The following is a 115343-nucleotide window of genomic DNA, read 5'->3' as shown; positions in this document are numbered from 1 at the left end:
GAAGTAGGACCCGAGGGAGACACGGCCGCCGACCACGCGGATCCGCCGCCGGTCGAGCACGGTCGCGGCGGTCGCGTCGCCGTCGACGTACAGCGGCAGCACCTGCTCGGCCGCCGTGACCGGGAACACGACGTGCGCGACGACCGCCCGCTCGTCGCTCATGCCAGCTTGTTGTTCCACATGCTGAGGGCGGCGCCGATGGCCATGTGCATGTCGAGGTACTGGTAGGTGCCCAGGCGCCCGCCGAAGTGCACGTCGGGTTCGTCCTGCTGCAGCTCGCGGTATGCGAGGAGCCCGTCGCGGTCGGCGGGGGTGTTGACCGGGTAGTAGGGCTCGTCGTCGGGGGTCGCGAACCGCGAGTATTCGCGCATGATCACCGTACGGTCGGTCGGGTAGCGGTCGGCGCGTTCGGGGTGGAAGTGCTTGAACTCGTGGATGCGGGTGTACGGCGCGTCGGCGTCGGCGTAGTTCATCACGCTGGTGCCTTGGAAGTCCCCGACCTCCAGCACCTCCTCCTCGAAGTCGAGGGTGCGCCACGACAGTTCACCGGCGGCGTGGTCGAAGTACCGGTCGACCGGGCCGGTGTACACGATCGGGACCTGCCCGACGGTCGCGCGCTTGTTGAGCGGCTGCGTCTCGTCGAAGAAGTCGGTCTCGAGCCGCACCTCGATGTTCGGGTGGTCGGCCATCCGCTCCAGCCACGCCGTGTACCCGTCGACCGGGAGGCCTTCCCAGGTGTCGTTGAAATACCGGTTGTCGTAGGTGTACCGCACCGGGAGGCGGCTGATGACCTCGGCGGGCAGGTCCTTCGGGTCGGTCTGCCACTGCTTCGCGGTGTAGTCGCGGATGAACGCCTCGTACAGCGGCCGGCCGATGAGACCGATCGCCCGCTCCTCGAGGTTCCGGGCCTGCTTCGGGTCGAACTCTCCCGCCTGCTCCGCGATGAGCGCGCGCGCCGCATCCGGCCCGTGGGCGGCCTGGAAGAACTGGTTGATCGTGCCGAGGTTGATCGGCAGCGGGTACACCACGCCCTTGTGGGTGGTGTACACCCGGTGCACGTACGAGGTGAACGCGGTGAACCGGTTCACGTACTCCCACACCGTCGCGTTCGAGGTGTGGAACAGGTGCGCCCCGTACCGGTGCACCTCGATCCCCGTCGACGCCTCGGCCTCCGAGTACGCGTTCCCGCCGATGTGGGCACGGCGGTCGATCACCGTCACCCGGCGGCCGGCCGCTGCCGCCCGCTCGGCGACCGTGAGCCCGAAGAAGCCCGAACCGACGATGAGCAGATCCATGGATCGAGGCCTTCCAGTCGTGACACGTCCCCGTCCACTCTAGGCGGGCCGACCACGGCGATCCCTGAGCGACGCCCCTCCTCCGCTCAGGACCACCTCAGGGAATCGGCCGGTCCCTCTGGCAGGATGGAGTCTCGTGAAGGGCATCATCCTCGCCGGCGGTTCCGGCACGCGACTCCACCCGATCACCCTCGGGGTGTCGAAGCAGCTCATCCCGGTCTACGACAAGCCGATGGTCTACTACCCGTTGTCGACCCTCATGCTCGCGGGGATCGACGACATCCTGGTGATCACGACGCCGCACGACGCCGCCTCGTTCGAGCGGCTCCTGGGCGACGGGTCGCAGTTCGGCGTCAACATCACGTTCGCGCAGCAGCCCTCCCCGGACGGTCTGGCGCAGGCCTTCACCATCGGCGCCGACTTCATCGGCGACGACACCGTCGCGCTCGTCCTGGGTGACAACCTGCTCTACGGGCCCGGTCTGGGCACCCAGCTCAAGCGTTTCGAGGACATCCGCGGCGGTGCGGTCTTCGCCTACTGGGTGGCCGAGCCGCAGGCGTACGGCGTCGTCGAGTTCGACGCCGAGGGTCGCGCGATCTCGCTCGAGGAGAAGCCGACCGCCCCCAAGAGCAACTACGCCGTACCGGGCCTGTACTTCTACGACAACGACGTGGTCGAGATCGCCCGCGGCTTGAAGCCGAGCGCGCGTGGCGAGTACGAGATCACCGACATCAACCGCGTGTACCTCGAGCGCGGAGCCCTCCAGGTCGAGGTCCTCCCCCGCGGGACGGCATGGCTCGACACGGGCACCTTCGACCAGATGACGGATGCCGGCGACTACGTCCGTACGATGGAGCGCCGCACCGGCATGCGCATCGGGGTCCCCGAGGAGGTCGCGTGGCGTCAGGGGTTCCTGACCGACGACGAGCTGCGCGAACGCGCGCAGAAGCTGGTGAAGTCCGGGTACGGCACGTACCTGCTGGATCTGCTGGAACGAGGCTATTGATGGGTCACCTCCTGGTCACCGGCGGCGCCGGGTTCATCGGGTCGAACTTCGTCCACCACGTGGTGGCGAACACCGACCACCGCGTCACCGTGCTCGACAAGCTCACCTACGCCGGCAACCGGGCATCGCTCGAGGGCCTCGCGGAGGACCGCGTGCGCTTCGTGCAGGGCGACATCGCCGACGCGGCGCTGGTCGACGAGCTGTTCGCCGAGGTCGACGCCGTCGTGCACTACGCGGCCGAGTCCCACAACGACAATTCCCTGAACGACCCGCGTCCGTTCCTGGACACCAACATCATCGGCACCTACACGCTGCTCGAAGCGGCCCGCAAGCACGACCGCCGGCTCCACCACATCTCCACCGATGAGGTGTACGGCGACCTCGAGCTCGACGACCCGCAGCGCTTCACCGAGCAGACGCCGTACAACCCGTCGTCGCCCTACTCGTCGACGAAGGCGGGCAGCGACCTGTTGGTCCGCGCCTGGGTCCGCTCCTTCGGCGTCCGCGCGACGATCTCGAACTGCTCGAACAACTACGGACCGTTCCAGCACGTCGAGAAGTTCATCCCGAGGCAGATCACGAACGTCCTGCGCGGCATCCGGCCGAAGCTGTACGGCGCCGGCGAGAACGTGCGCGACTGGATCCACGCCGACGACCACTCCTCCGCGGTGCTGACGATCCTGGAGAAGGGCCGGATCGGCGAGACCTACCTCATCGGCGCCGACGGCGAGAAGAACAACAAGGAGGTCGTGGAGCTCATCCTGACGCTCATGGGCCGGGACGCCGACGCGTACGACCACGTGACCGACCGCGCCGGACACGACCTCCGCTACGCGATCGACTCGACGAAGCTGCGCACCGAACTCGGCTGGCAGCCGGCCTACCGCGACTTCGAGGCAGGACTGGCGGCCACGATCGACTGGTACCGCGCCAACGAGGCGTGGTGGGCACCCAGCAAGGACGCGACCGAGGCCTTCTACGCGGCCAAGGGCCACTGACATCGTGACGGACACCCCCGGAGACGTCGCGGACGACTCGGAGCCCTCCGAGGTCGCCCCGCAGCAGTCTGCGCGGCGACGTCGGCTCGGCGTGGCGATGAAGGTGCTGCGGTGGGTCCTCATCCTCACCGTCATCGGCTTCGCGGCCTGGTACTTCATCTCCATCTGGGATGAGGTCGGCCCGGTCGTCATGGAGATGAACCCGCTCTGGCTGGTCCTCTCGTTCGTCGTCCTCCTCGCGGGGATGACCATGAACGTGGCCGCGTGGGTGACCCTGCTGCGCGGGCTCGGGCACCGCGTGCCGGTGGTCCGCAGCGCCCAGATCATGCTGGTCGGTCAGCTCGGCAAGTACGTCCCGGGATCGGCCTGGGCGTATCTGCTCCAGATGGAGCTGGGCCGGCAGTACGGTGTCGCGCGCGCCCGCGTCCTGGTGGCCTCGCTGTACGCCGCCGGCATCGGCGTGGTCGCCTCGCTGCTGCTCGGCGGTGTCGCGCTCCCCCAGCTGGCCGCCGGCCTCCCCCAGCTGCTGTGGCTGTTCGCGCTGCTGCCGGTGGGACTCGCGTGCCTCCACCCGACGGTGATGACCTTCCTTGCGAACCTCGTGCTGAAGGTCTTCAAGCGTCCGCCGCTGCAGCAGCGGGTGCGGATCGGGACCACGCTGGGCGCCCTGGGCTGGACGCTCGGTTCCTACCTCCTGTACGGCGTCCACCTCATGCTGCTCACCGCGGGCGAGGCCCCGCTGTCCGAGGTGTTCCTGTTCTCCGCCGCCATCGGCATCGGGTTCACGGCGAGCCTGTTCGCATTCCTGCTGCCCTCCGGCGTCGGTGTCCGCGAGGCCGTGCTCATCGGCATGACCGGCGTCATCCTCACCGTCGCCGAGGCCTCCGCCGTCGCCCTGGTCTCCCGCGCGATGTTCACCGCGGGCGACCTGCTCACCGCCGGGGTCGCCGCGCTCGTGGCGTTCCTCCTGCACCGCCGCCTTCACCACGAGGACGCGGAGAACGCCGAGTACTCCGACATCGTCGACTGACGACTCCCACCGAATCCCGACCGAGGTACCCGCCTGTGACCATTCCCCCTGCGACGCCGTCCGTCCTGGTCGTCATCCCCACCTACAACGAGAAGGACAATCTGGGCCTGATCGTCCCGCGGGCGCTGGACGCCGTCCCGAGCGCGCACGTGCTCGTCGTCGACGACGGCAGCCCCGACGGCACCGGCGACCTGGCCGACGCGATGGCCGCGTCGGACGACCGGGTCCACGTCCTGCACCGCACCGAGAAGAACGGGCTGGGCGCGGCGTACCTCGCCGGGTTCGCCTACGGCTTCGAGCACGGCTACGACCTGCTCGTCGAGCTCGACGCCGACGGATCCCATCCCCCGGAGCGTCTGCCCGCCCTCATCGACGCGGTCGTGACGGGTCCGGCGACCGTCGGCGGCTCGATCGGTTCGCGATGGGTGCGCGGCGGCTCCGTGGTCGACTGGCCCTGGACCCGTCAGCTCATCAGCCGCGGCGGCAGTTGGTACGCCCGCACGATGCTCGGCATCCCCACCCGCGACGTGACCGCCGGCTACCGGGTGTACCGGTCCGAGGTGCTCCGCCAGGTGCTGGAGGAGTCCGTGGAGTCCCGCGGATACTGCTTCCAGATCGACCTCACCCGTCGTGTGCTCCGGCGCGGATACACGTTGGTCGAGGTCCCGATCGAGTTCCGCGAACGCGAGGCGGGCGAGTCGAAGATGAGCAGCGGCATCGTCGTCGAGGCGATGCTGCGGGTGACCCGATGGGGCTTCGAGCGGGTGCTCCGCCGCGGCTGATCTCAGCGGGTGTGCGCGAGCACCTGTTCGCAGGTCAGGTCGATCGAGCGATCGGGCGCGACCGGCAGCGTGACGACGCCCGTCGCCGGTGCGTCGGCGCACTCCGCCACCGCCTCGGCGACCGCCGGCGACCACGGGCCCACCCAGTTCCGGATCGACAGCGTCATGGTGCTGCCGTAGGAGAGCACGGCGACCAGCCCGAGGCAGGCGAGCCCCGCGACGACCCGCGGCCAGGTGCGTCCCGCAGCGCGGCGCACGATGACCGCGGCGGCGACGGGGACGACCGCGACGAGCATCATGCCGGAGGCGACGCCGTAACGGATGTTCACCACGAGCCGTTCGATCTCGCCCAGTCCCTCCTCCGCGTACATGAACCAGACGTCGCTGTTCGCCCATGCGCTCCCCGCGTAGATCGCTGCGGATCCGAGCAGGAGGGCGATGGTCAGAACCCGCTGGTCCCCGTTCCCCCAGACCAGCGCGATGACCGCGGCCGCCGTCAGCGGCACGAGGATGATCAGTGCGACGGTGACCCCACCGGCCAGGATCCAGGCCCGGATGGTCACCGGATCCGCGGTGACCAGCGGCATCACGGTGTTCACCATCCAGCCGAGCACCGTGGAGGGGACGCTCAGCGGACCGTTGCCGGTGCTGCGTCCCATCAGCACCGCGGTGCCGATCTGCAGCGCGGAGGCCACGAGGAACGCAGCACCCACCGGCCAGGACAGCCGATCGCGCGGCCGCAGGCGGAACGCGAGCAGGAACACGAAGAACACCGCCTGCACCTCGGTGCCGACGACCGCGAACGTGACGAGCGCCCAGCCGATGCTCGTCCCCCAGGTGCGGGGCCTGGCCAGCAGCAGCCACGGGACGAGCCACATCGCATAGGTGTGGATGTCCGCCAGGTTCCCCACGGTCTCCTGCGTGGCCAGCGGCAGGACCAGGGTCACTGCGGCCAGGGTCAGTCGGGCGGGGACCCACGGCACGAGGTCGCGCGAAAGCCAGTAGACGCCCGCGGCGGTGAGTCCGGTGAGCACGCTGCAGATGGCGAACACCAGCACGGCGTAGTCCGCGAGGTCGAAGAACGGGAAGATCACCGCGAGGACGAGTCGCGGCACGAAATGCTGGTACCCCGCGTAGCCGTTGAACAGGACGTTCCACGGCCCGTACTCGAGGGCCTCGTGCAGGAAGATGTTCGCGTCCTCCGCCCACACCCGGTCCTGCTCGCCGTCCGGGACCCGGAACCACGTGATGACGGCGCCGACCACCGTGATGAGCACGATGGTCACCACGGGCAGCCAGCGCGAGCCGCCGATGCGGTCGCGCAGGTCCCGCCGGACGGGCGTCGCGGCGGTCATCCGCGCAGCTCTGCCAGTCGCGGATGCAGCCGGTCCTTCTCCGAGAGTTCCGCGGCGGACAGGGCGATCGGCCACGCGATCGCGAGCTCTTCGTCGGCGAGGTTCACGAAGGTGTACTCCGACTGCGCCTGGGCGCTCCAATGCTCGTTGACCAGGTAGGTGTAGGCGGTGTTCGGCTCGAGCGTCTGATACGAGTTGCCGACGCCGCGGGGGACGAAGATCGCGGTGGTGGGGTCGAGCTCCGCGGTGAAGACCGTGCCGAAGCCGTCACCGGGACGGAGGTCGACCCAGGCGCCGAACACCCGGCCGAAGGCGATCGAGATGAGCTTCTCCCACGGCTCGGCGTGGATGCCACGGGTGGTGCCGACCGCCGTGTTGAAGGAGATGTTGTTCTGCACCGGCCCGAAGTCGGGGACGCCGATCTCGAGCATCTTCTCGCGTTGCCAGTTCTCCTTGAACCAGCCGCGGTTGTCACCGTGGACGGGCAGATCGATGAGCAGCATCCCGGGGATCGGGGTTTGCGTTGCGCGAAGGGGTTTTCCGTATTCGAGAGACATCGCCGGTCAGCTTACCGGGCGGTCCTGGAGGTCACCGTCGGGGATGCGCGGCCATGAGTTCCCGGATGCGCGAGGCATCTCCCCAGACCGCGGGCGAGTCGTAGGGACGGTCCGGGAACGCCCCGTACTCGAGGGAGATGGGCAGGCCCTGGTCGGCGATGAAGCGCTCGACCTGGTCGGCGAGCGACACCGGTTCGCCGGAGGAGCAGTTCAGGATGCCGGTCACCCCCGGCGCGGTGGAGGCGACCGCGATCTGGTCGGCGAGCTCGCGGACGTCGATGAAGTCGTACCGGTTTCGGCCGGACGTGAACGGCAGGGTGCTGTCGCCGCGCTCCACCGCCTCGAGGAGCCGGGTGAAGATCGAGTTGTTCCGTCGGTCGTCGCCGTAGATGTAGTAGCAGCGCAGCCACGCCAGCTCCACGGACTCCGGGAGGGCCAGGAACAGGGCGGAGCGCAACGCGTCCTTGGCGACGCCGTACAGCGAACGCGGGTTCGTGGGGGTCTCCGCGTCGATCGCGCCCTCCCAGTACCCCACCTCGTGCATCGTGCCGAGCACGCTCAGCCGTGGGACGCCGAGTTCGGCGACGCGGGTGAGCAGACGGTAGTGCGCCGAGAGCATCAGCATGTGGGACGGCGCGTTGTGCGTGAAGCCGTCCTGCCACGCGAGGTGCACGAACGCCCGGGTCGTCTCGTCGACGAGATCGGCGACGTCGAACGCCGGGTCGAGCACGTCCGCCTCGTGGATCTGCGCCCGCGGGTCGATCTCGGCCCCGCGGCCGGGCCGGACCACTGCGACGACCCGGTGTCCCCGGTCCAACAGCGCCGTGACCACGTGGCGGCCGATGTAGCCCGCCGCCCCGGTGACGATCACACGTTCAGCTTCCTGAGAGGTACTCATGGTGCCGTCAAGTATATTCGTCGTGTGCCCGAAGCCCGTTCTCCGCAGGACTGCGTCCGATGACCGCTGAGGCACGTTTCGCCCGGCTCGCGACGCTCCCCATGCGACCGGTCGGCGGCGACTCGGACAAGCCCGCGCACCGGATCCGGGAGATCCTGCGCCATCGCGAACTGCTGTGGCTGCTGACCCGGCGCGACCTGCAGGTGCGCTACCGCGGCAGCGCGCTCGGGTTCCTGTGGACGCTGATCCGTCCGCTGGTGATGCTGCTGACCTACTACCTCATCCTCGGCGAGGTGCTCGGCGCGGCCAAGGGCGTCCCGAACTTCGGCATCTACATCTTCTCCGGCCTGACGATCTACGCCCTGTTCTCGGAGAGCATCGGTTCGGCCGCGGGTTCCATCGTCGGCAACGGCGGGCTCGTCAAGAAGATCTACCTGCCCCGCGAGATCTTCCCGCTCGCCTCGGTCGGCGGCGCGATCTTCCTGTTCGCGATGCAGATGGTCGTGCTCATCGGCGCCATCGTGGTGTTCGGGATGTGGCCGGACCCTGCCGGGCTGGTGTACATCCTGCCCTCGATCGCGCTGGTCATCGTGTACTCACTCGCGCTCGGGCTGTTGCTGTCCGCGCTGAACGTGTACCTGCGCGACGTGCAGTACATCACCGAGATCATGCTCACCCTGCTGATGTGGGCGTCCCCCATCGTGTACTCGTGGCAGATGGTCGCCGACGTGATCGCCCGCTTCGGCCTGCCCGCATGGGTGCTGGAGATCTACACCGACAACCCGCTGACCCTCGCCGTCCTCGGTTTCCACAAGGCCCTCTGGGCGGGCGGGACCCCCGCGGACTTCCCCTCCGACCTCGCGCTGCGCATGGGGATCGCCGGGGTCGTCGGTCTCGCGTTGCTGTTCGTCGCGCACACGCTGTTCCAGCGTATGCAGGGCAGCCTGGCACAGGAGCTGTGATGGTGGGCGCCGTGAACACCCCGGAGATCGTGCGCCTGGAGCAGGTCTCGAAGACCTTCGTCGTGCGCAGCGACAACACCCTGAAGGACCGCGTGCTGAACTCGGTGAAGGCGCGCCGGTTCCGGCGCGTGCACACCGCACTGGACGGGCTCTCGCTGTCGATCCACGCCGGCACCACCGTGGGTCTGCTGGGTGCGAACGGCTCGGGCAAGAGCACCCTGCTCAAGCTCATCGGCGGCATCCTCTCCCCCGACTCGGGTGAGGTGCTCGTGCGCGGCCGCGTCGCGGCGCTCCTCGAGCTCGGCGCCGGGTTCCACCCGGAGTTGAGCGGTCGGGAGAACGTCTTCCTCAACGCGGCGCTGCTCGGCCTCACCCGCAAGGAGACCGAGGACCGGTTCGATGAGATCGTGGCCTTCTCGGGCATCGGCGACTTCATCGACAGCGAGGTGAAGTTCTACTCGTCGGGGATGTACATGCGGCTCGCGTTCGCGGTCGCGGTGCACACCGACCCGGACATCCTGCTGGTCGACGAGGTGCTGGCGGTCGGCGACGAAGCGTTCCAGCGCAAGTGCATGGACAAGATCCGCAGCTTCCAGCAGGAAGGGCGGACGATCATCATCGTCAGTCACGCGGCATCCCAGATCGCCGAACTGTGCGACGAGACCTTCGTCATGCACGAGGGCAAGGTGGCCTTCCACGGCGACGCCCAGCAGGGGTTGGGCGTCCTTCGGGACATCCTCGAGCAGGGACGCGCCGTGAGCGTCGCGGACGACGCCGAGGACGACGAGGACGACGAGGTGCCCGAGCCGCACCCGCTGCAGGTCGTCGGCGCCGAGCTCCTCGACGATGACGGTCGACCGGTCACCCGGGTGCGCCAGGGGGGCTCGGTGACCATCCGGCTCACCGTCGAGGCGTCGATGGACGTGACGAATTGGACCGCGGGCTTCGGCATCGACACCCCGAACGGTCAGATGGTCCTCGGCACCAGCAGTGACCGGCTGAAGCAGGACCTCGCGCCGCTGCGTGCGGGCGCGCGGACGGATCTCGACTTCCACATCCGCGAAGTGCACTTCGGCGTCGGCGAGTACTTCGTCAACGCGCGCGCCACGGATGTCGGCCGTTCCGACTCCGCGGTGCTGTGGCAGGCCGCGATGCTGCACGTCGAGGGCAGTGAGCGGAGCATCGGGACGGTCGCGGCGGACGTGGCGTTCGCCGCCCACCACTGACCTGGCGGGCGCGAACCGCCGTCGGCGCTACCGCGTGGTGAACGACACCCCGCGGCCGTCGGTCCGGGCAATGCCGTTCTGGAAGCGCTGCGTGCACACGCCCGCCTCGCAGACGGCGGCCGACTCCGGCCAGCCGAGCCAGGTGTTCTCCGCGCCGTAGTGGTACCACATGTCGATGATCGGCCCGTAGAAGCTGAACACGGGCTGCGCACCGACCCGCTGGGTCAGCACGCCCTTCGTGTAGTGCTGACTCCACGCGCCGCCGCCGGCCGCACCGAACCGGATGCCGTTGATCGCCGGGCCGAACCCCGCGACGCCGCCGTTCTCCCGCCAGACCGTCGCGAGCGACCCGAACGTCGCGTGCAGCCCCCAGCTCGACGAGGAGAACACGCCGCCGCCGAACTGCTGCACGCAGGCCTGTGCGTCGCAGGTGCGCGCGGAGGTCGGCCAGCCGTAGGTGCCGCGTTCGGCCTGCGCGGCCGACCATGCGGACTGGATGTCGCCGTAGGGCACCAGGAAGGTGCCCGCGGACGAGGAGGCGAGGATGCCCGCCGCGAAGTTCTGCACGGTTCCACCGCCGTTCGCGGTGACCCGAGTCGCGTCGTTGTACGCGGCTCCGAGTCCGCTGAGTCCGCCGCGCGCGTTCCACTCCTGGGCGAACGCGCCCGTCACCGCGTGCGCCCCGAAGAGCGCGGTGTCGGTGACGACGCCGCCGCCGAACGACTGCACGCACAACGACGCGTCGCATCCGTACGGCGCGGTGGGCCACCCGAGCGGCCCCTGCCAGGCGCCGCTCGCGGACCAGACCTCCTGCACCCGCGAGTACGGGACGAGCTGGAACCCGGCTGCGGACTGGGTCAGGATGCCCGCCTCGAAGTTCTGCACCCACCCGATGCCGCCGGCGGGTTCGGCGACCACCATGTCGTTGAGCGCCGCGCCGAGCGTCCCGGTCGCGCCACCGGTCGCGATCCAGTGGTCCTTCATGCCGCCCCAGAGCACGTGGGCGCCGTACGCCTGCGAGGTGGAGATCATCGCGTTCGTGAACGACTGCCAGCATCGCAGTCCCGTGGCGCACGCCTGTTCGGAGTTCGGCCACCCCATGGCGCCGGAGGGGCCGCCCTGCCGGTTGTACTCGGCCAGGATGACGTTGTCCGCCACGAACACCGTGCCGCCGTAATAGCTGCCGTACAGCGTGCCGCCGCTGAACCGCTGGTACCAGCCCTCCCCGTTCTGCGCGACGTAGACGCCGAACGAGACGGGCACACCGATGGGGCCGTTCGCACCGCCGTGCGCGTTCCAGTACGCCTGGAACCCGTCGAGCACGGTGTAGCTCCGGGGGTTGCCGAACCAGTCGGTGAACAGGCGCCAGAAGTTGCGGTTGCCGTAGGTCGAGCAGCCGTCACCGGTGCCGTAGAGGTTCGCGAGCGCCGCGGCGTTGGGCGTGTAGGGCGTGTAGATGTACAACGCGGCCGTGGCCTGGTTCTCGATGTACACGCTCTTCGTGCCGCACGCCGTGTTCGGGCTGTACAGGATGTTGTTCCATCGCTGCGCCCGGTAGCCGAAGCTGTTGGGGTTGAGCCGGTAGACCTCGAACTGCCGTGCCGCGTAGTAGACCTGGTAGAAGAAGCCGGCCACGTTCGGGTCGCACGGTGCGGTGTCCGGGCATCCCTGGCCGGTCGCCGCGGTGTAGTTCCACGACGACGGCGCACGGTTGGTGATGAGGCTCTGCTCCTTCTCGAGCAGCACGAGCAGCACCCGCTGGCTGATGCCGCAGCTGCGGGCCACGGCGTCGATGATCTGGGCGGCGGTCTGATACGCCGATCCCCGGTAGCCGTCGCAGTACTTGTCGGCGGCGATCGAACCGGTGGCCTGGCCGTAGTCGCGCAGGCACACCACACCGTTCGCGCAACTGGACACCTTGCTGTTCAGGAAGGTCTGGATGTCGGCGGCGGTCATCGAGTCGGAGTCGTAGAACACCCGGTCGTCGATGATGTAGCCCGGGTCCCAGTCCGAGGCGGACGCCGCCTCGGCCCGGTCGGGGTCGGCCGCGAGCGGGATGAGCACCGCGAGGACGACGGCGAGGATCGCAGCCAGGGCGGGGAAGCGCACGCGCGCGGACGTCCGGGTGTTCACGGCACCTCCACGCTCTGCAGGGCCGACCGGCCCTCGCCCGCGGCACCCCGGTACTCGACCGAGAGCTGCCACGTCCCGGACGAGAGGTCCCCCCGGGGGATGACCATGAGCGGGCAGTAGCTGTTCTCGCCGCTGGGGTTCACCGACACCTGCGCCGAACGGGTGACGCCGGCGAGCGACGCGGTGAGCACGCACAGACCCGCCGGATCGGTCTCGCCGGTGACGATCGCGGTCACTTCGATCCCCTCGGCCTCGAGGCCGGCGGTGATCACGGTGACCGGGACGCCCTCGGGGGTGGACGAGGGCACCGGTGTGCTGCCGGGTGCAGGCACCGTGGTGGACGGTGAAGGGCTCGCACCGGCCGACGCCGAGCCGGTGGGGGCCGGCGTCGACGTCGCGGCCCGGGTGGGGGCGGACGCCGACGGTGACGACGTCGGCTCGGGCGCGCAGGCCGCGAGCAGCAGCATCCCGCCGATGACCGGGACGATCAGCGAGCAGCGCACAACGGACCCATTCACCCGATCAGGCTAGTACGCGGCGCCGGCCGGGGGTGTATTGACGAGGTGACGCTCGGCGAGTTGCAGCACGACGACGTCGGGCCGGTACTGGGCCACGAGTTCCCTGTACTTCGGCCAGGCGCTGTAGTCCGTGTACGCGTGCCCGAACTGCCACGTCGGCGAGTAGGCCTGGTCCCAGTACGGGGAGATCGCCCCGCCCATCGAGTCCCGGATGATGAGCGCGCTCTTGCCGGTCCAGGAGGCGGGGACCGAGGTCTCCAGCGGGAGCCAGCTCGCGTCCATGACCGTCTCCCCCGGCACGGTCCGCGTCTCACCGGTGTTGTCCGTGTACGTGACCTCCTGCAGCGGCTCGCTGAAGATCGGGACGGCCCAGTCAGCCCCGGGGCTCGGCACCCCGTACGACGCCCATTCGTTGAAGTCCCCGACGATCTCGGTACCGCTGATCTCGGGCACCTGCAGCGGCGCCTGGTCCGGGTGCAGCGCGTTCGTGCACTCCGCGATCTGCTGCCAGCCGATGTACCCGCCGTAGTCGGTCCAGTGGCTGTTGCTCCAGCTGAACACGTGGGTGTCGGGGTCCTTCGCCGCCTGCAGCCGGGCGCGCAGGTCGATCACCGGCAGGTCGCCGGCGACCGACATGAACTGATCCATGATCGTGGAGCCGCGAAGCTCCTGCATCCAACCGGGGAGCTCCTCCGGATAGACGCTCGAGGTCGACGGGGTCACGATGATCTGGAAGTCGACACCCTCCGCGGCGAGCCCGTCCCGGATCGAGTCGTAGTACGCGACCCAGCGGGACAGCTCCTCCGCACTCAGCGTGGCGCGACCGACGGCCTGCGAGGCGTACTGCTCGATGTAGTCCGACCAGAAGATCCACCCGTCGTCGCCGACGAGGTACGGCTGCGCGAGCTCGTCCGCGTGGCTCTGCCAGATCTGCTCCGCACTCCCGTCGCCCGCGAGCCACGGCTCCGCGGCCGCGGGTTCGACCGCGGGGCGGCAGAGGGCGTCCGCGGCGGACCCGCCGGTGGCGGTGCTCACCGGGACCGGGTGGGTGCGCTGTTCCGCGGTGGTGACGACGCCGGTCACGAGCGCGGCGACGGAGGCGATACCGAGCAGGGTCAGCGGCGCGTACGACGCGGAGCGCCACCAGCGACGCGGGGCCTTCGGCGTCTGCCCGTGACTGGTCACTTCGGGGCCGCTCGCGGTCATTTCGCACCCGCCTTCGTGATCATCAGCGAGTCCGCCATCGACCCGGACAGCCGTTCACGCCACGCGGAGGTGCGGTCCATGACCCACAGCGCGGACCGCGGCGTCCACCGTTTCAGACTCATCGCAGGCTTCTCCACGAGGTGCCAGCTCAGATACGCGTACACGTGGACGAGCACGATGACGATCGCGTGGTACGCGAACCAGCCCCACTCCTGCACGTCGAAGAACGTCAGCAGCCACATGATCGGCCAGCCGCTGACGTAGATGCCGTAGGAGAGGTCGGCGTGCCGGTCCCAGCCGGCGAGCTTGGTGACCCGGATGCCGAACCACAGCAGCACGTAGCAGAACGCGTACTGCCCGACGAGCAGCCATCCGCCCTTCACGTAGGTGACCCCGGCGACCGCGAGGCAGGCGATCGCCAGCCGGTCGTCGATCGGCACCTTGTCGCGGAACAGGCAGAACAGCATGCCCCATGCGAACGGCGCCATGAGCAGCAGCAGCCGGAAGTCGCCGAACACGAAGCTGAGCCCCGGGAGGTCGCCGATCCCGAGCCACTGCATGGTGGACAGCCCGATGATGCCGACGGCGACGATGCCGCCGACGACCCGGTTGGCGAGCGCCCCGAAGATGCCGAGCAGCGCGACCAGGATGTACGCACCGAACTCGAACGCGAGCGTCCACGCGGACCCGTTCCAGTCGAGGATGCCGTGGTCGGTGTACAGCGGCGTCCCGGTGCCCATGCCGGCGATGTTCAGCTGGTTGAGCAGGAGGGTGAAGTTGTTGGAGAAGTAGGTGAAGGGCGACTCCGTGGCGGCGTCCCAGTACCCGTCCCACGTCCCGTGCTCCGCGAGCCACGCGATGGGCGCGAAGACGAACGCCGTCGTCAGCAGCACCAGGAAGAAGCCGGGGTAGATCCGGAGGAACCGATGCCAGAAATAGCGGACCGTGGTGGTCGAGCCCATCTTGCTCCGGGTGATGAGGAACCCGGAGAGGAAGAAGAACCCGCACAGCGCGATCCCGCCGAACGACTGCTCGTCGCTCCATTGGGCGCCGAGGTCCTTCCCACCGTAGAACCCGGCGATCGGGCCCGCGTGGGAGAAGATCACCATGAAGGCCATCAGCCACCGCAGGAAGCCGATCGAGTTGTGCCGCGGGTTGAACGCCTCGGCGAGTGTCGTCACAGGAACTCCATGTCGTCGACGGCGTCTTCCACCGGGGTGGTGACGAGGGACTTCCGCCACTTCCGGTACCGCGGGTCGACGGCGTAGCGGATGCCGCGGTACGCCGAGCGGACGGGCTTGTACCCGCGCTCGACGAGCGGGTACCACCGCGGGAAGTGGAACCGGATGTAGGCGAGCAGGTAGCCGATCGGGCCCCCGCCGAGGAAGTCGCCGGACGCGTCGAGGACGTGCACCTGGTCGATCGCGTACCCCTGGATGTTCGCGCTGATGCGGTCGAGCTTGTACTCGAGGGAGGTGTGGCTGATCGCGGCGTAGCGGGTCGTGGCGACGGTCTTGGTGTAGTACCCCAGCTCGGCGACCGCGTAGCTGAAGAGACGCTCCTGGATGTGGGCTACGCTCCCGTCGCGGTGGTTGTTCGGGGCGGGGTAGTCGCCGTAGGACCAGTCCACGTCGGTGAGCAGCTTCAGCGCCTCGGGGCGGAAGGCGAACATGCACCCGTACGGCGCGAGCGGGGTCGGTTCGTCGAAGGGCACGTGGATGCCGAGCTTCTTCGCCAGTTCCTCGGCCGCATCCTTGTTCCCGAACCAGCCGCGCCCGAGGGTCGGATACCCGATGTGGATCGTGGGCGCGTAGGCGATGCCGAGCCCCGGCTCCTTCTGGAACAGGCCCAGCAGGTTCGCGGTGTACCCGGGCGAGTTGAGCAGGTTCATGAGCTGGTGGCGCCGGAACATGTCACCGGCGTTCTTGCCCTCCTGCACCGTCTTCTTCGAATGGATCTTGAAGACGACGTCGTAGTCGTCGCTGCGGAGCACGTCGGCGCAGCCGACGAAGAACGCCCCCATGTCACGCCCGCGGTTGGACGGCAGGACCCGGATGTCGACGCGCTGCAGGTTCGGGTCGCCGCGGCCGTCGATGACCGCGCGGATGGCGGCTGCCCGCTTGTCGTCGGTGGTGGTGACGTAGAGATCGTACGGCGAGGGGATGGTCGCGCAGTGGGCGAGCATCTCGTCGGTCAGTTCTTCGTAGAAGATGTGCGCGATGACGGCCACCCGCAGCGGCGACGTCTCGTCGTAGCCGATGGCGACGTCGGGCATGATCTCGAGCATGGCCGCGTTCGTGTTGAACGCCTTCGGCTGGGAACTGCGCGAGATGTTCCGCCAGATCATGTCGACCGGGTAGCCCAGGGACTCGGCCTTCTCCGCGAACCGCCTTGCGATGATCGCGTGACGGTCGAGCAGGAGCGGGTCGTGGAAGAACGGGCGCCGCTTCAGCGCGGGGCAGCCGTCGTCGAGCAGTGCCTCCGCGTCGTAGAACGCGGGGTGCCAGGTGGAGTAGTCGTCCTTGGGGAACGCGACCTCGTGGACGAACCCCAGTTCCGAGAAGTGGTGCGTGAACCGGGACTCGTGGTTCAGGATCGAGTCGGTGTACGTCCGGATCATCGGCATATCGCGCCAGTAGCTGCGCCAGGCCTCGCTCTGGAACATGCTCTTGCGCACCGCGATCCAGTGGGACTGGATGTGACGGTGGAGCACACCCTTCCGGGTGAAGGGGTTGGGGGTCTGCTCGTCGTGGTCGGTCATCCCCCAGAAGTCCACCGCGCGGGCGTTCATGCGCTCGAAGACGGGCTCGAAGGGGTTGATCGGGCCGAACCAGGTGTAGTTCATGAGGAGGATCTCGTCGTACTCCGCGAGCCGCTCCTCCCCGAACTGGGCGAGGCCCTCCTTGTAGCCCCAGACGTCGAACCCGACGTTCTCCCGGAGCCAGATCGTGTCGGAGACCGTCTCGAGCCGGCTGCGGCCCTCATCCGTCAGGGTGCCGTTGACGATGACGAAGATGTGCTGCGCGAAGGGGCGGAGACGCTCGAGCTTGTAGAGCACGTAGTCGTCGACGTGTCCCTCGGGGTCGTAGAACAGGTAGAAGATGACGCGACGCCCGTGTTCCGGGAACTGCGCGAGTTCGCCGACTCGTTTGCTCACTGGATGACTCTCCGTTGTTTCGGCTCGGATGCCGCCTGTCCTCCGCGGGGGCGCTGTCGACACCGCGACGCGCTCACCCACGCCGGCGACGCCCCATCCTATCCGGCCGTCCCTGCGAGCCCGCTCACCAGGGCGTCGAGGCGTGCGGCGCGCGCATCGAAGGAGTGCTCCGCCCTGATCCGGGCCGAGATCCGCGCCAGTTCGTCGTCGGGCGGGAAGAGCGCGTCCAGGTCGCCGCGCAGGAGCGCGACGAGCTCCTCCGGATCGCGGTACTCGACCACCGCCGCGCCGAAGACGTCCGAGAGCCCCTCGATCGACTCGCTGATGACGCGTCCCCCCGCGGCGACGACGTCGTACGGGCGCATCGCGTGGAACCCCTCCGCGCGCATCGCGGGCCAGTGGTCGTTCAGCACGACGGATGCGGTCTCGTACCGCTCCGGCAGGTCGGCGTTGGGGATGGCGGGCGCGACGATCGCGGAGCCCGGGATGAAGCCGCGCCAGTCGGGACCGTACACCTTGACGTCGATGCCGGCGCGCAGCGGCGCGACGACGCTCGGGCGCGCGATGCCACGGGCCGTGCCGACGAAGACGACCTCGTCCGTCCGCCGGCGTCCCGCAGGGTGGAACAGGTCGGTGTCGGTGCACTCCAGCAGCGGCTCGATCGGCACGCCCCACTCGGCCGAGCGCCGCTGCGCCCACCCCGGCGAGACGGCGAGGACGAGGTCGAACCCGCGGACCTCCTCCGGGGTGATCTCGTCCGGATGGCTGATGATCCACTCCACCCGCACGCCGTTCTCGGGAGGTTCGATGCGGAACGGTCCGCGGATGACGACGTGCACGTCGTCGAGCGCCGACGTGGTCCGGCCGGCCGCCTCGAACGCGTCCACGACCACGTGGTGGCCACGACGGCGGAGCGCGGCGGCGAGCCCGCGGGCGAAGTGGGCGTCGCCCCACACATCCCCTCTCGGCCCGGCCGGTGCGCTGGTCTTGATCGCCCAGCGACGGGCGCCCTGGTGCGGGCGTACCCACGTGACCTGCGGGACGGCGTCCTCGCCGGCCGCATCCCATCCCGTCACGACGAAACCGCAGCGGCCGTAGAGCGACTCGGCGCCCCGCCGATCGTCGCCGACTGCCGCGAGCTCGGCGGGGAGCGCGGTGGCGCGATCCGCGAACACCCGCTCCTCGGCGAAGCCGCCGACGACGGTCCCGACGTCCACACGCAGCGCCAGCCCCCGGGCCGCCGCACGGGCGGACAGCACCTCGAGTTCGTGACCGCGATGGCCGGCCCCCAGCGTGTCCGCCCGGAACACCGAGGCGGGGCCGGCGAACGTCCGGCCCGACAGCAGCTGCGGCACGAACGGCGCATCGCCGGCGGGCGCGAGGTCCTCGACCGGGTGTCCCCGCAGCGGCCGCGCCAGTCGGGCGCGGTCGGTGACGACGACCGCGGCGCCGAGTCCGGCGACGGTGCCGTCGGAATCGAGCACGACCGGGGTCACCAGGGCGTCGCGCCCCTGGGTGGCGAGGCGGATGATCTGCTCGGCGTCGACCGTCACCCGCGGGTCGAGACTCACGAGCACCCCCTCGTCGACGTCGCCGGCGCAGCGTGCGAGCGCATCACCGAAGCCGATCGCCGGGTCCAGACGCACCGCGGACACGTGGGACAGCATCCGCGCGGCGAGCGCGGTCGTCGCCCAGGTCCCGGCGGTCGTCCCGATCTGCACGAGCCGCACGCGGTACCCGTCCGGGAGCGCCGCGAGCGGGACGATCCGCTCGTCGGTGCGGGGGTCGCCGTGCTGCAGGAACCGGATGACGGTGCCGTCGCCACCAGCCGGGCGCGGATCACCGACCCGGTCCGACGACTGCGCGTCGACGACGATCCGGCGCCACCGGGCGACGTCGATCCGAACGGTGACCGGTCCGATCGTCGCCTCGACGACGGCATCCGCACGCGCGGCCCACACGCGCTCCAGCATCCCTCCGGAGGGGCGTCCGTCGACGGTGGGCCACCACGGATGCACGGCGATGGAGGGTCGGTGACCGACGAGGAAGGCGTACAACGCCGGCACCCGGCCGGAGTCCGGCAGCGCACGGGAGACGAACGCCTCGTCGAACAGCGGGTTCGGCGACAGCCCCTCGCGGTATCCGCGCAGGACGTAGTCCACCGCCGCGCGGACCGTGCCGGCGCGTCGCCATCCGCGCTGGGCGGCGTAGTAGCCGGCGTCGACGAGTCCGCTGCGCAGGATGAGCCGGAGCCACCACACCCGGTCGACCGCCGCGACGGCGGCACCGATCACGGGGGCCCGGCGGGCGCCGCGGAGCATGCGGCGTACGCGTGCGATCACGCCGGTCCCCGGGTCACCGTCGCAGTCCCCGACGTCGCCGGTCGGCCAGCACCGCACGGCGGATGAGCGCGCTGACGGGGTGCCGCCGGTCGAGTTCACGGTTGAGCTGCTCGACCAGGAACTCCCGCAGCTGCGCGAACTCGCCCGCGATCATGAGCGGGAGACCCGCGCCCTCACGGGCGATCCACTCGCGCAGGGCACGGTCGCGCACGATGCCGTCGTCCCGCCGGTGCTCGTGGGTCAACGCGAACATGCTGTTCGCGTCGATGCCGGTCGCGGAGGGCCGCTGCGTCCACACGGCCAGCGTCTCCGGGATGTAGCCGATGGTGCGGGCGGCCAGCAGGCGGAGACTGAACTCCCAGTCCTCGACCGCGTCCAGGGACTCGTCGTACCCGCCGACCTCGTCGTGCACGGACCGGCGGTACAGGAACGAGATCGGCACGGCACGGTTGACCTCGAGCATCTCGACGAGGGAGACCCGCGTCATGTCCGACCAGAACGGCACGCGGCCGACCTCGCTCCAGCGGCCGTCCGCGTAGCGCTCGTACATGATCTCGGTGCGGGTGATCACCCCGACGTCGTCGGGGTGGTCGTCGAGCCACCGCACCGTGCGCGTCAGGAACTCCGGATGCCAGAGGTCGTCGTCGTCGTGGAGGACGAGGTAGTCGCCGGTCGCGGCCGCGACGCCCGCGTTCGCCGCGGCGCAGCGACCGCCGGCGCCCTCGGGACGCACCACGCGCGCCCGGTCGCCGAGGTCGGCGGCAGCGACGACGGCGTCGAGCGTGGCCGCTTCGGAACCGTCGTCGACGACGACGATCTCGAGGTCGCCGAAGGTCTGCGCCGTGATGTCTCGGAGGGCTCGCGCGAGGAACCAGGGGCGATCCTTCGTCCGGACGACGATACTGACGCGGGGCATACCGTCCAGCGTAGGGGACGCGTCCGTTCAGAGTTCCCCGTGCAGCGCCCACACGCGTTCGGCGTGGTCCCGCCATGAGAACGCCTTGCCCCGGTCGAGCGCCCGCACGGCGAAGCGCCGGCGCACGTCCTCGGCCTCGGCGATGCGGCGGAGCGCCTCGCCGAGTCCACCGGCGGGGACGTGCAGACCGCCGTCGACGAGCACCTCCTGGTGCACGGGCGAGGCGGTGGCGACGACCGGCACCCCGAGGGCGAGGGCCTCGACCACGCGCCACGGGAAGCCCGTCGCGGCGGACGGGGCCAGGAGCGTCAGCGCCTCCCCCAGCACGGCGGCGCGGTCCGCGGCCACCATCGGTCCGGGCACGCGCAGCAGGTGCTCGCGGATCCCCGCGGCGGCGGCGAGGTCGCGGACGCCGGCGGCGCGCGATTCGTCGATCCCGAGGACGACCACCTCCACGGGCTCCGGGAGCGACGCGACGGCGGAGAACCCGGCGGCGAGGGCCTCGTCGTCGCACGCGGCCCCGGCGATGACGACGGCGCCCTCCGAGACCCCGAGCTCGCGGCGGCGGCCGACGGCGTCCGTCGGTGCGGTGAAGCCGGTGGGAGCGGCGCCCGCGATCACCCGGATGCGGCCACCGAACCGGCCGAGGCCGGCGACCCGCTCCGCCATGGCGTGCGTGGGCACGACCACCGCGTCGGCGTGCTTCTCGGCCCGCTTCAGCAGCGCACGCCGCCCCATCACCACGGTCTTCGGCAGCGTCTCGGCCTGCTCCCACGCGGCGAGGTCCCACATGGTCACGACGGTCTGGTCGTTCTCGTTGACCCGGTCGTGGCGTACGAGCGGGGCGAACGGCGACGGGGCGTGGATGAGGCCGGCGCCGATCGCCGGTGCGACGCCGATCTGCCAGGCCGCGGCGAGGCGTCCGCGCGAGAGCGGCGCCTTCGTCACGCGCGCGAGCGCGGGCACGGCCAGGGTCGCGGCGTCCTCGTCACCCGCGGGCACCACGGCCTCGACGACGCATCCCTTCGGCGCGGTCGCGGCCAGGGCTCGGGCGATCTCCGTCTCCGCCTCCGCGACGTCCGGGTCCACCACCTGTGTGAGCTGGTCGAGCACGACCCGAAGCGAGACAACCATGGCCTCCAGCCTACCGAGCGGGGCAGGCGGCGTCCTGTGAGGGCGCCGTCAGGGTCACGGCGTCGGCGTCTCGGTGGGGACCGGCGGATGCAGCAGCTGCTGCACGAGTTCGTGGATGTACGCGAAGTCCGGGTCGCGGTCGTCGATCCCGTTCTGCGGGATGAGGTCGAGCGTCTGCACCGGCTGGTCCTTGGCCTCGATGCCGAGGTCGACGAAGTACCCGAGCATCGACTGCGGGATGTCGGTCTGCACCAGGTGCGTGCCGGCAGCGGCGATCTCCTGGAACCGCGAGAGCACGTTCGCCGGGTTGAACTGCGCGAGGATCGCCTCCTGCAGCTGGCGTTGCCGCAGCATCCGGTCCCAGTCGCTCGTGGTGTACCGCGAACGGGCGTACCACTGCGCGGTGTCGCCGTCCATGTGCTGCGGACCGACCTCGATCCAGCCGATCGCCCACTCCTCCGCGGGCTGGCCGTCGTACGTCGGCCCCCACCCCTCGGGGAGGCGCTCGGTGACCTCGATGTCGACCCCGCCCAGCGCGTCGATGAGGGCGGCGAACCCGTTCATGTCGATGAAGACGTAGTACTGGATCTCGAGCCCCAGCACGCCCTCCGCGGCCTCCTTCGTGGCCTCGATGCCGGGGTCGGACCCGGCCGCCACGGCGTCCGGGTACAGTTCGGCGCCGTCGCGGCAGACGACGACCTCGGTGCGGATCTGGTTGATGCCGCTCCCCCACCCACAGGTCGGGTCGGCATGGCCGGTGTGCCCGTCGGGGTAGAGGTCCTGCATGGGCCCGGGCGAGAACGGCACACCGGGCATGTCGCGCGGGATGCCGAAGATGGTCACGGCGCCGGTGTCGGCGTTGACCGACACGACCGAGATCGAGTCGTACCGCATGGAGTCGCGCCCCTCGCCGCTGTCGGCGCCGAGCAGCAGGATGTTGTAGTACCCGTCGACGGGCGGGACGGCCGGCCCGGTCTGGGTGAACACGTCGCCGATCGCGTCGCGTGCGATGCCGACCCGGCCGGCCGCGTAGACGGCCCCGCCGGTCGAGAGGACGAGGATGACGACGGCCGTGAGCGCGGTCGCGATCCGGGTGAGCGGGCGCAGGCGCACGAACCGGACGAGCCGCAGCACGTCGAGGGTGAGCACGGCCCACAGCACGGCGTAGGCGAGGAGCAGCCCCTGCAGTGCCACGAGGGTGAACCAGTTGGTCGCGATGACGAGGAAGGCGCTGCGCCACAGGAGCGCGGTGAGTCCGGCCGCGACGGCGAGCGCCCACATGAGCAGGGTCGCACCGAGTCCGATGCGGCCGAGGCGGCGGTTGCCCGCGAGCGCCTGCGCGGAACCCGGGACGAGCACGTTGCACAGCACCAGCCACCAGGCGCGACGACCCATGAACTCCGGTGACGAGCTGTCCGGGTACCGGAGCGGGTACGGGTTCACGACGCCCGCCGCCGGGGTGCCGCCGCGGGGCCGCGACGGCGCGCTGGTGCTCACAGGGAGTCCTTCAGCCGCCGGTTCTTCTCCTCGACCGCGAGCTCCAGCTCGCGGGCGTGGGCCTCGACGCGGTCGGCCACCACGGGATCGGACGTGCCGAGGATGCGGGCGGCGAGCAGGCCCGCGTTGGCGGCACCGCCGATGGAGACCGTGGCGACGGGGATGCCGGTCGGCATCTGCACGATGCTCAGCAGCGAGTCCATGCCGTCGAGGGTCGCGAGCGGCACCGGCACGCCGACGACCGGGAGCGCGGTGACGGAGGCGAGCATGCCCGGCAGGTGCGCGGCACCGCCCGCGCCGGCGATGATCACGCGGATCCCGCGCTCGCGCGCCTCCCGCCCGTACCGGACGAGCTTGTCGGGCGTGCGGTGCGCCGACACGACCTCGACCTCGTGGGCGATGCCGAACTCCGTCAGCATCTGGGACGCCGCCGCCATGACGCGCCAGTCCGAGTCGGAGCCCATGACGACGCCGACCAGGGGTGAGTCAGAGGAATGCAGGGGCCGAGTCACCCGTCAAGGCTAGAGGCGCAGCCTGCGTATCCGCCGCAACGGCGCGCAGCCGCATCCGTGATCCGTTCAGTCGAACGCGGCCGCCGCGGCACGCGCCTCGTACGCGACCTCGTCGAGATCGTCGCCGACGGCCGTGACGTGGCCGACCTTGCGGCCGGGACGCGGCGCCTTGCCGTAGGTGTGCACCTTCGCACGCGGGCGGCCCTCGAGCGCCGCCTCGAAGCGGTCGGTCATCGCCCCGGACGACGGTCCGCCGAGGATGTTCACCATCACGGCCCACGGCGCGAGCGGCTCGGTGGACCCGAGCGGCAGATCGGCGACCGCCCGCAGATGCTGCTCGAACTGGCTCGTGACGGCGCCGTCCTGCGTCCAGTGCCCGCTGTTGTGGGGGCGCATGGCGAGCTCGTTCACGAGCACCCGCTCGTCGGTGGTCTGGAACAGTTCGACCGCGAGCATGCCGGTGACCCCGAGCCCCTCGGCGACCTCGAGCCCGATGCGACCGGCCTCCTGGGCGATGCGCCCGGCGGCGTGCGGCGCCGGCGCGACGACCTCGGCGCACACCCCGTCGCGCTGCACGGTCTCCACCACGGGGTAGACGGCGAGTTCGCCCGAGGGCCGCCGTGCCACTTGCTGCGCCAGTTCACGGGTGAAGTCGACGAGCTCCTCCACGAGGAGCTCCCCGCCGTTCGCGTCCTCGGCGAGCGCCGCGAACCAGTCGGCGGCCTCGGTGCCGGCGCGGACCACCCGCACCCCCTTGCCGTCGTAGCCGCCGCGGGGCGTCTTCACGACCGCGCGTCCGCCGTGCTCGTCGAGGAAGGCCTGCAGCTGGTCGGCGTCGGTGACCGCCGCCCAGTCCGGCTGCGGGAGTCCGAGGTCGGCGAGCTTCCGCCGCATGACGAGCTTGTCCTGCGCGTACTGCAGGGCGTCCGGGCCGGGGTGCACGGGCACGCCGGCGTCGACGAGCGCCCGCAGCACCGGCTGCGGCACGTGCTCGTGGTCGAAGGTGACCACGTCGACCGTGCGGGCGAAGGCCATCACGGTGTCGAGGTCGCGGTAGTCGCCGGTCGCGGTCGCGGCGAGCGACGCCGCCATCCCCGGTTCCTCGGCGAGCACGCACGGCTCGAGGCCGAGCTCGACCGCAGGGGCGATCATCATCCGGGCCAGCTGCCCTCCACCGATCACACCGACGCGTACCGTCATGCCAGGCTCCTTCCGCCTCGCCCATTCTCCCCCACGGCCGGACGCCGGCCATGTTCAGAACTCAGGACGGATCCCGCGACCGCCCGTGCCCGTGCGGACCTCGCGACGCGGGGCGCCGGATGTCCTGAGTTCTGCGCACCCGGCGGGAGCGGCCGCGGGGCTCGCCGCCTCAGGCGCCGGGCGCCGGCGGTGCGGGCGGGAGCTGCTGCGCGTCGCGGTGCGCGAGGATCTGGCTCACCTCGACCTGATCGACGAGCGTCTCGTGCACGAGGCGCACCTGCGGCACGTTCCGCAGCACGAGTCGGCCGTCCACGCCGTCGTCGAGGGTGAGGGTGCCGACGCCCCACATCCGCTGCAGGATGCCGCGGCGCAGCGTGATCGTGTACCCGCGGACGTGCCCGAGCTCGTGCTGCACCCGGCCGAACCAGCCGCTGCGCTCGATGACCCGCCGGGTGGTGATCGTGTAGGTGTGGCCCCACCATGCGAGGAAGGGCAGGACGACCAGCAGGAGCACCACGGCGCCCGCCGCGGTGTACAGCATCCAGTCCTCGAACGGGGCGGGGAGGTTCCCGGCGAAGTAGCCGGTCGCGCCCGCGGTCGCGACGAGCACCAGCGCGCACCAGAACAACCGCCGCGCGTGCGGGCGGAGCCGTGCCACGCGCCGCTCGGGCGCGGGCACCCCGGGAGCCGGCGTCAGCGGCCGCCCGAGTGATGTCGGCTGGGTCATGCCTCTATTGTGCTGCGCCCCGGCGACGTCGGCGTGCGCACACGCGGGCGCGGATCACCGCACGTGGGTGACGTCACCGGCCGCGACCGGCGTTCGCACCCCCGCGGCGAGCACCACGAGGCGTCCGTCGTGGTCGATCTCCACGGCGGTGCCCTCGAGCACCCCACCGCCGGGAAGGCTCACGCGCACCTCCGATCCGAGCGTCAGACACAGGTCCGACACCGTCGCACGCACACCCGACGTGTCCGCGCTCCCGCCCGCGGCGACGAGCGCGCCGAGCAGCTCGTCGAGCCCCGTGAGGTAGTCCGCGAGCAACCGGTCGTCGTCGCACTCCCGCCCCATCGCGGCGAAGGAGGTCGCGGTCGCCACCGGGAACTCCACCTCCCGCATGCGCGTGTTCACCCCGGCGCCGACGACGACCGCGTCCGCGTGCTCCGGGACGGCCTCGGCGAGGATGCCGCAGATCTTGCCGCGGTCGGCGAGCACGTCGTTCGGCCACTTCACCGCGACCTCGTGGCCCGTGCCCTCGAGCTGCGCCCGGATCGCGCGGGCCATCGCGGCACCGGCGACGAGCGGGATCCATCCGCGCGCGTGCACCGGGAGTCCCCCGACCCGCACGACCGTCGACACCGCGAGCGCACTGCCGGCGGGGGCGACCCAGCTGCGGTCGAGCCGCCCGCGTCCGGCGCGCTGGTCCGTCGTCACCAGCACCGACAGGTGCGGCCACGCGTCCGGGTCGGCCGTCACCGCGGCGACGACGTCGGCGTTCGTGGAGTCCGTGGTGTCGACCACCTGGACGCGCGGGCTCACGGCGGCGGCGCGCGGGTAGCCGGATTCGGGGATCGTCATGGCGTCACACTATGGGCGTCCCCGGGACCGCCGCATCCGCTTGACACCGTCCGCGCCGGTGCCCGGACGGCTCGGCACCACGGAAGCCACAGTGGATGCGCGGGGGCGCTGTGGACATCCTCCAAGCCCGGGGGCAGGCCCGCCGATAGGGTGGAACGCGTGACCGACCAGCCCGACCTTTCCACCACCGCCGGCAAGATCGCGGACCTGCGCGCCCGCTACCAGGAGGCGGTGGTCGACGCCGAGAAGACGGCCCACGACAAGCAGCACGCGAAGGGCAAGCTCACCGCCCGCGAACGCATCGAGCTGCTGCTGGACCACGGCTCGTTCGTGGAGATGGACGAGTACGTCCGCCACCGCACGACCGCCTTCGGCATGGAGAAGTCCCGGCCGTACGGCGACTCGGTCGTGACCGGCACGGGCACGATCCACGGCCGCACGGTCGCGGTGTACTCGCAGGACTTCTCGACCTTCGGCGGATCGCTCGGCGAGGTCGCCGGCGACAAGATCATCAAGATGATGGAGTTCGCGCTGCGCGGCGGCATCCCGATCATCGGCATCCTCGACTCGGGCGGCGCCCGCATCCAGGAGGGCGTGGTCGCGCTCGGCAAGTACGGCGAGATCTTCCGCCTGAACACGGCCTCGTCCGGGGTCATCCCGCAGATCTCGATCATCATGGGCCCCGCCGCCGGCGGCGCCGTGTACGGTCCGGCGCTCACCGACTTCGTGATCATGGTCGACAAGACGAGCCAGATGTTCGTCACGGGCCCCGACGTCATCAAGACCGTCACCGGCGAGGACGTCGGCATGGAGGAGCTCGGCGGCGCCTACACGCACAACACCCGCTCCGGCGTCGCGCACTACCTCGCCGACGACGAGGACGACGCGATCGACTACGCACGCACCCTCCTCGGCTACCTCCCCGACAACAACATGGCGGAGGTCCCCGGGTACGAGAGCGCCTTCGAGTTCGAGACGACGGATGCGGACCGCTTCCTCAACACGATCATCCCGGACTCGCCCAACCAGCCGTACGACATCCACCAGGTCATCGAGCACGTGGTGGACGACGGCGACTTCCTCGAGGTGCAGCCGCTGTTCGCCCCGAACATCGTGATCGGCTTCGGCCGGGTCGAGGGGCGCTCGGTCGGCATCATCGCGAACCAGCCGTCGCAGATGGCCGGCACGTTGAACATCGACGCGGGTGAGAAGGCCTCCCGCTTCGTGCGGTTCTGCGACGCGTTCTCGATCCCGATCGTGACGCTCGTCGACGTGCCCGGCTACCTCCCCGGCACCGACCAGGAGTGGACCGGCGTCATCCGGCGCGGCGCGAAGCTCCTCTACGCGTACGCCGAGGCGACCGTGCCCCTGGTGACCGTGATCCTCCGCAAGGCCTACGGCGGCGCCTACATCGTCATGGGCTCGAAGCAGCTCGGCGCCGACATCAACCTCGCGTGGCCCACCGCCGAGATCGCCGTCATGGGCGGCCAGGGCGCGGTGAACATCCTCTACCGGGGTGAGCTCAAGCGCGCCGAGGAGGCCGGTGAGGACGTCGCCGCCGTCCGCACCAAGCTCGCGAACGAGTACACCTACAACGTCACCTCGCCGTTCCTCGCGGCCGAGCGCGGCGAGCTCGACGGCATCATCGAACCGGCGCAGACCCGCGTCGCGATCGCGAAGGCGCTGCGGTCCCTCCGTGGCAAGCGCGCGAGCCTGCCGCCCAAGAAGCACGGGAACATCCCGCTGTGAGCGATCAGGCGCAGGAGCCGCTGCGGATCGAGGTCAAGCGCGGCAACCCCACCGAGGACGAGCTGGCGGCCGTCATGGCGGTCGTCGGCGCGGCGTACCAGCAGGAGCGGCAGGCCGCGGTGGCCGAGGACGAGTGCGTCCGCGACGGCTGGGCCGTGTCGCAGCGGGGCCTCCGGCGGCCGCTGCGCCGGGAGTTCGGATGGGGCCGGTTCGGCGGCGACGTCTGACCGACACCGCGGCGGGCACCGGGCTTGTCCCCCAAAGTGCCTACAGACAGTCTTCTTGCACGTCACGGATACTGGAACGGCTACGACGCATTCATGCGTTGGCCGATCCACGGGTTACCAGGGTTCCCCCCGGCATCGGTCGCTGCGGATGATTTTCGGGTAATCATCCGCACACGGCGAGGGGCAGGCGATCACGCCGCCCCTCGCCCCCTTTTTTCGCACCGGGCGGCGCTGCGCCGCAGCGCCGAGCGCGCATCCGTTCCGTGAACGAGCACCCGATCGGATGCGCGCTCGCGAAACGGATGCGCATTCGCGGCCAGGAACCACGGCCCGCGCGGCGGGCGGCGCAGGCTCAGGATGCGGGGACGGGGCGGCGGATCTCCCGCCACAGGTCGACGCTGTCCTCGTCCGAGAGGCCCAGCGTCGACGAGGCGCGGCCGACGACCGTGACCGCGACCTCCGGGTCCGCGGTGGTGCGGATGTACAGCCGGTCCGAGCGGGCGGCGCGCAGGGTCGCGGCGAGCTCCGCACGGATCGCCGTGAGCTGCTCCTCGGGGAGCGCGTCGAGCCCGCCCTCGTCGAGCACCGTCACGACGGCGCCGCGGCGGCGCGTGGCGTCCAGCGCCGAGCGCACCGCGTCGTCGAGCAGCCGCGGCCCGCGCAGCTCGTCCCGCAGCCGCCCCTCCGCGATGCGGGCCTCGAGTCGCCCCTGCTCGCCGAGGTCGCCGCCGGTCGCAATCGTCGCGGCCAGCACCGGTCCGGCGACGGCGAGCGCCCGCTGCACCTGGATGCGCCGTTCCCGCTGTTGGCTGCCCTGCGCCGCCTGCACGGCGGAAGCCGAGCGCTGCAGTTCGCCCAGGCGCTCGGTGTCCTGGTCGGCGCGGGCGAGCGCGTAGACGAAGAACTGTGCGGCGCCGACCCACATGAGCGAGCCGACGAGACCGAGCCCGAGGGCGGGGAGGGGTCCGAGCAGCAGCGCAGACCACCCCGCGAGCACCGCGGTGCCGCTCCACGCCGGCCACGGCTGGCCGCGCACGACGAGCACCACCATGAGCGCGCCGAGGCCGCCGATGTACCAGCTGCCGTGCGAGGCGCCGACCGCATCCGGTCCGACGCCGTACGCCACGGCGGGCGGCACCACGACGGTCGTGACGAGCGCGAGCACGCACACCCACAGCGGCAGACGCGTGCGGTCGCTCCGTCGCGGCACGACGCCCCACAGGATGCTGAGCCACGTCGTGGCGAGGTAGAGGCCGAGGGCGAGGAGGCAGACCGAGAGGTGCGGCACCTCGGCCGTCCAGGGCGCTCCTCGGCCCACGAGGTATCCCGTGAACGCGAGCGCGAGCACGGTGAGGACGAACCGGACGCTGATCATGCGTGCTCCGCCCGCCAGGTCAGTGTGACGACGGTGCCGCCGGCGCCGGAGTCCACGGTCGCCTCGCCGCCGAACGCCGCCACCCGGGCGACGATCGACGCGCGGATGCCGAGCCGGTCGGCCGGCACCCGGTCGACGTCGAATCCCGGACCGGTGTCGCTGATGCGCACGACGACCCCCGCGGGGGCACCGGCGGCGGTCACGGAGACGGCGAGCCCGGCACCGTCGGCGTGCTCGATCGCGTTCGAGACGGCCTGGGTCGCCGCGAGCACGAGCGCACGGGCCACCCGGCCGGGCAGGTGCGGCGCATCGGGGGCGAGGTCGGCCCGCACCTCGACGCCGGTGTCCACGAGCACCTCGGACAGGCCGTCGACGATCGCCGCCGCCGGCACCGGCGCGTCACTGCCCTCCCCCGAGTCTCGGTCGGTGTTCGCGAGCCGGGTGAGCGCCTCACGGGCCATCGACACGGCGAGATCGCGTTCGCGCGGGCTGTCGGCGCGGGCGGCGGCGATGAGCGCGGCGAGCACGCTGTCGTGCATGAGGGCGGCGACCGCCACCCGCTCCCGCTCGGACGCGGTCACGGCGGCGGCGCGCGCGTAGGAGTCCACGGCGCTCACGCGGCGTTCGTCGACGTCGGTGGCGGCGGCGCGGAACGTCCATCCCATGGTGAGCAGCACGCTGCCGAGGATGAGCGAGAACGACACGTCGAGCGCGACCGGCCACCACGCCTCGGGGATGAAGCGCAGCTGCATGAGACGGACGAGGCCGTAGAGCAGCGGCAGCCCGATCGTGAACAGGATCTGCAGCGGCATCCGCATGACGAGCACGGCGGGCACGGTCGCGACGTTCACCAGGAAGTACACCCACGGCTGCGAGGTGACCGGGGGCGAGACGTCCCAGGTGGCGACCGGCCAGAGCAGCAGCACGAGCACGTAGGCGCCGATGAACACGGAGGCGGCGGGCTTCTGCGTGCGGCCGGTGAAGAACGCGGCGATCATCACGACGAGCGGCACGAACGCGAGCAGCAGGAACGGGATGTGCCAGGCCGGGGGCGCCTCGGTGTCGCCGAGCGCGCCGACGAACGCCTGCGCACCGAGCGCCGCGCACCCGAAGCCGACCGCGATCGACATGACGCGCTCGACCCGTTCGCGGGTGAACGACGCCACCTCGACGGAGGGCAGCGCTCCGAGGCCCTCCGGCTCCGTCGCGGCGGACCTACCGGGCATCGTCGACGCCCTGCTCCGACAGGATGCCGTCCTCGAGGGCGCGGCGGTGCAGGTCGACCTTCGTGGGTGCCGGCCGGCCCACCTCGGTGTACTTCATGCGGATGCGGGCGATGTTCTCCTTCGCGGTGGAGAACGCGATGCCCAGCCGGTCCGCCACGATCTTCAGCGGCAGCCCGGCCGCGTAGAGCTTCAGCACCTCGCGCTCCCGGGCCGACAGCTGCGCCGCGGCGAACTCCCGATCGCCCTCGACCGCGCTGGCCCACTCCGCGTTGCTGAGGAGCTCGCCGCGCCCGACGGTGGCGATGGCGGAGACGACGTCCTCGATCGGCGAGGACTTGCTGATGACGCCGGCGGCCCCGGCGGCGAACGCCTCCCGCACCGCCGCGGGGCGGTCGGCGACGCTGTAGATGATGACGCTCGACCCGTCGCCGGTGAGGCGCGTGACGTTCTCGGTGACGGTCGTGCCGTCGCCCAGGGTGAGATCGAGCACGACGGCGTCGGCCGGCGCCTGCCCGGATGCGGTCCGCCACCCGAGGTATTCGGTCACGGTGCTGCCCGAGAACACGATCTCGGGGCCCTGCTCCGCGCGGGCGCACGCGGCCTCGACCCCGAGCCGGACCGACTCGTGGTCGTCGATGAAGGCGACGCGCGTCACGACAGCATGCTAATCCCGGCCGGAGACCGGAGTGAGCGTCGTGACGGCCTCGAGGTGGTGCGAGTGCGGGAACAGGTCGAACCCGCGCACGCGTTCTGCCCGGTACCCGGCCTCCGCGAACGCCGCGAGGTCGCGGGCGAGGGCGACCGGGTCGCAGGCGACGTACACGACCGCCCGCGGTCGCAGCCCCGCGATCGCCTTCGCGACCTCGATGCCGGCGCCGGAGCGGGGCGGGTCGAGCACGACGACGCCGTCGGCGAGGCGACCGCGCTCGGCCGGGCTCGCGGTCTCGCCGAGACGACGGATCCAGTGCTCCACCCGTCCGGTCTCGGCACGCGCACCGACCCACTCTGCGAGGTTCGCGCCGGCGTACTCGGTCGCGCGTGCGTCGGACTCGACGGTCGTGACCTTCGCCGCACTCCCCACGAGGTCGCCGACGGCGGCGGCGAACAGGCCCACCCCGCCGTAGAGGTCGAGGTGCCGTGCGCCCGGGTCGAGCGGGCCGAGCGCCCGGAGCTCCTCCGTGACCACCCCGTGCAGCGTCGCCGCCGCGAGCCGGTGCACCTGCCAGAAGCCGCCGGCGTCGAGGCGGAACTCGCGGTCGCCGACACGCTCGACCACGGTCTCGCGGACCTTGTCGGTCGCCCGTGCCTTGTCCGGCCGGGGCAGCACGCGCACCCGCCCGTCGGCGGGCTGGACGAGGTCGATCCGGCCCGGGGCGTGACCGACGAGCTTCGCGGCCGCACGCGCGACGGCCGCGGTCGCCAGCGGCAGCTCGGCGACCGGGACGACCGTGTGGCTCCGGGCGGCGTAGGGGCCGACCCGGCCCTCCTCGTCGACGTGCAGGCTCACGCGGGTGCGCCACCCGGTGCCGTCCTCGCGCTCCTCGGCGAGCACGTCGCCGTCGACGCCGACGATGGACCGGGCGGGCTCGACGGTCGCGGGCAGCTCGAGCCGGCCGATGCGGGTGAGCGCGTCGCGGAGGACGTCGAGCTTGAGGGCGCGCTGACGCGCCAGGGCGATGTGGCCGAAGTCGGCGCCGCCGGGGCGCTCGGGTGCGGGCCGGGACAGGTCGGCCTGCGCCCAGACGTGAGGACGACGGTCGGGCGACGCGTCGAGCACCTCGACCACCTCGCCGCGCCAGAAGGAGGACTTGCGGGTGTCGGTGAGCCGCACCCGGACGCGCTCGCCCGGCAGCGTGTCCGGCACGAACACCACGCGGCCCTCGAAGCGCCCGACGAACACCCCGCCGTGCGCGACGCCGGTGATGTCCAGTTCGATCTCGTCTCCCGCATGCATCCTTCGAGCTTTTCACACCCGGACGCGCGACGGCGGCGCGGTAGCGTGACGGGATGCGCGTGATGCTCGCCTCCACCTCCCCCGCACGACTCATGCTGCTGCGGCAGGCCGGGATCGAGCCGGCCACGATGGCGCCCGACGTCGACGAGGAGGCCGTGATCGAAGCGGTCGAGCACGCGGAGCACCGCACCCTCGCCCCGGACGAGCACGTGCTGCTGCTCGCCCGCCGGAAGGCCGCCGCGGTCGCCGCGGTGGTGGAGGCCGACCAACCGGACTTCGACGGGCTCATCATCGGCGGGGACTCGATGTTCGAGCTCGACGGGGAGATCCTCGGCAAGCCGTACACGCCGGAGGCGGCGACCGCCCGCTGGCACGGGATGCGGGGACGCACCGGCGTGCTCCACTCCGGGCACAGCGTGGTCCGCCTCGCGCCCGGCCGCGCCCCGGCCGAGGCGCACGCGGTGGCCGCCGCATCCGTCACCTTCGCCGACGACCTCACCGACGCCGAGGTGGAGGCGTACGTCGCGACGGGCGAGCCGCTGCTGGTCGCCGGCGCCTTCACCGTCGACAGCCTCGGCGGGGCGTTCATCACCCGGGTCGAGGGCGACCCCTCGACGGTCGTCGGCATGTCGCTGTCCACCGTCCGCGCCCTCGCCGCGGAGCTCGGGGTGCGCTGGACCGACCTCTGGCAGCGCTCGTAGATTCCCGCAAAGGATTCCGTCGGTTCTTGTGGGGTGCGCTCAAAAGAAGCCCCTCCCACCTCGGTAGGCTGGCTCCCATGCCAGAAATCGCCAAGGTCCTGATCGCGAACCGCGGCGAGATCGCCGTCCGTATCATCCGTGCGGCACGTGACTCCGGACGCTCCACCGTCGCCGTGTACGCGGAGCAGGATCGCGACGCCATGCACGTCCGGCTCGCGGACGAGGCGTACTCGCTCGACGGCACGACCGGCGCGGAGACCTACCTCTCCATCGAGAAGCTCCTGTCGATCGCCCGCCGCTCCGGTGCGGACGCCGTCCACCCCGGCTACGGCTTCCTCGCTGAGAACGCCGAGTTCGCCCGCGCCGTGACCGCGGCCGGCATGACCTGGATCGGCCCCTCCCCCGAGGCGATCGAGGCCCTCGGCGACAAGGTCACCGCGCGGCACGTGGCCGAGAAGGTCGGCGCGCCGCTCGCCCCGGGCACCCCGGGTCCGGTCGAGACCGCCGACGAGGTCGTCGCGTTCGCCCGCGAGGTGGGCCTGCCCATCGCCATCAAGGCCGCATACGGCGGCGGCGGTCGCGGCCTCAAGGTCGCCCGCGAGCTCGACGAGGTCGCCGAGCTGTTCGAGTCCGCCACCCGTGAGGCAATCACCGCCTTCGGCCGCGGCGAGTGCTTCGTGGAGAAGTACCTCGACAAGCCGCGTCACGTCGAGACCCAGTGCCTCGCGGATGCTGCCGGCAACGTCGTCGTGATCTCCACCCGCGACTGCTCGCTGCAGCGCCGGCACCAGAAGCTCGTCGAGGAGGCGCCGGCGCCGTTCCTCACCGAGGAGCAGAACCGCGTCCTGTACGAGTCCTCCAAGGCGATCCTGCGCGAGGTGGGCTACGTCGGCGCGGGCACCTGCGAGTTCCTCATCGGCGCCGACGGGACCATCTCGTTCCTCGAGGTGAACACCCGGCTGCAGGTGGAGCACCCCGTCTCGGAGGAGGTCACCGGCATCGACCTCGTCCGCGAGCAGTTCCGCATCGCCGAGGGCGGCCTCATCGACTACGACGACCCGCGACCGAGCGGGCACTCGATCGAGTTCCGCATCAACGGCGAGGACCCGGGCCGGAACTTCCTCCCGCAGCCCGGCCCGATCCACGTGTTCAAGACGTTCGGCGGTCCCGGCATCCGCCTTGACTCGGGCGTCACCGCCGGCGACTCGGTCTCCGGCGCCTTCGACTCGCTGCTGGCGAAGATCATCGTGACCGGCCGCGACCGCGCGGAGGCGCTCGAGCGCGCCCGCCGTGCCCTGGACGAGTTCGAGGTCGCGGGCCTGCCCACCGTGCTGCCGTTCCACCGCAAGGTCGTCCGCGACCCGGCGTTCACCGCCGAGGACGGCGTGTTCGGCGTCTACACCCGCTGGATCGAGACCGAGTTCGACAACGACATCCCGGCGTGGGACGGCGAGCTGTCGGCACCCGCGCCGGTCGAGCCGCGCCACACGGTGGTCGTCGAGGTGGCCGGCAAGCGCCTCGAGGTGAACCTGCCCGACCGCATCGCGGCGCCCGCCGCCGCCGGCCGGCCCGCCGCCGTGCCGCCGTCCCGCCGGTCGCACCAGCGCACCGCCTCGGCGGGCGCGAGCGGCGACGCGGTCACCTCCCCGATGCAGGCGACCGTCGTCAAGCTCGCGGTCGAGGACGGCCAGCAGGTCGTCAAGGGCGACCTCGTCGTCGTGCTCGAGGCGATGAAGATGGAGCAGCCCATCCAGGCGCACAAGGACGGCGTCATCGGCGCGATCGACGCCAACCCGGGCGCGACCGTCGCCGCGGGGCACCGCCTGCTGACGATCAGCTGACGCGGCGGTCGGCGACCGCATCCGAACCTCGCAGGATCGGGCGAACCTCGCAGGATTCGCCGCGCATCCTGCGGGGTTCGCGTGTGTCTGCGGACTTCAGGATGCGGGTGCGCGCGCGGTGCGTCAGTTCTCGTCGCCGGCGTCGGCCTCGATGACGTGCATCGCCCGCATCGCGTCGGTGATGCTGCCGGAGAGCGACGGGTACACCGTGAACACGCGCGAGACCTGATCGACCGTGAGCCGCCGCTCGACCGCGATCGCGATGGGGTAGATCATGTCGGACGCGCGCGGTCCGACGATCACCCCGCCGAGGACCGTGCCGCTGCCCTTGTGGGCGATGATCTTCACGAAGCCGTCCTTGATGCCGATCATCTTCGCGCGCGGATTCGAGGCGAGCGGGAGCTTGCGCACCACGCCGTTGATGAGCCCCGACTCGAGGTCGCGCTCCTGGTACCCGACCGTCGCGATCTCGGGTGCGGTGAAGATGTTCGCCGCGATCCGGCGCTGCTCGAGCGGGATGACCACGTCGCCGAGCGCGTGGAAGACGGCCATGCGGCCCTGCATCGAGGCGACCGAGGCGAGCGGCACGAAGGTGGTGCAGTCGCCCGCGGCGTAGATGTTCGGCACCGAGGTGCGCGCGACGCGGTTCACCCGGACGTTCCCCGCCTCGGTCATCTCGACGCCCGCCTCCTCGAGGCCGATGCCGGCGGTGTTGGGGATGGACCCGACCGCCATGAGGCAGTGGCTGCCGTCGACGATGCGGCCGTCGGCGAGGGTGACGCGCACGCCGTCGCCGGTGTTCTCCACCTTGTCCGCGCGGGCCTTGGAGAGCAGGGTCATGCCGCCGCGCTTGAAGACCTTCTCCAGCACCGCCGCCGCATCAGGGTCCTCGCCGGGGAGCACCTGGTCGCGGCTGGAGACGAGCGTCACCTTCGAACCGAGGTTCATGTACGCGGATGCGAACTCGGCACCGGTCACGCCCGACCCGACGACGATGAGGTGCTCGGGCAGCGTCGTCATGTCGTAGAGCTGCGTCCAGGTGAGGATGCGGACGCCGTCGGGCTTCGCGTTGGGAAGCTGGCGCGGCGACGCGCCGACCGAGACGACGATCGTGTCCGCCTCGATGCGGTCGAAGTCGGTGCCGTCCGGGCCGGTGGAGACGACGACGGCGTTGCGGCCGTCGAGGCGACCGTGCCCGGCGATGATGCGCACGCCCGCCTCGACGAGCGAGGCGCGCATGTCGTCGGACTGCTGGCGGGCGAGGGCGAGGAGCCGCCGGTTCACCGCGGCGAGGTTGATGGCCACCTCGGGCTTCAGGGGCTTGCCGTCGCCGCCGCGGGCGAACAGCTGCACGCCGAGGTCGGCCGCACCGGAGATGGAGACGGCCGCGTCCGCGGTCGCGATGAGGGTCTTCGAGGGCACCACGTCGGTGATGACCGCCGAGCCGCCGACGCCGGCACGCTCGACCAGGGTGACCTCGGCGCCCAGCTGGGCGGCGGCGAGGGCCGCCTCGTACCCTCCGGGACCGCCGCCGATGATCGCGACTCGTTGGGCGTGTTCGAAGCTGAGCGACATGCCGTCCATTCTCCCCCGGGCGTCGCCGCGACGCACATCGGTTCCCCCGGACCCGGCGACGGCGGTCCTAGAGTTGTGGTCATGTCCAGCCAGAATCCCCTCGACGACCCGGCCGCCGACCCCTTCGAGATCGCGCGGCGCGCCGCCGACGACATCGCGCGCCTGAGCGGCGTCGACCGCCACGACATCGCCCTCACGCTCGGCAGCGGCTGGGGCAAGGCGGCCGACCTCATCGGCGAGACGACCGCCACGATCCAAGCGACCGAGGTCACCGGGTTCAGCGCGCCGGCCCTGGAGGGACACGTCGGCACGCTCCGCAGCGTCCGCACCGCGGACGGCCGTCGGGTGCTCGTCATCGGCGCCCGGACCCACTTCTACGAGGGCCACGGCCCGCGCCGCGTCGTGCACAGCGTGCGCACCGCCGCCGCGACCGGTGCGAAGACGATGGTGCTCACCAACGGCGCCGGCGGCATCAAGCCCGACTGGACGCCCGGACAGCCGGTGCTCATCAGCGACCACATCAACCTGACCGGCTCGTCGCCGCTCGAGGGCGCCACGTTCATCGACCTCACCGACCTGTACTCCGCGCGCCTGCGCGAGATCGCCCGCTCGGTCGACCCGACGCTCGACCAGGGCGTGTACTGCCAGTTCCGCGGGCCGCAGTACGAGACCCCGGCCGAGGTGCAGATGGCGAAGCTCATCGGCGGGCACATCGTGGGCATGTCCACGGCGCTCGAGGCGATCGCGGCACGCCAGTCCGGCATGGAGGTGCTCGGCTTCTCCCTCATCACGAACCTCGCCGCCGGCATCTCCCCCACCCCCCTCAGCCACGCCGAGGTCATCGAGGCGGGCCGCGAGGCGGAGCCGGTCATCTCGGCGCTGCTCGCCCGGGTCATCGAGGCGCTGTGAACGCGCTCCTCGAGGCCGCGCGGGCCTGGCGCGACCAGGACCCGGATGCGGTCACCCGCGCCGAGCTCGACACGGTCATCGAGCGGGTCGAGGCGGGCGACGAGGCCGCATCCGCCGACCTCGCCGACCGCTTCGGCACCCGGCTCGCGTTCGGCACGGCGGGCCTGCGCGGCAGGCTCGGCGCCGGCAGCAACCGCATGAACCGGGTGCTCGTGGCCCAGGCGGCCGCGGGACTGGCCGGCTACCTGCTCGAGCAGGCCGCACCCGGCACGACCCCGAGCGTCGTCATCGGCTACGACGGCCGTCGCAACTCCGACGTGTTCGCCCGCGACACCGCCGAGCTCATGGCCGGCGCGGGCGTGCGGGCCGTGCTGCTGCCGCGACTGCTGCCGACCCCGGTGCTCGCGTTCGCGGTGCGCCACCTCGACGTCTCCGCCGGGGTCATGGTCACCGCGAGCCACAACCCGCCCGACGACAACGGGTACAAGGTGTACCTCGGCGGTGCGGACCAGGGCGCCCAGATCGTGCCTCCCGCCGACGGCGAGATCGCCGCCCACATCCAGCGGGTGGCCGACACGTTGCGGGTCGACGAGCTCCCCCGCTCCGACGCCTACGAGACGGCGCCCGAGTCCGTCGTCGCGGCGTACGTCTCGGCGACGGCGGCGGTCGCCCCCGCCCCGGCGGGCGCCGCGGGACTCACCTGGGTCTACACCGCGATGCACGGCGTCGGGTGGGAGACGTTCTCGCGCGTGCTGGAGCAGGCCGGCTACCCGGCCCCGGTGACGGTCGACGCGCAGCTCCACCCCGACGGCACCTTCCCGACCGTGGCCTTCCCGAACCCGGAGGAGCCGGGCGCGATGGACCTGGCGTTCGAGACCGCCCGCGCCGTCGACGCCGAACTCGTCATCGCGAACGACCCGGATGCCGACCGGCTCGCGGTGGCCGTCCCGGATGCCGACGCCCCCGGCGGCTGGCGCCGCCTCACCGGCAACCAGATCGGCCTCCTCCTCGGCTGGCGCGCCGCGCGGCAGGCCGCACCGGGCGACGCCCTCGCGTGCTCCCTCGTCTCCTCACCAGGCCTCCAGGCGGTCGCGGAGCACCACGGACTGGACTTCCACGCCACGCTCACCGGGTTCAAGTGGATCTCGCGCGCACCCGGCATCGTGTTCGGCTTCGAGGAGGCGCTCGGCTACCTCGTGAACCCGGGGACCGTCCGCGACAAGGACGGCATCTCCGCCGCCGTCGCGATGCTCGGGATGGTCGCCCAGGCACGCGCGGAGGGCCGGACGGTCGCCGACCTGCTCGACGAGTTCGACCGCACCTTCGGCGCGTACGCCAGCGACCAGATCTCGGTGCGCGTCGACGACCTCGCCGTGATCGGCCGCATCATGTCGGCCCTGCGCGCGACGCCGCCCACGCACGTCGGCGCCGTCACGGTGGCCCGCGTCGACGACCTGCTCACCGGCGTCGACGGCTTCCCGCCCGGCGACGTGCTGCGACTGTGGCTCGACGACGGTTCGCGGCTCATCGTGCGCCCGAGCGGCACCGAGCCCAAGCTCAAGCTCTACCTCGACGTCCGCGCCGACGACCCGCACGAGGCGGCGGCCCGCCTCGCCGCGCTGTCCGCCGGGGCGCGGGAGCTGCTCGACCGGGTCTCGTGAACGCGTTCGCCGAAACGCCGGTGCTCGAGAACGACCTGGTGCGCCTCGAGCCGCTCGCGCTGTCGCACACCGCGGATCTGCAGGCCGCGGTCGCCGACGGCGAGCTGTGGCGCACCTGGTACACACGCATCCCCGCCCCGGGCGACATGGCCGCGGAGATCCGGCTGCGCCTGACCCGGCACGCCGCGGGCGAGCTCGCACCCTGGGCGGTCGTGGACCGGCGGCGCGGCGTCGCGGTCGGGATGACGACCTACCTGCACCTGGAGCCGGCGAACCGCCGGCTCGAGATCGGGTCCACGTGGCTCGGCCGCGCGGCGCAGGGCACCGGGATCAACCCGGCGGCGAAGCTGCTGCTGCTCGAGCGCGCGTTCGACGTGCTCGACTGCATCGCGGTCGAGTTCCGCACGCACTGGCACAACCACCAGTCGCGCGCCGCGATCGCCCGGCTCGGCGCCAAGCAGGACGGGGTGCTGCGCAACCACACGGTGTGGACCGACGGCACGCTGCGCGACACGGTCGTGTTCTCGATCCTCGACACCGAATGGCCGACCGTGCGGACGGCGCTCACCCACCGGATCGCGGGACGCTGACCTCAGCCGTCGATGACGGCGACCAGCTCGTCGAGGAAGGCCGAGAAGTCGGTGCCGCGCCGCACGATCCGCTGCACGCTGTCGCGCTCGCTGAACACCTCGACGAACTGCTCGAACACGGTCTGGAACGCCTCGCGGTCGGTCTCGGAGAACGCGGTGAACGCGACGACCTGCACGCGGCCGCTCCCCCACGGGATCGGCGGGTCGGCGATGCCGACCGCGATGGCGGTGCGCGCGGCGGTCATGCCGAGGGCGTGCGGCACCGCGAGCGCGTCGGTGAACGCCGTGGACGACAGCCGTTCCCGCTCGACCGACCGCTCGATGTAGTCGTCGTCGATCACGCCCTGTGCCGCCAGCATCCCGCCGAGCGTGCGGATGACGCCCTCCTCGCCGTCGCCCGGGTCCAGGCCGTGCACGAACGCGGCCGGGTCGACGTACCGCTCGAGTTCGGCGCGCAGTCGCGCGAGCCGGCGGGCGCGACGGATGCGGCCGGCGGCCGTCTGCACCCGCTCGACGTCGGCGGGGGTGAGGAACGGCTGGATCCGCACGATGCGGTCGCCGGGGATGGGCGGGTCGATCGTGGTGAGGACGAGATCGGTGTCGATCGTCGCCCAGTCGGGGTCGGCCCGCGTCTCCACGCCGACCACCTCGATGGCCTGCCCGAGGGAGCGGTCCACGCTCGAACGCAGCAGTTCGTGCAGCTCGTAGTAGCCGGGGCACACGATGGTGGCGCTGAGGAGCTGGTCGGCACGGCGGCTGCGCTCCAGCTGCCCGCCCACGTGCATCGCGATGTACGCGATCTCGTCGTCGAGCAGCGGGATGTCGAGGCGCTCGTGGAGCCGCGAGGCGATGTACACGGCGACCTCGAAGATCATCGGGTAGCTCGACTTCAGTGAACGCGTCAGCGGGTTCCGCGACCACGCCTGCTCCCTGGCGCGGGCACGCAGGTTCTGCACGTGCAGCGCGAGCCGGTGCACGAACTCGGGGGCGACGATGTCGACCAGGAACTCGGCGGCCGCCTCCTGCACGACCTCGCTGACGACCCGCTCGACGGTCGCGTCGACCGGCGGACGCTGCTCGGCGGCGCCGGGGGTCACCACCCGGGTCAGCACGAGCGTCGCCAGGTGGTGCAGGTCGCCGGCGCCCAGCCGCACCCCCAGGTGCTCCCGGGTGAGCCGGTCGAGCACCGCGGCGACCGTCTCCTGGGCCGGGGCGGGCGCCTCGCCGCTGTCCTCGAGCGGCCGCCCGGCGCTCACCCGGTCGGCGGCGATGCCGATGTGCATGATGACGTCGGCGATGCCGTACTCGTTGACGAAGTAGCCCATGCCGGCGAGCTGCGCGACGAGGGCCTCCTTGAACGGCCCGAACGCGCGCGGCGCGACCGATCCGTCGCCGAGGGTCCGCCGGAGGGCCTGCAAGTCGAACGCACCCTCGTCCATCTCGTCGTGCGCGAGGCGCGACAGGAGCCGCCGCGTGGCGCCCTCGGAGCCCACCAGGCGGGCGCGGGACGCGGAGCGCTCGAGCGTCAGCTCGGTGCCGCTGAGGAGCCCCCGGATGCGGGCGAGGTCGGCCTCGACCGTGGCGCTGGAGACGAAGAGCTCGTCGGCCGTCTCGTGCACGTCGATGCCGTCCGCCCGGTCCGACAGCGCACGCACGAGGGTGTGCAGCCGGTCGCGGGGCGTGGCCGCATCCGCGCCGGCCTGCAGCGCCGTCGCGGCCTCCGTACCCGCCCGGTACCCGCGCGGCCCCGACTCGACCGCGCCCGGCACGCGCGCGTTCACGGCGGTGACGTAGGACCGGATGCTGCGCGGGGTGACGCCGAGGGCGTCGGCGAGCGCCGAGGCCGTCCGCCAGTCGTTCTCGCGCACGAGCAGGGCCAGCATGCGGTCCTGTCGCACTCGCGTCACGTCGCCTCCGATCCGTCGGTCCATTCCACCACGGGCCGACCGGCGGGGCCCGGACTTTCCGGAGGGGCGGAAGAAGGTCTGGTTGTCCGGCTCTCGGCGGTTTCCCAGGATGGAGGGGATGAAGGAGGCGGATCGATGAGGATCCTCGTGGTGTGCGGCGCGGGCGCGTCGAGCACGTTCGTCGCGCAGCGGCTGCGCGCCGCGGCGCAGGCCGCCGGGCTCGACGTCGACGCCGCCGCGGTGTCGCGCACGACGCTCTCCTCACGCCTCCCCGGCGCCGACGCGCTGCTGATCGGCCCCCACCTGCCCGACCTCGACGAGGTGCGCGCGGAGGCCGAACGGCTGGGCGTGCGCGCCATCACGCTGCCGGACGACGCGTTCACCGACCTCGACGGCAGCCGCGCCCTCCGACTGATCACCCCCACCCTGAGCGAAGGACAACCATGACCGCCACACGCACCGTCCGGATCGGTTCCTCCCACGGCCTGCACGCCCGCCCCGCGAAGCTGTTCGTGCAGGCGGCGAAGGAGTCCGGCCTCCCGGTGACCATCGCCAAGGACTCCGGCAAGACCGTCGACGCCACCAGCATCCTCGGCGTCATCTCGCTCGGCATCGACCAGGGCGACTACGTCACCCTCACTGCCGAGGGCGACCGCGCCGAGGCGGTGCTGGACGACCTCACGGAACTGCTGACGACCGACCACGACGCGGCGTGACCGTGCGACGCATCCACGGAGTCGGCATCGGCCTCGGGGTCGCCCAGGGCCCGGTCGCCCGCATGGCCCAGCCGCTCCCCGCCCCGACCGACGAGCCCAGCACGATCGGCGCCGACGCGGAGACCGCCCGGGTCACCGAGGCGCTCGCGGCCGTCGCCCGTGAACTCGAGGCGCGCGGCGAGCAGGCCGGCGGCGACGCCCAGGACGTGCTCGAGGCCCAGGCCATGATGGCCGAGGACCCGACGCTCATGACCGAGGTGACCGAGCGCCTCGCCACCGGGGCGACCGCGGAGTGGGCCGTGCACGACGCGTTCGGGGCGTTCCGCGAGACGCTGAAGGCCGTGGGCGGCTACCTCGGCGAGCGCGCCGCCGACCTCGACGACGTCGCGCAGCGGGTCATCGCCCGGCTCCGAGGCGTCCCCGCGCCGGGCGTCCCCGACCCCGGGCATCCGTTCGTGCTCGTCGCGACCGACCTCGCCCCCGCCGACACCGCACTGCTCGATCTGGAGAAGGTGCTGGCGCTGGTCACCAGCGAGGGCGGGCCGACCTCGCACACCGCGATCCTCGCGCGCCAGCAGGGCATCGTCGCCGTCGTGGGCGCCGCCGACGCGGTGGACCTCGGCGAGGGCGGGACGGTGATCGTCGACGCCGCGGCCGGCGTCGTCACCGCCGACCCCGAGGCGGAGGAGCTCGAGCGCGCCGCCCGCCGCGCCGCGGACCGCGCGTCCGCCGCATCCGCCCCCATCACCCCCGGCGCACTGGCCGACGGCACCTCGGTGCCGCTGCTGGCGAACCTCGGCGACGCGTCGGGCGCCGCGCAGGCGCGCGAACTCGGCGCGGAGGGCGTGGGCCTGTTCCGCACCGAGTTCCTGTTCCTCAGCTCCGGGAGCGCACCGACCGTCGCCGAGCAGCGCGCGGCGTACGAGCAGGTGCTCGCCGCGTTCCGGGGCACCAAGGTCGTCGCCCGGGTGCTCGACGCCGGCGCCGACAAACCCCTCGCGTTCCTCAACGACGCGCACGAGGAGAACCCCGCACTGGGCCTCCGGGGCCTCCGCGCCCTCCGGGCGAACGAGGACATCCTGCGCGAGCAGCTCACCGCCCTCGCGGAGGCGGATGCGGCGGTGCGCGCGAGCGGCGAACCGGCCGACCTGTGGGTCATGGCGCCCATGGTGTCCACGGTCGAGGAGACGCGGTACTTCGTCGACATCGCCCGCGAGTACGGCATCCGCACGGCCGGCGTCATGGTGGAGGTGCCATCCTCGGCCCTGCTCGCCGACCGCATCCTGCCCCACGCGGACTTCGCCTCGATCGGCACGAACGACCTCACCCAGTACGCGCTGGCCGCGGACCGGCTGCTCGGCTCGGTCGCCGGGTTCCAGGACCCCTGGCACCCGGCGGTGCTGCGGCTCGTGCAGGAGGTCGGACGCGCCGGCGCCGAGACCGGCACCCCGGTCGGCATCTGCGGCGAGGCCGCCGCGGACCCCCTGCTCGCGGTCGTGCTCGTCGGGCTCGGCGCGACGAGCCTGTCGATGGCGCCGACCGCCCTCGCAGACGTGCGCGCGAGCCTGCGCGCCCACACGCTCGACGATGCGCAGCGCATCGCCGAGGCAGCACTGGCCGCCGACGGCGCGGCCGAAGCCCGGGAGGCGGCCCGCCGGGTCGCGACGGGTCACCCAGAAGGAGAGACACAGCCATGACAACGGCGTCAGACACCGTCAAGAAGCCGGGAGGAGCCCGCGTCGCCGTCCAGCGGTTCGGCACCTTCCTCTCCGGCATGATCATGCCCAACATCGCCGCCTTCATCGCATGGGGCTTCATCACGATGCTCTTCATCGCGGTGGGGTGGCTCGGTCAGTGGTACCCGGTCGCCGACCTGCTCGGCGGCTTCGGCAACGCCGACGAGATCGGTTGGGCCGGGGCCATGACGGCCCTCGCCGAACTCGAGGACGGCGGCACGTTCCCGCAGTACGTCGGCCTCGTCGGGCCGATGGTCACCTACCTGCTGCCGCTGCTCATCGCCAACACCGGCGGCCGGCTCGTCTACGGCGAGCGCGGCGGCGTGGTCGCCACCATCGCGACCATGGGCGTCATCGTCGGCACGAACATCCCGATGTTCCTCGGCGCGATGATCATGGGCCCGCTCGCGGCCTACCTCACCAAGCAGATGGACCGCATCTGGGACGGCAAGATCCGGCCCGGCTTCGAGATGCTGGTGAACAACTTCTCCGCCGGCATCCTGGGCATGCTGCTCGCCATCGTCGGGTTCTTCGTGTTCGGCCCGGTGATCCTCGGGATCAGCGGGGCGCTCGGCGTCGCGGTGGGCTGGCTCGTCTCGCTCAACCTGCTGCCCCTGCTGTCGATCATCGTCGAACCGGCGAAGGTGCTGTTCCTGAACAACGCCATCAACCACGGCGTGTTCACCCCGCTCGGCATCGAGCAGGCGGTCGAGAACGGCAAGTCGATCCTGTTCCTCATCGAGGCGAACCCCGGCCCCGGCCTCGGCCTCCTCCTCGCGTTCACGTTCTTCGGGGTGGGTGCGGCGAAGGCCTCCGCGCCCGGCGCGATCATCATCCAGTTCTTCGGCGGCATCCACGAGATCTACTTCCCGTACGCGCTGGCCAAGCCCATGACGATCCTCGCCCTCATCTCGGGCGGCGCGACCGGCGTCACCACGAACATGATCCTCAACGGCGGGCTCGCCTTCCCGGCGGCGCCGGGCAGCATCATCGCGGTCACCGCCGCGGCGGCGGGTCCGGCGGCGGGCGGCATCACCAACCTGCTCGTGGTGTACCTGTCGGTCGTGCTGGCCGCGGCCGTCACGTTCCTCGTGAGCGCGGTGATCCTCCGCGCGAGCCGCAGGCGCGACCTCCTCGCCGAGGGGGACGCGTTCGGCGCGGCGATCGCGCAGACCGAGGCGAACAAGGGCAAGTCCTCCGCGGCCATGGACGCGCTGCGGGTCTCCACCGGCGACGCGCGCGCCGAGCGGGATGCGGACGAGGCGATGGACCGGCTCGAGACCGAGGCCGAGACCGGCGGCCGTGCCGGCGGCGGCACCCTCACCGACGCGCCCCCGGTGCGCACGATCGTGTTCGCCTGCGACGCCGGGATGGGGTCGTCCGCGATGGGCGCGAGCGTGCTCCGCAACAAGATCAGGAAGGCCGGGATCGAGGACGTCACGGTCACCAACAAGGCGATCGCGAGCCTCGACGACAGCGCCGACCTCGTGATCACGCAGAACCAGCTCACCGACCGCGCACGCCGGCAGACGCCGAACGCGATCCACGTGTCGGTGGACAACTTCATGAACTCGCCGAAGTACGACGAGGTCGTCGGCCTCGTCGTAGACCAGCACCGCGAGTGAGACACCGCGGCGGGCCGGGCGCACACCCCGGCCCGCCGCATCCGTTGGATCCGATGCATCCGATGCATCCGATGGATTCGATGCAAACCGATGCATCCGATCAGGAAGGACAGATCATGGCAGGCGAGGTTCTGAACGTCGGGCAGGTGCGCATCCACTCCGGGTCCGCGACCCCCGAGGAGGCGATGCGCGAGGCCGCCGACATGCTCGAGGCGGCCGGTGCCGTCACCGGCGACTACTACGACGCGATGCTGCAGCGCGAGCGCACGGTGTCGACCTACATGGGCAACGAACTCGCGATCCCCCACGGCACGAACGAGACGAAGGACGCGATCCTCGCGTCGGCGCTCGCGGTCATCCGCTACGACGGCGGTGTCGACTGGGGCGGGGAACCCGTGCGCTTCGTCATCGGGATCGCCGGCCGCGGCGACGAGCACCTCGAGATCCTGTCGCAGATCGCGCTGCTGTTCTCGGACGAGGACGAGGTCGAGCGGCTGAAGACCGCATCCACCCCGGAGGAGCTGTTCACCATGCTCTCGGCGGTGAACGGCTGATGAAGGCCGTCCACTTCGGCGCGGGCAACATCGGCCGCGGGTTCGTCGGGCTGCTGCTGCACGAGGGCGGGTACGAGGTCGTCTTCTCGGACGTCGCGAGCGACCTCGTGGCCGCGCTCGAGGCGGCCGACCGGTACACCGTGCACGAGGTGGGCGACGGGGGCGCGGACGTCGAGGTGACAGGGTTCCGCGCCGTCGACAGCGGCGCCGAGCCGGAGCGGGTCGTCGCCGAGATCGCCACGGCCGACGTCGTCACGACCGCGGTCGGCCCGAACGTGCTCCGCTTCGTCGCCCCCACCCTGGTCGAGGGGCTGCGGGCGCGGGACGCGTCGCTGCCGCCGCTGCAGGTCATGGCCTGCGAGAACGCGATCGGCGCGACCGACACGCTCCGCGGGCTCGCCGCATCCGCCGCCGGCGACGACTGGCCCGCGCTCGAAGGCCGGGCGGTGTTCGCGAACACCGCCGTCGACCGCATCGTCCCGGGCCAGCCCGAGGGCATCGGCATCGACGTGGTGGTGGAGCCGTACTTCGAGTGGGCGATCGAGTCGGCGCCGTTCGGCGACCGGCGCCCGACGATCCCGGGGGCGCACTTCGTCGCCGACCTCGGTCCGTACATCGAGCGGAAGCTGTACACCGTGAACACCGGGCACGCCGCGACCGCGTACTACGGCGCACGTGCCGGGGTGGAACGGATCTCGGACGCCCTCGCCGACCCCGCCATCGCGCACGCCGTCTCGGCGACGCTCGCCGAGACCTCCGCGACGCTCATCGCCAAGCACGAGTTCGCCCCGGACGAGCTCGCCCGCTACCGCGAGACGATCATCGGTCGCTTCCGGAACCCGGAACTGCCCGACACCGTGTGGCGGGTCGGGCGTCAGCCGCTGCGGAAGCTCTCCCGCCGCGAACGCTTCGTCGGGCCGGCCGCCGAGGCCGCCGAACGCGGGCTCCCCGTCGACGCGCTCGTGGCGACCATCGCCGCCGCGCTCGAGTTCGACACCCCCGACGACCCCGAGTCGGTCGAGCTGCAGCGGAAGCTGCGCGACCTCGACGCCGACGCGTTCACCGCCGAGGTGACGGGCCTGGAGCCGCAGCATCCGCTCTTCTCCCCCGTCCGCGCCGTCGTCGCCGCCCGCCAGTCCGCCCTGTAGCCCCGTCCCCCCTCCCCCGCGAGACCACATCTTCCGCGCGAGACCACATCCGTTTCGTGAGTGAGCACCCGATCAGGTGCTCATTCGCGAAACAGGTGCGCGCTCGGCCGTTCCTCCCCAACGGCGCGGGCGAGGTGCGGTGTGCACGGGACGCACGCCCGGACCGGTACTGGGACTGTCGCAGCGCAGTGTCGACGCATGGAGTTCGCACCCGACCATGACGCTCGCGTCGTCTTCACCCGGACAGACGTCCTCCGACGCGGCGTCACGGACGACGACATCATGCACGGGATGCGGCGCGGGGAGCTCGTTCGTCTCCGGCCCGGCGCCTATGCCACACAGATGGAGTGGCGGGAGCTGTACGCCGAGGATCGAATGCGTGCGGATGCGGCGGCATACCTGGACGCCACACGCGGCGGGCGAGTGGTGTTCTCGCACCAGACCGCCGCCGCGCTGCATCGTATCCCTCTCCTGCGCACCCGCCATGGACCCGTGCACGTGTGCTGCGACGGGCCCGCACGTTCGACGGCTCGGGTGATCCGGCACCGGATGCCGCTTCCGGACGCCGACGTCCTCTGGAGCGCGGACGGACGCTACGGTGTGACGGCGGTGTCGCGGACGTTGCTGGACCTCTGCGCCACGGTCGGCGTCGAGGCCGCCGTCGCCGCCGCGGATGCCGCACTCCGCGCACATGCGGTGCTGCCGGGTTCCCGATCCCTCGACATGAATGCGGCCGAGGCGCTGCGCGCGGAGCTCTCGGCGCGGGTGGCCCGAGCGGCAGGGCACCGCGGCATCCGGACGGCCAGGTTCGTCACCGACTTCGCCGACGCCCGGGCCGACAGTACGGGCGAGAGCCTCTCCCGGCTGTACCTCCATCAGCTCGGGTTCCCGCCGCCCGGGCTGCAGGTCCCTGTGCCGGGACCCGCCGGTGTGATGTACGAGGTGGACTTCGACCTTGAGACCGTGTGGGGCGAGTTCGACGGCGCGGCGAAGTACGACGACCCCCGTTACCTCCGCGGCCGGACGCCCGCGCAGGTCGTCGTCGACGAGAAGGCGCGCGAGGACTGGATCCGGGGCACCACCGGCAAGCGCATCATCCGGTGGGGGTTCGAGCACCTCGCCGACGCTCACACCCTCGGCCGACGGCTCGCCGCGTTCGGCCTCACCCCACCACGCGCGAAAGCGCACCCGTTTCGCGAGTGAGTACCTGATCGGGTGCTCACTCGCGAAACGGATGCGCAGTCGGCGAAGGGACGAGGGGACCGCGAGCAGGGAGGGATGCGGGGGCGGGCCCGCTAGCGGTCGAAGCCGTCGGTGATGAGGTCGATGAGCTCCTCGCGCTCCTCCACCGGGAGGAAGGCGCCGGCGGCGGCGTTCAGCTGGAACCGCTCCAGGTCGTCGAGGCCGTAGTCGAAGGTCTCGGCCAGGAGAGCGAGCTCGCGGGTGAGCGAGGTGCGGCTCATGGTTCGGTTGTCGACGTTCACGGTCACCGCGAAGCCGAGCTGGTAGAGCAGGTCGAAGGGATGGTCCTGCGCCTCCTCGCCCCACGCCGCGATCGCACCGGTCTGCAGGTTCGACGACGGCGAGAGCTCGAGCGGGATCTCCCGGTCGCGCACCCAGCGGGCGAGGTCGCCGAAGGTGACCTCCACCGTGTCGCCGGCACGGGCCACGACCTCGAGGTCCTGCGCGATCCGCACGCCGTGGCCGAGCCGCAGCGCGCGCCCGTCCAGCAGCGCCGACCGGATCGAGTCGAGTCCGGCGGCCTCCCCCGCGTGGATCGTCACCGGGAAGAACCGCTCCGCGAGGAAGTCGAGCGCCTTCTGGTGCCGCGACGGCGGGAACCCGTCCTCGGCGCCGGCGAGGTCGAAGCCGACGACGCCGCGGTCGCGGAAGCGCACCGCGAGCTTGGCGATCTTCAGCGACTGGTCGGTGTGGCGCATCGCGGTGAGGATCTGACCGACGCGGATGTCGTGGCCGCGGTCGGCCGCCGCATCCTCACCCTCCTCGATGCCCTCCTGCACGGCCTCGACCGCCTCGTCCAGCTCGAGCCCGCCGATCAGGTGCTGTTCGGGCGCCCAGCGCACCTCGCCGTAGATGACGCCGTCCTCGGCGAGGTCCTCGACGAACTCACGCGCCACGCGCACGAGCTGGTCGCGGGTCTGCATGACCGAGGTGGTGACGTCGAACGCGGTCAGGTACTCGGTGAGCGAGCCGGAGTCGGTGCGCTCGGCGATCCAGTCGGCGAGATCGTCCGGGTCGCGCTCGGGCAGGGCGACGCCGGTCTCGCGGGCGAGTTCGGCGATCGTGTCGGGCCGCACGGCGCCGTCGAGGTGGTCGTGGAGCGAGACCTTCGGGAGGCTCCGGACGGACACGCCGTCGAGTTTCGCGTCGCCGTACTGGTCGATGGGCATCGGGGGTCTCCTCGGGGTCAGGCGGTGATGCGTTCGAGCACGATGGGGGATGCCGCGGGCGCGGTGTCCGCGATCTCCCAGGCGCCGTCGACGGCGGCGAGGGCCCGGTCGAACCGGGCCGCGTCGTCGGCCGACAGCGTGAACAGCGGCTGACCGGCCTGGACCGTGTCGCCGGGCTTCGCGTGCAGGTCGATGCCGGCGGCGTGCACCACCGGGTCCTGGGCGCGGGCGCGGCCCGCGCCCAGGCGCCACGCGGCGATGCCGAACGGCAGCGCCTCGAGGCGCGAGAGGACGCCGGAGCGGGGCGCGGTCACGGTGTGGGTCTCGCGGGCGACGGGCAGCGCCGCATCCGGGTCGCCGTCCTGGGCGGTGATCATCGCGCGCCAGGTGTCCATGGCACGTCCGTCGCGGAGCGCGGCCTCCACGTCTGCGTCCGGCTGCCCGGCGAGGGCGAGCATCTCGCGGGCGAGGGCGACCGTGAGTTCCACGACGTCGGCGGGGCCGCCGCCGGCGAGCACCTCGACGGACTCCCGCACCTCGTTGGCGTTGCCGATGGCGAGGCCGAGCGGGGTGTTCATGTCGGTGAGCAGGGCGGTCGTCGCGACCCCCGAGTCGGTGCCGAGGGCGACCATGGTGCGGGCGAGCTCGCGGGCCTTGTCGACGTCGCGCATGAACGCACCGGAGCCGAACTTCACGTCGAGTACGAGCGCGGCCGTGCCCTCCGCGATCTTCTTCGACATGATGCTGGAGGCGATGAGCGGGATCGCCTCGACCGTGCCGGTGACGTCGCGGAGCGCGTACAGCCGCTTGTCCGCGGGGGCGAGGCCGGAACCGGCCGCGCAGACCACGGCACCGACCGAGGCGAGCTGCGCGGTGAGCTCCTCGTTCGTCAGCGCGGCGCGCCAGCCAGGGATCGACTCGAGCTTGTCGAGCGTGCCGCCGGTGTGGCCGAGGCCCCGGCCGGACAGCTGCGGCACGGCCACGCCGAACGAGGCGACGAGCGGTGCGAGCGGCAGCGTGATCTTGTCGCCGACCCCGCCGGTGGAGTGCTTGTCGACCGTGGTCTTGCCGAGCCCTTCGAAGCTCATCCGCTCCCCCGACGCGATCATCGCGTCGGTCATGACGCGGATCTCGTCGCGCTCCATGCCGTTCAGCAGCACCGCCATCGCGAACGCCGCCATCTGCGCGTCGGAGACGTACTCGCGGGTGTAGGCGTCGATCATCCAGCGCAGTGCGTCCTCGCCGACGGCGCCGCCGTCGCGCTTGGTGCGGATGACGTCGACGGCGTCGAAGGGCTCCACGCCGCTCACGCCTTCATCTCCTGAAGGTCGCGCGGACCGAACGCGTCGGGCAGCACCTCGTCGATCGTCTTGATGCCGGAGACGGTCTCGAGCAGCATCCCGGGCGTCGAGAACTCGTACAGCAGCTGGCGGCAGCGTCCGCACGGCATGATCGTCTGCTCGGCGCCGTTCACACAGGTGAAGGCGACGAGCCGGCCGCCGCCGGTCATGTGCAGGTCTCCCACGAGGGCGCACTCGGCGCACAGGCCCACGCCGTAGGAGGCGTTCTCGACGTTGCAGCCGGACACGATGCGGCCGTCGTCGGTGAGCGCGGCGGCGCCCACGCTGTAGTTCGAGTACGGCGCGTAGGCCTTCTTCATGGCGTCGACGGCCGCTGCCCGCAGCGCCGCCCAGTCGATGTCGGTCATGTGACCCTCCGGATGCGGGCGTCAGCCCTTGATGTACGGTTTGCCGGCGGCGGCGGGTCCGCGAACCTTGCCGACGAGGCCGGCCACGGCGAAGATCGTCACGACGTACGGCAGCATCAGCATGAACTCGCTCGGCACCGGCGAACCGATGACGCCGAGCGTGTTCTGCAGGTTCGAGGCGAACCCGAACAGCAGTGCCGCGAGGGTCGCGCGCACCGGGTCCCAGCGTCCGAAGATGACCGCCGCGAGGGCGATGTACCCGGCACCCGCCGTCATCTCCTTGTTGAACGCGCCGACCGAGCCGAGGGTGAAGAACGCACCGCCGAGCCCCGCGATCGCGCCGGCGAGCGAGACGTTCCAGAAGCGCGTCCGGGCGATGTTGATGCCCACCGTGTCGGCGGCCTGCGGGTGCTCGCCGACCGCGCGCAGACGCAGGCCCCACTTGGTGTGGAACAGGCCCACGTACACGAGCGCGACGGCGATGTACATGATGTAGACGATGATCGTCTGGCGGAAGAACATCGGCCCGATCAGGGGGATGTCGCCGAGCACCGGGATGCTGATGCGCGGGAAGCGCGGCGGCGAGTTCAGCCCGGCGCGGTCCGCGGTGAGCACCTGCGAGTACAGGAAGCTCGTGAGGCCCACGACGAGCACGTTCAGCACCACACCGACGATGACCTGGTCGACGAAGTACTTGATCGAGAACGCGGCGAGGGCGAAGGACACGAGCATGCCGGCCACGGCCGCCGCGAGCAGCCCGATGAACGGGTTGCCGGTGATCGAGGCCACGACCGCGGAGGTGAAGGCGCCGGCGAGCAGCTGACCTTCGATCGCGATGTTCACGACGCCCACACGCTCGCTGATGACGCCGCCCATGGCACCGAAGATGAGCGGCACCGACAGGCTGAGCGCACCGGCCAGCAGGCCGGGCATCGGGATGACGTGGGTCTTCGCGCCGGCCGCCGCCCAGGTGAGGAACCCGATGACGAACAGCACCGCGAAGACGACCGTGAGCCACAGCGGGACGCGGCGCTTGGCGCGCACCAGCAGCGCACCGGCGATCGCGATCACCGCCATGGCCGCGACGACGAGGATGCCGGTGGTGCGGCCGTCGAGGGTCACCTCGGGCAGCGCGATGAGGTCGCCCTCCGAGGAGAGGCGGAAGACCGCCCCGCCGTCGCCGCCGGCGAGGAGGAACAGGAGCGCGGCGAGCACCGTGACGACGCCGAAGATGATCGGCGCCTTCCAGCTCACGACGACGGTGGTGGCGAGCACCTTGGGCGCGGGGCTGGCGTGCTCGTGCTGGGTCGCAGTGGTGCTCACGACGCGCTCCCTTCACGGACGGACAGATCCCGGGCGGGGCGCTGTCGCTTCTTCTTGGGCGCGGCGCCGGGGGTGGGCAGCCGGAAGATCGCGCGCACGAGCGGCGGCGCGGCGATGAACAGCACGATGAGCGACTGCACGACCGAGACGATCTCGATCGGCACGCCCTCCGCGGCCTGCATGGCGTACCCGCCGGCCTTGAACGCGCCGAACAGGATGCCGGCGACGAGCACGCCGATCGGGGTGGAGCGCCCCAGGAGGGCGACCGTGATCGCGTCGAAGCCGATGCCCGCGTCGATGCCGCTGGAGAAGCCCGCGGTCGAGACGCCGAGCACCTGGTCGACGCCGGCGAGGCCGACGAGCGCACCGGCGATGAGCATCGCGTACACGTACATCGACTTCACGTTGATGCCCGCGACGCGTGCGGCATCGGGGTTGATGCCCACCGCGCGGAAGCGGAAGCCGAGCGCCGAGCGGTTCAGGATCCACCAGACCACCGCCACCGCGATGAGCGACAGGATGAAACCGGCGTGCAGGTTGTAGCCGGGCCCGAGGAGGTCGGGCAGCACCGCGGTCTCCTTGATCGCCGCGGTCTTGGGGTTGCTCTGCCCGGGCGCCTGGAGGAGACCCGGGGTGCGCAGCATCCACGACACGAGGTACAGGGCGACGTAGTTGAGCATGATCGTGACGATCACCTCGTGCGCACCGGTGCGGGCCTTCAGCACGCCCGCGATCCCGGCCCACGCGGCGCCGGCGACCATGCCGGCCAGGAGCGCCACGATGATGTGCAGCCCCCAGGGCAGGTCGACGCCGAAGCCGACCCACCCGGCCGCCGCGGCGGCGACGAGCATCTGACCGCGACCACCGATGTTGAACATGCCGACGCGGAACGCGAGCGCCACACCGAGACCGGCCGCGATGAGCGGGGTCGCGAACGTGAGCGTCTCGGTCAGCGGGCGGATGCCGGAGACGAAGTCGGGGCGGCGGAAGTTGTAGACGGAGCCCTGGAAGAAGGCGGCGTAGGCGCCCGAGACCGACTCCCAGATCGCGGCGAACGTGTCGCCCGGCCGCGCGAAGAAGTACCCGGCGGCCTCTTGCACGCCCTCGTCGGTGACGGCGATCATGATCGCGCCGACGACGAGCGCGAGCACGATCGCGAGGAGCGAGATCATGAAGCTGCCGGTGGTGATCTCGCGGAACGCGCGGTGCCAGCGGCCCTCCGGCTGCGGCCGGTTCGGGGTGCCTGAGGAGCGTCGGGTGGGCTCCGCCGGCATCTCGAGGGCGACGTCCGGGTCGGATGTACGGTCGCTCATGCGGCGGCCCCTTCGATGGTCGGTTTCTCGCCGGCCATCATGAGGCCGAGGACGTCACGGGAGGTGTCGCCGGGCACGATGCCGACGACCTCGCCGCGGTACATCACCATGATCCGGTCGGCGAGGGCGAGCACCTCGTCGAGCTCGGTGGAGACGACCACGACGGGGACGCCCGCGTCACGGGCGGCGACGATGCGCTTGTGGATGAACTCGATGGAGCCGACGTCCACACCGCGGGTGGGCTGCGCGGCGACGAGGAGCCGCAGGTCGCGGCTGAGCTCGCGCGCCAGCACGACCTTCTGCTGGTTGCCGCCGGAGAGGCGTCCGACGTGGGTCTCCGACGACGGCGTGCGCACGTCGAACTCGGCGATCTTCTCCTTGGCGAACCGGTCGAGCTCCTTCAGCTGGAGGCTCCCGGCCTTCACGAACGGCCCGCCGGCGGAGCGGTCGAGCATGAGGTTCTCGGCGATGGAGAACTCCCCCACCAGGCCGTCCTCGTTGCGATCCTCGGGGACGAACCCGACGCCGGCGTCGAGGATGTCGCGCACGCTCCGACCGTGCAGTTCGGTGCCGTCGAGCCGGATGCTGCCCTCGACCCGCGGCTGCAGACCGAGCAGCGCCTCGGTCAGTTCGGTCTGCCCGTTGCCCTGCACACCGGCGACGGCGAGGATCTCGCCGCGCTGCACCTCGAAGGCGACGTCGTTGACGACGAGCTGCCCGATCGGGTCGATGACCGTGAGCCCCTCGACCACGAGGCCGGTGCCGCCGAGCTTCGGCGCATCCTTCTGCACCGTCAGCTCGACCGAGCGCCCCACCATCAGGGAGGCGAGCTCGGCGTTGGATGCGGTGGGCGAAGCCTCGCCGACGACCTTGCCGAGGCGGATGACGGTGATGCGGTCCGCCACCTCGCGGACCTCGCGCAGCTTGTGGGTGATGAAGACGATGGAGGTGCCGGAGTCCTTGAGCTGGCGCATGATCGCCATGAGCTCGTCGGTCTCCTGCGGGGTGAGCACTGCGGTCGGCTCGTCGAACACGAGCACACGGGCGTCGCGGGAGAGCGCCTTGATGATCTCCACCCGCTGCTGCACGCCGACCGGCAGGTCCTCGATGAGGGCGTCGGGGTCGACGTCGAAGCCGAACCGGTCGGAGATCTCGCGCACCTTCGCGCGAGCCGCCTGCAGGTCGAGCCGGCCGCCGAAGGTCGTCTCCTCGTGGCCGAGCATGACGTTCTCGGCGACCGTGAAGACCGGGATGAGCATGAAGTGCTGGTGGACCATGCCGATACCGGCGCGCATGGCGTCACCGGGACCGGCGAAGTGCTGCTCCACATCGTCGAGGAGGATCTCGCCGCCGTCGGCCTGGTACAGGCCGTACAGCACGTTCATGAGGGTGGACTTGCCCGCCCCGTTCTCGCCGAGGAGGCAGTGGATCTCACCGGCGTTCACGGTGAGATCGATGTGGTCGTTGGCCACGAGAGACCCGAACGTCTTCGTGATGCCTCGGAGCTCGAGTTTCATACGTCGATCCTATGTCGGAGGGGAATCGCCCCGTCACCGGGGAATGTGGGAGGGGAGGCCGGCGATGCCGACCTCCCCTCCGCGGTGACCGGGATCACTCGGCCAGGTAGGACTCCACGACGATGTCGCCGTCGATGATGGCCTGCTTGAGCTCGTCGATCTTCGCGGACAGCTCGGCCGGCACCTTGTCGGTCCAGTCGTGGAAGTCGGCGAGGCCGACGCCCTCGTTCGCGAGCGTGCCGACGAACGGCGTGTTGTCGAACTCGCCGTTGCCGGCGGCCACGACGGTGTCGTACACACCCACGTCGATGCCCTTGAGGATCGAGGTGAGCAGCAGCGGGCCCACGCCCGGGTCGGTCTCGAAGACGTCGGCGTCGACACCGATGAGGGCGATGTCCTTGCCGGAGTCCTCGATGGCGGCGGCGGCCGACTGGTAGATCGGGCCACCGACCGGGAGGATGATGTCGGCGTTCTGGTCGATCAGACCCTGCGCGATCTGGCGCGCCTGGTCGTTCGCCTCGAAGCCGCCGGTGAACGAGTCGAGGCCGAGCACCTGCACGGAGGCGCCGTTCTCCTCGTTGTAGTAGTCGACGCCCTGGGCGAAGCCGTCCATGAAGATCGTCACGGTCGGGATGTCCATGCCGCCGAAGGTGCCGACGACGCCGGTCTGGGAGACGCCCGCCGAGAGGTACCCGGCGAGGAACGCCGCCTGCGCGGTGTCGAAGATGATCGGCTTGATGTTGTCCGAGTCGGTGTTGCCGTCGAAGTCGGTGTCGACGACGTCGTCGATGGAGACGTACTCCACGTCGGCGTTGGCCTGCGCGGAGGCGGAGGCCGCGTCGGCGAGGAGGAAGCCGACGGTGATGATCGTCGAGCAGCCCTGGTCGACCAGGCTCTGGACGTTGGACTCGAAGTCGGTCTCCGACTGCGACTCGACGGTCTTGTACTCGACACCGAGCTCGTCGGCGGCGGCCTCCAGGCCCTCGAAGCCGAGCTGGTTGAACGACTTGTCGTCGAACCCGCCCGAGTCGGAGACCATGCAGGGCAGGTAGTCGGATGCGGCGTCGCCGGTGCTCGAGCCCTCGGGGGCCGAGCCGCAGGCGGCCAGCAGCGCCGCGGTGCCCGCGAGTGCGAGGCCGCTCATCAGCGCCTTGTTCGTCTTCTTCACGAGTCCTCCATCAGAAAAGACAGGGTCCGTCCCGGCGGATTCCGGAACGGATGCCGTCACGTTACCCCGAGCCCTCCACGGCGGACGTGCCCGGCTGAAGGACGCAATGGAATGGTTACAAACGCGCGGACCGGGTGCCGGAGGACGTGGCACCCGGTCTCACCGGTGCGTGGTCAGAGGACGTCGCCGCGACCGGTCAGCTTCAGCGCGTCGACGACCTGCTTCACCCGCTGCGCGTGCTCGCTCGTCGTGACCAGGAGCGCGTCCGGAGTGTCGACCACGACGATGTCCTGCACCCCGATGAGCGAGATGACGCGCTTGGTCTGGGTGACGACGATGCCGCTGGAGGCGTCGGAGAGGATGCGCGCGTGCTCGCCGAGGACGGCGAGGTCGTTCTTGCGACCGTTGGAGATGAGCTTGGTGAGGCTCGCGAAGTCGCCGACGTCGTCCCAGTCGAAGTGCCCCGGCACGACGGCGAGGCGTCCCTTCGCCGCGGCGGGCTCGGCGACCGTGTAGTCGATCGCGATCTTCTTCAGTTCGGGCCAGATCCGGTCGACCACGGGACCGCGACGCTCGCGGTCGTCCCACGCCTCGGCGAGCTCGAGCAGCCCCGCGTGCAGCGCCGGCTCGTTCGCCTCGATCTCGGCGAGGATCACATCGGCACGGGAGATGAACATGCCCGCGTTCCACGAGTAGGCGCGGTCGGCGAAGTAGGACTTCGCGGTGTCGAGGTCGGGCTTCTCCACGAACCGCTCGACCAGGCTCGCCTCCGGCGCGCCCTCGACGTCGAGCTCCCCCGCCCGCTTGATGTAGCCGAAGCCGGTGGACGGCTCGGACGGCTGGATGCCGATCGTGCAGATGTAGCCGGCACGCGCGACCTCGACGGCCTGGCGCACCGCGAAGTCGAAGACGCGGGCGCCGCGGATGACGTGGTCGGCCGCGAACGAGCCGATGACGACGTCGGGCTCCCGACGGACCAGCACGGCGGCCGCCAGCCCGATGGCCGCGGTGGAGTCACGCGGCTCGGACTCGAGGAAGACGTTCCGGTCCGGGATGCCGGGGAGCTCCCGCTCGACGGCGGCGCGGTGGGCGCGGCCGGTGACCACCGCGATGCGGTCGGGGCCGGCGAGCGGCTCCAGCCGGTCCCAGGTGTCGCGCAGCAGCGTCTGGCCGGAGCCGGTGAGGTCGTGCAGGAACTTGGGGGCCTCGGCCCGCGACAGCGGCCAGAGCCGGCTCCCGATCCCGCCGGCCGGGATCACCGCGTAGAAGTCCTCGATGGGGTTCGCCATGCCGACACCGTACCCGGCGGGACCGCGCGCCCGCGCGACGGGGTCCCCGCATTACCGATATCTCGACGCCGAGACAATAAGGTCCGCCTAAAGAGCGCCGTGCAGACGCTGGGAATAGGATGATCGGCAGCGCCGTCGTGACGCGAGGGGGTCCGCGCCCCCGCCGGAGCACCGTCCGCTCCGCCATGTTCGATCAGGGAGGACGATCGTGTCTGCACCAGCACGCGTCACACCATCCATAGCCCAGACGACCTCGAAGGTTCCCCGCGGGACGCTGTACCGCGGAAACGAGGGCATGTGGTCGTGGGTCCTGCACCGGATCACCGGTGTCGCCATCTTCTTCTTCCTCCTCGTCCACATCCTGGACACCGCGCTCATCCGCGTCTCCCCCGAGGCGTACGACGCGGTCATCGGGACGTACAAGAACCCGATCATGGGCATCGGCGAGGTCTTCCTGGTCGCGGCGATCGCGTACCACGCCTTCAACGGCCTGCGCATCATCCTCGTCGACTTCTGGGCCAAGGGCGCCAAGTACCAGCGACAGCTGTGGTGGATCGTGCTCGGCGTCTGGCTGGTCACGATGCTCGGCTTCGCACCGCGCCACCTCATGAACGTCTTCGCTTCGACGGGAGGGGGCCACTGATGAGCGCCACCATCGCCGATCCCCGCACCCCGCACACCGCGCCGCGCAAGAAGGGCGTCAACCTCGAGAAGTGGGGTTGGGTGTACATGCGCGCCTCGGGCGTGCTCCTGGTCGTCCTCATCTTCGGACACCTGTTCGTGAACCTGCTCACCGGCGACGGCATCCACCAGGTGGACTTCGCCTTCGTCGCCGGCAAGCTCTCCTCGCCGTTCTGGCAGTGGTGGGACGTGCTCATGCTGTGGCTCGCCCTCATCCACGGCGCGAACGGCATGCGCACGGTCGTCAACGACTACGTGACGCACAACGGCACCCGCCGCATCCTCGTCTGGGCCATCTGGATCGTCGCGGCGTTCCTGATCGTGCTGGGCACCCTCGTGGTGTTCACGTTCGACCCCTGCCTGGGCGTGACGAGCGAGAGCTCGCTCTGGGAGCTGTGCCAGTAGCGCGGCGCTTGGACGACGAGACAACGACAAGAGGCATTCTGTGAGCACCCATTCGAACGAGGACGTCGTCGTCAAGGACGGCGTCTACTACCACCAGTACGACATCGTGATCGTCGGCGCCGGCGGCGCCGGCATGCGTGCGGCCATCGAGGCCGGCCCCGGCGCGAAGACGGCCGTCATCACGAAGCTCTACCCCACCCGCAGCCACACCGGCGCCGCGCAGGGCGGCATGGCCGCGGCCCTCGCGAACGTCGAGGAGGACTCGTGGGAGTGGCACACCTTCGACACCATCAAGGGCGGCGACTACCTCGTCGACCAGGATGCCGCGGAGATCCTCGCCAAGGAGGCCATCGACGCGGTCATCGACCTCGAGAACATGGGTCTGCCGTTCAACCGCACCCCCGAGGGCAAGATCGACCAGCGCCGCTTCGGCGGGCACACCGCCGACCACGGCAAGGCCCCGGTCCGCCGCGCCTGCTACGCCGCGGACCGCACCGGCCACATGATCCTGCAGACGCTGTTCCAGAACTGCGTCAAGCTCGGCATCAACTTCTACAACGAGTTCTACGCGCTCGACCTCATCACCACGAAGGACGCCCTGGGCAAGACCCAGGTCGCCGGCATCGTCGCGTACGAGCTCGCCACCGGCGACCTGCACGTGTTCCACGCCAAGGCCGTCATCTTCGCCACCGGCGGGTTCGGGAAGATCTTCAAGACGACCTCGAACGCGCACACCCTCACCGGTGACGGCGTCGGCATCGTCTGGCGCAAGGGCCTCCCCCTCGAAGACGTGGAGTTCTTCCAGTTCCACCCGACCGGGCTCGCGGGCCTGGGCATCCTCCTCACCGAGGGCGCCCGCGGTGAGGGCGCGATCCTGCGCAACGCGTCCGGCGAGCGGTTCATGGAGCGCTACGCCCCGACCATCAAGGACCTCGCACCGCGCGACATCGTCGCCCGCTGCATGGTCAAGGAGGTCCTCGAGGGCCGCGGCGCCGGTCCCAACAAGGACTACGTGTACCTCGACTGCACCCACCTGGGCGCGGAGGTGCTCGAGACGAAGCTCCCCGACATCACCGAGTTCGCCCGCACCTACCTCGGTGTGGACCCGGTCGTCGAGCCCGTCCCGGTCATGCCGACCGCGCACTACGCGATGGGCGGCATCCCGACGAACACCAAGGGCGAGGTGCTGGCCGACAACGAGACCGTCGTCCCCGGTCTCTACGCCGCCGGCGAGTGCGCCTGCGTCTCGGTGCACGGCGCGAACCGCCTGGGCACCAACTCGCTCCTGGACATCAACGTGTTCGGCAAGCGCTCCGGACAGAACGCGGTCGAGTACGTGAAGACCGCCGACTTCGTCCCGCTCCCCGAGGACCCCGCCAAGGAGGTCCGCGAGATGATCGAGGGCCTGCGCGCGAACCCGGGCTCCGAGCGCGTCTCCGTGCTGCGCAAGACGCTGCAGGAGGAGATGGACGCGAACGCCCAGGTGTTCCGCACCGAGGAGACGCTCACCAACGTCATGGGCACGATCCACGACCTGCGTCAGCGGTACAAGAACATCCACGTCGACGACAAAGGCAAGCGGTACAACACCGACCTGCTCGAAGCCGTCGAGCTGGGCTTCCTGCTCGACCTCGCGGAGATCGTGGCGTACGCCGCGCGCAACCGCAAGGAGAGCCGCGGCGGCCACATGCGCGAGGACTACCCCGACCGCGACGACGAGAAGTACATGCAGCACACGATGGCGTACCTCACCGGCGACCCGCACTCGCCGGACCCCGAGGACCACATCCGCCTCGACTGGAAGCCCGTCGTGTTCACGAAGAACGAGCAGGGCGAGTTGAACTACCCGCCGATGGAGAGGAAGTACTGATGTCGACCATCGTCGCCTCCGAGGCCGAGTCCGGGACCGAGACCGCAGTCGCGGACACCGGGATCCAGTCCTACCTCGTCACGTTCAACATCCGCCGCTTCGACCCCGAGGTCGACGCGGAGCCGCGCTGGGTGGACTACGACGTCGAGATGTACCCCACCGACCGCGTGCTGGACGCGCTGCACAAGATCAAGTGGGAGGTCGACGGCTCGCTGTCGTTCCGCCGCTCGTGCGCGCACGGCATCTGCGGCTCGGACGCCATGCGCATCAACGGCCGCAACCGCCTCGCCTGCAAGACGCTGATCAAGGACCTGGACATCTCCAAGCCGATCTACGTCGAGGCGATCAAGGGTCTGCCCCTGGAGAAGGACCTCATCGTCGACATGGAGCCGTTCTTCGCCTCCTACCGCGAGGTGCAGCCCTTCCTCATCGCCAACTCCACGCCGGAGAAGGGCAAGGAGCGCACCCAGTCGATCGTCGACCGCGAGCGTTTCGACGACACCACCAAGTGCATCCTCTGCGCCGCGTGCACCTCGTCGTGCCCCGTGTTCTGGACCGACGGCCAGTACTTCGGCCCGGCGGCGATCGTGAACGCGCACCGCTTCATCTTCGACTCGCGCGACGACGCGGGCGACGTGCGCCTGGACATCCTGAACGACAAGGAGGGCGTGTGGCGCTGCCGCACGACCTTCAACTGCACCGAGGCGTGCCCCCGCGGCATCCAGGTCACCAAGGCCATCGCCGAGGTCAAGCAGGCGGTGCTCCGCGGCGCCTGAGCCCGCACCACGACCGACACGACCGGATGCCGCGACCACGCGGCATCCGGTCCGTCGTTCCCGGCTCGATACAGTGTTCTCGTGAGTGATCGTGGGGACGCCTCCGAGCTGCGCGCCCGGTGGGACGCCCGCCAGGCAGCGCTCAAGGAACGGTTCGAACTGCCCGTGGAACGGGTCACCGACCTCACGCAGCGCACGCTCTCCTGGTTCCCGATCCGGGTATGGCGCCATTTCCTGCGCCACAACGGGTTCCTCCTGGCCGCGGGAATCTCGTATCAGGCGCTGTTCACGATCTTCGCGTCGATCTACCTCGCCGCGGTCGTCATCGGCGTCTGGCTCGGCGGCAACGCGGAGGCGGTCGAGGGGCTCATCACCCTCATCAACGCCTACGTACCGAACCTCGTGAGCGACAACGGGCTCATCCACCCCTCCCAGGTGGACGCCGCCGTCTCCGGGGCCGGCGGCAGCGCCGTCACGATCACCGGGCTCGTCGCGGTGGGCGTGGTCGTGTGGACCTCCATCGGCTTCGTCACCTACACCCGACGAGCCGTGCGCGACACGTTCGGGCTCCCCTACGACGGCCGCAGCTTCATCATCCTGAAGGCCCGCGACTTCGTCGCCGCGCTCCTGTTCGGCGTCGCCCTGCTCGTCGGCTGGGCCCTCGTGCAGCTGACGGTGTGGGCGCTGGGGCTCATCTTCGACGCGCTCGACCTCGGCAGCGGGTTCAGCTGGTCCGCCATCGCGGTGCGGGTGCTCACCTTCATCGTCGCGTTCGCGATCAACGCGGTCGCCCTCGCCCTCCTCTTCCGGTTCCTCACCGCCACCACCCTCCCCTGGGCGCGCATCTGGCCGGGGTCGCTCCTCGGCGGTGCGGCGCTGGCCGTGCTGCAGTTCGGGGCGGGACTCCTCCTCATCTACAGCCCCTCGAACCCGCTGCTGGCGAGTTTCGCGATCCTCTTCGGCTTCCTGCTGTGGTTCCGTGTCTGGGGCATCGTCATCCTCGTCGCCGCGGCGTGGATCGCCGTCTCGACCTCCGACCGGAACATCCCCCTCGAACTCCCCAGCGACGAGGAGATCCGCCGGCGGGAGCAGGAGGCCCTCGCGCTCGCGGCGCAGGTGCGGCTGCGCGAGGCGCTCGAGGCCTACGCGGCCGCATCCTGGCCGCGCCGGCTGGTCCTGGCGCAGGAGGTCCGCCGGGCCCGGCTCGCGGCGGCTGCCGCGCAGCCGCCGGAGGCCCCGTCCACCACGCCCTGAGCCCGGCTCAGGGGGTCGGGCGTGGCGGACCGCCCGCCGACCGCGCGGCGAACGCCAGGGCCACGCCGGGCACGACGAGGCAGATGCAGATCGCCGCGGGGACGGCGATCGGGAGGATCCCCGGCGCCAGCACGACGTCGAGCACGAGGGTGAGGACGAATGCGGCCGCGCCGGCGCCGATGAGGACGGTGAGGGTGGCCGCGTACGCCGCACCGGCGGGCCGACCCGGAGCGCCGAGTCCTCGGGCGAGGGCATACAGGGTCCACGACCCGACGCACACCAGCGCGAGGCCGCTCCCGTCGCGGACCGCCGCCGCGGCGGCGATCGGCAAGACCGATTCGACGGCGAGGATCACGACGAGAAGGGCCGCCGACGCGATCGCCCCCGCCAGGCACAGCCGACGTGCCCCCGCGATCGTCACGGGCGGTCTCGCGGGTTCGACCGCATTCGGCACACCGGTGGGCATGGCCACGATGCTAGGCGGCGGCCGCGACCGCTGCAGCGGACCTGTGGAGTCGGCGGCTCCGTCTACCCTGGACGGGTGCCTCGAACGCTCCGCATCGCCACTGTCAACGTCAACGGGATCCGTGCCGCGGTCCGCAACGGGATGGGTGCCTGGCTCGACGCCGCGGGCGTCGACATCCTCGCCCTGCAGGAGGTGCGCGCCGAACGCGTGCACCTCGAGACGGCCCTGCCCGGGTGGGAGCTGCTGCACGACGAGTCGCACACGAAGGGCCGCTCCGGCGTCGCCGTGGCCAGCCGCATCCCCGCGGTGGCGTCGCGCACCGAACTCGGCGACGACACGGTCGACTCGCAGGGCCGCTGGCTCGAAGCCGACTACGACATCGACGGGCAGCGGCTCACGGTCGTGAGCGCGTACGTGCACTCCGGTGAGGACGGCACGCCCAAGCAGGACGCGAAGTACGGCTTCCTCGACGCCATGAGCGCCCGGATGCCGGAGCTCTCGGCCGGTGGGGCGCTCGCCCTCATCATGGGCGACCTCAACGTCGGCCACCGCGAGCTCGACATCAAGAACTGGCGCGGCAACGTGAAGAAGGCGGGCTTCCTCCCGCGCGAACGCGCCTACTTCGACCGGTTCTTCGGGGACGAGGGCGCGGACGTGCAGGGCGTCGACGGTTCCACCGGAACCGGCCTCGGCTGGGTCGACGTCGGACGCCGCTTCGCGGGCGAGGTCGACGGTCCGTACACGTGGTGGTCGAACCGCGGACAGGCGTTCGACAACGACACCGGATGGCGCATCGACTACCACCTCGCGACGCGCCCGATGGCCGATCGCGTCGTCGACTACCGGGTGCACCGGGCGGCCGCGTACGCCGAGCGGTGGAGCGACCACGCGCCCGTCGTCGCGGATTACACGCTGGACAACTGACCCGCCGCGCTGGTTGACTCGGCCGGAGCGGGGGCCGAGGGGTTGCCCCTTGCCCTCGAGGAGCCTCCATGGTCAGTGTCCGCCGTGCCGTCCTTCCCGCCGTCCTGCTCGTGTCCGCGCTCGTCGCGACCGCATGCGCAGCCACCCCGGCGTCCGCATCCGGTCTGCCGGGGGCGATCGCGCCGCTCGTCTCCGACGAGGGCGGGGGCTGGAAGGTCGACGCCTGGGCCCTCGGCCCCGGCGAACCCGAGCACCTCGCCTCGGCGACCGCCGACGGCGACGGCGGCTTCGCGCTGGACGTCACCGCGACGGAGGGCCCGCTGTACGTCGAGGCCCGCGCCGGCGGCGCACCCGCCGCCCCCACGCTCAGCGCCGTCGTCGCGTTCCCCGAGGACGTGTCCCGGCTCACGCTGAACGAGCGCACGACGGTCGCCGCCGGCTACGCACTCGCGCAGTTCTTCGGGCGGGCCCTCCCCTCGGGGTCGGTGCTCGGGATGACCAACGCCGCCCGCATGGCCGCGAACCTCGCCGACCCGCAGACCGGCGACTACGGCGCCGTGCTCACCTCCGCCCCGAACGGCGACCAGACCACGGCGGAGGCGACCTTCACCTCGCTCACCAACATCCTCGGCGGCTGCCTCGCCGACGGCGCGGTGTGCGAACAGCTCCACGAGATCGCCGCCGGCCTCACCCGGGTCGAACCCGAGTCGACGGCGGCCTCGTTCGCCGCGATCGCCCGCGACCCCGGCCCCGCCGCATCCGAGCTCTACGAGCTCTCGCTCGCCCGCGCCGGCGACCGGCCCGGGCTGTCCGAGGCGCCGGCCGCCTGGACGATCGCGCTGCGCTTCGACGGCGACGGGCAGTCGCTCGGGGGCCCGGGCAACTTTGCGCTCGACGCCGAGGGCGACATCTGGGTCAACAACAACTACCAGTACGACGCCGACCCGCAGACCGGGGTCTGCGGGAGCGACGAGTTCTTCGAGTTCGGTCCCGACGGATCGCTGCTGCACACCTACTCCGGCGGCGGGCTGTCCGGCTCCGGGTTCGGCATCGACTTCGACCCGCAGGGCCGGCTCTGGTTCAGCAACTTCGGGTTCGCCGCCCCGGTTCCCGGCTGCCCCGAGGACGAGCAGCCGCCGCACGACAGCATGTCCCTGTTCACCCAGGACGGCACCGCGCTCTCCCCCGCCGGGACCGGCTTCACGCAGGGCGACCTGTTCTGGCCGCAGGGCATCGAGGTCTCCGGCGACGGCAGCGTGTGGATCGCGAACTGCGGCAGCTCGACCGTGAGCCTGTACCCGCAGGGCGACCCGGACCGCGCCGTCAACCTCGGCAGCCTCGGCCTGCAGGAGCCGTTCGACGTCGTCGAGAACGGCACGGCAGTCTTCGTCACCGGCAACATGAACGACACCGTCGCAGTGATCGGCCCCGACGGCACCCCGCTGCCGGGCTCGCCGCTGACCGGATCCTTCGACGCACCCATGGGGCTGGCGACGGACAAGGACGGCAACGTGTGGGTCGCGAACTCCGGCGGCATCTCGCTCCCCTGCCCCGACCGCACCGAGCAGGGCCCCGGCACCCCGTCGCTGGTCATGATCTCCCCGGACGGCACCGAGGTCTCCCCCGCCTACACCGGCGGCGGCCTGCTCCTGCCCTGGGGCATCACGACGGACGGGGACGGCAACGTCTGGGCCGCGAACTTCAACGGCAAGCGGATCGCCGCCTTCTGCGGCGCCGACGCCGCCACCTGCCCGCGCGGGCTCCAGACCGGCGATCCGATCTCCCCCGAGGGCACCGGCTACGCCTTCGAGGGCCTCACCCGCAGTACGGGGATCATGGTCGACACCGCCGGGAACGTCTGGGTGACCAACAACTGGATCGACATCCCGGTGCAGACGAACCCCGGCGGGCACCAGATCGTCGCGTACGTCGGCGCCGCCGCGCCGGTGGACCCGCCGGTGTTCGAATGAGCCGGGCGGCGCCTCCGGGACGCGGGGGCGCCGCATCCGGCGCGTGGCGTGCATCCCTCCGCCGACGCGGGGGCGCCGCATCCGGACCTCGTAGACTGGGTCGGTGACGAAAGCGCGCCTGTACTCCGGAATGCAGCCCTCGGCCGACTCCCTCCAGATCGGCAACTACATCGGGGCGCTCATGCAGTGGCGCGACCTGCAGGAGTCGTACGACGCGTTCTTCTCCGTCGTCGACCTGCACGCCCTGACGCAGCCGAACGACCCGGCGGAACTGCGCCAGAAGACCCGCCGCACGGCTGCACAGTACATCGCGGCCGGGATCGAGCCGTCGAAGTCGACCCTGTACGTGCAGTCGCACGTGCCCGCGCACGCCGAGCTCGCGTGGGTGCTGTCCACGATCACCGGCTTCGGCGAGGCCGGCCGCATGACCCAGTTCAAGGACAAGTCGCAGCGCTACGGCACCGACGCGACCAACGTGGGCCTGTTCACCTACCCCGTGCTCATGGCGGCCGACATCCTGCTCTACCAGACCGACATCGTGCCGGTCGGCGACGACCAGAAGCAGCACGTCGAGCTCACCCGTGACCTCGCGGAGCGCTTCAACGGCCGCTACGGCGACACGTTCCGGGTGCCGGTGCCGATGATCCAGCAGGACACCGCCCGCATCTACGACCTGCAGAACCCCACCTCGAAGATGTCGAAGTCGGCCGAGTCCGACGCCGGCGTGCTGTGGCTGCTGGACGAGCCGTCCAAGAGCGCGAAGAAGATCATGCGCGCGGTGACCGACTCCGAGGGCGCGGTCCGCTACGACCGCGAGCAGAAGCCGGGCGTCTCGAACCTCCTCGTCATCTACGCGGCCCTCACCGGTCGGCAGATCCCCTCGATCGAGGACGAGTACGCGGGCCGCGGCTACGGCGACTTCAAGAAGGGGCTCGCCGAGGTCGTCGTCGAGGAGTTCGGTCCGGTGCGCGAGCGCGCCCTCGCCCTGCTCGACGACCCGGCCGAGCTCGACCGCGTGCTCGCCCGGAACGCCGAGAAGGCCGCATCCGTCGCGAACGAGACGCTCGACGCCGTCTACGACCGCATCGGACTGCTCCGCCGCTCATGACCCGTCGCCCGAACGGGCCGTCAGGCGTTCACAACTCAGGCAGAACAGCGTCTGCACAGTGATTTCGGCGCCCGAACGTCGATTCTGCCTGAATTATGAACACGAGAACGGTCAGCCCCGGGCACGGATGAGGCCGCGAACCGCCGCGCGGACGACATCCGGCTCGTGGAACAGATGCTCCGCCAGAGGCCGGAGGGTCGTGTAGCCCTGCGCTGCGGCCGACAGGTCGCGGCGGCGGTCGTCCCGCTGCTTTTCCCAGCCTTCGTGATGCGCCCGGCTGTCGCACTCGATGATGAGCCAACCTTCGACGAGGAAGTCCACCCGCCCGACGCCCTCGATCCGGGCCTGGGCACGGAACCTGAGGCCGAGCTGGCGCAGGATCAGCCGCATGAGCGTCTCCGGTCCCGACTCGGCCGACCCGTCCGCGAGCGCGCACACCACGCGGTACCGGTACGGCAGCCGACCCCGGATGTCCGCGAGTGCCGCGTCGGACACGAACCCGAGGTGCAGCGCACTGTCGAGGGTCGCGACCGCGCACCGCACCGGCTGACAACGGATCGCCTGCACGACGGCGTCACGCACGTCAACGGTGGCGGCGGTCGGGGGTTCCGCCAACGGCGACCAGTGCAGCCGCAGCTTGTCGCGGTCCACGGTCGCGAGCGGACGATGCGGATCATGCGGCGAGCGGAGCCGCGACATCCGCCGTTCGACGTGCACGTGCAGGCGGCTGGTGTCCAGAACGAAGACACCCAGCATCCGGAGCAACGAGACGCAAGCGAGGCGTCCGCCGATGCGGACCGCCTGCTCGACGTCGGGCTCCCGGAAGTACATGTACCGGTCCCGGCGGACCCTCAGGAGCGTCCCGGCGCGGACCGCCGCGGTGATCTGCCGCGGACGCAGGCCCATCGCGAGCAGCTCCGCGCGGGTGTGGATGAGCGGGATCGTCTCTTCAGCGCGCATGTCACCGAGCGTCGGCCGGAACCGGTGGCGGCGGCCGGGGCGCTCCGGAACCGCGGGATGACAGGGGCTCGGCCGCCGCTGGGGAGGACCGGTGCGCACAACTCAGGCAGAATCGCCGCCGGGACCGGTTCCAGCTGGTCCGGCGGCCGGTTCTGCCTGAGTTGTGAACGGGGCAGGCACAGGCGTCGGCGGCCGTAGGGTGTGGGGATGGAGCCGGTGGAACTGCGGACGGAACGCCTGACCCTGTCGATCCCGGTGGGCTCGGATGCGGACGCGCTGTACGAGGCCTGCCAGGACCCCGACATCCAGCGGTACACGACCGTGCCGTCGCCGTACACGCGCACGCACGCCGCCGGGTTCCCGGTGCGGGCGGCGAAGGGGTGGGAGGACGGGACCGACGCCATCTGGGCCCTCCGCCGCGACGGCACCCTCGCCGGCGTCGTCGGCCTGCACCGGCTGCAGGACCGTGACGGCGAGCTCGGCTACTGGCTCGCACCGGGCTTCCGCGGCAGCGGTCTCATGACCGAGGCGGCGGATGCGGTCGTGACCTGGGGCTTCACCGGCCCGCTCCGGATGGCCCGCATCGAGTGGCGGGCGGTCGTCGGCAACACCGGTTCGGCGGCGATCGCGCAGCGGCTGGGGCTCCGGTACGCCGGGGTCCTCCGGCGGGCGCTCCGCGACGGCTCGGGCCGGCGCAGCGACGGCTGGGTCGCCGACCTGCTCCCCGGCGACCCGCGGACCCCGGTCGACTGGGGCGTCCCCGACTGACCCGACCGACCCGACCGACCCGACCGACCCGACGGGCCAGCCTGCCGTCGAGCACACCGCCGCTCCCGCGCGCAAACCCCGCCCCGACCGCGGCGGGCGGTGGCAGGATGTGGGCATGCCCGAGATGCCGGAGGTCACCGGGCTCGTCGAGTTCCTCGCCGGGCGCACCACCGGCCTGCGCATCGGCCGCGTGCGTGCGGTCGCGATCTCCGCGCTGAAGACGTACGACCCGCCGCTGGAGGCGCTCGAGGGCGGCACCGTGACCGGCGTCGCCCGGCACGGGAAGTTCGTCGACGTCGCGGTCGACGCCCCCGCCGGCCCGCTCCACCTCGTGTTCCACCTCGCGAAGGCCGGCTGGCTGCGGTGGTACGACGAGGCGCCGACGACGCCCGTGAAGCCCGGGAAGAGCCCGATCGCGCTCCGGCTCGCGTTCGACGACGGCGCCGGGTTCGATCTCACGGAGGCCGGGACCAAGAAGTCGCTCGCGGTGTACACCGTGCGCTCCCCCGCCGACGTCCCCGGCATCGCCCGCCTCGGCCCCGACCCCTTCGACCCGGGTTTCGACCGCGACGCGTTCGCGGCCCTGCTCGCCGGCCGACGCACGCAGATCAAGGGGGTCCTCCGCGACCAGTCGATCATCGCCGGGATCGGCAACGCCTACTCGGACGAGATCCTCCACGCCGCCAAGACGTCGCCGTATGCGCTGGCCGCTACGCTCGGCGACGACGACGTCGACCGGCTGTACTCGGCCATGGTCGAGACGCTGCAGGATGCGGTGGCCGCCGCATCCGGACGCCCGCCCGCCGAGCTGAAGGATGCGAAACGGCGCGGGATGCGGGTGCACGGTCGCCGCGGGGAGGCGTGCCGGGTCTGCGGCGACGAGGTGCGGTCGGTGTTCTTCGCCGACAACAGCCTCGAATACTGCCCCACGTGCCAGACCGGCGGGAAGCTCCTCGCCGACCGCCGGCTGTCGCGGCTGCTGAAGTAGCGGCGGCTCAGGCGCCGGAGACGGTGGATCCGCGGACGACGAGCCGCGGCTCGATCGCCTCGACGCCCGGGTGGTCCTCGCCCTCGAGCGCTGCGAACAGCCGCTGTGCGGCACGGCGGCCCATCGTCTCGAACCGCATGTCGATCGTCGTCATCGCCGGACGCGAACCGAGGGCCATCGGCGCCCAGTTGTCGAAGCCGACCACGGCGATGTCGTCCGGCACGCGCACGCCGCGGTCGTGCAGGATCTCGAGCACCCCGCGCGCGATCTGGTCGCTGCCGCACACGATCGCGTCGACCTCCGGTCCGTCGTCGAGGAGTGCGGCGACGGCCGTGCGTCCCCACGCCTCGGTCCAGGCGCCGTAGACCGGCGGCTGCACGAGCGCGAGTCCGCTGTCGGCGAGCTGCGCCTCGGTGCCCTGCACACGGTCGCGGGCTGCGGCGTACGTGTGGTCGCCGGTGATGTGGGCGATGCGGCGCCGGCCGAGGTCGACCAGGTGCTCGGCCGCCATGCGGCCGGCGCGCACGCTGTCGACCACGACCGAGGAGTCCGCCGGGTCGTTCGAGGGCGCGTAGGCGTAGATGACCGGCACCGTCACCCGCTGCGTGAGTGACGGCCGCGGGTCGGTGCGGGAGCCGACCACGATGAGGCCGTCGACCTGGCGGCCGAGGAGGGCCTTCAGGTGGTACTGCTCGCGGATGGCGTCGTCGCGCGCGTCGCACAGGAGCACGGACATCTGCCCCGCACCGAACGCGTCCTCGGCGCCCATCAGGATCGGGAGGCTGAAGCGTCCGTCGAGGTCGTTCGTGAGGAGCCCGACCGTGCCGCTGCGGCCCTGCAGGATCGCCTGGGCCAGCGAGTTCGGCGTGAACGAGAGGCGCTCGGCGGTCTCGATGACGCGCCGCCTGGTCTCCTCGCTCACCTGGTCGCGCCCGTTCAGGGCCTTTGAGGCCGTGGCGATCGAGACGCCCGCGAGCGCGGCGACGTCGCGCAAGGTCACCTTGCGCTGCCGCGAGGTGTGCTGCGTGTCCGTCATCGTCGTCGTCCCCCTGGTGCGAGTGTACGGAAAACCTTCTCAGGATCGTCGAGTTGTGCGATCCGATCGTCGATGTTACCGTCCCGAAAGGGGTTTCGTACATTTTCGCCCCGCACCCGGAACCCGTCCGGGTTACAGCACCAGAAGGAGCTTCAATGATGATGAACCGCACGCGGAACCGCGCGGTCGCGGCGGCGGCGATCGCCGTCGGCACGCTCACGCTCGGCGCCTGCTCCGGCGGCGGCAGCGGCGACTCCAGCGCGGACGGCGAAGACGTCGTCACCGTCTGGCACTACTTCACCGACGACCAGCAGGTGAAGCTGGTCGAGGAGTACAAGACCCTCTTCGAGGCCTCGCACGAGGGCGCCACGGTCGAGAACGTGTACGTCCCCTACGACCAGCTCAACTCGAAGCTCATCTCGGCCGCCGGTGCCGGCCAGGGCCCCGACGTCGTCGTGTTCAACGGCGCGGACGCCTCCACGCTCGCTCTCGCCGGCGCGCTCGCCCCGCTCGACGAGTACTGGGACGGCTACGAGGATGCGGGACAGTTCTCCGACGCCGCCATCCACGAGGTCGAGGGCACCACCTACGCGGTGCAGGGCTACGTGAACGTGCTCGGCCTCTGGTACAACGCCGACCTGCTCGCCGAGATCGGCGTCGAGGTGCCCACCACGATGGACGAGCTCGAGGCCGCGATGGCCGCATCCGTCGCCGCCGGCCACGGCGGCATCACCCTCTCCGGCCTGCCGAACTCGCAGGGCGAGTGGCAGGGCTACCCCTGGCTGAGCGCCTCGGGCTTCGACTACGACGACCTCGACCAGGACGCCTTCCAGGCCGGTCTCGAGCGCATCGCGGGCTGGGTCGACGAGGGCTGGCTGCCGCAGGAGGCCGTGAACTGGGACCAGACCGTCCCGTTCCAGCAGTTCGCCGCCGGTGACTACGCCTTCGCCGCGAACGGCAACTGGCAGCAGGGCACCGCGGCCGCGGAGGCCGGCTTCGAGTACGGCGTCACCGCGCTCCCGCTCGGTGCCGACGGTCAGGTCTACCTCGGCGGTGAGGGCGAGGCGATCGGCGCGTTCAGCGACAACCCCGACCTCGCCTGGGAGTACCTGAAGACCACCTACTACTCGGCCGAGGGCCAGCTCCTCGCCCCCGAGATCGTCGGCTCCCTGCCCACCCGCACGGACGCGGCCGCCGACGAGGTCGTCACCTCCAACGCGCTGCTCGCGCCGTTCGCCGAGACCATCGAGCTCTACGGCGCCGCCTACCCGTCCGCAGCGGTCCCGGCCGACGCCGTCGCCGACCTGCAGCTGACCGTCGGCCAGGCCTGGAGCTCGGTCATCGGTCGCCAGTCGTCGCCCGCCGACGCCGCCGCATCCGCCATCGCGACCCTCACGGGCCTGCTCGGCCGATGAGCCGTTCCACCATCACCGCCGGCGTCGGGGCAGCAGCCCCGGCGCCGGCCGGCCGGATCCGCCGGAAGCGCGCCGACGCGACAGGCTCCCGCGCCCGCGTCTGGTTCATCATCCCGGCCGCCGTCTTCATGGGCGTGTTCGGGCTGTACCCCCTCATCCAGCTCCTCTGGATGAGCCTCAACGACGTCACCCAGCGCACCATCAACACGGGCGACTGGGACTTCGTCGGCATCGCCAACTACATCGAGGGCTTCAGCACGGGCCAGAGCGGCCCCGCCCTCGTGCGCACCCTCGTGGTCGTCGTCATCGTGACCGTCCTCGGCATGGTGCTGGGCTTCGCCGCGGCCGTCGTGCTGCGCACCCAGGGACGCTGGTCCGACGTGCTCCTGGCGATCATGGTGTTCGTCTGGGCCCTCCCCCCGATCGTCAACGGTTCGACCTGGAAGTTCCTCCTCGGCGACGACGGGCTCATCAACACGATCCTCGGCTTCTTCGGACTCGCGAAGCCCATCCCGTTCCTCTACGACACCACCTGGGCGCTCATCTCCGTCGCCTTCGTCGGTGCCTTCGCCGTGATCCCCTTCAACGCGCTCGTCTACCGCGCCTCGCTCACCGCCATCGACCCCGAGGTCTTCGAGGCCGCATCGCTCGACGGCGCCAGCAAGTGGGGCGAGATCCGGCACATCATGATCCCCTCCGCCCGGCCGACCACCATGGTGCTGCTCGTGCTGACGATCGTCTACGCGTTCCGCAGCTTCGACTTCATCTACGTCATGACCTACGGCGGCCCCGGCACCGCGACCAACACGCTGCCGTTCCTCGGCTTCCTGCAGGCGTTCAACCGCTACGACTACGGCCTCGGCTCGGCGACCTCCGTGCTGGCCGTCCTCGCCGTGCTCGTGCTCGCCGTCATCTACGCGCGCAGCATCCGCAAGGAGGAGAAGGACGCATGAACGCCAAAGCCGGCCCCATCGCCATCACGGTCAAGGCGCTGTTCAGCGTCGCCTACGGCCTGCCGATCCTGTGGATCGTGCTCACCTCGTTCAAGTCCGCGTCCGACGTGTTCGGCGGCAACGCGCTGCTGTTCACCCCGACCCTCAGCGCGTACGAGCGGGCGATCAACCCGCAGCTGTTCACCGCGCTCGGCCAGTCGGCGCTCATCGCGACCGGCACCACCGCGCTCGTGCTGCTCATCGCGGTCCCCGCGGCGTACGGCCTCGCCCGCGTGAGCGGCTGGATCGCCACCCTGGGCCTCGGCCTGCTCATCGTGCTGCAGATGCTGCCGCAGACCGCGCAGGTCATCCCGCTGTTCGCGATGTTCGGCAACTGGGGCATCCTCGACGAGACCGGCACCGTGATCCTGGCGGACGCGGCGCTGCTCATCCCGTTCGCGACGCTGCTGCTGCGCCCGTTCTTCCGTGCCGTGCCCCCCTCCCTCGAGGAGGCGGGTTCCCTGGACGGCGCGGGACCCTTCCGCGCGTTCTGGTCGATCGCCCTGCCGATCGCCCGCAACGGCATCCTGACGGTCGCCTCGATCACCTTCCTGCAGTCGTGGGGCGAGTTCCTCTACGCGGTGCGCTTCTTCCTGTCGCCGCAGAACTACCCGCTGTCCGCGCTGCTGTCGCAGCAGGTGTCGGCGTTCGGCATCGACTGGCCGGGGCTCATGGCCCTCGCCGTGCTCACCTCGATCCCGATCCTCATCGTGTTCATGTCCACCTACCGCATGCTGCGCGACGGCCTCACCGTCGGCGCCGTCAAGTGACCACCCCTTTCGGAGACCACCGCATGACCGAGTCCCCCTTCCCCCTAGCCCCCGGCATCCGCGCCGAGGCCGTCCCCGGCGCCGGCCGCCCGTTCGTGCCGTCGCGCTCGGCGTGGCGTCCGCTCGGCCTCGCCGAGGTGCGCATCGACGACGGCTTCTGGGCCGAGCGTCAGCGGCTGAACGCCACCGAGATGATCGACCACGTCGAGCACTGGCTCGAGAAGATGGGCTGGATCGGCAACTTCGACGCCGCCGCCGAGGGGCGCCTGCCCGGCGACCGCCGCGGGCGCGAGTTCTCCGACTCCGAGGTCTACAAGCTCCTCGAGGCCATGAGCTGGGAGTACGGCCGCACCGGCAGCGCCGACATCAACGCGCGCCTGCGCAGCATCACGGCCCGCGTCGCCGCCGCCCAGGAGCCCGACGGTTACCTGAACACGAAGTTCGGCCGTCCCGGACAGGGTGCGCGTTACAGCGACCTGCAGTGGGGCCACGAACTCTACTGCTACGGCCACCTCATCCAGGCCGGCGTCGCCCGGGCCCGCACCTACGGCGACGACGAGCTGGTGCAGGTCGCGATCCGCGCCGCCGACCACGTGTGCCGCGAGTTCGGTCCCGACGGCAACCAGGGCGTGTGCGGTCACCCCGAGATCGAGGACGCGCTCGTCGAGCTGTCCCGCGTGACCGGCGACCGGAAGTACCTGGCGCAGGCGCAGCTGTTCGTGGACCGCCGCGGTCACGGCGTGCTCGGCGACATCGAGTTCGGCCGCCAGTACTTCCAGGACGACGTGCCGGTGCGCGAGCAGACCGTCTTCGACGGGCACGCCGTGCGTGCGCTGTACCTCGCGGCGGCTGCGGCGGACATCGCCGACGAGACCGGCGAGGACGCGCTGCGCGACGCCATCGTGTCGCAGACGCGGCGGACCCTGGCCCGCCGCACCTACCTCACCGGCGGCATGGGCGCGCACCACGAGGGCGAGTCCTTCGGCGCCGACTTCGAGCTGCCGCCGGAGCGCTCGTACTCGGAGACCTGCGCCGGCATCGCCTCGGTGATGCTGAACCACCGGCTCCTGCTGACGACCGGCGACGCACTGCACGCGGATGCGGTCGAGCGCACCCTCTTCAACCTCGTCGCGGCCTCCCCCGCCGCCGACGGGCACGGGTTCTTCTACACGAACACGCTGCACCAGCGCGTCCCCGGCCGCGAGGTCGACCCGGACGAGGCGAGCCCCCGCGCCGCGTCGAGCCTGCGTGCACCGTTCTTCGAGGTGTCCTGCTGCCCGACGAACCTGACCCGCACGTTCGCGTCGCTCGGCGCGTACGTCGCGTCGGTCGATGACGACGGTCTGCAGCTGCACCAGTTCGTGCCGGCGACCATCCGCACCGAGCTGTCGCAGGGCACGCTCGCGCTGCGCGTGGCGACCTCCTACCCGGAGGCCGGACGCGTCGAGGTGTCGGTCGACGAGGCCCCCGCCGCGTGGACGCTGTCGGTGCGCGTGCCGGCATGGGCGCGCGGCGAGCTGGTCGTCGACGGTGAGCCCCGCCGCGCCGAGGACGGCTACCTGCGGATCGACGGCCCCGCCGCCGGCGGCACCGTCGTGGTCGAGCTCCCCCTCGAGCCCCGCTTCACGTTCGCCGACCCGCGCGTGGACGCCGTCCGCGGGCAGGTCGCGGTCGAGCGCGGCCCCATCGTGTACGCGCTCGAGTCCGTGGACCTCGGCGACGACGTCGCGGCCGCGCGCGTCGACACGACGCAGGCCCCGCGCGAGGCCGACGGCACGGTCGTCGTCCGGGTGCGCCCCGAGGCGGCCCCCGACCGCGACTGGCCGTATGCGACCGCGCCGGTCGCCGGCGAGTCCGGCGAGGTGCGCGAGGTGCCGCTGGTGCCCTACCACTCGTGGGGCGAGCGCGGTCCCGCGACCATGCGGGTCTGGATGCCGGTCGACGCGCGCGCCTGAGCGCGGGTCAAGAGGGGGGATGCTGCCGCAGCATCCCCCCTCTTCGTTCGTGTGCCCGTGCCGAGCCACCCCTCTTTCGTCGAGCCACCCCGATATCGACAGCCGAAAGAGGGGTGGGTCGGCGAAAAGGGGGTGGGTCGGCGAGGGATGCGCGCGGGGTCAGCCGACGGTGCCGGCGAGGATGCGGGCGTCGTCGTCGACCCAGTCGAACGACCGGCGCACGGCCTTGCGCCACATGCGGATGCGGCGGTCGCGCTCGTCGCCGTCCATCGCCGGGGCCCAGCGCTCCCCCTCGTGCCAGTGCGAGCGCAACTCGTCGAGATCACGCCAGACGCCGGTGGCGAGGCCCGCGGCGTACGCGGCCCCCAGCGCGGTCGTCTCGACGACCTCGGGGCGGACGACCGGGATGCCGAGGATGTCGGCCTGGAACTGCATGAGCAGGCCGTTGCGGGTCATGCCGCCGTCGACGCGGAGCTCGTGGAGCGGGGTGCCGGTGTCGGCGACGACCGCCTCGATGACGTCGAGGGTCTGGAACGCGGTCGCCTCGAGGGCGGCGCGGGCGATGTGCGCCTTGTTGACGTACCGGGTGAGGCCGACGAGCGCGCCGCGGGCGTCGGGGCGCCAGTAGGGCGCGAACAGTCCGGAGAACGCGGGCACGAAGTACGCCCCGCCGTTGTCGTCGACCGACTCGGCGAGGCGCTGCACGTCGCTCGACTCGGCGAACATCCCGAGATTGTCGCGCAGCCACTGCACGAGCGACCCGGTCACCGCGATCGAGCCCTCGACCGCGTAGTGGGCGGGCTCGCCCTCGCGCTGGTAGGCGACGGTCGTGATGAGCCCGTGCTGCGAGCGGACGATCTCGGTGCCGGTGCCCACGAGCAGGAAGTTGCCCGTGCCGTAGGTGTTCTTCGACTCCCCCGCCTCGAACGCGGCCTGACCGAACGTCGCAGCCTGCTGGTCGCCGAGCACCCCGGCGATCGGCACACCGCGCACGGCGGCGGGCTCGGCGATGTCCGCGATCACGCCCGAGGACGGCACGATCTCGGGCAGCATGGCGCGCGGGATGCGGAACACCTCGAGCATCTGGTCGGACCAGTCGAGCGAGCGCAGGTCCATGAGGAGGGTGCGGCTGGCGTTCGTCACGTCGGTGACGTGGCGGGCCCCTGCGGTGAGGTTCCACACGAGCCAGGTGTCGGGGGTGCCGAACAGCAGGTGGCCGGCTTCCGCGTCCTCGCGGGCGCCCGGCACGTTGTCGAGGATCCAGGCGATCTTCGAGGCGGAGAAGTACGTGGCCAGCGGCAGGCCGGTGATGTCCGCGTAGCGGTCGTACCAGCCCTCCTCGCCCGCCAGCCGGTCGATCGCGGGCTGGGTGCGGGTGTCCTGCCAGACGAGGGCGTTGTGCACCGGCTTCCCGGTGCGCCGGTCCCACACGATCGCGGTCTCCCGCTGGTTCGTGATGCCGAGGCCGGCGATCGCCGTCGCGTCGAGGCCGGCGTCCGCGAGCACGGTCTCGAGCGCCCATGCGGCGTTCGTCCAGATCTCGGCGGCGTCGTGCTCGACCCTGCCCGCGCGCGGGAAGATCTGCTCGTGCTCGCGCTGCGCGGTGGCGACGATGCGCCCGTCCGCGTCGAACACGATCGCTCGTGTGGAGGTGGTCCCCTGGTCGAGGGCGATCACATGGTCGGCCACGTCGTCGTGCTCCCTTACCGGGCGGCCCGTCCGCCCCGTTCGATTATCCCGGCTCAACCGATCGCGGCCGGCACCGCGTCCGCGTCGGGGACGCCCGCCGGGTCGGCCGCGTGCACGGCGGCGAGCGCGGCGGTCACCTCGGCCGCCTGCCGGGCATCGTCCCAGCCGAGGACGGGCGCGACGACGGCTGCGACCTCCGCCGCCGTCTCCGGCGTCGCACCCCCTGTGAAGGCGAGGCCGGTGCGCCGCAGCAGCAGGTCGGCGAGGTGCACGACGTGCTCCGTCCGGGCGAGGTGACGCAGCTCCGCGGTCGAGTACGCCGGCGCGGTCCGCAGCGGCCGGTCGTCCGCATCCGCCGTGATCGCCGCGATGACGGTCTCGGCGCCCGTGCCGTACCGCTCGAGCAGGCGGGCGACGCGCTCGCGCGGGAGTCCCGCCGCGTGCTCGCCGATCCACTGGGCGGTCCGTCGCGCGGTGGTCGGGAACCCGCGCCCGCCGCCGATGGGACGCCCGGCCGTGGAGATGCGTCGCCCGGTCCCGAGGAGCTCCAGCACCCGGTCGGTCAGGTGCGCGGCCGATGCCCGGAACGTGGTCCACTTCCCGCCGACGAGGCTGAGCACCGGGGTGCCGCCGGGCAGCCGCTGCGATTCGATCCGGTAGTCGCGCGAGACGAAGCCGGGTGCCATGTCGCCGTGCCCGGGCAGCGGACGCACCCCGGCGAACCGGTGCACGATGTGCTCGCGGGTGACCGGGATCGACGGGAACACATGACCGACGAGGTCGATGAAGTAGTCGACCTCCTCCTCCGTGCACACGATCGGGTCGCCCATGCGGTGCTCGAGGTCGGTGGTGCCGACGAGCACGCGACCGTGCAGCGGGTAGACGAGCACGATGCGACCGTCGCTGTGTTCGAAGAAGATCTCACGACCGCCGGTCGCCGCGAGCAGCTCGGGGTGGTCGAGGACGATGTGCGACCCCTTGGTGCCGCCCATGAAGCGCGTCGGCTCGCCGAGGGCGGTGTTGGTCAGGTCGGTCCAGGGGCCGGTGGCGTTGACCACGACGGATGCGGTGAGCACGACCTCCTCGCCGGTCTCCTCGTCGCGCAGCACGACCCCGCTGCCGTCGACACCGGCGGCCGAGACGTACGTCGCCGCCCGCGCGCGGTCCCCGCCCGCCTCGAGCCCGTCGCGGAGGACGTCGAGCGCCAGGCGCTCGGGGTCGCGCAGGGACGCGTCCTCGTACGTGGCGGTGTACTTCAGGTCGGGGTTGAGGTCGGGCAGCACCTCGAGGGAGCGCCGGCGGCCGCGGAAGACGTGCCGGCGGATGCGGCCGCCACCGCGCGAGAACGAGTCGTAGATGACGAGGCCGACCTTGATGAGGAGCGCGCCGCGCTCCTTCGGGGCGCCTGCGCCGTGCCGGAGGAACCGCATCGGCGCCGAGAACAGGCCGGAGAACGTGGAGAAGATCGGGATCGTCGTGGCGAGCGGGCGCACGTAGTGCGGCGCGGTGCGCAGCAGGTCGTTGCGCTCCACGACGGCCTCGTGCACGAGGCGGAACTCGCCGTTCTCGAGGTAGCGGATGCCGCCGTGGATCATGTGGGACGACGCGGCGGATGCGCCGGAGACGATGTCGCCGCGCTCGACCAGCACGACGTCCACACCCTGCAGCGCGAGGTCGCGGAAGGTCGCGACCCCGTTGATGCCGCCGCCGATGACGAGCACCTCCGCCGTCGGCCGTTCCACGATCGACCGCCAGGCGGTCCGGTCCTGCTGCGTGCGCATGCCTTCCCCTCTCCGCGACGCTTCCCTGGCACCGCTCCCCCATCGTCTCCACCACTGCGCATCGTTGCAAGCCGTGTGCACGAACGTGCACACTGGGACGATGGCGGAGACGAGACCGGGGCGGGACGTGTCCACCGCGCTGTCCGCCGCGACCGCCCATTACCTCCACGGCGAGACCATGGAGGCCATCGCCGGCCGCCTCGGCGTCTCGCGCTCGACCGTGTCGCGGCTGCTCAAGCAGGCGCGGGAATCCGGGCTCGTGGAGATCCGCATCCGCTCCCCGCTCGAGGCGCCGCGCCTGCTCGCACAGCGGCTGCGCCGCGCCTTCGGCGTCACCGTGCAGCCGGTCCCGGTGCCCGAGGACGCGAGCGACGTCGAACGGCTCGACCTCGTCGCGGCGGCGGCGGCGGACCTCATCGGCGACCGCATCGGGTCGCACCGTACGGTCGGCGTCGCATGGGGATCGACGATCGCCGCGGTGAGCCGGCACCTCAGCCCGAAGCCGACGGTCGGCACCGTGTTCGTGCAGCTCAACGGCTCCGGCAACACCCGCACCACAGGGCTCGGGTACGCGAGCGACATCCTCGGCCGGTTCGGGCGCGCGTTCGCCGCGCAGGTGCAGCAGTTCCCGGTGCCCGCGTTCTTCGACGATCCGGCGACGAAGACCGCGCTCTGGCGCGAACGCAGCATGCGCCGCATCCTGGACGTGCAGGAGGCGATGGACACGGTCGTCTTCAGCGTCGGTGCGGCCGAGTCGTCGGTGCCGAGCCACGTGTACTCCGGCGGCTACCTGGAGCCCGAGGACCTCGCCGCGCTCGCGGCGGACGGCGTGGTCGGGGACGTCGCCACGGTGTTCTACCGCGCCGACGGGTCCAGCGACGACATCGCGTTGAACGCCCGCGCCACCGGTCCGTCGCTGACTGCCCTGGCGCGGGTGCGACGGCGCATCTGCGTGGTCGCCGGCGCCTCCAAGCTCACCAGCATCCGGGGTGCGCTCGCCGCCGGGCTCGTCACCGACCTGGTGATCGACGAACCCACCGCGCGGGCGCTCCTGGAGGGGTGACGCACCCGCCGGATGACGGGGAATGAAACGCGGCCGCCGGCGTTGAGTAGGATCAGTGCAACAACGTGCTCCGGGGTCGGTGAGAATCCGAACCGGCGGTGACAGTCCGCGAGCACCGACCGTTCCGACGGCCGGTGCCGATCCGGTGGAATTCCGGGACCGACGGTGATGCGACGCGACAGCGTCGTCAGTCCGGATGGGAGGCAGCACGGCGCGCAGCCATACGCGCCGACGACGCCCGCGCCCCGGAGCGGGAGCAGGAGAACGGATGTCGGTGCGGGACGCGGAACGCGACGCGATGCGTCGCGCGCTCGAGGCCGCCGCGCGGGGACGCAAGGGCGTGAACCCCCAGGTCGGCGCGGTCATCCTCTCGCCCGAGGGCGAGGTCCTCGCCGAGGGCTGGCATCGCGGTGCCGGCACCCCGCACGCCGAGGTCGACGCGCTCGCGCGCCTCTCACCCGGTGCGGCACGCGGCGCGACCGCGGTCGTCACCCTCGAGCCGTGCAACCACACCGGCCGGACCGGGCCCTGCGCGCAGGCGCTCATCGACGCCGGCGTCGCCCGCGTCGTCTACGCCATCCCCGACCCCACCCCGATCGCCTCCGGCGGCGCCGAGCGGCTCCGCGCGGCGGGCGTCGAGGTCGAGTCCGGTCTCCTCGGCGACGAGGCCCGAGCCCTGCTGTCGTCGTGGATCGACGTGCAGCTGCTCGGCCGTCCGCACGTGACCGTGAAGTGGGCGCAGAGCCTCGACGGCCGCGCGGCGGCGACGGACGGGACGAGCCGCTGGATCACGGGCCCGGCCGCGCGCGCCGACGTGCACGAGCGCCGCTCGGGCTGCGACGCGATCGTCGTCGGCACCGGCACGGTCCTCGCCGACGACCCGACGCTCACCGCACGGCGCCCCGACGGGACGCTGCTGCCCGCCCAGCCGGCACCCGTCGTCATCGGCACGACGCCCGTTCCCGCCGACGCGGCGCTGCGCGGGCACCCGCGCTCCCCCCGCATCTTCCCCACCCACGACCTCACCGCCGTGCTCGCGGAGCTCCGTGAGCAGGGCACCCACCGCGTGTTCGTCGAGGGCGGCCCGACCCTCGCGAGCGCCTTCCTGCGCGAAGGCCTCGTCGACGAGGTGCTCGTCTACGTCGCGCCCGTGCTGCTCGGCGGCGCCCGACTCGCCCTCACCGACATCGGCGTGGGCACGATGGCGGACGCGCGACGCCTCGAGGTCTCGCGCGTCGAGCAGCTCGGCGACGATCTGCTGATCGTCGCCCGCCCCCAGAACGGAGAAGTCTGATGTTCACCGGAATCGTCGAGGAGATCGGGACCGTCACCGCCCTCGCCCCCTCGGGCGACGGTGTCCGCGTCACCGTCCACGCCCCCACCGCCGTCAGCGACGCCGGCCACGGCGACTCGATCGCGATCTCGGGCGTCTGCCTCACGGTCGTCGAGCAGGGCGACGACGGCTTCACCGCCGACGTCATGCGCCAGACGCTCGACATGACGACGATCGGGGCGCTCGAGCCCGGGTCCCGCGTGAACGTCGAACGCGCGACGGCGACCGGCGGCCGCCTCGGCGGCCACATCGTGCAGGGTCACGTCGACGGCACCGGCACCGTCCTGGAGGTGCGCCCCGGCGAGCAGTGGCAGGTCGTCCGCATCGGTCTCCCCCGCGAGCTCGCCCCCCTCGTCGTCGACAAGGGCTCCATCGCCGTCGACGGGGTGTCGCTCACCGTGAGCGCCGTCAGCCCGGCGGACGCCGCATCCGACTGGTTCGAGGTCTCGCTCATCCCCGAGACTCTCGGCGCGACCACCCTCGGGGAGCGCGTCGTCGGCGACGCGGTCAACCTCGAGACCGACATCCTGGCCCGCCACGTGCAGCGGCTGCTCGCTTTCACCCCGGAAGGAGGCTCCCGATGAGCCTGTCCACCATCCCGGAGGCGCTCGACGCGCTCCGTGCCGGCCGCCCGGTCATCGTCGCAGACGACGAGGACCGCGAGAACGAGGGCGACGCGGTCCTGTCCGCGCAGCTCGCCACCCCCGAGTGGATCGCCTGGACCGTGCGGCACTCCAGCGGCTTCATCTGCGCGCCCATGCCCGCCGACTGGGCCGACCGCCTCGACCTGCCCCCCATGGTCGCGGTGAACGAGGACGCCCGCTCGACCGCCTACACGGTGAGCGTCGACGCCGCCGACAAGGTCTCGACCGGGATCAGCGCGTCCGACCGCGCGCACACCCTGAACGTGCTCGCCGACCCCGCCTCGGTGCCCACCAGCGTCATCCGCCCCGGGCATGTGCTGCCCCTGCGCGCGGTCGACGGCGGCGTGCGCGAGCGCGGCGGCCACACTGAGGCCGCGGTCGAGCTCACCCGCCTCGCCGGGCTCGAGCCCGTCGGTGCGATCGCCGAGATCGTCGCCGACGACGGCAGCATGATGCGCCTGCCCGGGCTCATGGAACTCGGCGCCCGCGACGGCATCCCGGTCATCACGATCGAGCAGCTCATCGCCTACCTCGACGAGCACGAGCCCCGCGACGCCACGCCCGCCGGGCACCACCGTCGCCGCGTGAGCCTGCGCGCCGAGTCGACCGTGCCCACCTCGCACGGCACCTTCCGGTTCATGGCGTACAAGGACCGCGTCACCGGCACCGACCATGTGGCGGTCGTCTCGGGCGAGCTGACCGACGACGCGCCGCTCGTGCGTGTGCACTCGGAATGCCTCACCGGTGAGGCGTTCGGTTCGCTCAAGTGCGAGTGCGGCCCGCAGCTGGAGGCCGCCCTCGATGCGATCGAGCAGGACGGCGGCATCGTCATCTACATGCGCGGCCACGAGGGCCGGGGCATCGGCCTCATCAACAAGCTCCGGGCGTACGGCCTGCAGGAGCGAGGGCTCGACACCGTCGACGCGAACCTGGCGCTCGGCCTCCCCGCCGACGCCCGCGACTACGCCGCCGCCGCCGGCATCCTCGCCGACCTCGGCGTGACGAGCGTGCGCCTGCTCACGAACAACACCGACAAAGTCTCGCAGCTGCGCGAGCTCGGACTGCAGGTGGTCGAGCAGGTGCCGCTGCTGGTCGGCGTCGGCCCCAACAACCACCAGTACCTCGAGACCAAGCGCGATCGGATGGGGCACATCATCCCCGACGCCGAGCTCGCGGACGCACTGCAGCAGATGAAGGAGATCGCCGAGTGAGCGGAAAGGGCGCGCCCCAGGCGCAGCAGCAGATCGACGGGAGCGGCCTGCGGGTCGTGGTGGTCGCGGGCACCTGGCACGAGGTGATCACGGACGGGCTCATCGCCGGTTCCGCACGCGTGCTGGATGCGGCCGGCGCCGACTGGTCGCTCGTGCGCGTCGCGGGCTCGTTCGAGCTGCCGGTGGTGTGCAAGGCCGCCCTCGAGGCGGGCGCGGACGCCGTCGTGGCGCTCGGCGTGATCATCCGCGGCGGCACCCCGCACTTCGAGTTCGTCTCCTCCGCCGCCACCGACGGGCTCACCCGCGTCGCGCTCGACACCGGCAAGCCGGTCGGGTTCGGCGTGCTCACCCTCGACGACGAGCAGCAGGGCCTCGACCGCGCCGGCCTCCCCGACTCCACGGAGGACAAGGGCGCCGAGGCGGCGGACGCGGCCCTGCGCACCGCGCTCACGCTGCGCGGCATCCGCTCGGCCTGACCGTCACCTTCAGGTATCCTGAGGGTATGGAGACCCTGCGGCACATCGTCCTCTTCGCCCACCTCATCGGCTTCGCCGTGCTCTTCGGCGCCTGGCTCGTCGAGGCGGTGGCACGCCGCATCCACTTCACGCGGCTCATGAGCGTCGGCATGACGATCGCCGCCGTCGCCGGACTCGCGCTCGCGGCCCCCTGGGGCCTCGACCACGACCTGAACTACGTGAAGGTGGGCGTCAAGCTCGTCGTCCTGCTCGCCATCGGCGCGATCCTCGGCATCGGGACCGCCCGCGAGAAGCGCACCGGGACGCTCGCCCCGGCCCTCTTCTGGAGCGTCGGCGTGCTCACCCTCCTCAACGCCGGCATCGCCGTCATCTGGCGCTGATCAGGCCCTTCGGAACGCCGCACCCGGTCCGGGTGCGGCGTTCTGTGCGTTCGCTGGGAGTACACTGACCGTTTGTGTCGCGACTCCGCGCACATCGCCGGTGGCCGCTCCGCGCGTACGAGACCCGTGCCGCGGCAACGGCACCGGCCGGCTCCTCACCCTCGGGAACCATTCCGTCCGTCCCCCCGCTAGGTTGCGAATGTCCACCCCCACCGCCACATCGGCCCCCAAACCCGCCAACCCCCGCTCGCGCGTCATCACCGCGAGCCTGGTCGGCACCACCATCGAGTTCTACGACTTCTACGCGTACGCCACGGCGGCGGTGCTGGTCTTCCCGGCACTGTTCTTCCCGACCGGCGACGACACCACGGCGCTCCTCTCGTCGTTCGCGGTGTTCGGCGCGGCCATGGTCGCCCGCCCCATCGGCGCGATCGTGTTCGGCCACTTCGGCGACCGGTTCGGCCGTAAGGCCACGCTCGTCGCGTCGCTGCTCACGATGGGGATCGCGACCTTCCTCATCGGTTGCCTCCCGACCTACCAGAACATCGGCTGGTGGGCGGCGCTGCTCCTGCTGATCCTCCGCCTCGCCCAGGGCTTCGCCCTCGGCGGCGAGTGGTCGGGCGCCGCGCTCGTCGCGACCGAGAACGCCCCCGACGGCAAGCGCGCCTGGTACGGCACGTTCCCGCAGCTGGGTGCGCCCATCGGCTTCATCATCGCCAACGGCGTCTTCCTCTTCATCAACTTCGCACTCCCCCACCCCGACGGCACCGCGCAGCGCTCCGCCGAGTTCCTGTCCTGGGGCTGGCGCGTGCCGTTCTGGTTCTCCGCCGTGATGGTCATCATCGGCCTCTGGGTGCGGCTGCGCCTGGTCGAGTCCGAGGCGTTCACGAAGGCCGAGAAGGTCGGCGCGATCAAGAAGTTCCCGCTGGGCGCGGTGCTCCGCCGCAACTGGTGGCAGCTCATCCTGGGCACGTTCATCATGCTCGCGACCTACGTGCTCTTCTACCTCATGACGAGCTTCACCCTCTCGTACGGCACCAAGGCCACGACCGAGGGCGCGCAGGCGGCCGCCGAGGCCGCCGGTGACGCGTTCGACGCCGCGACGTACGTGCCGGGACTCGGCTTCGCGTACACCGACTTCGTGATCATGCAGATCATCGGCGTCGTGTTCTTCGGCATCTTCACGCTGCTGTCGGGTCCGATCGCCGACCGCATCGGCCGACGGAAGCTCCTCATCTGGGTGACCGTCGCGATCATCGTGTTCGGCCTCACGTTCAACCTGTTCCTGCTGCCCTACGCCGACCCGAAGTTCACCGGCGCGCTCAGTCAGGCCTTCCTCATCCTCGGGTTCATGCTCATGGGCGCCACCTTCGGGCCGATGGGCGCGATCCTCCCCGAACTGTTCCCGACGAACGTCCGGTACACCGGCTCCGCGATCGCGTACAACGTGTCGTCGATCCTCGGCGCGGCGCTCGCACCGATCATCGCGGTGGCGCTGTGGGCCGCGGCCGGCGGCGAGCCCTGGCTGGTCGGTGTCTACCTCTCCGGCGCGGCGGTGCTGACCCTCGTCTCGCTGCTGCTGTCGAAGGAGACGAAGGACCTCGACTACGCCGGCGACCTCGGCGAGGAGATCACCCCCCAGCTCTGACCGGGCCGCGGGTCCGGGCCCCTCAGGGCCGCGAGACTGCATCTGCGCCACGAGACTGCATCCATTGTCGGCAGTCTCGTGGCGCAGTTGCAGTTTCGGGGTCCCCGGGGTCTTCGGCGGCCATCGCGCGGGGCGGGATGCGGCGCGCAGGGCGTAGCGTGGAGGCACCCCTGTTCCACAAGCCGAGGTCACGCATGTCCACGAGCGCCCGCCCGCGCCGGAGTCCCTTCGCCCGTCCGAGCGCGCAGGAGGGCCCGCGCGCCGGATTCCGCCAGCTGCTGCCCTACCTGTTCGAGCACAAGCCGGTGCTGGTCGGCGTGGTGGTGCTCAGCATCCTCGCCGCCGTCGCGACGCTCGCCCAGCCGCTCGCGGTCGGCGAGATCATCGCGCGGGTGCAGGCCGGGGACGGGCTCGGGATGCTGGTGTGGGTGCTCGTCGCGCTCGTCGTGCTGTCCTCGCTCATCTCGGGATACCAGCACTACCTGCTGCAGCGCACCGGCGCGGCGGTCGTCTACTCGAGCCGACGCCGGCTCATCGCGCGACTGTTGCACCTGCCCATCCGCGAGTTCGACGCGCGCCGCACCGGCGACCTCGTCTCGCGCGTCGGCACCGACACGACCCTGCTCTACGCCGTGCTCACCCAGGGCCTCGCCGACTCGGTCGGCAACGTGCTCATCTTCGTGGGCGCGATCATCGCGATGCTCCTCATCGACCCGCTCCTGCTGCTGCTCATCCTCGTCGTGATCGGCCTGTCGATCGCCGCCGTCGGGGTGCTCAGCGGCCGCATCCGCCGCGCCACCCGCGCGCAGCAGGAGAAGGTGGGCGAACTCGCCTCGAGCGTGGAGCGCGCCGTCGGCTCCATCCGCACCGTCCGCGCCTCGGGGGCGGGTGAGCGCGAGCAGGCCGCCATCACCGAGGTGGCCCAGGATGCGTACGGCATCGGCGTGCGGATCGCCAAGGTGTCGGCGCTGGTCGTCCCGGTCGCCGGCATCGCCCTGCAGCTCTCGCTCCTGGTCGTCCTCGGCGTCGGCGGCTTCCGGGTCGCGAGCGGCGCCATCACGATCGCCTCGCTCGTGACCTTCGTGATGTTCCTCTTCTTCCTCGTGCAGCCGCTCGGCTCGTTCTTCGGCGCGCTCACCTCGGTGAACCAGGCGCTCGGAGCCCTCGGCCGCATCCAGGAGATCCTCGACCTGCCCACCGAGACCGACGACGACGCGGCGACCGCGGCCCGCGTCGCCGAGCGCACCGCCCCCGGCACGGATGCGGCGGCCACCGCCGCGATCGCGTTCCGCGACGTGTCGTTCCGGTACCCGGAGAACGTCGTGCAGGCCCGCCACCGGGCGGAGTCCGAGGCGCGGGCGGCGCTCGAGCAGGCGAAGCTCGACACCACCGCGGTGGACGTGGTCGAGGACGCCGGCGACGACCTCGTCCTGCGAGGCGTCTCGTTCGAGGTCCCGGAGGGCGCCCGCGTCGCGCTCGTCGGCCCGTCCGGCGCCGGCAAGAGCACGACGCTCGCCCTCATCGAGCGGTTCTACGACCCGACCGACGGCGCCGTCCTCATGGGCGGCCGCGACATCCGCACCCTCGACCGCGACGTGCTGCGGGCGCGACTCGGATACGTCGAGCAGGACGCCCCGACACTGGCGGGCACGATCGCCGAGAACCTGCGCCTGGCCTCCCCCGACGCATCCGACGCCGACTGCGAGCGGGTGCTGCGGGAGGTGAACCTCGGCGACGTGCTCGACCGCAACCCGATGGGCCTGGACGCGCCCGTCGGCGAGGCGGGCGTCATGCTCTCCGGGGGCGAGCGGCAGCGGCTCGCGATCGCGCGGGCGCTGCTCGCGGCGCCGCCGATCCTGCTGCTCGACGAGTCGACCTCCTCCCTCGACGGGCGCAACGAGCAGCGGATGCGGGAGGCGATCGACGCGGTCGCCACCGGCCGCACGCTCATCGTGATCGCGCACCGGCTCTCGACCGTCGTCGACAGCGACCTCATCGTGGTGATGGACCACGGCCGCGTGGTCGGACAGGGGACGCACTCCGAGCTCGTGGCCTCGACGCCGCTGTACCGCGACCTCGCGAAGCACCAGCTCCTCGTCTGACCCGGCCGCCGGGGCGCCCGCACATCCGCTCACCTGTCGCGTGGTGCGGTCCGCGGCCGCAGTTCGCGACAGGCGAGCACACGCCGCACGCGCCCGGACGCACGGACGCCCCCGGAGGAGAGGGTCCGGGGGCGTCCGTGACGCGGGTCAGGCCTGCTGCGCCTGCTTCAGGCGGTAGCGCAGCGACGAGAGCTCGGCGCGGAGCGTCATCGGGATGCGGTCGCCGAACGTGTCGTAGAACTCCTCGGTGAGGTCGGCCTCCTGCATCCACGACGCCGGGTCGATCGCGAACAGCTCCGCGAGGTCCTCCGCCGGGACGTCGACGCCGTCGAGGTTCAGGTCGTCGGTGCGCGGCAGGCGTCCGATGGGGGTCTCGACCGCGGGGACCTTGCCCTCGACGCGGCGGATGATCCAGTCGATCACGCGGGCGTTGTCACCGAAGCCGGGCCACAGGAAGCGGCCGTCGGCGCCCTTGCGGAACCAGTTCACCTGGAAGATGCGCGGGGCGCGGTCGAACCGCAGCTGCTGGCCGACCTTGACCCAGTGGCCGAAGTAGTCCGCCATGTTGTAGCCGCAGAACGGGAGCATCGCGAACGGGTCGCGGCGCAGCTCCCCGACGGTGCCCTCGGCGGCGGCGGTGCGCTCCGAGGAGATCGTCGAGCCCAGGAACACGCCGTGCGCCCAGTCGGTGGCCTCGACCACGAGCGGCACGTTCGTCGCACGGCGGCCGCCGAACAGGATCGCGTCCAGCGGCACGCCCTCGGGGGCGTCCCAGTCGTCGGCGATCTGCGGGCACTGCGCCGCCGAGACGGTGAAGCGCGAGTTCGGGTGCGCGGCGGGACGACCGGAGTCCGGCGTCCACGGGTTCCCCTCCCAGTCGGTGAGCTCGGCGGGTGCCTCGTCGGTCAAGCCCTCCCACCACACGTCGCCGTCGGGGCGGAGCGCCACGTTCGTGAAGATCGTGTTGCCCCACAGGGTCTCGACCGCGGTGACGTTCGTCGACTCGCCGGTGCCGGGCGCGACGCCGAAGAAGCCGGCCTCGGGGTTGATCGCCCAGAGGCGCCCGTCCTCGCCGGGACGCAGCCACGCGATGTCGTCGCCGAGGGTCTCGACCCGCCAGCCGGGGATCGTCGGGCGGAGCATCGCGAGGTTCGTCTTGCCGCACGCCGACGGGAACGCCGCCGCCACGTGGTACTTCTTCCCCTCGGGGCTGATGACGCGGATGAGGAGCATGTGCTCGGCGAGCCAGCCCTCGTTCCGGCCGATGACCGACGCGATGCGCAGCGCGAAGCACTTCTTCGCCAGGATCGCGTTGCCGCCGTAGCCGGAGCCGTACGACCACACCTCGAGCGTGTCGGGGTAGTGGACGATGTACTTCTCGTCGTTGCACGGCCACGGGACGTCCTGCTGGCCGGGCTCGAGCGGGGCGCCGACGGAGTGGACCGTCTTCACCCACGGGGCGCCGTCGGCGATCTGACGCAGCACGCCCTCGCCGACCCGGGTCATGATGCCGATGGAGGTGACGGCGTAGGCGGAGTCGGTGACCTGCACGCCGATGTGCGACAGCGGGCCGCCGACGGCGCCCATCGAGAACGGCACGACGTACATGGTGCGACCGCGCATCGAGCCCTCGAAGACGCCGTTCAGGGTCTCGCGGATCTCGGCCGGGGCGATCCAGTTGTTGGTGGGGCCGGCGTCCTCCTCGCGCTCGGAGGCGATGAACGTGCGCGCCTCGGTGCGCGCGACGTCGCTCGGGTGGGAGCGCGCCAGGTACGAGCCGGGCCGCCACTCGGGGTTCAGCTTGATGAGCTTCCCCTCCTCGACCTGCTCGCGCAGCAGCGCCTCGTTCTCGGCGCGGGAGCCGTCGACCCAGTGGATGCGGTCGGGCTTGGTCAGCGCGGCGATCTCGTCGACCCATGCGAAGAGGGCGTCCATCCCGGGTCCGGTGACGGTGGGCTTGGCACCATAGTTCGCAGGAGCAGTCCGGACGGGGCCGGTGGGGGTCCGCGTGAAGGTGTCAGCGAGGGCCATGGTTGCTCCTTGTTCAGAGAATCAACGTTCAGAACGGGTGTTCTCTTCAACTATCCGCGAGCCGCGCGCTCCTTTCGCGTCTGATGTGGCGAAAGACTCCGAATTCTTTCGCTATGATCAAGGAATGCCGCAGGGGACGATCGAACTCACCACGCTGGGCCACCGCATCCGCCACTTCCGCGTCGCCAACGGGATGACGCTCGACGAGCTCGGCGCGAAGGTCGGCGTCGCCGGCAGCCACCTGAGCCTCATCGAGAACGGCAAGCGCGAGCCGAAGCTGTCGCTGCTGCAGGAGATCGCGGCCGCGACGGGCATCGAGCTGTCGCAGCTGCTCTCGTCCGAGCCGCCGAACCGTCGCGCGGCGCTGGAGATCGAACTGGAGCGCGCACAGGCGAGTCAGGTCTTCCGGCGCCTCGGCATCCCGCCGGTGAAGCTCTCCAAGGGCGTGAGCGACGAGACGATCGAGTCGATCCTGGGGCTGCACCGCGAACTGCAGCGTCGCGAGAGCGAGGCCATCGCGACGCCGGAGGAGGCCCGCCGGGCCAACACCGAGCTGCGGCTGCGCATGCGCGAGTGCGACAACTACCTCCCGGAGATCGAGAAGCTCGCCGAGAAGCAGCTGAAGGCCGCCGGCCACACGACCGGTGCGCTGACCCACCGCACCGTGAGCGTCATGGCGTCCAAGCTCGGGTTCGAGCTCATCTACGTCAACGACCTCCCCCGCTCGACCCGGTCGATCACCGACCTGGAGAACGGGCGCATCTACCTGCCGCCGGCGTCGATCCCGGGCGGACACGGCCTGCGTTCGATGGCGTTGCAGGCGATGGCGCACCGGCTCCTCGGCCACCAGCCGCCGAAGGACTACGCGGAGTTCCTGCAGCAGCGCCTCGAGATCAACTACTACGCGGCGTGCTGCCTCATGCCCGAGACGAACGCGGTCGCGTTCCTCTCGCAGGCCAAGCGCGACCGCGACCTGGCCGTCGAGGACTTCCGCGACGCGTTCGGCGTGACGCACGAGGCGGCCGGCATGCGCATGACGAACCTGCTCACCCGGCACCTCGACATCCCGCTGCACTTCCTGCGCGTCGACGGCTCGGGTGCGCTCTCCCGCGTCTACGAGAACGACGAGCTGCCGTTGCCGATGGACGTCACCGGCGCGGTCGAGGGCCAGGTCGTCTGCCGCTGGTTCTCCGCGCGCGCGGCGTTCGAGGAGCAGAACCGCACGACCGAGCACTACCAGTACACCGACACCCCGTCGGGCACGTTCTGGTGCTCGACCCAGACCGGCACCACCTCGGAGGGCGAGTTCTCGATCACGGTCGGGGTGCCCTTCGACGACGCGAAGTGGTTCCGCGGCCGCGAGACCCAGGAGCGGGCGACCTCGACCTGCCCGGACGACTCGTGCTGCAAGCGGCCCACCGGCGACGCCGCCGCCCGCTGGGCGGGCAAGTCCTGGCCGAGCGCACGGGTGCACATGCAGATGTTCTCGCCGCTGCCGAGCGGCGCCTTCCCGGGCGTCGACGACAACGAGGTGTACGCCTTCCTCGACCGGCACGCCACGAGCTGAGCCCCCGCCGCCGGCGCGTCCGGTCCGCCGTCGCGCCGGTCAGGACGCGGCGGGCACCGCGGGGGCGCCGACGGCCCAGAGCGCCTGCGGGAGCTCGTCGTTCAGCTCCCACGCGCCGATCCAGCGCTGCTTGAACAGCACCGGGTTGTGGCTGGAGACCGTGCGGGCGTTGCGCCAGTGGCGGTCGAGGCCCGCACCCCTCGCGGTGGCGGACGCGCCCAGCGCGTCGAACAGGCGCGAGGTGAGCCGCTGCACCTCCGCGGTGACGAACACCTGCGCCTGCGCCGCCCGGATCTCCGCCAGCCCCGCCGCCTCCCGGGCGGCCGTCTCCGTCCCGCCGCCGTCGCGGGCGGCGACCGCGGCGCGGGCGGCGTCCTCCACCGCATCCGCCACGGCGAGCACGGTCGACTCGATCGCGAACGCGGATGCGGACAGCTCACCCACGAGCGCCTGGATCTGCGGGTCGTCGCGCACGTGCGACGCGGTGCCGTGGCTGTACACCCGGGTGCGGGCGCGCACGGCGGCCGCGGCGTCCCGCACGGCCGCGTGCGCGATGCCCGCGAGCACCGCGAGGAGCACGAGCTGGTACAGCCCGGTCTGGTAGCCGAAGCGGTCGGGCACCGGCAGCACGTCGCCCGGGTCGACGACGGCGCCGTCGAACTCGATCGTGCCGGTGCCGGTGAGCCGCTGCCCGAAGCCGTCCCAGTCGTCGTGCACCCGCACGCCCGGCTGGTCGAGGCGGACGAGCGCGGCGACGTCGACGCCGTCGGCCACCCGGTGCGCGACCGTGTCGGTCCACTCCGCGAAGATGCTGCCGGTCGTGTAGTACTTCCGTCCGGTGATGCGCAGCGTCCCGTCCGGGTCCTCGCGCAGTTCGGTCGAGGCGCGTGCGGTGGTCGACCCGCTCGCCTCGCTCCAGGCGTTCCCGGTGATCTCCCCGAGCGCGATCCGGTCGAGCCACCGCTCGGCGAACGCCGCATCCGGGGTGGTCAGGGCGTGCTCGACGAGCGCGAAGTGCCCGCGCAGGATCTGCGGCACGTTGGCGTCGGCCTCCGCGACGGCGATCAGCAGGCGGGTGAACTCCCGCCAGCCGAGGCCGAGACCGCCGCGCTCGCGCGGCAGCCGGGCGCGGGTGAGTCCGGCACGCCGGAGCGCCGCGACCTCGGCGGCCGGCAGCTCCCGGTCGAGGTCGCGGGCGGCGGCGCCCTCGGCGATCGCCGTCACGATCGGCCGGAACGTCGCGGTCAGCTCGTCCGGGAGACCGGCCCAGCGCTGCTCGTCGGTGCGTGTCATGTCGTCCTCGCTCAGGTGTAGAGGGAGATGGGCTGGACCGCGCCGGTGAGGAAGTTCGCACCGACCTCGAGCTTCTTGTAGTCCACCGGGTCGTGCAGGGAGTGGGTGCGCACGTTCCGCCAGTGCAGGTCGAGTCCGACCTTGGATGCGGTGGAGCTCGAGCCGGTCGCCTCGAACACCCGGTTCGCGACGTCGACCGCGGTGTCGGAGGAGACGACCTTCAGCTGCGCGATGCGGATCGCGAGTTCGGCGCGGTCGTCGGCGGTGACCGCGTCGCCGCGGGAGATCGCACGGTCGAAGTCGCGGTTCACCCGGTCGGCGAGCGCCTCGACGGCCGCGACCCGCGAGACGAGTTCGCCGTACAGGCGCTGCACGAACGGATCCTCCCGGTACGTGTCGACCCCGCTGAGGAACCAGCTGTTCGGCCGCGCGACGGTGAGCGCCCGGGCCTGCGCGAGCGCGCCCTGCGCGATGCCGAGGTAGAGGTTGCCGAACACGAGCTGGATCGCCGGGGTGACGAAGCTCTGGATCGGCTCGTCCGTGCCGAAGCCGAGCACCTGCTCGGGCGTCACCGCCACGTCGTGGTACCGGACGGTGTTGCTCGCCGAGAGCCGCTGCCCCAGGTTGTCCCAGTCGTCGACGAGCTCGACGCCCGGGTGCCCGTACGGCAGCACGAGGTAGGCGAGGCGCCCGTCGTGCTCGCCGCCGGAGACCACGGCGTTGACCAGGAGCGCCTCCCCCACGCCCGATCCGGTCGAGAACCGCTTGAAGCCGTTCAGGCGGAGACCCTCCGGACCGTCGGTGAGGACGAGGTTCGGGTCGACCGGGTTCACCGAGTCGCCCCACACCCAGCGGCCCTGCACGGTCGCACGGAACCAGCGCTCCCGGTCGGCCGCCGGCGCGACCAGGGCGATGTTCGACTCGTTCACGTAGTGGTAGCCGAGGAGCTGTCCGATGGAGGCGTCCACGCGGGAGAGGGTGCGCACGGCGCGGAACGCGGACTCCCAGTGGGCGCCCGCCCCGCCGTACTCGGCCGGGTCGAGCAGGTTCACCAGGCCCGACTCCTTCAGCAGGGCGGCCTCGGCGAACGGCTGCGCGTTGCGGCGGTCGCGCTCGAGGGCGTCGGCGCCGAGGGCCTCGGCGACGCGGTCGGCGACCTCGTCCCAGTGGGCGAGTTCCGTCTCGGATGCGGTGCCGGAGAAGTGGGTGCGGGCGGTGTCGGTGACGGTGGTCATGGCTGCTCCGTTCGGGCGGGAGGTCAGGCGGGAAGGAGGGAGGCGTTGCCGTCGGCGGCGCTGCGCGCCCCGGCGTAGGCGCCGCGGTAGGCGTGGGCTGGGTGCCATTCGGGGACGACGGGGCTGCCGGAGAGGCGCTCGCGGAGCGTGGCGCCCTCGTAGTCGTCCCAGACGCGGCCACGGCGGCGCAGTTCGGGCACGAGCAGGTCGACGATGTCCTCGAACGTGCCGGGGGTCACGACGTAGGCGAGGTTGAAGCCGTCGACGCCGCCCTCCTCGACCCAGCGCTCGAGTTCGTCGGCGGCGGTCTGCGGGCTGCCGACGATGACCGGCCCGATGCCGCCGATGCCGACGTACTCGGCGATGTCGCGGGGCGTCCAGTGCCGCGTCGGGTCGGCCTTCGTGAAGATCGACAGCGCGGAGCGCGCGGCATCCGTGTCGACGTACTCGAGCGGCTCGTCGGGGTCGAGGGTCGACAGGTCGATGCCCGACCAGCCGCCGTAGAGGGCGAGCGCGCCCTCCACGGAGACGTATCGGCGGTAGTCGTCGTACTTCGCCCGCGCCGCCTCGTCGGTCTCGGCGACGATGACGGTGGCGAGCGTGAGGATCTTCACCGAGTCGCGGGGGCGGCCGATGGCCGCGGCCTTGTCTCGGATGGAGTCGGTCGTGCGGCGGGTGAGTTCGGGGACGAGGCCGTTGATGAACACCGCCTCGCCGTGGCGGGCCGCGAACTCCTGCCCGCGCGGCGACGCACCCGCCTGGAAGATGACCGGGGTGCGCTGCGGGGACGGCTCGGAGAGGTGGATGCCGGGGACGTCGAAGTGCTCCCCGTGGTGCTCGATCGGGTGCACGAGCTCCGGGTCGGTGAAGACACCCGCCTCCCGGTCGCGGCGGACCGCGGCATCCTCCCACGAGCCCTCCCACAGTTTGTAGGTCACGTCGAGGAACTCGTCGGCGATGCCGTACCGGTCGTCGTGCGCGATCTGGTCGCCGAGGCCCAGGTTCCGGGCGGCGCTGGCGAGGTACGAGGTGACCACGTTCCAGCCCACGCGCCCGCCGGTGAAGTGGTCGAGCGTCGAGAGCGTGCGGGCGAGCGTGTACGGCTGCGAGTACGTGGAGGCGATCGTGACCCCGAACCCGAGCCGGGAGGTGACCGCGGCCATCGCCGGGATCTGCAGCAGCGGGTCGCCCACCGGGATCTGCGCGGCATCGCGGAGCGCCGGCGCGGCGGAGTCGCGGTACACGTCGTAGACGCCGACGACGTCGGCGAGGAAGAGCGCGTCGAACGTGCCCCGCTCGAGCAGCGTCGCGAGCTCGGTCCAGTACGAGAGGCGGTGGTACTCGTCGGCACGGTTCTCGGGATGCCGCCACAGGCCGGGCGCCTGATGCGTGACGCAGCTCATGTCGAACGCGTTCAGGATGATGCGCGATGCCATTGGGTGTTCCCTTCCTGCGCCGGGCGGCGCCGAGCAGGGAACGTATCGCGCCGGATGCGCCCCCGTCGCGCCCCGTCGACACACGCGTTCACGTCATGACGCCGTGTGACGTCACGTGAACGCGTCTGACGCGGACGGATGCGGCCGCGTGCCGCCGCTGGACACACTGACCCCCGGCCGGCGGCGACGCTCCGCCGCCCCACCCGCACCCGAGAGGCCTCACCATGACCGCATCCGTCCCCGCCCCGCGCCGCCGGCGCCGGGCACTCGCCGCCGCATCCGCGGCCGCCGTCGCCGCGCTCGCCCTCACCTCCTGCGCAGGAGGTGCCGCCGGCGCAGGCGGCGACGAGGACCAGTCCCTGACCGTGCTGCTGATCACCTCGCACGAGGGCGCCGCCGACAAGCTCGCCGCCGACTACGAGGCGCTCACCGGCGTCCGGATCGACCCGGTCATCGTCCCCTACGACGAGATCGGCAACACGCTCGCGCTCGACCAGCAGTCCGGCGCGAACACGATCGACGTCGCCGCGCCCTGGTACGTCTCGATCGGCGACCTGGCCGCCGACGGCGCCATCCAGGACCTCACCGAGTGGATCGAGGAGGACCCGGAGATCGACCCCGAGGACTTCATCCCGTCGATCTACGACGCGTACACCGAGTACGACGGGAAGCGCTGGGGACTCCCGTTCGACGGCGACACGCACGTGCTCTTCTCGAACACCGAGATCCTGGCGCGGAACGGCATCACCGCCCCGCCGACCACGTGGGACGAGTACATCGAGCAGTCCGCCCTCATCACGACGAACGAGGGCGCGGACGGGGTCTACGGCAACGTGATCTTCGGGCAGAAGTCGCCGCTCATCCTGGGCGCGAGCTTCGCGAACCGCCTCGCCGGGTTCGGCGGCGAGTTCGTCGACGAGGACGGCAAGCCCGTCATCAACTCGCCCGAGGCGATCGCCGCGGCCCAGTCGCTCGCCGACGCGCTCGCCTCCGCCTACCCGACCCCGGCCGAGACCGCCTTCGGCGAGGGCAACTCCGCCTGGTACGCCAGCCACGCCGCGTTCATCGAGAACTGGACCGACCTGGGCGTCGGGTCGCAGATCAACCCCGACTCGACCGTGGTCGACCAGTGGCAGGTGACGCTCCTGCCCGTGGGCGGCGACAACACGCAGCCGCGCGCCTCGCTGGTCGCCGGCTTCACCTGGGTCGTGGCGGCCAACACCGAGAAGACCGAGCTCGCCCGCGACTTCATCAAGTGGGCGGCCTCCAGCCAGGTGAACGAGGACCTGCTCGTCGCCGACCCGCAGACCGGCATCGACCCGAACCGCGTGTCGTCGCTGGAGAGCGCGGCGTACGGCGAGAAGTACCCGGAGCTGCAGCAGGTGAACCGCGCCACCCTCGACGGAGCCCTCGCCTGGCCCACCGGTGAGAACGCGACGCAGGCCGCGGAGGTGCTCACCGACGAGCTGGCCAAGCTCGTCGCCGGCGAGGTCACCGCGAAGGAGGCCCTCGACGCCGCGCAGGCGCAGTGGGAGAAGCTCCTTGGCTGAGATCGCCCTGGCACGACCCCGCGCCGTGACCGTGGTGCGCCCGCGCCGACCCCACCGGGGGCCGGCGTGGGCGCACCGCCTGTTCGTGGCGCCGAGCGTGCTGGCGCTCATCGTGCTGGGGGTCTACCCGCTCGTCTTCATCGTCGCGGCGGCGTTCACCGACTCCTCGCTCGGCAAGCCGTTCCAGCGGTTCGTCGGGCTCGAGACCTTCGAGTCGGTGCTCGCCGACGCCGACATCACCGCATCCCTCTGGCGCTCCGTCGGCTACGCGCTCGGCGTCTCGGTCGCGAGCCTCGTGCTCGGGGTCGTCGCCGCCCTCGCACTGCAGGGCGCGGTGCGCAGCGGCTCGCTGGTGCGGACGCTCCTGCTCCTGCCGCTCATCACCCCGCCGGTCATCGTCGGCACACTGTGGAAGCTCATCTACAACCCCGGTGGCGGGCTGCTCGCGACCGTGCTCGGGTTCTTCGGTGCGCCGCGCGACGCGATCGCGCCGCTGTCGTCGACGACGTGGGCGCTCCCCGGGATCGCCCTGGCCGACGTGTGGGAGTGGACGCCGCTCATCGCGCTGCTCGTGTTCACGGCCCTGCTCGCACAGGACCCCGCCACGATCGAGGCGGCGCGCCTGGACGGCGCGCACGGCTGGCGCATGTTCCGCTCCATCACGCTGCCCGCGATCTCCGGGGTGGTCGCCGCGGCGTTCTTCATCCGCCTCGTGCTGTCGTTCAAGGTGTTCGACCTCATCTTCATGATGACCTCCGGCGGCCCCGGACAAGCGACCACCACGACGTCCTACGTGATCTACCAGGCGGCGCTGCGCGAGTTCGACGTGGGCAAGGCCGCGGTGATCACGCTGCTGCTCGCGGTCGTCGTCACCGTCGTCACCATCCCCGTCGTCGCCCTCACCCGGAAGCTGCAGGCGAACCATGACTGACACCGTCCGCATCCCCCGGCGCCGCCTCGACCACCGCGGCGCGCTCGCCACCACCGTGCTGGCGGTGCTGGTGCTGTTCTTCACCGTGCCGCTGCTGTACCTCCTCTCCGTCTCGCTCATGGGACGGAACGAGACCGGGCAGGGGGTGCTCGTGCCCGCGGTGCCGCAGTGGTCGAACTGGATCGACGTGCTCACCGGGTCGGATCTGCTGCGCGGCGTCGGCAACTCGCTCGTCGCGGCCCTCGGCGGCGCCGTGCTCACCCTCGCCCTGTCGCTGCCGGCGGCGTGGGCGATCACCCGGTACCGCACCGGCGGGAAGAGCCTGGCGGCGACCATCATGAGCCCGTGGCTGCTGCCGCCGATCGTCGCGGTCGTGCCCCTGTTCACGCTGCTGCGGATCCTCGGGCTGAACAACACCCTGCTGGGACTCACCCTCCTCTACGCGCTGGTGAACATCCCGGTCGCGATCTGGCTGCTGGAGGGGTTCGTCCGGCGGCTGCCGATCGAGATCGAGGAGGCCGCCAGGCTCGACGGCGCCGGGTCGTTCCGGCTGCTGTGGTCGGTCGTCACCCCGCTCGTGGCGCCGGCGCTCGCCGCGATCGGGATCATCGTCGCGGTGCTGAACTACAACGAGTTCCTGCTGGCGACGTTCCTCACCCAGAGCCCGGACGCGCAGACGCTGCCGGTCGTGCTCTCGATGTTCTACGGCGAGCGCACGCCGCACTACGGCAAGATCGCCGCCGCATCCGTCATCGGCGTGCTGCCGGTGTTCGCCGCGGCCGTGTTCTTCCAGCGGTGGCTCGTCGGCGGGCTCACGAACGGGGCGGTGCGCTGACCGCATCCGTCCGGCGTGGGCTGCGGTTGCGGGCTTGCGGCTCAGGTGGCAGCTCGCGCGGGAACACCCCCGCGGATGCCGCGACAACCGCCGCCCGAAGCGGTGCACACGGCGACAACCGCCACCTGAGCGGCGCGCGTTCGCAGCTCAGGTGACAGCTCGCGGGTGACGTCCCGCTGAGTGGTGGAGTTTCTCGACACCGTGCGGGTCAGTTGTCTTGATTATGCCGCGGTCAGTTCGGGGATGTTCACCTCCTTGGTGTCGGCGAGCAGCAGCGCCATGGAGTGCTCGGAGAAGTAGCGGCGGTCGGCGCCGTCCCATTCGTCGTGCTGCTCGATGAGGACGTGACCGGCCAGGCGCAGCAGCGCGGCGGGGTTGGGGAAGGTGCCGACCACGTCGGTGCGGCGTTTGATCTCCTTGTTCACCCGCTCCAGCGGGTTCGTGGACCAGATCTGCCGCCAGTGCTGCTGCGGGAAGCCGCAGAACGCGAGCAGGTCGTCTTTCGCGTCCTCGAGCATGTCCGCGATCTTCGGGTGCGACCGGCCCAGCATCCGGGTGACCTCGTGGAACTGGGTGAAGACATGCTCGGTGTCGGGCTGGGCGAAGATCGTGCGGATGATGGACGCGACCATCGGGCCGGCGGCCTTGGGGACGGCGGTGAGCACGTTCCGCATGAAATGCACCCGGCACCGCTGCCAGCTGGCGCCTTGGAACACGGTCTGAATCGCGGCGGTCAGCCCGGTGTGCGCGTCGGAGATGACCAGCTTCACCCCGCCCAGCCCGCGCGCCTTGAGCGACCGCAGGAACGTGGTCCAGAACGGCTGCGACTCCGTCTCCCCGACCTCGAAGCCGAGCACTTCGCGTCGCCCGTCCGCGGCGACCCCGACCGCGACCACCACGGCCTGGGACACCACCCGCCGGCCGACGCGGGCCTTGCAATAGGTCGCGTCGAGGAACAAATACGGGTAGGCGGTGTCCGCCAGCGGGCGGTCGCGGAATGCGGCGACGTCCTCGTCCAGGTGCGCGCAGATCCGCGACACCTCGGACTTCGAGATGCCGGCGTCCGCGCCAAGCGCTTTCACCAGGTCGTCGACCTTGCGGGTGCTCACGCCGTGGACATACGCCTCCATCACGACGGCGAACAGGGCCTGATCGACCCGGCGGCGGCGTTCCAGCAGCGACGGGAAGAACGACCCGGTGCGCAGCTTCGGGATCCGCAACTCCAGATCCCCGGCCGTCGTGCTGAGGGTTTTCGGGCGGCTGCCGTTGCGTTGCGTGGTCCGGTCCGGGGTGCGTTCGAACGGGGCGGCGCCGATGAACGCGGCCGCTTCCGCGTCGATCAGCTCCTGGTAGAGCGTTTCGGTCGCGACCCGGATCCGGTCGGACACGTCGGTGAGTTTCAGTTCCCCGAGCAGCTCGAGGAGGGCAGACTGGTCAAGAGCCATCGTGCGTTTGTGTCTTCCTGTTGAGATTCCTAGACAGTTCTCACTGACCATCGCACGATGGCTCACCAACGTCTACGACGCCGGCAACCCCATCGAAATCTCCACCACCACAGGGGACGTCACCCAGCTCGCGCGGGAACACCCCCGCGGATGCCGCAACAACCGCCACCCGAAGCGGCGCACACCGCGACAACCGCCACCCGAGCGGCGCGCATTCGCAGCTCAGGTGACAGCTCGCGCGGGAACACCCCCGCGGATGCCGCAACAACCGCCACCCGAAGCGACGCACACCGCGGCAACCGCCACCCGAGCGGCGCGCGTTCGCAGCTCAGGTGACAGCTCGCGCGGGAACACCCCCGCGGATGCCGCGACAACCGCCACCCGAAGCGACGCGCACGGCGGCAACCGCCACCCGAGCGGCGCGCGTCCGCAGCTCAGGTGACAGCTCGCGCGGGAACACCCCCGCGGATGCCGCAACAACCGCCACCCGAAGCGGTGCACACCGCAGGCTAGGCGGGCGGGTCGGATGCGGCGGGGGCCGGCGGGTCGGATGCGGCGGCGGCCGGAGCCGGGCCGTCGGGGCCGAGGCGCAACCACGCCGCGACGAACACGACGAGCCCGGCCACGAGCCCCGCGATCACCCACAGCACGATGAGGTAGTCGACCCAGGAGCCGATCGGCGGGTTGCCGGGCAGGAAGTTCCGGAGCGGGATCGTGGCGAACAGCATCGCGCCGATCCAGCTGAGCATGGTCGCCTCGACCTTCCGGCGCCCCCGGTACACCGTGATCGTCACGGTGAGCACGAGCACCGGCATGGCGACCATGAGGGTGAGCAGCACGATGCCGAACGCGACGGTCGAGCCCGACCGCACCGCGGTGAACACCACCCCGCGGAAGCCGTCGTCGAAGTCCTGCTCCACCGCCGAGACGTTCCAGCCGGGCACCCGCCCGTCGCCGACGAGGTAGGTGGGCACCGGCTCGGTCTCGCCGTCGCCGTCGAGGTCGGCGACCACGACGATGAGGGTGGGCACGGTGTAGACGTCGAACGGCCAGCGCTCGATGGCGCCCTCGGTCACGAGGGCGACCTCCTTCGGCGAGAGCACCTCCCCCGCCGCGACGTCGAGGGTGCGCGTGCCGTCGGCCCCGCTCACCACCACCGAGAACGCGAGGTCGGAGGCGAACGGCTCGTCGTCGCCGCCGAGGGGCCCGGACGCGACCGGCAGCACCTCGATCACCAGGCGGTTCCCGGCCGCGTCGATCCGCTCCGGCGACACCCGGAGCACCGCCGCGTCCGGCCCCGGCTGGGCGTCGTCCGGGATGTCGACCTGCCCGCTGGCGGCGTAGAGCGCGACCACGACGGCGTAGACCGCTGCGACGAGCACGACGCACAGGAGCACCACCGCGCGCGGGCGACGGATGCGGCGGGCGGGCGTCGTGCTCACGTGGTCAGTGTGGCAGACGACCCGTCAGCCCGCGACGAACGCGGCGTACCGGTCGAGTGCGGCGGTCACCGCCTCGTCGGGCACCTCGGCGGGGTCGAACACCTCGGCCGGTGCCGCACCCCGCGCGCCCAGCGCGCGGGAGTGGGTCCAACGGCCGACCACGACGCCGTCGGCGAGCACGATCGGGCTGACCATGCCGTTCGCCCCCGGCCCGACGACGCGCTGCCGGGCCGGGTCGCACACGCGGTCCCGGTCGATGCACGCGATGTAGTACTCGTCGAACGGGGGCAGCGCGATCACGGCGGGCGCGTCGGCCCGCGCCCGCGGCGTCGAGACCGACACGTAGCGCGGCTCCGGGTCGTCGCCGACGATCCGCACCCGGTCGCCCGCCCCCGCCGCGGCCTCCCGGCAGGCGGCGAGGGTGAGCCCGGACCACCACGCGAAGTCCCGCACGGTCGCGGGACCGTGCCCGTCGACGAACCGCGCGAACGCCTCGGCCGCCGGGTCGACGGGGATCGCCGCATCCGGGATCCAGTCCGCCGTCGCCACGAGGTACTGCTCCCGGGTCACGCCGCCGGCACGCGGCACGACGGGGCCGTGGCAGAGCACGCCCCGCCAGTGCAGCACCTGCAGGACGTGGATGCCGCGCTGCCCCGCGGTCGCGATGCCCGCGCCCTCCAGGAGCGCGGCGAACTCCGCGCGGGTCAGGCGTCCGCCCCCGCCCAGCGCCGCCACCGCGAGCCGCTCGGCGGCGCGGAACACGTCCTCGTCGAGTTCCAACTGCCGGAGCCTCCCGGCGGCCAGGCGGAACTGCCGCGCGGCAGTGAGCGCCAGCATCCAGCCGAGGTCCGCCGCGGCGAGCGTGTGGATGGTGCCCCGCTGCGTCCAGGAGCGCACGAGGGCACCGTCGTCGAAGGCGCGGTCGAGATCGCGGAGCGTCGGTGCGCCGCGGCTGCGGACGGCGAGCGCCCAGCGTCCGCCCCAGAACTCCTGCGACTGCACCGCCAACATGTGCCCTGCCGCCGCGACCGGATCGGCCGCCGGGGCCGTCAGCCGGTGCGCGCGCAGCCGGAGGGCCCGCAGGGCGACGTCGTCCACCCCGCCATCATGCGCCGGACGGCGGACATCCGCACGCACGGTGCGCACCGAGAGTCAGCCGTCGTGCACGGCCGGGCAAGCCCGGACGCCGGATGCCGCCCACACTGGACGGCAGGAGGATCCCAATGTCGCACCACCACGCCCCCCACGATCAGCCGCACGGCAACGCCGACCTCGCCGCCCCCGCCCCCGAGGCCCCCGCCGCGCACCCCCTCGACCCGATGACCGCGGAGGAGATCGCACGCACGCGCGAGATCCTCGTCGAAGCGGGCCTGCTCGGCGAGCGCGTCCGCGTGCCGATGCTGCTGCCGGACGAGCCGACGAAGGAGGAGCTCGCCGCCTGGCGGCCGGGCGCCCCGATCGACCGTCGCGCCGACGTCACCCTGCTGGAGACCACGACCGGCGCGGTCACCGAGGCGATCGTCTCGATCACCGACGGCCGCGTCGTCGCACAGCGCACGCACGCCGCGGGCGAGCACCCGTACGGTCAGCCGCAGTACCTCTTCGAGGAGTACGAGCGCGCGGCCGAGATCGTCAAGGCGTCCGAGGAGTGGCGGAACGCGATGACCCGGCGCGGCCTCGCCGACCGCATGGAGCTCGCGTTCTGCAGCCCGCTCGCCCCCGGCTTCGTCGGCCGCGCGAACGAGGTCGGCCGCCGCGTGATCCGCTCCCTCACGTTCCTCCGCGACAGCGAGGACGACATCGCCTGGGCGCACCCGGTCGAGGGGCTCATCGTGCACGTCGACCTGGTCGAGAACCGCGTCATCGGCATCGAGGACGACGGCGACGTGCCGGTGCCCGCCGGCAGCGGCAAGTACACCCCGGATGCGGTGGGCCCGGCCCGCACGAGCCTGAAGCCCATCGAGATCACGCAGCCCGAGGGGCCGAGCTTCCACGTCGACGGGTCGCACGTCGACTGGGAGGGCTGGTCGCTGCGGGTCGACTTCAACGCCCGCGAGGGCCTCGTGCTCCACGACGTGCGGTTCCAGGACCGCCCGGTGCTCAGCCGTGCCAGCATCCCGGAGATGGTCGTCCCCTACGGCGACACCACCCCCACCCGGTTCTGGATCAGCTACTTCGACGCCGGCGAGTACCTCCTCGGCAAGAACGCGAACCACCTCGAGCTCGGCTGCGACTGCCTCGGCGTGATCCGCTACTTCGACGGCCACGTCGCCGACGACCACGGCAACCCGGTGCGCATCCCCAACGCGGTGTGCATGCACGAGGAGGACTACGGCGTGCTGTGGAAGCACACCGAGCCCGGCCCCGTCGGCTCGCAGGTGCGGCGCTCCCGGCGTCTGGTGGTGTCGTACTTCTCCACCATCGGCAACTACGACTACGGCTTCTTCTGGTACTTCTACCTCGACGGGTCGATCCAGGTCGAGGCGAAGGCGACCGGCATCGTGTTCGTCGGCGGCGGCCACCCCGGCTCCACCAACCCGCACGCCCCCGAGATCGCGCCCGGCGTGTTCGCCCCGGTGCACCAGCACCTGTTCAGCGCCCGGCTCGACGTCGCGATCGACGGCGAGGACAACCGCCTCGTCGAGATCGACGCCGCCCGGATCCCCATGGGCGAGCGGAACCCGTTCGGCAACGCGTTCACGTGGACCGAGACGCCGCTGCGCACCGAGGCCGAGGCGCAGCGCGAGGCCGACACCTCGGTCGCCCGCGTGTGGGAGGTGCGCAGCGCCTCCAAGACGAACCACCTGGGCAAGCCGACCGCGTACCACCTCATCCCCGAGCCGACGGCGCTGCTCATGGCCGACCCCGCCTCGACCGTCGCCGCCCGTGCGGCGTTCGCGACCAAGCACCTGTGGGGCACCGCGTACGACCGCGACGAGCGCTGGCCGGCCGGCCGCTACCCGAACGCGCACGCCGGTGGTGCGGGCCTGCCCGCCTACACCGAGGACGACCGCTCGCTCGACGGCACCGACATCGTGCTCTGGCACACGTTCGGCCTCACCCACATCCCGCGCCCGGAGGACTGGCCGATCATGCCGGTCGACTACGCCGGCTTCTGGTTCAAGCCGTACGGGTTCCTCGACGTGAACCCGGCGATGGACGTGCCCGAGTCGAGCCAGGCGCACGCCGGGCAGGGCGGCGGATGCTGCGGCGGCGACACCTGCGCCTGCGGGCACTGAGCCCGCATCCGCTCGGTTAGTGTGGGGCGGCGCGACGGTCACCGTGCGCCGCCCCATCCCCGGACGACGGAAGGACCCGCCGCGTGCCACGACGTGTCGACCACGACGAGCGCCGAGCCGAGATCATCCGCGCCACCTGGCGCCTCATCGCCCGGCAGGGCATCGAGGCGACGACGATGCGCGAGATCGCCCGCGAGCTCGGCCAGGCGAACGGCGGGGTGGCGCACTACTTCCCCAACAAGCGGGCGGTGCTCACCGCCGCGTTCCAGCACGTCTTCCAGGCGACGAACGGCCGGTTCGAGAACGCGTCCGGGGCCGGCGACCTCCACGGCCTCGCGGCGCTGCGGGCCTTCCTCACCGAGATGCTGCCGCTGGACGAGGAGCGACTGCTCGAGGCGCGGATCGTCATCCCGTTCCTGGAGTACGCGGCGATGGAGCCCGACATGGCGGCGCTGTTCGCGGGGATGATGCGCGAGTGGCAGCAGCGGATCGGCGAGCTCGTCGCCGAGGCCGTCGAGCGCGACGAGGTGCGCACCGACCTCGACGTGCAGGCGGTGGCCGACGCCCTCCTCGACGCGATCACCGGCATGCAGGCGATCGGCGTGCTCCTGCCGGAGACCACGCGGCCCGAGCGGATGCTGGCGATGCGCGACGCCCTGCTGCGCATGCTCGACTGATCGGGTCGCGGATCGCCGCGGTACGGGGTACCATCGGACCAGTTTTCGTCCTCCAAGCGTAGAAAAACGATGGGGACGACGGGGTACGAGGAGGTCTCCCATGCCGCTCACCACCGCACCGGCCGGCGTGACGACGCTGCACGCGCCCGATCTCAGCACCTATCGGGCGGCGGTCAACGACTCGTTCGTGCCGCTGCACGTCACCAGCACGCACGCCGACCGGTTCTCCGGCGCACTGCGCGGCGCCGTGGCCGACGGCATCCACGTCTCCGAGGTGCGGGCCCGCGCCCACACCGTGGAACGCACGCCCGAGCTCATCGCGCGCGGCGACCGCCCGGCGTTCAAGGTGAGCGTCATGCTGGCCGGGACCGGGCTGCTCATCCAGGACGGCCGCGAGGCGGTGCTGCGCCCCGGCGACATGGCGCTCTACGACACGAGCCGCCCGTACACGCTCAGCTTCGACGAAGACCTCCGCACCATCGTCATGATGTTCCCGCACGACGCCCTCCCCCTCCCCGCCCGGTCGCTCGGCGGGATGACGGCGGTGCGGATCCCCGGCGACGCCGGGCTCGGTGCGCTCACCTCCCCCTTCCTCACCCGCCTCGGGCTGGGCCTCGAGGAGGTCGCCGGCGCCTGCGGCGGCCGGCTGACCCGCGCCGCACTCGACCTCCTCGCCACCGTGTACACGCACGAGCTGGGCCTCGACGACGCGTCCGCCGCGGACCCGCGGCTGGCGCTGCTCGCCCGGATCCGGGCGTACATCGACGAGCACCTGGCGTCGCCGGCGCTCACCCCGGGGACGATCGCCGCCGCCCACTTCATCTCGACCCGGCACCTGCACAGCCTGTTCCACGCCGAGGGCACGACGGTCTCCACCGTGATCCGGCGGCGGCGGCTCGAGGCGTGCCGGCGGGCACTGCGCGATCCGCGCGACGCCGACGTCCCCGTCGCCGTGGTGGGCGCCCGCTGGGGGTTCCCCGACGCCGCACACTTCAGCCGCACCTTCAAGGCCGCCTTCGGGGTCTCCCCGAGCGAGTACCGCGGCGGCCGGTGAGGTGCGGAAGGGGCGGCCCGGCCGGCCGCCCCCTCCGCTGCGCGGTCAGACCCCGACCGGCTCGGCACCCAGGTGCGGCGCCGCGTCCGCGTCGGCGCCGTGACCGATGCGGCGATAGACGTCGGGACGCGCCGAACGCAGCCACAGCGCCCACAGCACCGCCAGGGCGGACGGGACCAGGAGCACGGCGGGCAGGATGAACGTCGTGGGGGTGGACTCGGCCTGGCCGAGCAGCACGTCCCAGTTCACGAGGATGAGCACCCACACGGTGCCGAGGGCGACGGTGGCCACGATCGGGGCGACCAGCCGCGACCCGGCGCCCACGCCGTGGCGGTTCCGGGCGAAGTAGCCGATGACCGCGACCGAGGCGAGCACCATCAGCAGCACGAGCCCGAAGGCGCCGAGGTTCGTCAGCCAGGTGAACAGGGTCAGCACCTCGTACGGACCGTCCTGCGGGTTCCAGCCCGTCTCCCCGATCGCGAAGAACACGATGACGACCACCGCGAGCGCGGTCTGCGCGACGGACCCCGCCCAGGGCGCGCCGCTCGTGCGGCGGACGCCCGCGAGGGCACGCGGCAGCATCCCCTCCCGGCCGAGCGAGAACGCGTACCGCGCGACCGCGTTGTGGAAGCTCACGAGCGCGGCGAACAGGCTCGTGATGAACAGCACCGACGTGATGTCGACCCAGATCACGCCCAGGTGCTCGGCGATGACGTTGAAGAACAGGGGCGGTCCGGCCTCCTCGGCGCCGATCCCGGCCGGGTCGGCGATCTTGTCCGTTCCGACGGCCAGGACGAGCGCCCAGGAGGAGATCGCGTAGAAGACGCCGATGACGACGACGGCGAGGAACGTCGCCCGCGGGATCGTGCGGCGCGGGTCCTTCGCCTCCTCACCGTAGATCGCGGCGGACTCGAACCCCATGAACGCGGCGACACCGAAGGACAGCACGGCGCCGATGCCCGGGACGAACAGTGCGGCGGGGGTCAGCGGCTCCACGGTGACGCCCTCGGCCGGGTTCGCGAGGGCCACGACGTCGAACACGATCACCGCGAGGAACTCGAGCGCGACGAGCGTGCCGAGGATCTTCGCGGACAGGTCGACCCGGTTCACCCCGAGCAGGCCCACCACCGCGATGCACACGAGCACCCACACCCACCACGGGATCGTCACGCCCGTCTTCTCGGCGACGAAGGTGGTGACCTGGAACCCCAGCATCCCGTAGATGCCGATCTGCATGGCGTTGTACGCGATGAGCGCGAGCACCGCCGCGCCCACGCCCGCGGGCCGCCCGATGCCCTGCGCGATGTAGGCGTAGAACGCCCCCGCGTTGGTGATGAACCGGCTCATCGCGGTGTACCCGATCGCGAACAGCGCGAGGATGATGGCGAGCACCACGTAGCCGAAGGGCACGCCCGTCACGTGGGTGACCGCGAGCGAGCTGGTGACGCCGCCGGCGACGACGGTGAGCGGCGCGGATGCCGCGATGATGAGGAAGGCGACGGCGAGGACGCCCAGGCGCCGGTGCGCGTCGGTGCGCCCGGCTGGTCCGGTGTGACTCATGGTGACTCTCCTTCGGGTCGGCGTGACGCACTCGGGCGCCCGGTTCATGGTCCCGCCCGCGAGGGACGCGGCATTGCCCCGGCGCGCATGCCGGTTGCCCGGGAGCGCACACCGCGCGCCCACGGAACAGGCCCGCCCCGCACAGCGGGACGGGCCTGGGACCTGCGACGAGGTCAGCCGTTGATGATCTGCGGCACCGCGAGGCCCTTCAGCCCCTCGACGCCGAACTCGAGCCCGTATCCGGAGCCCTTGACCCCGCCGAACGGGATCCGCGGGTCGATGCCGCCGTGCGAGTTGATCCACACCGTGCCGGCCTGGATGCGGGCGGCCACCGCGCGCGCCTCGTCGCGGTCGCCCCACACCGAGGCGCCGAGGCCCACGTCGAGCGCGTTCGCGCTCGCGATGGCGTCCTCGACGTCGCGGTACTTCACGATGGGCAGGACCGGTCCGAACTGCTCCTCGTCGACGATCGCGATCCCGTCGGTCACGTCGGTCACGAGCGTCGCCGGGTAGAAGAGCTCTCCGAGGCCGGTGGCGGGCGACCCGCCGGTGACGATGGTGGCGCCGTTCGCCTTCGCGTCCTCGACCAGCCGGTGGACGATGTCGAACTGCTGCCGGTTCTGGAGCGGCCCCAGCACGTTCTGTTCGTCCAGGCCCACACCCATGGGGGTCTGCTCGACGACGGCCTTCAGCGCCGCGACGACCTCGTCATGGATCGACTCGTGCACGTACAGGCGCTTGAGTGCGGCGCACGTCTGACCGGTGTTGATGAACGCGCCCCAGAACAGGTCCTGGGCGATCGCGGCCGGGTCGGCGCCGGGCAGCACGATGCCGGCGTCGTTGCCGCCGAGCTCGAGGGTGAGGCGGGCGAGGTTGCCGGCGGAGCTCTCGATGATCTTGCGTCCGGTGGCGGTGGAGCCGGTGAACATGATCTTGTCGACGTCGGGGTGGGCGGCCAGGCGCGCGCCGACCTCACGGCCGCCGGAGACGCCGATGAGGACGTCGGCGGGCAGCACGTCGTTCAGCACCGACAGCAGCGCGAGCACGCTCAGCGGGGTGTACTCCGACGGCTTCACGACGGCCGTGTTGCCCATCCGCAGGGCCGGGGCGATCTGCCAGATCGTGATCATGAGCGGCCAGTTCCACGGGCCGATCGCGCCGACCACGCCGATGGCGCGGTAGTGCAGCTCGGCGCGGGTCTGCCCGTCGTCGACGATCACCTGCGGCTCGAGCGGGGTGGATGCGGCCGCGCGCAGCCAGGCGGCGGCGCCGCCGAGCTCGAAGCGCGCGTTCGGGCCGTTCAGGGGCTTGCCCTGCTCGCGGGAGAGGAGCCGCGCGAGCGCCTCGGCGTTCGCGTCGATCGCGTCGGCGGCCTGCAGCAGGAGCTCGATGCGGCGCTCGTGGCCGAGCGCGTCCCAGGCCGGCTGCGCGGCCTTGGCGCGCGCGATCGCGTCGTCGAGGTCGGCGACGGACTGCTCCGGCGCGCGCCCGATCGTCACGCGGGTCGCGGCGTCCGGGATCTCCCGGCCCGCGCCTTCCGGCGCCTGCACACGGGCGAGCAGCGCCTGCTCCTCCGGGGTGAACGATGCATCCGTCATGGGTGTCTCCTTCTGCGCGCGCGGCGTCCTTCGTCGCGCACGGACGTGCCCATTCTGCGGACGCGTCCGCGGGCGGGCTTGTCGCGCAGTGCGCGGTGCATGCCCGCCCGCGAACGGTTCGGTGCGGTGCCCTCCCCGGTCCCGCTCAGGCGAACGGGTTCGGCGTGAGCGTGTACTTCGTCTGCAGGTACTCGTGGATGCCTTCGGCGCCGCCCTCACGGCCGAGACCGGAGAGCTTCCAGCCGCCGAACGGGGCGGCGGCGTTGGAGACGACGCCGACGTTCAGGCCCATCATCCCCGTCTCGAGGCGCTCGATCATCCGCTGCCCGCGCGCGAGGTTCTCGGTGTAGACGTACGAGACGAGGCCGTACTCGGTGGCGTTGGCGAGCTCGACCGCCTCGTCCTCGGTGTCGAACGGGACGACCGCGAGCACCGGACCGAAGATCTCCTCACGGAGGATCTCGCTGCCGGCGGGGACGTCGGTGATGACGGTCGGCTCGAAGAACGAACCCGCGCCGTCGATCGGCTTGCCGCCCGCCCGGAGGGTCGCACCGCGCTCCAGCGCGTCGTCGACGAGCTCCTTCGCCTTGGCGACCGCGCGGTCGTCGATGAGGGCGCCGATCGTGACGTCCTCCTCGGTGCCGCGGCCGATCTTGAAGCCGTTCACGCGCTCGGTGACCCGGCGGGCGAACTCGTCGGCGACCGAACGGTGCACGATGAACCGGTTCGCCGCCGTGCACGCCTGGCCGATGTTGCGGAACTTCGCGGCGATCGCGCCGTCGACGGCCTTGTCCAGGTCGCCGTCGTCGAACACCACGAACGGGGCGTTGCCGCCGAGCTCCATGGAGGTGCGCAGCACCCCGTCGGCGGCCTGCTTCAGCAGCGCCTGGCCCACCGGGGTGGACCCGGTGAAGGAGAGCTTGCGCAGCCGCGGGTCGCGGATGATCGCCTCGGAGACGGGGCCCGTCTGCTTCGTCGTGATGACGTTGACGACGCCGTCGGGGAGCCCGGCGTCCTGCAGCAGCTTGACGAAGTACAGGGTCGTCAGCGGGGTCAGGGTGGCGGGCTTGACCACGACCGTGCAGCCGGCGGCGAGGGCGGGCGCGATCTTGCGGGTGGCCATCGCGAGCGGGAAGTTCCACGGGGTGATGAGGAAGCAGGGGCCGACCGGATGCTGCGTGACGATCATGCGCCCGGTGCCCTCGGGGTTCGCGCCGTAGCGTCCCTGCACGTGCGCGGCCTCCTCGCTGAACCAGCGGAGGAACTCGCCGCCGTAGGCGACCTCACCGCGGGCCTCGGCGATCGGCTTGCCCATCTCGATCGACATGAGGAGCGCGAACTCCTCCTTGCGCTCCTGCAGCAGGTCGAAGGCGCGGCGCAGCAGCTCGGCGCGCTCGCGCACCGGCGTCGCGGCCCACGACGGGAACGTGTCCGCCGCGGCGTCCATCGCCGCCTTGCCGTCGGCGACCGTCGCGCTCGCGATCGTCTTGATCGTCTCGCCGGTCGCGGGGTCCTGCACGGTCAGCGTCGCGCCGTCCTCGGCGGCACGCCACCGCCCGCCGATGAACAGGCCCTCGGGCACGTTCGCCAGCAGGTCGCTCTCGCGGTTGTCAGTCACTGGGACTCCCTCGTCGTCATGGGATGCAGCCGCATCCGCTCCATCCAGATCGTATATGATCCTTGGCCGGTCCGCATTCATTCTCATCCCGCCGCCGCGACCTGTCACCCTCCGCCCCGGCGACCCGGGCCCCTGCGACCGGACGTCACGGACACCGCCCCGCGTGGTCGTATACTCACTTCCGTCCGGCGCACGTCCCCCGCGTCGGTGCTCGAAAAATGGGCACGCAGCCGTCCTGACGGACGCGCGAGACACATACGGTCTCAACCTCCGTTCCCGTCTCGAAAGGCTGCTTCGCCATGCCCACCGTCTCCGCCCACGTCGCCCGCACCCTCGCCCGCCACATCGACCACGTCTTCGGCGTGATGGGCAACGGCAACGCGTACTTCCTCGACGCGCTCGAGCGCGACACCGACGCGACCTACACCGCGGTCCGCCACGAGGCGGGCGCCGTCGTCGCGGCCGACGCGCACCACCGCGCCTCCGGACGGATCGCCGCCGCGACCGCGACCTACGGCGCCGGGTTCACGAACACCATCACCGCCCTCGCCGAGGCCGTGCAGGCCAAGGTGCCGCTCCTGCTCGTGGTCGGCGACGAGCCCACCTCGGGCCCGCGCCCGTGGGACGTGGAGCAGATCTCGCTCGCCGCCGCGGTCGGCGCCCGCACCTACACGGTGGGCCGCACGGACGCGGCCGCCACCACCGTCATCGCGATCGAGCACGCCCTCGCGTATCGCGTGCCGGCCGTGCTGGCGATCCCCTACGACGTCGCGAAGCTCGAGGCAGGCCCGGTGCCGACGCCACCGGCCCCCGTGCTGCCCGCCCCCGTCGCACCCAGCCCGTTCGGCGCGGAGGCGATCCGCCGCCTCGCGCGCACCCTCGCCGGCGCGGAGCGGCCGTTCCTGCTCGCCGGCCGCGGCGCCTGGCTGGCCGGCGCCGGTGCGGCGCTCGGCGCCCTCGCGGACGCGACCGGCGCGGTGACGGCGACCACCGCCCTCGGCCGGAACCTCTTCCCCCGCCCCGAGTTCGACCTCGGCGTGACCGGCGGCTTCGGCGCGGAGCGGGCCATGGAGCTCGTCCGCGAGGCCGACATCGCCGTCGTCTTCGGCGCCTCGCTCAACCAGTTCACGATGCGCTTCGGCGAGCTCTTCTCGCCCGAGACGCAGGTCGTGCAGGTCGACGTGGCGCCCGCCGCCACGCATCCGCACGTGGGCCGGTACGTCCGCGGCGACGCGGCCGTGGTCGCGGCATCCCTCGTCGAGGAGCTGCGGACGCTCGGCGCGGCCCCGAGCGGCTGGCGCGAGTCGATCGAGATCGCGCCGCTGCGCGCGTACGACTCCGCGGAGGAGTTCGCCGCGGACGGCCGGCTCGACCCGCGGGCCGCGGCGCGCCGGATCGCCGAGCTGCTGCCGGAGGACCGCGTCGTCGTCTCCGACGGCGGGCACTTCATCGGCTGGGCGAACATGTACTGGCCGGTGGCCTCCCCCGACCGGATGCTCATGATCGGCACCGCGTACCAGTCGATCGGGCTCGGGTTCCCGAGCGTGCCCGGCGCCGCGGTCGCGCGCCCGGAGTCGACGATCGTGCTCACCACGGGCGACGGCGGCGGACTCATGGCGCTCGCGGACCTCGAGTCGGCCGTGCGGGTCGCCGGCGGCCGCGGGCTCGCCGTGGTGTGGAACGACGGCGCGTACAGCGCCGAGGTCAACCTCTACGGCCTGTTCGGGCTCGCGCAGGAGCCGATGCGGATCCCCACGGTGGACTTCGCAGGGCTCGCCGCCGCGGTGGGCGCCGAAGGCGTCGTGGTGGAGCGGCTCGCCGACCTCGACCGGCTCGCCACCTGGGCCGAGACCCCGGCCGACGAGCGCCCGTTCCTGCTGCTCGACCTGCGCGTGTCGGGCGAGGTCATCGCGCCGTACCAGCACGAGGTCATCCGCGTGAACTCCTGACGGCCGAGTCTGCACGTGCAGAACTCAGGACGGATCGACCGGCACCCCCCGCGATCCGCGCCGATGGGGGCGAGCCCCTCGGATGTCCTGAGTTCTGCACACGGGCGGATGCGGCGGCCGGCCGCATCCGCCCGTCCGGGTCAGGCCGGCAGCATGTGCTGCCGGAAGAACGCGGCGAGCTCGGCGGTCGCCGACAGCGGCAGCACGTGCGCGACGTACTGGTCGGGACGGACGACGACGACGGCGCCGTCGCGGGAGATCCCGCGCTCGTCGAAGATGTCGGTCTGCGGGTCGACGGCGTAGACCTTCTCGTAGTCGATGAGGCCGAACGGGCCCACACGCGGGAGGAACACCGGCGGCACCTCGCCGAGTTCGATCCCGGTGTACTCCTGCTGGAACACGGCCTTCACGTCGAACACCGCGTCGAGGTCGGCGTCCGCGGGCGTGTGGGCGCGCAGCGGCGAGTCGGCGCCCTCCAGCATCCAGTCCGCCCACGCCCGCAGCGCGGTGCGATCGGCGTCGGCGAACGCGTAGACCCGCCAGCGGCCGTCGGCGCGCGCGTGGTGCCCGAGATGGGCGGGCACCGTGTCGGCGACGCGGACGACCGGCGCCGACTTGAAGCGCTTGCCGATCGGGTATCCACCGGCGAGCGCCTGGTGCTCGTCGGTGCCGACGATCATCGACGGCGTGTAGCG

The 115343-nt window shown here is 71.7% G+C and carries 97 protein-coding genes, 1 pseudogene and 1 riboswitch (2 of these 99 only partly in view); of the genes and pseudogenes, 50 read left to right on the top strand and 48 right to left on the bottom strand.

Annotation, left to right across the window (positions count from 1 at the left end; all coding sequences use genetic code 11):
* Both ACWAUO_RS09055 and glf read right to left on the bottom strand, forming a co-directional pair.
* Positions 1-162: the beginning of a glycosyltransferase gene (locus ACWAUO_RS09055; RefSeq protein WP_460774824.1), read on the bottom strand. It extends 1656 nt beyond the left edge of the window; 162 of the gene's 1818 nt are visible here — the first part of the coding sequence; it begins with the start codon at positions 160-162; its stop codon lies beyond the left edge, outside the window.
* A complete protein-coding gene (gene glf, locus ACWAUO_RS09050) occupies positions 159-1295 on the bottom strand; it encodes a UDP-galactopyranose mutase (protein ID WP_460774823.1) in 1137 nt (378 codons plus the stop codon). Before glf ends, ACWAUO_RS09055 begins: the two co-directional genes overlap by 4 nt.
* Positions 1296-1431: 136 nt before the next feature.
* On the opposite strand from glf, the gene rfbA reads away from it, so the two are divergent.
* The 4 genes from rfbA to ACWAUO_RS09030 are packed head-to-tail and all read left to right on the top strand — an operon-like array spanning position 1432 to position 5111.
* Complete coding sequence (gene rfbA, locus ACWAUO_RS09045) at positions 1432-2301, top strand: glucose-1-phosphate thymidylyltransferase RfbA (protein ID WP_460774821.1); 870 nt, start codon at positions 1432-1434, stop codon at positions 2299-2301.
* The gene (gene rfbB, locus ACWAUO_RS09040; protein WP_460774820.1) at positions 2301-3299 is read left to right on the top strand and encodes a dTDP-glucose 4,6-dehydratase; all 999 of its coding nucleotides are present in this window, start codon (positions 2301-2303) and stop codon (positions 3297-3299) included. Before rfbA ends, rfbB begins: the two co-directional genes overlap by 1 nt.
* A 4-nt stretch (positions 3300-3303) precedes the next feature.
* On the top strand, positions 3304-4329 hold the full coding sequence (locus ACWAUO_RS09035) for a lysylphosphatidylglycerol synthase domain-containing protein (protein ID WP_460774818.1): 1026 nt from the start codon (positions 3304-3306) through the stop codon (positions 4327-4329).
* A gap of 35 nt (positions 4330-4364) precedes the next feature.
* On the top strand, positions 4365-5111 hold the full coding sequence (locus ACWAUO_RS09030; RefSeq protein WP_460774817.1) for a polyprenol monophosphomannose synthase: 747 nt from the start codon (positions 4365-4367) through the stop codon (positions 5109-5111).
* A 2-nt stretch (positions 5112-5113) separates the two neighbouring features.
* Here ACWAUO_RS09030 and ACWAUO_RS09025 read toward each other — a convergent pair whose 3' ends face one another.
* The 3 genes and pseudogenes from ACWAUO_RS09025 to ACWAUO_RS09015 all read right to left on the bottom strand — a co-directional run bounded on the left by ACWAUO_RS09025 (position 5114) and on the right by ACWAUO_RS09015 (position 7921).
* Positions 5114-6466, bottom strand: a complete 1353-nt coding sequence (locus tag ACWAUO_RS09025) for a hypothetical protein (RefSeq protein WP_460774815.1) — start codon at positions 6464-6466, stop codon at positions 5114-5116.
* Positions 6467-6471: 5 nt separating this feature from the next.
* Positions 6472-7023: pseudogene (locus ACWAUO_RS09020) on the bottom strand (dTDP-4-dehydrorhamnose 3,5-epimerase family protein); the annotation flags it as partial.
* 31 nt (positions 7024-7054) lie between these two features.
* A complete protein-coding gene (locus ACWAUO_RS09015) occupies positions 7055-7921 on the bottom strand; it encodes an NAD-dependent epimerase/dehydratase family protein (RefSeq protein ID WP_460774814.1) in 867 nt (288 codons plus the stop codon).
* A gap of 59 nt (positions 7922-7980) precedes the next feature.
* Between ACWAUO_RS09015 and ACWAUO_RS09010 the strand changes: the two genes are divergently transcribed.
* Complete coding sequence (locus ACWAUO_RS09010; protein ID WP_460774812.1) at positions 7981-8883, top strand: ABC transporter permease; 903 nt, start codon at positions 7981-7983, stop codon at positions 8881-8883.
* Complete coding sequence (locus ACWAUO_RS09005) at positions 8883-10109, top strand: ABC transporter ATP-binding protein (protein ID WP_460774810.1); 1227 nt, start codon at positions 8883-8885, stop codon at positions 10107-10109. The genes ACWAUO_RS09010 and ACWAUO_RS09005 overlap by 1 nt, the downstream gene beginning before the upstream one ends.
* A 27-nt stretch (positions 10110-10136) precedes the next feature.
* Here the strand turns inward: ACWAUO_RS09005 and ACWAUO_RS09000 are convergent, their stop codons facing one another.
* The 13 genes from ACWAUO_RS09000 to ACWAUO_RS08940 all read right to left on the bottom strand — a co-directional run bounded on the left by ACWAUO_RS09000 (position 10137) and on the right by ACWAUO_RS08940 (position 26300).
* Positions 10137-12242 carry an LGFP repeat-containing protein gene (locus ACWAUO_RS09000; protein ID WP_460774809.1) on the bottom strand — a complete coding sequence of 702 codons (2106 nt, stop codon included), beginning with the start codon at positions 12240-12242 and terminating at the stop codon, positions 10137-10139.
* Entirely contained in the window at positions 12239-12760 is a 522-nt protein-coding gene (locus ACWAUO_RS08995) for a hypothetical protein (protein WP_460774807.1), read from the bottom strand. The genes ACWAUO_RS09000 and ACWAUO_RS08995 overlap by 4 nt, the downstream gene beginning before the upstream one ends.
* Before the next feature lie 9 nt (positions 12761-12769).
* Positions 12770-13966, bottom strand: a complete 1197-nt coding sequence (locus ACWAUO_RS08990; RefSeq protein WP_460774806.1) for an alginate O-acetyltransferase AlgX-related protein — start codon at positions 13964-13966, stop codon at positions 12770-12772.
* Positions 13963-15147, bottom strand: a complete 1185-nt coding sequence (locus ACWAUO_RS08985) for an acyltransferase family protein (RefSeq protein ID WP_460774805.1) — start codon at positions 15145-15147, stop codon at positions 13963-13965. The genes ACWAUO_RS08990 and ACWAUO_RS08985 overlap by 4 nt, the downstream gene beginning before the upstream one ends.
* Positions 15144-17123: a rhamnan synthesis F family protein gene (locus ACWAUO_RS08980; protein WP_460774803.1), complete on the bottom strand. Its 1980-nt coding sequence runs from the start codon at positions 17121-17123 to the stop codon at positions 15144-15146. Before ACWAUO_RS08980 ends, ACWAUO_RS08985 begins: the two co-directional genes overlap by 4 nt.
* A gap of 98 nt (positions 17124-17221) precedes the next feature.
* Entirely contained in the window at positions 17222-19465 is a 2244-nt protein-coding gene (locus tag ACWAUO_RS08975; RefSeq protein WP_460774801.1) for a glycosyltransferase family protein, read from the bottom strand.
* A 13-nt stretch (positions 19466-19478) separates the two neighbouring features.
* Positions 19479-20381 carry a glycosyltransferase family 2 protein gene (locus ACWAUO_RS08970; RefSeq protein ID WP_460774800.1) on the bottom strand — a complete coding sequence of 301 codons (903 nt, stop codon included), beginning with the start codon at positions 20379-20381 and terminating at the stop codon, positions 19479-19481.
* A gap of 27 nt (positions 20382-20408) precedes the next feature.
* A complete protein-coding gene (locus ACWAUO_RS08965; protein WP_460774798.1) occupies positions 20409-21515 on the bottom strand; it encodes a glycosyltransferase in 1107 nt (368 codons plus the stop codon).
* Positions 21516-21569: 54 nt separating this feature from the next.
* Positions 21570-23012, bottom strand: coding sequence for an LCP family protein (locus ACWAUO_RS08960; protein ID WP_460774796.1), 1443 nt, complete (start codon positions 23010-23012; stop codon positions 21570-21572).
* The gene (gene purE, locus ACWAUO_RS08955; protein ID WP_460775252.1) at positions 23009-23476 is read right to left on the bottom strand and encodes a 5-(carboxyamino)imidazole ribonucleotide mutase; all 468 of its coding nucleotides are present in this window, start codon (positions 23474-23476) and stop codon (positions 23009-23011) included. Before purE ends, ACWAUO_RS08960 begins: the two co-directional genes overlap by 4 nt.
* 114 nt (positions 23477-23590) lie before the next feature.
* The gene (locus ACWAUO_RS08950; protein ID WP_460774795.1) at positions 23591-24724 is read right to left on the bottom strand and encodes a 5-(carboxyamino)imidazole ribonucleotide synthase; all 1134 of its coding nucleotides are present in this window, start codon (positions 24722-24724) and stop codon (positions 23591-23593) included.
* A gap of 169 nt (positions 24725-24893) precedes the next feature.
* Positions 24894-25451, bottom strand: coding sequence for a PH domain-containing protein (locus tag ACWAUO_RS08945; RefSeq protein WP_460774793.1), 558 nt, complete (start codon positions 25449-25451; stop codon positions 24894-24896).
* 54 nt (positions 25452-25505) lie between these two features.
* The gene (locus tag ACWAUO_RS08940; RefSeq protein ID WP_460774792.1) at positions 25506-26300 is read right to left on the bottom strand and encodes a biotin--[acetyl-CoA-carboxylase] ligase; all 795 of its coding nucleotides are present in this window, start codon (positions 26298-26300) and stop codon (positions 25506-25508) included.
* 159 nt (positions 26301-26459) lie between these two features.
* Between ACWAUO_RS08940 and ACWAUO_RS08935 the strand changes: the two genes are divergently transcribed.
* Positions 26460-28049, top strand: coding sequence for an acyl-CoA carboxylase subunit beta (locus ACWAUO_RS08935; RefSeq protein WP_460774790.1), 1590 nt, complete (start codon positions 26460-26462; stop codon positions 28047-28049).
* Entirely contained in the window at positions 28046-28276 is a 231-nt protein-coding gene (locus ACWAUO_RS08930) for an acyl-CoA carboxylase epsilon subunit (protein WP_460774789.1), read from the top strand. Before ACWAUO_RS08935 ends, ACWAUO_RS08930 begins: the two co-directional genes overlap by 4 nt.
* Positions 28277-28628: 352 nt before the next feature.
* On the opposite strand, the gene ACWAUO_RS08925 is transcribed toward ACWAUO_RS08930, so the two are convergent.
* The 4 genes from ACWAUO_RS08925 to ACWAUO_RS08910 are packed head-to-tail and all read right to left on the bottom strand — an operon-like array spanning position 28629 to position 32831.
* Positions 28629-29651 (bottom strand): hypothetical protein, encoded by a 1023-nt coding sequence (locus ACWAUO_RS08925; RefSeq protein WP_460774788.1) that lies wholly within the window; start codon positions 29649-29651, stop codon positions 28629-28631.
* On the bottom strand, positions 29648-30877 hold the full coding sequence (locus ACWAUO_RS08920) for a sensor histidine kinase (RefSeq protein ID WP_460774786.1): 1230 nt from the start codon (positions 30875-30877) through the stop codon (positions 29648-29650). Before ACWAUO_RS08920 ends, ACWAUO_RS08925 begins: the two co-directional genes overlap by 4 nt.
* The gene (locus tag ACWAUO_RS08915) at positions 30867-31532 is read right to left on the bottom strand and encodes a response regulator transcription factor (protein WP_460774785.1); all 666 of its coding nucleotides are present in this window, start codon (positions 31530-31532) and stop codon (positions 30867-30869) included. The genes ACWAUO_RS08920 and ACWAUO_RS08915 overlap by 11 nt, the downstream gene beginning before the upstream one ends.
* Positions 31533-31541: 9 nt before the next feature.
* Positions 31542-32831: a class I SAM-dependent RNA methyltransferase gene (locus tag ACWAUO_RS08910; protein WP_460774783.1), complete on the bottom strand. Its 1290-nt coding sequence runs from the start codon at positions 32829-32831 to the stop codon at positions 31542-31544.
* A gap of 53 nt (positions 32832-32884) precedes the next feature.
* On the opposite strand from ACWAUO_RS08910, the gene ACWAUO_RS08905 reads away from it, so the two are divergent.
* Positions 32885-33532, top strand: coding sequence for a Maf family protein (locus ACWAUO_RS08905; protein ID WP_460774782.1), 648 nt, complete (start codon positions 32885-32887; stop codon positions 33530-33532).
* 77 nt (positions 33533-33609) lie between these two features.
* Positions 33610-35373 carry an acetyl/propionyl/methylcrotonyl-CoA carboxylase subunit alpha gene (locus ACWAUO_RS08900; protein ID WP_460774780.1) on the top strand — a complete coding sequence of 588 codons (1764 nt, stop codon included), beginning with the start codon at positions 33610-33612 and terminating at the stop codon, positions 35371-35373.
* A 123-nt stretch (positions 35374-35496) separates the two neighbouring features.
* On the opposite strand, the gene ACWAUO_RS08895 is transcribed toward ACWAUO_RS08900, so the two are convergent.
* The gene (locus ACWAUO_RS08895; RefSeq protein WP_460774779.1) at positions 35497-36948 is read right to left on the bottom strand and encodes an NAD(P)H-quinone dehydrogenase; all 1452 of its coding nucleotides are present in this window, start codon (positions 36946-36948) and stop codon (positions 35497-35499) included.
* A gap of 81 nt (positions 36949-37029) precedes the next feature.
* Here ACWAUO_RS08895 and ACWAUO_RS08890 point away from each other — a divergent pair, with 81 nt between their 5' ends.
* From ACWAUO_RS08890 to ACWAUO_RS08880, 3 genes are read left to right on the top strand one after another with little or no spacing between them, the layout of a single operon-like run.
* Positions 37030-37857, top strand: a complete 828-nt coding sequence (locus ACWAUO_RS08890) for a purine-nucleoside phosphorylase (protein ID WP_460774777.1) — start codon at positions 37030-37032, stop codon at positions 37855-37857.
* Positions 37854-39518 carry a phospho-sugar mutase gene (locus ACWAUO_RS08885; RefSeq protein WP_460774776.1) on the top strand — a complete coding sequence of 555 codons (1665 nt, stop codon included), beginning with the start codon at positions 37854-37856 and terminating at the stop codon, positions 39516-39518. The genes ACWAUO_RS08890 and ACWAUO_RS08885 overlap by 4 nt, the downstream gene beginning before the upstream one ends.
* On the top strand, positions 39515-40108 hold the full coding sequence (locus ACWAUO_RS08880; RefSeq protein ID WP_460774774.1) for a GNAT family N-acetyltransferase: 594 nt from the start codon (positions 39515-39517) through the stop codon (positions 40106-40108). The genes ACWAUO_RS08885 and ACWAUO_RS08880 overlap by 4 nt, the downstream gene beginning before the upstream one ends.
* Before the next feature lie 2 nt (positions 40109-40110).
* Here ACWAUO_RS08880 and ACWAUO_RS08875 read toward each other — a convergent pair whose 3' ends face one another.
* Entirely contained in the window at positions 40111-41991 is a 1881-nt protein-coding gene (locus ACWAUO_RS08875; protein ID WP_460775251.1) for a BglG family transcription antiterminator, read from the bottom strand.
* A 159-nt stretch (positions 41992-42150) separates the two neighbouring features.
* Between ACWAUO_RS08875 and ACWAUO_RS08870 the strand changes: the two genes are divergently transcribed.
* The 7 genes from ACWAUO_RS08870 (at position 42151) to ACWAUO_RS08840 (ending at position 48997) form a co-directional block, all read left to right on the top strand.
* Positions 42151-42462: a PTS sugar transporter gene (locus ACWAUO_RS08870; RefSeq protein WP_460774772.1), complete on the top strand. Its 312-nt coding sequence runs from the start codon at positions 42151-42153 to the stop codon at positions 42460-42462.
* Entirely contained in the window at positions 42459-42731 is a 273-nt protein-coding gene (locus ACWAUO_RS08865) for an HPr family phosphocarrier protein (RefSeq protein ID WP_460774771.1), read from the top strand. Before ACWAUO_RS08870 ends, ACWAUO_RS08865 begins: the two co-directional genes overlap by 4 nt.
* Before the next feature lie 62 nt (positions 42732-42793).
* Positions 42794-44428, top strand: coding sequence for a phosphoenolpyruvate--protein phosphotransferase (ptsP, locus tag ACWAUO_RS08860; protein WP_460775249.1), 1635 nt, complete (start codon positions 42794-42796; stop codon positions 44426-44428).
* Positions 44425-46092 carry a PTS mannitol transporter subunit IICB gene (locus ACWAUO_RS08855; protein WP_460774769.1) on the top strand — a complete coding sequence of 556 codons (1668 nt, stop codon included), beginning with the start codon at positions 44425-44427 and terminating at the stop codon, positions 46090-46092. Before ptsP ends, ACWAUO_RS08855 begins: the two co-directional genes overlap by 4 nt.
* A gap of 116 nt (positions 46093-46208) precedes the next feature.
* Complete coding sequence (locus tag ACWAUO_RS08850; protein WP_460774768.1) at positions 46209-46646, top strand: PTS sugar transporter subunit IIA; 438 nt, start codon at positions 46209-46211, stop codon at positions 46644-46646.
* Positions 46646-47794, top strand: a complete 1149-nt coding sequence (locus ACWAUO_RS08845; RefSeq protein ID WP_460774767.1) for a mannitol-1-phosphate 5-dehydrogenase — start codon at positions 46646-46648, stop codon at positions 47792-47794. Before ACWAUO_RS08850 ends, ACWAUO_RS08845 begins: the two co-directional genes overlap by 1 nt.
* A gap of 549 nt (positions 47795-48343) precedes the next feature.
* Positions 48344-48997, top strand: coding sequence for a hypothetical protein (locus ACWAUO_RS08840; RefSeq protein ID WP_460774765.1), 654 nt, complete (start codon positions 48344-48346; stop codon positions 48995-48997).
* 92 nt (positions 48998-49089) lie between these two features.
* On the opposite strand, the gene ACWAUO_RS08835 is transcribed toward ACWAUO_RS08840, so the two are convergent.
* The 8 genes from ACWAUO_RS08835 to ACWAUO_RS08800 all read right to left on the bottom strand — a co-directional run bounded on the left by ACWAUO_RS08835 (position 49090) and on the right by ACWAUO_RS08800 (position 58523).
* Positions 49090-50205: an adenosine deaminase gene (locus ACWAUO_RS08835; protein WP_460774764.1), complete on the bottom strand. Its 1116-nt coding sequence runs from the start codon at positions 50203-50205 to the stop codon at positions 49090-49092.
* Positions 50206-50222: 17 nt separating this feature from the next.
* Positions 50223-51515: a thymidine phosphorylase gene (locus ACWAUO_RS08830; protein WP_460774762.1), complete on the bottom strand. Its 1293-nt coding sequence runs from the start codon at positions 51513-51515 to the stop codon at positions 50223-50225.
* Complete coding sequence (locus tag ACWAUO_RS08825; protein WP_460774761.1) at positions 51512-51913, bottom strand: cytidine deaminase; 402 nt, start codon at positions 51911-51913, stop codon at positions 51512-51514. The genes ACWAUO_RS08830 and ACWAUO_RS08825 overlap by 4 nt, the downstream gene beginning before the upstream one ends.
* A gap of 21 nt (positions 51914-51934) precedes the next feature.
* Positions 51935-53236, bottom strand: a complete 1302-nt coding sequence (locus ACWAUO_RS08820) for an ABC transporter permease (protein WP_460774760.1) — start codon at positions 53234-53236, stop codon at positions 51935-51937.
* On the bottom strand, positions 53233-54549 hold the full coding sequence (locus ACWAUO_RS08815; protein WP_460774758.1) for an ABC transporter permease: 1317 nt from the start codon (positions 54547-54549) through the stop codon (positions 53233-53235). The genes ACWAUO_RS08820 and ACWAUO_RS08815 overlap by 4 nt, the downstream gene beginning before the upstream one ends.
* Positions 54546-56066, bottom strand: coding sequence for an ABC transporter ATP-binding protein (locus ACWAUO_RS08810; protein WP_460774757.1), 1521 nt, complete (start codon positions 56064-56066; stop codon positions 54546-54548). The genes ACWAUO_RS08815 and ACWAUO_RS08810 overlap by 4 nt, the downstream gene beginning before the upstream one ends.
* 94 nt (positions 56067-56160) lie before the next feature.
* Positions 56161-57210 carry a BMP family lipoprotein gene (locus ACWAUO_RS08805; protein WP_460775248.1) on the bottom strand — a complete coding sequence of 350 codons (1050 nt, stop codon included), beginning with the start codon at positions 57208-57210 and terminating at the stop codon, positions 56161-56163.
* Positions 57211-57407: 197 nt separating this feature from the next.
* On the bottom strand, positions 57408-58523 hold the full coding sequence (locus ACWAUO_RS08800; protein WP_460774755.1) for a mannose-1-phosphate guanylyltransferase: 1116 nt from the start codon (positions 58521-58523) through the stop codon (positions 57408-57410).
* A gap of 208 nt (positions 58524-58731) precedes the next feature.
* Between ACWAUO_RS08800 and sdhC the strand changes: the two genes are divergently transcribed.
* The 5 genes from sdhC (at position 58732) to ACWAUO_RS08775 (ending at position 63509) form a co-directional block, all read left to right on the top strand.
* Positions 58732-59166, top strand: coding sequence for a succinate dehydrogenase, cytochrome b556 subunit (sdhC, locus tag ACWAUO_RS08795; protein WP_460774753.1), 435 nt, complete (start codon positions 58732-58734; stop codon positions 59164-59166).
* Positions 59166-59609 carry a succinate dehydrogenase hydrophobic membrane anchor subunit gene (locus ACWAUO_RS08790; protein WP_460774752.1) on the top strand — a complete coding sequence of 148 codons (444 nt, stop codon included), beginning with the start codon at positions 59166-59168 and terminating at the stop codon, positions 59607-59609. The genes sdhC and ACWAUO_RS08790 overlap by 1 nt, the downstream gene beginning before the upstream one ends.
* A gap of 40 nt (positions 59610-59649) precedes the next feature.
* The gene (gene sdhA, locus ACWAUO_RS08785) at positions 59650-61479 is read left to right on the top strand and encodes a succinate dehydrogenase flavoprotein subunit (protein ID WP_460774750.1); all 1830 of its coding nucleotides are present in this window, start codon (positions 59650-59652) and stop codon (positions 61477-61479) included.
* Positions 61479-62255, top strand: a complete 777-nt coding sequence (locus ACWAUO_RS08780) for a succinate dehydrogenase iron-sulfur subunit (RefSeq protein ID WP_460774748.1) — start codon at positions 61479-61481, stop codon at positions 62253-62255. Before sdhA ends, ACWAUO_RS08780 begins: the two co-directional genes overlap by 1 nt.
* Positions 62256-62336: 81 nt before the next feature.
* Positions 62337-63509: a YihY/virulence factor BrkB family protein gene (locus ACWAUO_RS08775; RefSeq protein ID WP_460774747.1), complete on the top strand. Its 1173-nt coding sequence runs from the start codon at positions 62337-62339 to the stop codon at positions 63507-63509.
* A 7-nt stretch (positions 63510-63516) separates the two neighbouring features.
* Here ACWAUO_RS08775 and ACWAUO_RS08770 read toward each other — a convergent pair whose 3' ends face one another.
* Positions 63517-63975: a hypothetical protein gene (locus tag ACWAUO_RS08770; RefSeq protein ID WP_460774745.1), complete on the bottom strand. Its 459-nt coding sequence runs from the start codon at positions 63973-63975 to the stop codon at positions 63517-63519.
* A gap of 75 nt (positions 63976-64050) precedes the next feature.
* Here ACWAUO_RS08770 and ACWAUO_RS08765 point away from each other — a divergent pair, with 75 nt between their 5' ends.
* The 3 genes from ACWAUO_RS08765 to trpS all read left to right on the top strand — a co-directional run bounded on the left by ACWAUO_RS08765 (position 64051) and on the right by trpS (position 67977).
* Complete coding sequence (locus ACWAUO_RS08765; protein ID WP_460774744.1) at positions 64051-64899, top strand: exodeoxyribonuclease III; 849 nt, start codon at positions 64051-64053, stop codon at positions 64897-64899.
* A 68-nt stretch (positions 64900-64967) separates the two neighbouring features.
* On the top strand, positions 64968-66869 hold the full coding sequence (locus tag ACWAUO_RS08760) for an NHL repeat-containing protein (protein WP_460774743.1): 1902 nt from the start codon (positions 64968-64970) through the stop codon (positions 66867-66869).
* 103 nt (positions 66870-66972) lie between these two features.
* A complete protein-coding gene (gene trpS / locus ACWAUO_RS08755; RefSeq protein ID WP_460774741.1) occupies positions 66973-67977 on the top strand; it encodes a tryptophan--tRNA ligase in 1005 nt (334 codons plus the stop codon).
* Between the two features lie 111 nt (positions 67978-68088).
* Here trpS and ACWAUO_RS08750 read toward each other — a convergent pair whose 3' ends face one another.
* Positions 68089-68937, bottom strand: coding sequence for an endonuclease domain-containing protein (locus ACWAUO_RS08750; RefSeq protein ID WP_460774740.1), 849 nt, complete (start codon positions 68935-68937; stop codon positions 68089-68091).
* Between the two features lie 207 nt (positions 68938-69144).
* Here ACWAUO_RS08750 and ACWAUO_RS08745 point away from each other — a divergent pair, with 207 nt between their 5' ends.
* Complete coding sequence (locus ACWAUO_RS08745) at positions 69145-69705, top strand: GNAT family N-acetyltransferase (RefSeq protein WP_460774739.1); 561 nt, start codon at positions 69145-69147, stop codon at positions 69703-69705.
* 115 nt (positions 69706-69820) lie between these two features.
* Positions 69821-70693, top strand: coding sequence for an Fpg/Nei family DNA glycosylase (locus ACWAUO_RS08740; RefSeq protein ID WP_460774737.1), 873 nt, complete (start codon positions 69821-69823; stop codon positions 70691-70693).
* A gap of 7 nt (positions 70694-70700) precedes the next feature.
* On the opposite strand, the gene ACWAUO_RS08735 is transcribed toward ACWAUO_RS08740, so the two are convergent.
* Positions 70701-71729 (bottom strand): LacI family DNA-binding transcriptional regulator, encoded by a 1029-nt coding sequence (locus tag ACWAUO_RS08735; RefSeq protein WP_460774736.1) that lies wholly within the window; start codon positions 71727-71729, stop codon positions 70701-70703.
* Positions 71730-71884: 155 nt separating this feature from the next.
* Between ACWAUO_RS08735 and ACWAUO_RS08730 the strand changes: the two genes are divergently transcribed.
* The 4 genes from ACWAUO_RS08730 to ACWAUO_RS08715 are packed head-to-tail and all read left to right on the top strand — an operon-like array spanning position 71885 to position 76861.
* Complete coding sequence (locus tag ACWAUO_RS08730; protein WP_460774734.1) at positions 71885-73144, top strand: sugar ABC transporter substrate-binding protein; 1260 nt, start codon at positions 71885-71887, stop codon at positions 73142-73144.
* Positions 73141-74097: a carbohydrate ABC transporter permease gene (locus ACWAUO_RS08725; protein WP_460774733.1), complete on the top strand. Its 957-nt coding sequence runs from the start codon at positions 73141-73143 to the stop codon at positions 74095-74097. Before ACWAUO_RS08730 ends, ACWAUO_RS08725 begins: the two co-directional genes overlap by 4 nt.
* Positions 74094-74906, top strand: a complete 813-nt coding sequence (locus tag ACWAUO_RS08720; protein ID WP_460774731.1) for a carbohydrate ABC transporter permease — start codon at positions 74094-74096, stop codon at positions 74904-74906. The genes ACWAUO_RS08725 and ACWAUO_RS08720 overlap by 4 nt, the downstream gene beginning before the upstream one ends.
* 23 nt (positions 74907-74929) lie before the next feature.
* Positions 74930-76861, top strand: coding sequence for a glycoside hydrolase family 127 protein (locus ACWAUO_RS08715; RefSeq protein ID WP_460774729.1), 1932 nt, complete (start codon positions 74930-74932; stop codon positions 76859-76861).
* A 159-nt stretch (positions 76862-77020) separates the two neighbouring features.
* Here the strand turns inward: ACWAUO_RS08715 and glpK are convergent, their stop codons facing one another.
* The gene (gene glpK, locus ACWAUO_RS08710) at positions 77021-78550 is read right to left on the bottom strand and encodes a glycerol kinase GlpK (protein WP_460774727.1); all 1530 of its coding nucleotides are present in this window, start codon (positions 78548-78550) and stop codon (positions 77021-77023) included.
* A gap of 53 nt (positions 78551-78603) precedes the next feature.
* Positions 78604-80331 carry a glycerol-3-phosphate dehydrogenase/oxidase gene (locus ACWAUO_RS08705; RefSeq protein ID WP_460774725.1) on the bottom strand — a complete coding sequence of 576 codons (1728 nt, stop codon included), beginning with the start codon at positions 80329-80331 and terminating at the stop codon, positions 78604-78606.
* A gap of 100 nt (positions 80332-80431) precedes the next feature.
* Here ACWAUO_RS08705 and ACWAUO_RS08700 point away from each other — a divergent pair, with 100 nt between their 5' ends.
* From ACWAUO_RS08700 to ACWAUO_RS08665, 8 genes are all read left to right on the top strand, one after another.
* Positions 80432-81394: a sugar-binding transcriptional regulator gene (locus ACWAUO_RS08700; protein WP_460774724.1), complete on the top strand. Its 963-nt coding sequence runs from the start codon at positions 80432-80434 to the stop codon at positions 81392-81394.
* 62 nt (positions 81395-81456) lie between these two features.
* Positions 81457-81607, top strand: a riboswitch (FMN riboswitch).
* Between the two features lie 55 nt (positions 81608-81662).
* Positions 81663-82688, top strand: coding sequence for a bifunctional diaminohydroxyphosphoribosylaminopyrimidine deaminase/5-amino-6-(5-phosphoribosylamino)uracil reductase RibD (gene ribD / locus ACWAUO_RS08695; protein WP_460774722.1), 1026 nt, complete (start codon positions 81663-81665; stop codon positions 82686-82688).
* The gene (locus tag ACWAUO_RS08690) at positions 82688-83311 is read left to right on the top strand and encodes a riboflavin synthase (protein WP_460774721.1); all 624 of its coding nucleotides are present in this window, start codon (positions 82688-82690) and stop codon (positions 83309-83311) included. Before ribD ends, ACWAUO_RS08690 begins: the two co-directional genes overlap by 1 nt.
* Positions 83308-84582, top strand: a complete 1275-nt coding sequence (ribA, locus tag ACWAUO_RS08685) for a GTP cyclohydrolase II (protein WP_460774719.1) — start codon at positions 83308-83310, stop codon at positions 84580-84582. The genes ACWAUO_RS08690 and ribA overlap by 4 nt, the downstream gene beginning before the upstream one ends.
* Positions 84579-85058, top strand: coding sequence for a 6,7-dimethyl-8-ribityllumazine synthase (gene ribH / locus ACWAUO_RS08680; RefSeq protein WP_460774718.1), 480 nt, complete (start codon positions 84579-84581; stop codon positions 85056-85058). The genes ribA and ribH overlap by 4 nt, the downstream gene beginning before the upstream one ends.
* A 26-nt stretch (positions 85059-85084) precedes the next feature.
* Positions 85085-85438 (top strand): Fe-S protein, encoded by a 354-nt coding sequence (locus ACWAUO_RS08675; protein WP_460774716.1) that lies wholly within the window; start codon positions 85085-85087, stop codon positions 85436-85438.
* 199 nt (positions 85439-85637) lie between these two features.
* On the top strand, positions 85638-87086 hold the full coding sequence (locus tag ACWAUO_RS08670) for an MFS transporter (protein WP_460774715.1): 1449 nt from the start codon (positions 85638-85640) through the stop codon (positions 87084-87086).
* 194 nt (positions 87087-87280) lie between these two features.
* A complete protein-coding gene (locus tag ACWAUO_RS08665) occupies positions 87281-89188 on the top strand; it encodes an ABC transporter ATP-binding protein (RefSeq protein WP_460774713.1) in 1908 nt (635 codons plus the stop codon).
* A gap of 147 nt (positions 89189-89335) precedes the next feature.
* On the opposite strand, the gene ACWAUO_RS08660 is transcribed toward ACWAUO_RS08665, so the two are convergent.
* Positions 89336-91219 carry a phosphoenolpyruvate carboxykinase (GTP) gene (locus ACWAUO_RS08660; protein WP_460774712.1) on the bottom strand — a complete coding sequence of 628 codons (1884 nt, stop codon included), beginning with the start codon at positions 91217-91219 and terminating at the stop codon, positions 89336-89338.
* A 124-nt stretch (positions 91220-91343) separates the two neighbouring features.
* Here ACWAUO_RS08660 and ACWAUO_RS08655 point away from each other — a divergent pair, with 124 nt between their 5' ends.
* Positions 91344-92786 (top strand): helix-turn-helix domain-containing protein, encoded by a 1443-nt coding sequence (locus tag ACWAUO_RS08655; RefSeq protein WP_460774711.1) that lies wholly within the window; start codon positions 91344-91346, stop codon positions 92784-92786.
* A 39-nt stretch (positions 92787-92825) separates the two neighbouring features.
* Here ACWAUO_RS08655 and ACWAUO_RS08650 read toward each other — a convergent pair whose 3' ends face one another.
* From ACWAUO_RS08650 to ACWAUO_RS08640, 3 genes are read right to left on the bottom strand one after another with little or no spacing between them, the layout of a single operon-like run.
* Positions 92826-94079 (bottom strand): acyl-CoA dehydrogenase family protein, encoded by a 1254-nt coding sequence (locus ACWAUO_RS08650; RefSeq protein ID WP_460774709.1) that lies wholly within the window; start codon positions 94077-94079, stop codon positions 92826-92828.
* 11 nt (positions 94080-94090) lie between these two features.
* Entirely contained in the window at positions 94091-95314 is a 1224-nt protein-coding gene (locus ACWAUO_RS08645; protein WP_460774708.1) for an acyl-CoA dehydrogenase family protein, read from the bottom strand.
* 23 nt (positions 95315-95337) lie between these two features.
* The gene (locus tag ACWAUO_RS08640; protein WP_460774707.1) at positions 95338-96750 is read right to left on the bottom strand and encodes an LLM class flavin-dependent oxidoreductase; all 1413 of its coding nucleotides are present in this window, start codon (positions 96748-96750) and stop codon (positions 95338-95340) included.
* A 224-nt stretch (positions 96751-96974) separates the two neighbouring features.
* Between ACWAUO_RS08640 and ACWAUO_RS08635 the strand changes: the two genes are divergently transcribed.
* The 3 genes from ACWAUO_RS08635 to ACWAUO_RS08625 are packed head-to-tail and all read left to right on the top strand — an operon-like array spanning position 96975 to position 100066.
* Entirely contained in the window at positions 96975-98300 is a 1326-nt protein-coding gene (locus ACWAUO_RS08635) for an ABC transporter substrate-binding protein (protein WP_460774705.1), read from the top strand.
* Positions 98293-99231: a carbohydrate ABC transporter permease gene (locus ACWAUO_RS08630; RefSeq protein WP_460774704.1), complete on the top strand. Its 939-nt coding sequence runs from the start codon at positions 98293-98295 to the stop codon at positions 99229-99231. The genes ACWAUO_RS08635 and ACWAUO_RS08630 overlap by 8 nt, the downstream gene beginning before the upstream one ends.
* Positions 99224-100066 carry a carbohydrate ABC transporter permease gene (locus tag ACWAUO_RS08625; RefSeq protein ID WP_460774703.1) on the top strand — a complete coding sequence of 281 codons (843 nt, stop codon included), beginning with the start codon at positions 99224-99226 and terminating at the stop codon, positions 100064-100066. Before ACWAUO_RS08630 ends, ACWAUO_RS08625 begins: the two co-directional genes overlap by 8 nt.
* A 221-nt stretch (positions 100067-100287) precedes the next feature.
* Here the strand turns inward: ACWAUO_RS08625 and ACWAUO_RS08620 are convergent, their stop codons facing one another.
* The 3 genes from ACWAUO_RS08620 to ACWAUO_RS08610 all read right to left on the bottom strand — a co-directional run bounded on the left by ACWAUO_RS08620 (position 100288) and on the right by ACWAUO_RS08610 (position 104051).
* Positions 100288-101511, bottom strand: coding sequence for an IS256 family transposase (locus ACWAUO_RS08620; RefSeq protein WP_460774701.1), 1224 nt, complete (start codon positions 101509-101511; stop codon positions 100288-100290).
* Positions 101512-102020: 509 nt separating this feature from the next.
* Positions 102021-102953, bottom strand: coding sequence for a DUF4436 family protein (locus ACWAUO_RS08615; protein ID WP_460774699.1), 933 nt, complete (start codon positions 102951-102953; stop codon positions 102021-102023).
* Between the two features lie 24 nt (positions 102954-102977).
* Positions 102978-104051, bottom strand: coding sequence for a winged helix DNA-binding domain-containing protein (locus ACWAUO_RS08610; RefSeq protein WP_460774697.1), 1074 nt, complete (start codon positions 104049-104051; stop codon positions 102978-102980).
* Positions 104052-104176: 125 nt separating this feature from the next.
* Here ACWAUO_RS08610 and ACWAUO_RS08605 point away from each other — a divergent pair, with 125 nt between their 5' ends.
* From ACWAUO_RS08605 to ACWAUO_RS08595, 3 genes are all read left to right on the top strand, one after another.
* Positions 104177-106192, top strand: a complete 2016-nt coding sequence (locus tag ACWAUO_RS08605) for a primary-amine oxidase (RefSeq protein ID WP_460774696.1) — start codon at positions 104177-104179, stop codon at positions 106190-106192.
* An 83-nt stretch (positions 106193-106275) separates the two neighbouring features.
* Positions 106276-106869: a TetR/AcrR family transcriptional regulator gene (locus ACWAUO_RS08600; RefSeq protein ID WP_460774695.1), complete on the top strand. Its 594-nt coding sequence runs from the start codon at positions 106276-106278 to the stop codon at positions 106867-106869.
* Between the two features lie 100 nt (positions 106870-106969).
* Complete coding sequence (locus ACWAUO_RS08595) at positions 106970-107923, top strand: AraC-like ligand-binding domain-containing protein (RefSeq protein ID WP_460774694.1); 954 nt, start codon at positions 106970-106972, stop codon at positions 107921-107923.
* A 45-nt stretch (positions 107924-107968) separates the two neighbouring features.
* On the opposite strand, the gene ACWAUO_RS08590 is transcribed toward ACWAUO_RS08595, so the two are convergent.
* The 3 genes from ACWAUO_RS08590 to ACWAUO_RS08580 form a co-directional block, all read right to left on the bottom strand.
* Entirely contained in the window at positions 107969-109483 is a 1515-nt protein-coding gene (locus tag ACWAUO_RS08590) for an APC family permease (RefSeq protein ID WP_460774692.1), read from the bottom strand.
* 173 nt (positions 109484-109656) lie between these two features.
* Positions 109657-111081: an aldehyde dehydrogenase family protein gene (locus ACWAUO_RS08585; protein ID WP_460774691.1), complete on the bottom strand. Its 1425-nt coding sequence runs from the start codon at positions 111079-111081 to the stop codon at positions 109657-109659.
* Positions 111082-111226: 145 nt separating this feature from the next.
* Complete coding sequence (locus ACWAUO_RS08580) at positions 111227-112699, bottom strand: NAD-dependent succinate-semialdehyde dehydrogenase (RefSeq protein ID WP_460774689.1); 1473 nt, start codon at positions 112697-112699, stop codon at positions 111227-111229.
* Positions 112700-112998: 299 nt separating this feature from the next.
* Here ACWAUO_RS08580 and ACWAUO_RS08575 point away from each other — a divergent pair, with 299 nt between their 5' ends.
* Complete coding sequence (locus tag ACWAUO_RS08575) at positions 112999-114648, top strand: thiamine pyrophosphate-binding protein (protein ID WP_460774688.1); 1650 nt, start codon at positions 112999-113001, stop codon at positions 114646-114648.
* A 140-nt stretch (positions 114649-114788) separates the two neighbouring features.
* Here ACWAUO_RS08575 and ACWAUO_RS08570 read toward each other — a convergent pair whose 3' ends face one another.
* Positions 114789-115343: the 3' end of an FAD-binding monooxygenase gene (locus ACWAUO_RS08570; RefSeq protein ID WP_460774686.1), read on the bottom strand. The gene runs 1314 nt beyond the window's last position; only the last 555 of its 1869 coding nucleotides appear in the window; the start codon falls outside the window, past its right edge; its stop codon occupies positions 114789-114791.

This window comes from Microbacterium sp. GXF7504 (assembly GCF_054798235.1).
The sequence above is the reverse complement of the archived record's forward strand: the minus strand, read 5'-3'. Positions and strand labels throughout refer to the sequence as shown.

Bases quoted from the DNA above. Each gene is read 5' to 3' on its own strand.
- glf (WP_460774823.1), bottom strand. From the start codon at position 1,295: ATGGATCTGCTCATCGTCGGTTCGGGCTTCTTCGGGCTCACGGTCGCC.
- rfbB (WP_460774820.1), top strand. From the start codon at position 2,301: ATGGGTCACCTCCTGGTCACCGGCGGCGCCGGGTTCATCGGGTCGAAC.
- ACWAUO_RS09025 (WP_460774815.1), bottom strand. From the start codon at position 6,466: ATGACCGCCGCGACGCCCGTCCGGCGGGACCTGCGCGACCGCATCGGC.
- ACWAUO_RS09015 (WP_460774814.1), bottom strand. From the start codon at position 7,921: ATGAGTACCTCTCAGGAAGCTGAACGTGTGATCGTCACCGGGGCGGCG.
- ACWAUO_RS09010 (WP_460774812.1), top strand. From the start codon at position 7,981: ATGACCGCTGAGGCACGTTTCGCCCGGCTCGCGACGCTCCCCATGCGA.
- ACWAUO_RS09005 (WP_460774810.1), top strand. From the start codon at position 8,883: ATGGTGGGCGCCGTGAACACCCCGGAGATCGTGCGCCTGGAGCAGGTC.
- ACWAUO_RS08990 (WP_460774806.1), bottom strand. From the start codon at position 13,966: ATGACCGCGAGCGGCCCCGAAGTGACCAGTCACGGGCAGACGCCGAAG.
- ACWAUO_RS08970 (WP_460774800.1), bottom strand. From the start codon at position 20,381: ATGCCCCGCGTCAGTATCGTCGTCCGGACGAAGGATCGCCCCTGGTTC.
- ACWAUO_RS08965 (WP_460774798.1), bottom strand. From the start codon at position 21,515: ATGGTTGTCTCGCTTCGGGTCGTGCTCGACCAGCTCACACAGGTGGTG.
- purE (WP_460775252.1), bottom strand. From the start codon at position 23,476: ATGGGCTCCGACTCGGACTGGCGCGTCATGGCGGCGGCGTCCCAGATG.
- ACWAUO_RS08950 (WP_460774795.1), bottom strand. From the start codon at position 24,724: ATGACGGTACGCGTCGGTGTGATCGGTGGAGGGCAGCTGGCCCGGATG.
- ACWAUO_RS08945 (WP_460774793.1), bottom strand. From the start codon at position 25,451: ATGACCCAGCCGACATCACTCGGGCGGCCGCTGACGCCGGCTCCCGGG.
- ACWAUO_RS08940 (WP_460774792.1), bottom strand. From the start codon at position 26,300: ATGACGATCCCCGAATCCGGCTACCCGCGCGCCGCCGCCGTGAGCCCG.
- ACWAUO_RS08925 (WP_460774788.1), bottom strand. From the start codon at position 29,651: ATGATCAGCGTCCGGTTCGTCCTCACCGTGCTCGCGCTCGCGTTCACG.
- ACWAUO_RS08920 (WP_460774786.1), bottom strand. From the start codon at position 30,877: ATGCCCGGTAGGTCCGCCGCGACGGAGCCGGAGGGCCTCGGAGCGCTG.
- ACWAUO_RS08910 (WP_460774783.1), bottom strand. From the start codon at position 32,831: ATGCATGCGGGAGACGAGATCGAACTGGACATCACCGGCGTCGCGCAC.
- ACWAUO_RS08905 (WP_460774782.1), top strand. From the start codon at position 32,885: ATGCGCGTGATGCTCGCCTCCACCTCCCCCGCACGACTCATGCTGCTG.
- ACWAUO_RS08900 (WP_460774780.1), top strand. From the start codon at position 33,610: ATGCCAGAAATCGCCAAGGTCCTGATCGCGAACCGCGGCGAGATCGCC.
- ACWAUO_RS08895 (WP_460774779.1), bottom strand. From the start codon at position 36,948: ATGTCGCTCAGCTTCGAACACGCCCAACGAGTCGCGATCATCGGCGGC.
- ACWAUO_RS08890 (WP_460774777.1), top strand. From the start codon at position 37,030: ATGTCCAGCCAGAATCCCCTCGACGACCCGGCCGCCGACCCCTTCGAG.
- ACWAUO_RS08875 (WP_460775251.1), bottom strand. From the start codon at position 41,991: ATGCTGGCCCTGCTCGTGCGCGAGAACGACTGGCGGACGGCCTCGGCG.
- ACWAUO_RS08870 (WP_460774772.1), top strand. From the start codon at position 42,151: ATGAGGATCCTCGTGGTGTGCGGCGCGGGCGCGTCGAGCACGTTCGTC.
- ACWAUO_RS08865 (WP_460774771.1), top strand. From the start codon at position 42,459: ATGACCGCCACACGCACCGTCCGGATCGGTTCCTCCCACGGCCTGCAC.
- ptsP (WP_460775249.1), top strand. From the start codon at position 42,794: ATGGCCCAGCCGCTCCCCGCCCCGACCGACGAGCCCAGCACGATCGGC.
- ACWAUO_RS08855 (WP_460774769.1), top strand. From the start codon at position 44,425: ATGACAACGGCGTCAGACACCGTCAAGAAGCCGGGAGGAGCCCGCGTC.
- ACWAUO_RS08850 (WP_460774768.1), top strand. From the start codon at position 46,209: ATGGCAGGCGAGGTTCTGAACGTCGGGCAGGTGCGCATCCACTCCGGG.
- ACWAUO_RS08845 (WP_460774767.1), top strand. From the start codon at position 46,646: ATGAAGGCCGTCCACTTCGGCGCGGGCAACATCGGCCGCGGGTTCGTC.
- ACWAUO_RS08840 (WP_460774765.1), top strand. From the start codon at position 48,344: ATGCCGCTTCCGGACGCCGACGTCCTCTGGAGCGCGGACGGACGCTAC.
- ACWAUO_RS08835 (WP_460774764.1), bottom strand. From the start codon at position 50,205: ATGCCCATCGACCAGTACGGCGACGCGAAACTCGACGGCGTGTCCGTC.
- ACWAUO_RS08825 (WP_460774761.1), bottom strand. From the start codon at position 51,913: ATGACCGACATCGACTGGGCGGCGCTGCGGGCAGCGGCCGTCGACGCC.
- ACWAUO_RS08815 (WP_460774758.1), bottom strand. From the start codon at position 54,549: ATGAGCGACCGTACATCCGACCCGGACGTCGCCCTCGAGATGCCGGCG.
- ACWAUO_RS08810 (WP_460774757.1), bottom strand. From the start codon at position 56,066: ATGAAACTCGAGCTCCGAGGCATCACGAAGACGTTCGGGTCTCTCGTG.
- ACWAUO_RS08805 (WP_460775248.1), bottom strand. From the start codon at position 57,210: ATGAGCGGCCTCGCACTCGCGGGCACCGCGGCGCTGCTGGCCGCCTGC.
- ACWAUO_RS08800 (WP_460774755.1), bottom strand. From the start codon at position 58,523: ATGGCGAACCCCATCGAGGACTTCTACGCGGTGATCCCGGCCGGCGGG.
- ACWAUO_RS08790 (WP_460774752.1), top strand. From the start codon at position 59,166: ATGAGCGCCACCATCGCCGATCCCCGCACCCCGCACACCGCGCCGCGC.
- ACWAUO_RS08780 (WP_460774748.1), top strand. From the start codon at position 61,479: ATGTCGACCATCGTCGCCTCCGAGGCCGAGTCCGGGACCGAGACCGCA.
- ACWAUO_RS08770 (WP_460774745.1), bottom strand. From the start codon at position 63,975: ATGCCCACCGGTGTGCCGAATGCGGTCGAACCCGCGAGACCGCCCGTG.
- ACWAUO_RS08760 (WP_460774743.1), top strand. From the start codon at position 64,968: ATGGTCAGTGTCCGCCGTGCCGTCCTTCCCGCCGTCCTGCTCGTGTCC.
- ACWAUO_RS08750 (WP_460774740.1), bottom strand. From the start codon at position 68,937: ATGCGCGCTGAAGAGACGATCCCGCTCATCCACACCCGCGCGGAGCTG.
- ACWAUO_RS08745 (WP_460774739.1), top strand. From the start codon at position 69,145: ATGGAGCCGGTGGAACTGCGGACGGAACGCCTGACCCTGTCGATCCCG.
- ACWAUO_RS08740 (WP_460774737.1), top strand. From the start codon at position 69,821: ATGCCCGAGATGCCGGAGGTCACCGGGCTCGTCGAGTTCCTCGCCGGG.
- ACWAUO_RS08735 (WP_460774736.1), bottom strand. From the start codon at position 71,729: ATGACGGACACGCAGCACACCTCGCGGCAGCGCAAGGTGACCTTGCGC.
- ACWAUO_RS08730 (WP_460774734.1), top strand. From the start codon at position 71,885: ATGATGATGAACCGCACGCGGAACCGCGCGGTCGCGGCGGCGGCGATC.
- ACWAUO_RS08725 (WP_460774733.1), top strand. From the start codon at position 73,141: ATGAGCCGTTCCACCATCACCGCCGGCGTCGGGGCAGCAGCCCCGGCG.
- ACWAUO_RS08720 (WP_460774731.1), top strand. From the start codon at position 74,094: ATGAACGCCAAAGCCGGCCCCATCGCCATCACGGTCAAGGCGCTGTTC.
- ACWAUO_RS08715 (WP_460774729.1), top strand. From the start codon at position 74,930: ATGACCGAGTCCCCCTTCCCCCTAGCCCCCGGCATCCGCGCCGAGGCC.
- ACWAUO_RS08705 (WP_460774725.1), bottom strand. From the start codon at position 80,331: ATGCGCACGCAGCAGGACCGGACCGCCTGGCGGTCGATCGTGGAACGG.
- ACWAUO_RS08700 (WP_460774724.1), top strand. From the start codon at position 80,432: ATGGCGGAGACGAGACCGGGGCGGGACGTGTCCACCGCGCTGTCCGCC.
- ribD (WP_460774722.1), top strand. From the start codon at position 81,663: ATGTCGGTGCGGGACGCGGAACGCGACGCGATGCGTCGCGCGCTCGAG.
- ACWAUO_RS08690 (WP_460774721.1), top strand. From the start codon at position 82,688: ATGTTCACCGGAATCGTCGAGGAGATCGGGACCGTCACCGCCCTCGCC.
- ribA (WP_460774719.1), top strand. From the start codon at position 83,308: ATGAGCCTGTCCACCATCCCGGAGGCGCTCGACGCGCTCCGTGCCGGC.
- ACWAUO_RS08675 (WP_460774716.1), top strand. From the start codon at position 85,085: ATGGAGACCCTGCGGCACATCGTCCTCTTCGCCCACCTCATCGGCTTC.
- ACWAUO_RS08670 (WP_460774715.1), top strand. From the start codon at position 85,638: ATGTCCACCCCCACCGCCACATCGGCCCCCAAACCCGCCAACCCCCGC.
- ACWAUO_RS08665 (WP_460774713.1), top strand. From the start codon at position 87,281: ATGTCCACGAGCGCCCGCCCGCGCCGGAGTCCCTTCGCCCGTCCGAGC.
- ACWAUO_RS08660 (WP_460774712.1), bottom strand. From the start codon at position 91,219: ATGGCCCTCGCTGACACCTTCACGCGGACCCCCACCGGCCCCGTCCGG.
- ACWAUO_RS08655 (WP_460774711.1), top strand. From the start codon at position 91,344: ATGCCGCAGGGGACGATCGAACTCACCACGCTGGGCCACCGCATCCGC.
- ACWAUO_RS08650 (WP_460774709.1), bottom strand. From the start codon at position 94,079: ATGACACGCACCGACGAGCAGCGCTGGGCCGGTCTCCCGGACGAGCTG.
- ACWAUO_RS08645 (WP_460774708.1), bottom strand. From the start codon at position 95,314: ATGACCACCGTCACCGACACCGCCCGCACCCACTTCTCCGGCACCGCA.
- ACWAUO_RS08640 (WP_460774707.1), bottom strand. From the start codon at position 96,750: ATGGCATCGCGCATCATCCTGAACGCGTTCGACATGAGCTGCGTCACG.
- ACWAUO_RS08635 (WP_460774705.1), top strand. From the start codon at position 96,975: ATGACCGCATCCGTCCCCGCCCCGCGCCGCCGGCGCCGGGCACTCGCC.
- ACWAUO_RS08625 (WP_460774703.1), top strand. From the start codon at position 99,224: ATGACTGACACCGTCCGCATCCCCCGGCGCCGCCTCGACCACCGCGGC.
- ACWAUO_RS08620 (WP_460774701.1), bottom strand. From the start codon at position 101,511: ATGGCTCTTGACCAGTCTGCCCTCCTCGAGCTGCTCGGGGAACTGAAA.
- ACWAUO_RS08605 (WP_460774696.1), top strand. From the start codon at position 104,177: ATGTCGCACCACCACGCCCCCCACGATCAGCCGCACGGCAACGCCGAC.
- ACWAUO_RS08595 (WP_460774694.1), top strand. From the start codon at position 106,970: ATGCCGCTCACCACCGCACCGGCCGGCGTGACGACGCTGCACGCGCCC.
- ACWAUO_RS08590 (WP_460774692.1), bottom strand. From the start codon at position 109,483: ATGAGTCACACCGGACCAGCCGGGCGCACCGACGCGCACCGGCGCCTG.
- ACWAUO_RS08585 (WP_460774691.1), bottom strand. From the start codon at position 111,081: ATGACGGATGCATCGTTCACCCCGGAGGAGCAGGCGCTGCTCGCCCGT.
- ACWAUO_RS08575 (WP_460774688.1), top strand. From the start codon at position 112,999: ATGCCCACCGTCTCCGCCCACGTCGCCCGCACCCTCGCCCGCCACATC.